Raw genomic sequence first — 113,098 nt, 5'->3', positions numbered from 1 at the left:
GCGCCGGTCGCCGGGGCGGTGCTGCTGCCGGTGGTGGGCTGGCGCGGGATCTTCGGGGTGCTCGGGGCATTCTCGGCCGCGGTGCTGGTGGTGACGGCGATGGTGGTGCCGGAGACGCATGCGGGTTCGGTGGGCCGGGGCGGCGTGGGCGACCGAGGCGAGGCAGCCGACCGAAACCACACGGCGCCTGCCGACCGCGGCCTGCGCGCCCGCCTCCGCGCCGTGCTCCGCGACCCCGGATTCCGCGCCGCGACCCTGCTCGGCGCCATGACCTACGCGGGCGTCTACGCCTACGTCGCCGCCTCGCCGCTCCTGCTCCAGGGGGTGCACGGCCTGACCGCCGGCGAGTTCGCGGCCGTCTTCCTGGCCAACTCGCTCGGCCTCGTGGTCGGCGTCCAGGCCAGCGCGGCTCTCCAGCGACGTCGGCCCGACGCACCCGTCCTCATCGGGTTCGCCGCCCTCACCGCAGGCGCTGCGCTCGCGATCCTCCCGCTGGAACGGGCCGGCGCGGGCCTGCCGGGCCTGCTCGTCTGCCTGTGGCTCTTCGTCGCGGGCTGCGGCGGCTGCTTCGCGGGCGCCGCCGGGCGCGCCCTGCGCGACCAGTCGGCCCAGGCCGGCACCGCGACCTCCCTGTACGGCTTCGGCACCTTCGCCGCGGCGGGGCTGATCGCCCCGGTCGCCGGGCTGATCGGCCTGCACGACGCCGCGCCGATCGCGGGGGTGCTGTCGGTGACGGCGCTGGTCGGGACGACTGCGGCGGTGGCGATCCGCCGTCGGGACCGACGAGCGGTGCTGCCGCCCTCGGTCGTCTGATCCACGCAGCACCAAGTACCGACCTCTGAACCTGACTGGAGAATCGCACCATGTTCGACCTGCCCGAGCTGCGCCGTCACGTCCCGCTCGCGGTGGCGTTGGGGGTCGACTCCGTCGGCACCGGGATCAGCGGCCCTCTGCTGCTCCTGTTTCTGACCCGCGTCGCCGACATCCCCCTGGCCCGGGCCGGGCTCACGCTCTCGGCGACCTTCGCCGTCGCCCTGGTGGTCCCCGCGCTCGTCGGCCAGGTGGTGGCCCGGCTGGGCGGGCGGAACATCCTGATCGCCGCGCAGGTGCTCCAGGCCGTCGGACTCACCGGGCTGCTGGTGGCCCGCGACCTGCCCGCCGTCGCCGCCTGCACGCTCGTGGCGGCGATCGGGCAGCGGGCCTTCTGGTCGTCGGTCTTCGCCGTGATCGCCGACGCGTCCGACTCCGGCCCGGCCGAGGACAAGGACCGCTGGTTCGCGTTCACCAACATGGTGCAGAACACGGGCTACGCGCTGGGCGCGCTGGCCGCGGGCGCGCTGCTCCTGCTCCCGGGCGACCTGCCGTACCTGCTGGCCATCGGCACGAACGCGGCCTGCTTCGCGGTCTCCGCGCTGCTGCTCCTGGTCGACCGTTCTGGTCGGCGGGTCCAGGCCACCGACGCCGACGCCCCGGTCCGGGCGCACCGCCTGCCGACGCTGCCCTACCTCGGGCTGATCGGCGTCGCGGCGCTGTTCGCGTTCTGCAGTACCGTCCTCGGATCGGGCCTCGGGATCTACGTGGTCGACGGCCTGTCCGCGCCCGCCGCGCTCGTCGGGCCGCTGCTCGCGATCAACACGATCCTCAGCGCGCTCGGGCAGGCGCCAGCAGTGCGCCTCACGCGCCGCCGGTCGCGCGTCGCCGTCATGGTCACGGCCGGGATCATCTGGTCGGTCTGGGGCCTGTACACCGCGGCGCTCGGCCTGGCCCCGGCGTGGCTGATCGTGCCCGGCCTCGTGCTGTCGGTGCTCGTCTACTCGGTCGCCGAGCTGCTGCACGGCCCGCGCTCGATCGCGTACGCCGCCGACGCCGCCCCGCCCGGCCAGCGCAGCACCTACCTCTCGTGGTTCCAGTACTCCTTCGCGCTGGCCAACATCGCGGCACCTGGCGTCTTCGCCGCCACGTTCAGCGTGGACCCGGCTCTGCCCTGGGTCGTCACCTCGGTGGTGGCGCTGGTCGCGTGCGTGGGGATGGTGCTCATCGCGCGAGCGCTGCCCCGGGAGGCGGCGCGGCCGTGACGGGGCCTGCCCCGACGACGACGGCTCTGCTCGGTTCCGCGCCCTCACACACGGTCCCGAGCAAGCCGCTCACCCGAACGCCAGCAGGTCACCCCGCATCCGCTCCGTCTGAGGCTGCGCCCCGTAGACCCGGTCCCGCGCGTCCAGCGCACGGAACACCAGCGCCCGGCCGAAGTCGTCGATCTGCCCGGTCAGGCGGAGCAGCGTGAACGCCGCGCCGATGACGACGTCGACCATGTCGACGTCGTCATCGTCGAGCGCGGCCACTACCTCCGCCTCGTCGCCGAACCACTCGGGGTCGATCTGCGCCAGGGTCGTGCTGCCGTCCAGCTCGTCGGCCCGTCGCGCGGTCAGGACGACCAGGTCCCACCCCTCGTCGTTGCCGAACGGTGCGAAGTCGTCGGCCTGCTCGTCGTAGATCGGGTCGCGGAAGTGCGCGGCGAAGGCTGGATGCTTGGGCCCGAGGTCGCCGTCGTCGTCGGCTGCCACGTCTGGGAGATCGGGTCGTTCAATCACCGGAACCTCCGCCCACCGCACCGACCGGCGCCGCCGACCCCAACGCCTGCCGCAGGTCCTCGATCGAGGCCTCGACCTTGCCGAGCCACTCGCTCAGCGACTGTTCGCCGGCCTCCTGCCACAGCTCGTAGACCTCCGAGCCGGCCCCGAGCACCCGGTCCGTCTGCTCCAGCAGCCACGCGGCACGCTCGTTGTCGAGCAGGTCGTGGGCCGCCTCCACGGCTTCGCCGTACGGCAGGTCGCGCAGCCCGCGCGCGGCCAGCGCCACCTCGATCAGCGCGAGGACGGCGGCGCCCGCGTCGCTCTCGATGTAGTCGCCCCGCAGCTCGTCGGCGAGATCGGTGAACGAGAGCTCGCGGTCCGCGAGCGCCCCCAGCGTGTCCAGGGCGCCGTCGTTGCCCAGGATGTCAGTGCTCCATGTACCCATGGCGAGGAACGTACGCGGAGCCACTGACACTCCCCCGGCTGCCCGGACCCGAACGGCCGATGACCTACCGCAGCAGCTCCCGAAGCCAGGCGATGCTGGCCTCCGCCTGTACCCGCTGGAACTGGCGCAGGTGCGGGATCCCGGGCGGCGGCTCCTGCAGCGAGCCGTGCACGAAGTAGGCCGCCAGCACCGCGACCTGTGTCGCGACGGCCTCGGGCTCGGTCCCACGCGGGAGCGGCGTCCGGTCCAACACTTCCGACGGCGCGGGCCCGCCGAGCGCGTGCATGGCCGGCAGCATCCCGACGAGATCGATGAACCCGGCGCCCCGCGCCGAGTGCGGCCAGTCGACGACGACACCGCGCGGCCGGTCGTCCGACTCGAGGACCAGCACGTTGTCCGCGCGGAAGTCGGCGTGGACCAGCCGGCCGCCCGTGAACGCCTCAGTCTGCCGCCCCGGGGCTGCGACCTGCGCGATCAGGTCGACATGCTCGGCGAACCAGGGGTCGTAGGTCGCCAGCCCATGCGGACGCTCGTCGGCCAGCGCCTGCGCCTCGGACCGCGGCTTGCCGGCGTAGTCGGGGAACGCGTCGCCGTCGGGCGCCGGGTGCTCACCGATCTCGAGGGCGAGGCGCGCGAGCAGGTCGACGTCGTCCAGGTCCCACGGGTCGGTGCGCACCGCGCGCCCGTGCACGGGCTCGAAGGCCAGCACGGCCCAGCTGGGCACCTCCGCGCCGCCGACGCCGCCGACGTCCGGCACGTCGAGGGACCACAGGAAGCGGGGCGACGGGAGTGTCGCGGGCAGCCGCGCGGCCTTGACCGCCTCGTTCCGGTGCAGCCGCAGGGCCTCGGTCTGGTCGGGAGAAGCGGTCTTGACGAAGACCGGGCCGCGCTCGGTGGTGAGCACGCTGGCCAGGCCGGGCGAGTAGCCGCCGTCGTTCGAGACCCAGGAGGTGACCCTCGCGCCCAGGCGGTCCTCGATCGCCGTCCGGATCGGGTCGGGCAGGTCGGGCCAGGTGGGGCGTACGCGGGTCATGCCAGTGCAGCCTGCCGGAGCACGGTTCAGGGAACCAATGGAATTTCCAGACGAAGCCGGAGCCGGCGGCGCGGAGGGAGGTTCAGAGTCCGTGCAGCAGCTCGATGAACTCGTCGGCCATGGCGAGCTTGCGCGCCAGGTCCGCGCGCCGCTCCTGCGCGGAGGTCACGTAGGCCTCCAGCCGGGCCCGGGCCTCCGGGGTGTCGTCCTGGGCCAGGGAGTCGGTGAGGTCGAGCAGGTCGGCCATCTCCTCCAGGCTGAAGCCGAGCGGCTTCATGCGCCGGATCAGCAGCAGGCGCTGGACGTCGGCCTCGGTGTAGAGCCGGAAGCCGCCCTCGGTGCGGCCCGACGGCGTGAGCAGGCCGACCTCGTCGTAGTGGCGCAGGGTGCGCAGCGAGAGCGCCGTCCGCTCGGCGACCGCCCCGATGTGGAACGTGACCTCGTTGATCACCGGTCGCTGCGCCATGGGGCCAGCCTCCCACAACGCGACCGCGCGAACTCTACCCTCACGTCAGGGTAGAGTTGCCGCCCGTGCCTCAGACCCCTGCCGCTCCCGGCCCCGCCACGTCCCCGGTATCCGGCGCCCCCGAGGCCGCCGCGTCCGGTTCGTTCCGGGCCGCCTTCCGCTCCGTGACGACGCTGCGCACCGAGGTGCTCGCGGGCCTGGTGGTGGCGCTGGCCCTGATCCCGGAGGCGATCGCGTTCTCGATCATCGCGGGCGTCGACCCGCGGATCGGCCTGTTCGCGTCGTTCACGATGGCCGTGACGATCTCGTTCCTCGGCGGGCGCCCGGCCATGATCTCGGCGGCGACGGGCGCCGTCGCCCTGGTCATCGCGCCGGTGGTGCGCGAGCACGGGCTCGACTACCTCGTGGCGACCGTCATCCTCGCCGGCGTGATCCAGGTGGCCCTGGGCCTGCTCGGCGTCGCGAAGATCATGCGGTTCATCCCCCGCTCGGTGATGGTCGGCTTCGTCAACGCGCTCGCGATCCTGATCTTCCTGTCCCAGGTGACGCACCTGATCGGCGTGCCGTGGGTGGTGTACCCGCTGGTCGCGGTGGGTATCGCGATCATCGTCCTGCTCCCTCGGTGGACCAAGGCCGTGCCCGCGCCGCTGGTCGCGATCGTGCTGCTGACGGCCGCCGTCGTCGTCGCGGGAATCAAGGTGCCGACCGTGGGCGACGAGGGCGCGCTGCCCGAGTCGCTGCCCTCCCTCTTCTTCCCGGACGTGCCGCTGAGCCTGGAGACGCTCCAGATCATCGCGCCGTACGCGCTGGCGATGGCGCTGGTGGGCATCCTGGAGTCGCTGCTGACCGCCAAGCTGGTCGACGACGTCACCGACACCCACTCGAACAAGACGCGCGAGGCCTGGGGCCAGGGCGTCGCCAACATCGTGACCGGGTTCTTCGGCGGCATGGGCGGCTGCGCCATGATCGGCCAGACCATGATCAACGTGCGCGTCTCCGGCGCCCGCACCCGGCTGTCGACCTTCCTGGCCGGCGTTTTCCTGCTGATCCTGGTGGTCGGGCTGGGCGACGTCGTGGCCATGATGCCGATGGCGGCGCTGGTCGCGGTGATGATCATGGTCTCGGTCGGCACGTTCGACTGGCGCTCGATCCGACCCTCGACGCTGCGCCGCATGCCGAAGTCGGAGACGACGGTCATGCTGGCGACGGTCCTCGTGACTGTGGCGACGCACAACCTGGCCTACGGCGTGATCGTGGGCGTGCTGACGGCGATGGTGCTGTTCGCGCACCGGGTCGCGCACTTCACGTCGGTCACGCGGCTCTCGGGCGGTTCTACGGAGGACGACGGCGGGGTCGGTGGTGACGGCGTCGTCGTCGGTGGCGAGGACGGCGTCGTGGGTGGAGGTGGCGAGCGGGTCTATGTGGTCGAGGGCGAACTGTTCTTCGCGTCGTCGAACGACCTGGTCTACCAGTTCGACTACGCGGGCGACCCGAAGAACGTGGTGATCGACCTGAGCCGGGCGCACATCTGGGACGCGTCCACGGTCGCGTCGCTGGACGCGGTGCGGGCCAAGTACGAGGCGCGGGGCAAGACGGTGACGATCGTCGGGATGAACGAGGACTCGGCGGCGCGGCACGGAAGGCTGGCCGAGGTGGTCGGGGGCGGGCACTAACGCACGGGTTCAGCCCTGATCGGCCGGCGGCACGGCGACTGGATGGCCGTTCTCCAGCTCGGCCACGCCGCCGTTGGTGATCGCGTGTAGCGCGGCGGCGATCCGTCGCGCGACGAGCGGGCGCATCCGCTCGCGCGCCTCGTCGACGGTGCACCACGACCAGGACCGCAGCTCGTCCTCGGGGAGCCGGATGGCCGCGGTCTGCTGCTCGGTCAACCGGCCGCCGTCGTACACGAGGACCAGGGCCTCCGTGCGCCCGTCGACGGCTGAGACGTGGTCGACGACGACGAGGCGTCCCGGGTCGAGTTCCAGCCCGAGCTCCTCGCGGACCTCACGCGCCCCGGCCGCCCGGGGCGACTCACCGAGCTCGACGGCGCCGCCCGGGGCCTCCCAGACCTGCTTGTACGTCGGCTCGCACAGGAGCACGCGGCCGGCGTGATCGGTGAACACGACGGACGCCGCCATGCGCTTCCGCGGGATGGTGTGGGTGTGCTCGGCCGAGCCGATGTCCTGGGGCTGGTCGTGGGTGGGCATGGCGGCGAACATAGACGAGACCGGCGGCCCGCGAGGCCCCAAGGATCAGAAGCGAAGCTCGGAGATCGCAGCCAGGTCGATGCCGTACCGGTCGTAGACCTTCATCGTGTTCTCCCCGGTCAGGTCATCGGTGCCAAAGCCGAGTACGCCGGCGATGCGGATCACTTCCTCGGCTGATCCGGCTTCGATCTCCAGGTAGGTGGGGATCCGCGGCCAGGTGTCGATCTCGATCTCGGCACCGTCGAGGACGAAGCTCACCCGCTTGTTCTCCTGGTACGACTTCGCGGTGAAACCGAGCATCCCGAGCAGCGCGTTCGTCTCCTCGAAGCTGTCGACCACGACCTCGGTCTCATGTGTGCCGTCGATCGCGTCACTCTTGATCTCCTTGACGGTGAGCGTCGTCTCCTGGCCGGTGTCCCGCAGCCGAATCCACTTGGACATGTCTCCGGGGATGATGTCGTAGACATACCGGCGCATGAGTTTCTCGCCCAGTTTCTGCCCGCCCTTGTCGAGGATCGTCCGCTCGACGGCGGCAGGGTCGATGTCGAGGATCTTGCCCTCGTGCTCGATCGGCACAGCAGGTCCTTTCGGTTGATGCTCTGGGTCAGCCAGGGGCACTCGGGGCACAGGTCGATGCGCTGGATGCAGACACCTCCCTGGTGCTGCCGTATCGATCCGTCTGGCATTCCGGCGCACGCCTATCTCAGCGCAACGGACCGACGACGTCGCGCTGCACTGCCCACTTGCCGATCAGAAGACCGCTGCGGAGAACCAGTCAAACCCGACCTCACCGTTGCGCTGGATCAGCACGCTCGCGAACCCCTCGTTCGTCGTCTTCACACCAACAGGCACCTTGAGCGCGAACGAGCTCTGCCCCACCGTGAGCGCTGCCGGGCTGTTCAGGCCCGTGATCCGCACCGTGCCCGCCGAGAACACCTGGAGGGTCACCTCGATGGTGTGGGTCGCGTTCGGCGGAAACTTGAACAGGTAGACGATGTGGTACGGCGTGTGCGAGGCAAAGCTCGGGAGCCGGTGGTACGCCGGTTCCGCCTCCGTGGCGATGAGGCAGTCCTGCACGTACATGCCGAGCGCCCGCCCGCCCGGCAGGGTCCGCCGGGACTGCCGAGGGGTGAGGCGCCCGATCGGTGTGGCGTCGAGCGCGGCGGCGACGTCGACCTCGCCGAAGGTCGCGGACAGGTCCGTCCCGTCCCGTTCGGCCTCGTAGAGGACGTCGCGTACCGGCAGGTCACTCCCGATCTCGATCAGCCCGGCCGCGTGGAGCCGTTCGAGGACGGCGCCGTCGGGCCCGGTCGCCGTGATCTCCCTCAGCTGGGTGAGGGGGTCCGTCTCCGCGTAGGTCTCATCAGACATGATCGCTCCTCGTCGAGCGCCGCCCGCGGGCGGGTTGCCGCGGGTTCCTGACGGCTCGATCGTAAGAGCGGGACAGCGCGGGTTCGCGGTGGCCCGCGTTGTTCACCCCTTGCGGCCGCCCGAGAGGCCGGCGTCCGCGACCGCCCGTTCGAGCGCGTCGACCGACTGCTCGAGGATGTCGCGCAGCAGGCGCGCCTTGTGCAGGGCGTTGCGCGCCTCGGCCGGGGTGTCGGCGTCGAAATCGAGCGTGACGACGCGGCCGCAGTCAGCGATCGACAGGCGTGCGCTGACCCGCTTGGCGTCGTCGTCCGCGGTGTATCCGGGCTCGACGGTGAAGTCCGCGAGCGCGTACGCGCCCGCGTGGTGACCGCGGCGGTTCAGGAAGGTGCGGCGGTAGAAGCGTCGGAACGCCATGGGTACCTCGTCTCAGGACAACTCCCGCCTGAGTGGGCGGGGTCGGAACCCGCGGATGCTTCTCGCCATGTCGGCACTGTAGGTCGGTGGGGTGGGGGCTGGCACGGGATTACCGGCTCCACGGTCGGCTCGGCATCGTGTCCGGCAGGCATGTCTTCCGATGGCAGGTCGCCTCGGGGGCTGGTTCTCTCCAGTCATGACACTCGTCGTGATCGGGGCGATCCTCTTCCTGGCCGGCACGGCGGTTGCCTTCATCGCGGGCCGGCCACGGGACGGTGTCCCCGCCCCGGGCTGGTTCCCCGACCCGGCCTCCCGCGTCGCTCGCCAGCGCTACTGGGACGGCCGGGCCTGGACAGGCCAGATCGCCGACGGCGGCCCACCCGCCGAGCGCGGCCGCCGGTTCCGCCGACGCTTCTGGGGCTCGTGGGTCTGGCACCTGCTGGCGGCCGTCGTCGTCCTGCTGGCCGGGTCGGTCCTGTACCAGTCGTCGGGGAACGTCCACGTGATGGGTCTGGCGAGCCTGCTCGGCATGACCGGCGTCTGCTGGGCCTTCTACGGTTTCGTGAGCCGCCGGCTCGCCCTGCACGACGTCGTCGGCTCCCTCAGCATCGTGTCGGTCGTGGTCGGAACCAGCGGCGCCGTCATCCTGATCGCCGCGAACATCAACTCCTGGATCATCAACGACGCGGGGATCGCGACGGCGACGGCGTGGGTCGGCGTCGTCGAGGAGGGGACCAAGCTGCTGGTCCCGCTGCTGCTGTTCGTCCTGGGCCGCTACCGCGACCCGCGCGCGGGCATCGCGCTGGGTCTGGCCTCGGGCTTCGGCTTCGCGATCACGGAGACCACGCAGTACGCCTACGCCACGGCGACGGCGTCCGGCCCGAACTTCTGCGGCACCGGCACCCTGGACTCGACGCCGGCCGCGGTGGTGCAGGAGCAGATCTTCCGGGTGTTCACCGTGTCGCCGCTGCACTGGCTGTGGACCGGCATCGCTGCGGCCATCGCGTGGCGGCTTTGGCACCTGTACGGACGCCGCGGCATGTTGGGCGCGCTGGGCGGGATCGCGCTGGTGATGGTGGTGCACTCGCTGAACGACAGCTCGGCGACGGCGTTCTGCGACGATACTGCTGCCAGCACGGTCGCGGTGGTGCTGCGGTGGGTGCTGGTGGTGGTGATGTATGTGGTGTTCCGGGCGTGGGCGCGGAAGTCGGTGCCGCCGCAGCTGGTGGGGGTGGTTGGGCGGGGGTGGTGGCCGAGGCTGCACTCCGGGGACCTTAGCGCGTGACGACACATCCCCCGACGCTCGGCTTCCGAGGCTCGGGACGGCGTGTCTCGCTTCTCAGCCCGAGACACCGCCGAAGACGCGCGCGATATGCCTGCCGCGCTCGAATCACGATGCCCGCTGACAAGGCCCTCACTTGAGTAGCTGTAACCAGATCTGGTCGTATCCGTACGCGGCCAGCGCGTGGCCTCGCTCGGCAGCGGCAGATTTGTCCCAGACGGTCTGTGTGACCACATCTGCAACGTCGATCCCGGAAGAATGTGCCTTGAATATCGGCAATTTTCGATCGAACGGCAGGTTGTCGAGCTCTTTGTTTAGCGCTTCGCCAACCCAAACGAGATTGCCGATGCCATGAATCCAGGGGCCGTTGCCGTCGGACTGCGGCGCAATGTGCTCGATGTTTGCCTTTTCCGGATCGAGCGGCGAGTTCGGGAACTTGGACTCTTGAATCTTACGGAGGGTGTATGCGGTAACCCGCTTCACCTTCGGCTCGCTCGCCGAGTACCGGATCTTCTCGGGGAAGGTGGCCAGGAACGACTCGCGGTTAGCGACCTTGCCGCGCAGCTGGCTTCGGAGCCCGTCGACCACAGTTGCGACTGCTGACTCATCTCCGGCAGCAGCACCCAGGTCACGGGCATGCTTCGCGTACATTTGGCTGATCCCACCGGTTGAGCTCTCGCCGACGACCGCCGTGGTGATGTAATGGAAGGCCTCGACAGCAGACACGGCTCGCTTCAGTTGCTTGGTCGAGACCTGGCGGACTTGATGAGCATGGAGAAGTGCCAGCAAGAATGGTCGTGGCTGGCGGACACCGAACGCATTCATGGCGAGCAGGCTGTTCCGAACACCCACGAGCTCCCTGTTGCAGGCCCATTGGCCGGGTTCAGCAATCCGGGCATAGACCTCCGCCTTGGCTTGTAGATCCTTGAGCAACGAGTCGCCGGGCAAGTTGCTTCGTTTGATCTCGCTGAACACCTTCCGCTCCGCGACATACTTATCGCGCGTGAGCCACCAGTGGTGAATGAAGGCGTTCACCGGAGCGTTACCCCCATCGTCGACCAGATGTTGACGCATCTTGTCCCACATGACCCGGGCGGTGTCGATGTCACCGTTGCTTTCGCGGATTTTTCCGAGCAGGTGGTTCTTCAGCAGGTCGACGGTCTCTAGGTCCTTGCCACGCGAGTTGAGGGTTTCGAAGACAATATAAGCGTCGTCCTCGTTGTTCAGCTGGATCCAGATGACGCGGAGTGAGAGGATCTTGTCGCGGATCTCACGAAGACGGAGCGCGGCCTCACTCGACGGGGCAGTCGTCGGTGTGGTCTCCAGGCCCTCGATCGAGACGCGGAGTCGCGTGCTTATGTCCTTGAATGCGCTCCGTAGCGCGCGGTGCTCATCGTTGATGGCAGCGAGTTCGACGCGGTCAGATGCACGCAACTGGAACTGTGCGTGGAGATACTCGCCCGCCGAGCCTGACTTCAGAACGAAGTGCGGGAGGCTGTCGTCATCCGGGCGTTCGATGTACGGCTGGATGCCATCGGCGAGCAGCTTCTCGCCGAGTTCGGCGAACAGATCGCGGATCGCACAGATCGCAAGCGTGATGGTTGTCATCCGCTGTTGGCCATCGACGATCCCGTGGAGCCCCCTCTCCATCTCGTAGCACACCATCGGCCCGATGAAGTACCCGTCGGTGTTGTCGACGATCGCGTCGTTCCAAAACTCGTCGAGGTTCTCGGGAGACCAGGAGTACGGCCGCTGAAACCTGGGGATCTGGTAGAAGTCGGCTTTGAGCACGTCGCGGATCTCGCGCAGGGTGGGGTTGAAGTTGACGGTCGCCATGACTGGCACTCCCTCACGAGATCGAAGTTTGCGGACCCGATCGTAGGCAACCTCGCCGGGGTACGTCTCCACCTTAGGTGTGATACCCGATCAAATCACCCTATTTGCCGCTACAGGAGACCCTCCTCACTCGCCGCCCCTGGGCCGCCCGCGAGCAACTCCGTTTGGCCGATCGTGACCTGGATCGATCGGACCTACCACCGCCAACGGCGCCGACATCGCCTGGGCAGGATGACACCGATCGGGCTCGAGACCGTCTACGCTGACCAGCCCCTGCCCCTCCCATCAAAGGAGACGTGTCAACCATCCCTGCGGCAGTCCCAACCGGACCCAAGGGCCGTTGCTCTACCTGCCCGATCTTGATCCTGGCAAGCAACGACGCAGGTCAGCACGCCACACACTCATGGCCACTCCCGAGCCGCTGAATAAGGCTCTGAGTGGTCATAGTGGCTGTGTTGAGCGGGGCTCGGGGCCTCGCGGCACGTAGGCTGGCACCAGAAAGGGGCCGGAGCAGCTGTACCGGCGCCTAGCGAATCCGGGGTGAGCTTGAGCAGGGGCGGGGTGTCGGAAGTTGTGTCCCGAGCGTGAAGCTGCTTACCTACTCCGTAGGGCAAGTTCGGACTGATGTACGACGCGGCTGGATCTTCAGCGCGCCGTGACCGTGACAGGAGTCGAGTGACCAGCGACGCGTTTACGTTCGTCGACCTCTTCGCCGGAGTCGGAGGGTTCCACGCAGCCCTTTCTGAGCTCGGCGGGCGTTGCGTATATGTGGCAGAGAAGGACAAGCACGCCGCAAGCGTCTACAGAAAGGCATGGCTCTCCGGTGAAGACGTCGCGTTCTCAGAGGACATCAACGACGATGTGCAGATCGATGCGAGCCACACCATCGACGAGCTCCTGGAACGGGCGCGCGGCGGCCAGATAGACCTGGGCAAGATCCCCGACGAGTTCGACGTACTGACCGCTGGTTTTCCTTGTCAAGCATTCAGCAAATCGGGAAAGCAGATGGGTGTACTCGACAGGATTCGGGGCACCCTATTCTACAACATCTTGGTTGTAGTCGCGATCCGGCGGCCAAAGATTGTGTTCCTTGAGAACGTGAAGAACCTCGTCGGGCCAGAGCACCGAGAAACGACTTTCCGCACGATCATCACGGCTCTCCGAGCGCTCGAGTATGTGGTGAGCGACGAGCCGACAGTGTTCTCGCCGCACTTCCTCTCACCTGAGCATGGCGGCGGCCCCCAGAGCAGGGAGCGCGTGTTCATCCTCGGGCTGCGCGGGGACCTTGCCCGCGGCGAAGAAGAGCCCTTTGCGGGACCAACGCGAACGCCCGGATGGCAGGCAGAGAAGTGGTCACTGACAGAGACGTCGCTGGCCGACGGTGTACCAGCCGCGATCACCGAGGGATGGCTGCGTACGGCCCGAGATTCAGTCCTCGCCCCGCGCGCGAACGAAGTCTCGGCACTGCGTGGGGACACCAAGCCCTACAAGGTCACGGACGCCGCTTGGTTCAAGGTCTACGAGACTCTGGTAAAGAAGGTGAGCGCGAGCACGAACCACCGGCCTAACGCACGCGGCTCTCGATTTCCTGGCCATCCCATCTGGTTTGACGTCACTGATCCGGTGTGGGCCCAAAGAGAGCGCGACGATGCGCGGGCGCACGACGGGCTCGGTCGCAAGGCGCGTCCCTGGAAGGATGAGTTCCTCGATAAGTCCGAGCGATTTGTGGCAGAGTTTGCTGACATTCTGGAGCAGCCGGCGAGACGACCGCTGCTCGCGGAGATCCGTGCCCTGGGGAACAACGCCTGGAGGAAGTTCGAGTGGCAGGCGCAGGATGCCACGTCACTTCGCGACTGTCTGATACAGGTCCGGCCGTCGGGCGTGCGGGTCAAAAAGGCGACTTATACCCCGGCCCTCGTCGCTATCAACCAAGCTCCGATCCTAGGACAGGACCTCCGCAGACTGACCCCATACGAGGCGGGAAGAGTGCAAGGCTTCCCTGACCAGGTCTATGCAGCGATGCGAGACCTTCAGCCCGACGCGCAGTCGTACAAGCAGTTCGGCAACGCGGTCCATGTCGGCACTATTCAGTTTGCCCTCGTTCGTTTTATGAAGCACCATTTCGACTCAGTAGAGCAGGACTATCTCGGAGGCCTCGACGTGCTGCTCGAGAACTGCCGTAGACACTCTGCATGGAACTTCGATCCGATTACGACGGCCGGCAGCCCAAGGAGAGGCGCATCGCGCGCCGGCTCCTCTCATCCCCACGAGCGGACCCTGTTCTGAGGCGGGGCAGACCGTCGCGGTGGAGTTCACCCCGCATCTAGCCGGATCGTTCACCCGACATCGTGCCAAGCCTCTCACCTCGCTGTGTAGTGTGATGAATCCAGGTCAGCGAGCTGAAGGAGCAGCAATCGGTGCAGTACACGAGCGCTAACTCGAAGGCATCCGCCGTCGCGCGGATGTACGTGCTCGGTGGGCGAGCCCCTGAGCCGCTGGGGCCTGGTGCCAAAGAGAAGAGATCGGCTTTCGAAGCGCTCGGCACTGCGATCGGCATGGATTTGGTCGATGTGCGGTCGAAGCACCGTTGCGCTGCGGCCATCGCGGACGCCGTGGGCGTCGAGTGGGATACAGGCTGCTGGTCCGCCGGAGACACCATCACGTCCGTAGGCATCAACAGGCTCGTGGACGCTGTGACCATGGCAAAGGTCGCGCACCTCGGACCGGAGGAGGCCAGCGAACTGATCGAGCGGCTCCTCGCCGCGGGACATTCGAACGACGACAGGAGAGAACTCATGCCGGAGGCCCTCACCGACGTGCAGCAGAACGTGGCGGACTACCTCGCCCGCCTTAGCGAGCCTGGTCCTCTGCCCGAAGACTTCGGTCGGGAGCCGTTTGCCTTTCGGGCGACTGACGTGCGGTTCGACGACGGGACGTGGCGCCAGAAACTGCTGGAGGTCGAGGGCTGGATCCGACTAGGGATCACGTTGGACGACTCGTCGCCGCAAGCTTTTGACGCAAGCTTGGCCAAGGCTCTGAATCTCGTGCCCACACATGCCGGCAACGAGCTCCTCGCAGCTCTCGCGCTGCTGCTCGAGGAGGCGTCTGCGCGGCGTGATGAATTCCTGCAGGCGATGGAGCAGACCGCGGAGGGAACAGAGACAAAGACCAGTGCCTCTCTCGCGTGGGCTGCATCGTGGGACGACGCCGCCGACGACGACGGCACTGAACCGAGCGGCATGATCGATGCCAGGGCGGAGACCTGGCCGATCCAGACGTTCATCCAGTATGCCCGCGACGACGAGCTGGACCTCAGCCCTTCTTACCAGCGGGCTGATGTTTGGCCGACCAACTACGCTCAGCGCCTAATCGAGTCGATCCTCCGCGGCATCCCGCTGCCGTCGGTGATCATCCTGGAGAAGAGCGAGGACCGCGGAACCGTCTACGAGGTCGTCGATGGCAAGCAGCGACTCACGTCGGTGCTGCGTTTCACAGGTGCGCACCCGCACGCCCTCGATGTTGTCGCTCAGAAGAGCCTGGAGTGGAACGAGCCGGACCTTCCACATGTGTTCGAAACCGACTATCCGCGTTTCAAGGAGATCTGGAACAAGAACGAGCGCGACCGCCTCACCACGGAGATGGAACGGAAGAACCATTTTCCGTTCCCGCTCCGGTCGAGCGAGACGCCTGACAGCCCGAACCCTCTAGTTGGTGATCTTGCGCCACTGCGCGAAAAGTACTACGGCGAGATCCGGGACCTCACCATCCCGGTCCAGGGGACGCCACGGCGTGTTCGATATGTCTTCGAGCAGGCGGCTACGTACAAGATCCCCGTCATCATCTATAAGACGGCTACGATGGCGCAGATTCATGAGGTATTTTCCCTGTATAACACGCAGGGCAAGTCTCTCAACGCCGAAGAAATTCGCAACGCCCTGTATCACCGGCTCGACCTGATGCGTGGTCTCCTCGTCATGGGGGGAGACTCCACGGATCTGAGCGTGGCCTCCTTCCTCTCGGATGACTGGGGAGACCTCAAGTCGACGAGCGAGGTCCTTGCGCGGTACCAGTTCGGCGACGTTGGTTACAAGCGTACGAAGGTGTTGTCGTGGGTCGCCGCAGCGCTGCTCCTCAACGACGCAGGAAAAGACGGGATCACGCGTTCCACGTCTGCCCACATCAACGCGTTGTTGCAGCGAGTGCAGGCAGACGCAGGCGACCCTCTGCAGAGATCCACGACCGTCCGGGATCTTATGCTCCTGATCGATCACGCCCTGGATGCCCACGCCACTGTGGCAGACGCATGGCCCAAGCGCTTCCGTAGCGGCAACGACCGCGGCACCGGAAAGTGGCAAGAACTTCGCTTGGTGGCGACACTGGTCGCTCTGTCTGCGGCAGCCGTCGTGTTGGACGACCAGCTCGTCGACCGGTTGGAGGACGCGGTGCCGGCCATCAGTGACTCTGCGGCCAGGTGGGGCAAGCCTGTTCGCAACCAGTCGAAGGAACAGTGGCGCTGGATCGGCTTCGTAGTCAGCGAGATCCTCGCGATCCTGGACGTCGACCCTGAGGACGCGCACGCCGCCCTGGTCGAGCAGTTTGGTTCCTCTGGTCTCAAGTTGATTGTCGACCACGCTCACGCGCCCGAGGGTTACGTCCGCCCATGAGAAGCGAGGCTGGTGCTAGGTACGGCGTCGAGCACGTCGCGCTGGCCCGAAGGCCCGGGACGTGGTGGTCGGCGTACGAAACCAAGCTGGCAGCGTCGGGCATAGGCGTGACTAGTCGTGAGGTGATCGCTGATGACGCACGGTACATCGTGGAGCACGGCATCTTCGGTGCAGGGGAGCCAGGCGGTCCTGCCTGGCCGCTGACGCGAGAGCGTCGAGGACTAGTCATGGGCGCTGTGCAGTCGGGCAAGACAGCATCGATGATGGCGGTCGCCGCGATGGCGCTCGATCGGGGCGTCGACGCACTCGTCATCCTCGCCGGCACGAGGACAGCCCTCTGGCTCCAGACATTCGAGCGGTTCGTGGACCACATCGACACCGACGCGAACGCTCACACTCGTCGAGTACGCATACCGGGCGGCCCGGCATCTGATCTGCCAGGCACCGACCTCAGCAATCTTTACGAGATGCCGGGGCCCCGCATGAACCGCGCCCTGGCGCGTCGGCGCCCGGTCATCGCCGTCGTGATGAAAAACGCTGCACACCTGGAACGGGTAAGTCGCAATCTGCAGGATGTCGTCTACCCCCTCGCATCGGAGCGGGGCGGATCGTTCCACCTACTCGTGATCGATGACGAGGCTGATGACGCTTCTGTCGTCGACACGTCGGCGGTCGCAGGAAGCAGGCCTGTACCACGGCGCATCGTCGATCTGTGGGAGTCAAGACAGCGGCCGGGCGAGACGGTGCGACCGGAGATCTTCGCGACTTATCTCGCATACACCGCGACACCCCAGGCGAACTTCCTGCAGGACGGCACCAACCCGCTCGCTCCTACCGATTTCGTCGCCAGTTTGCGCACCCCGGGGGCCAGAGGCAACGCCGCCGTTCGTGAGTCGACCTTTCGCACAGAGGACGGGCTCAAAGGTTGGTACACGGGCGGAGAAACCTTCTACAAGGACCTGGCTGACGCACCACTCTGCGTGAAAACCGACGACATCCCTGAGGAAGAGCGTGTGCCTGATGCCGTCAGGGCGTACCTCGTAGCGGCCGCCGTGCGCCTACTGCGTTCGCCTGACCGGCTCGGTCCGTTTCATGCGCGGGGCAAGCGATACGCGACCTTCAGGGAGGCGCGGTCCGCGGTCATTGACCCCATGTCGATGCTGATCAACCCGTCCGCGGAGAAGGACGAACACTTCGATACCGCCGACGCTGTGATTGCTTGGGCGGGCGGCGCGTGGTCGGGTCGGTCTAACGAGGCTGCGTCCGAAGGCCGTGATCTCGGCGTCGAGGGGATCGCGACCGACATGGTGGAGCACCGCGATCGGTGGACAGCATGGCTCGATTCGTACCGTGAGAGCGCGAACCTTGTAGTGGGCAGGTTGGCCCCGGCTGAAGAGCGTCTAGTCCCGACTTCGGACGAATGGGACAGCGTGGCTCGCCTGATCCTCGAGGACATCGCGCCCGGCACTCGCGTCGCTGTCATCAACAGTGACGAGAGAGCAGATGACCGTCCTGAGTTCTCGCCCCGACAGTGCGCCGACGGCTCTTGGCGTCCGGCGACCAACCTCTCTACGATCTTCGTGTCAGGGAACGTCATGTCGCGCGGACTGACTCTCGAGGGCCTGACCACGACGCTGTTCACACGCAGCGCATCCACCCCGCTCGCTGACACCCAGATGCAGATGCAGCGCTGGTTCGGCTATCGGGGCACGATTATCGACCTGTGCCGTGTGCTGACGACACGTGACCAGATCGACCTGTTTACCCACTATCACGAGAACGATGAGGCACTCCGGCGCGACGTACTCAAGGCCATGGGATCGGGCACTGCGCCGAACCCGGTCATTCTGCAGGGCCGTGCGTTCAAAGCGACCGGGAAGATTGCAAACCTTCAGGCCGACCCGCTGTTCCCGGGGCCTAAACCATTCGTCCGCCACATGAATCCAGCTGGCTCTGACAAGAACAACCTCGAGCTCGTGGCGAGCGTCTTCTCCGATGACAGGGTGATCGCCGTGCCCTCCGGATCGGGACAACGCGGCCTGCTGCTCTCCGAGGCGCTCAGCCTCACCGAGGCCGCGAAGCTGCTCGAGTCTTTGAGCTACGAGGACCACGGGCCGGGTCCGGACAGCGGGGAGGCCGCCAAGTGGCGGTCGGTAGCCCATCACGCGCGGATACCCGACGATGACCCGTGCCTCCCGCTCTACCGCTCTCCCCTAGTCGCAGACTCACTGGATCTGTCTAAGGACTCGCCGTACACAGTCGCGGCATATCTGCGCCTGTGGTCAGCTGTCGTGCCTCGAAGCGTCCCCGGTCTCCTAACGACCGACGACATTCCGATGATGTGGAGTCTCGTCGAGCCCGCGGCACGAGCCCGAAGGCAGCCGAGGTTCTGGGTCGGTATTCGGTTCGGGCGTGGTGAACCGCTGACCGGGGGGCCGCTTGCCCACCTCCGTTGGCCAGCAAGGCCCATGATACGAAGGCTTGCAGACGGTACGACGTCGCTCGACGCGGACTGGGGATCGAGGAACTACTCCGGCGACGTCATCCAGGGCGATGACCTGTTCGACTACGTCGCGCGAGGCGTGAACCCACCACAGGTGCTTGACGGCAGGCGCCCACCCGGGGAAGACGGCCTGATCCTCTTCCACCTTGTCGGGCACCAGGGGGCGGACCCGACGATCGCCGTCGGCGTCTCAATCCCGCTCGGGGGACCCGACCACATCCGAGCACGATCGGAGGTATGACGTTGACCTACGCCCGCACCGAGTCCTTCGAGTGGCTGAGGACCGAGATCGATCGGCACCCACACGCGAGCACTGGGGGAGACCGCGACCTCATCTGGGCGGACACCGCGCACACGGTCGCTGTCTCGCGCGACGACAAGGGAACTATTGAGATCTTCCTTGTCGGGGACCCGATCGAGCCGGCGACGCGTGTTCTCCGGGATCTGCTCGAGCACCAGACGTGGACGACCAGGGGAGGCGGTGCGCTCGCCGCCAACCGCATGGCGCTCCCTGAGTCCTCAAACCTGCCGGGCGTGGCCGCATTCATCTGTGCGGAGCTCTTGGCCAACGGGTTCGGGAGGGAACGGCAGCCAGCTTTCTCACGCACGGAGCCAGTGATCGCCGCATTGTTCGCACAGCAGCAGCTTGGCAGCGAGGTCCTCACTGGCCTGGTCGGCGAACTGATTCTGCTGGACGAACTCACGCGCCAGTCGAGTGCACCAGACGAAGTGGTGGCGTGCTGGTTCGGGAGCGTCCCGTCGTCACGTGACGTTCAGTTGGGCGAGGTCGGCGTCGAGGTCAAGGCAACGACGGGAGCGACGGCCAGCCACCTCATCCAGGGGTTCCACCAGGTAGAACTAGGGCATCCCGTGGAGGGAGTGCCAGAAACAGCTCTCTATCTGTTCAGCGTCGGCGTCCGGTGGTTGCCACCTGCGGCGGTGGGCGGTACCTCGGTCCCCGAACTGGTCGACGCCATCGCAGAGCGGTTGAGCACCTCCGACCGCGAACAGTTCATCACACGGGTACGCCAGTACGGCGGCGACATCGGGGTCGGGTACGACCACACTGCTGACCGCAACCGACCGAGGTACGCCAAGCGTCTGATGGGGGCGTTCGAACGGCTCTACGATATGAAAGATGAGCGGATCCGCGTACTGCAGTCGTCGGATGTCGCAGGAATCCCTCACATCGAGCACGACTCGGTGACCTTTCGAATCGCGCTGCCCACGCAGATCAATGGCGATCTCAATCCGACGACCGATCTTGTGCGCGCCGCGAGCAAGGTTCTTGAAGAGGCGGGCTTTGCGCGACGCTGAACGACTGCCTCAGAGCACCCGGACCAGGCCGACGGCGGGGATGGTGCCGCAACATGTCGGCGCACACCCGGGGGGCTCGTCATCGGCGATCAGCCGCCGGATGTCGACGGCACGGCGGAAGGACACGGCCCCCGAGATAGCGCTTCGCCGCGAGCTCCACGGTCGTGGGCTGCGTTACCGAGTTACTTACCCGATTCCCGGGCAGCGGCGTCGGACGATCGACATCGCGTTCACTCGTGCCAGGGTCGCCGTCATGGTTGATGGCTGTTTCTGGCACGGATGCCCGGTCCATGGAACAAAGCCTCGCTCCAACGCTGGGTGGTGGGCCACGAAACTTGCTGCCAACTCGGCCCGTGACGCTGACACGAACCGTGTGCTGACGGAGATGGGATGGCGCGTCTTGCGGATCTGGGAGCACGAGACACCTGCTGCTGCGGCGGACGTCGTAGTTGCGGTCCTGCGTGACCAGTCGGCGTGACGTTTTGTCCAGCAAACGCTTGAGCCGCGCAGACTCCTCCGGATTCAGGCTGCCGCCGCCACGACGCCGGGCTTCGAGATGCAGCATCGCCGCGTAGTAGTGGTCCTGGTGCCTCGGCGCCACCGCCCGCGGAAAGAGGGCTTGCGAGGTGCTCGTCAACGCTCGGGATTCTCTCCTGTCGCTCTTCCCGTCGCCTGTTGCGACGGGCCGGTCTTCCTCCCGAGGCACCGTGCGCGCGGAGCGCGGTTGCCGGGCCAGCACGCGGAAGGTGTAGAGCTGATCACTCTTGGCCTGGGCACGGATGCTGGCCGAGGTTCTCCCAGCAGGCAAGAACCATGAGGTCGGGGCCATCGAGCACTCTGCATCTCCAAGAATTTCTGCACAAACACACATCCGCCCAACCTGCGGAAAGTCAATGTCGAGGAGTGCCACAGTTTTGTGTCACCACCCCCCTGAGGTGACACAAAACTGTGGCGCATGCCCCCGTTCGAACGTCGAGTGTTGGCAATCGAGGCCACGGTGCCGGCCCAAGTTCGCACGGAGGGAGCATGGCCATGCATGTACTCAGTGACACCCTCTGCCTGCACGAGGGCCAGGGCGGAAGCAACCAGCCTCGGCCCCACAGGGCACCCGGTTTCGGAGCAGGCGCACTCACGAACGCCTCGAGCTCATGATCAACGAGAGCTCCCCCACCCCCTCAAACAGGCTCGTCAAGAGACTGTGCACCTCTCGGGTCCAGTTCAGCATTCGTTCGACACCAGGTGGTTCCGTTCGCCCGATGTGTCCAGCGAGGATAGGAACGCCGTCGTTCATCCGGCGGTCGCGTTGACCCACAGCATGAGAAGTTCGGATGCCGCATGATGACTACGCACGACCCGTTCTACGGAGAACGCAGTGGGGTTCGCCCGCGCGTCGCAGGGGGAGCCCATGTCGAGAACGATCCAGCGCTGGACCGGGCGCGAGTCTCGAGCGCTACGCCACGCGTTGCGGTTGAGCGTGCGTACGTTCGCGCAGCATCTAGGTGTCAGCGACCGGGCCGTGTCCAAGTGGGAAGCCGATGATGGAGCCCGCGCACCAGGCCCGGAGTCTCAAGCCATCCTCGACACCGCCTACGGGCGCGCAGAAGCAGGTGTGCAGGAGCGGTTCTGGGAATCGCTTGGGGTACCGATCGCCGTCCTCTCCCCCACCACGAGCGGGTTCGCCATCGTTCCGGATCTGGAGCCGGCCTTGATCGCCCGCCCTGATGTACTCCAGACGCTCGTCGCCATGATCGGTGAGGCGGCGGAGGCTCCAGGCGCGCAGACCATCTGCGTGGCCGGACCTGGCGGGTTCGGCAAGACGACCCTTGCGACGCAGGCAGGTCATGCGCCGTCCGTTCGCGATGCCTTCCCGGAGATTCTCTGGGTCGAGACAGGCGAGAACTGCACGCCTGGGCGGATCACTCACCTGATCTCCGACCTGTGTTTCCACCTCGACGGCACCCGGCCTGAGCTCTCCGATCCGGAACAGGCAGGGTTCCACCTGGCGAGGGTCATCGGTGAGCGCCGGCTGCTTCTGGTCGTGGACAACGTCTGGTCCGGGGCAGACCTGGCACCGTTCCTGATGGGAGCGCCGAACTGCGTCCGGCTGGTCACGACCCGGAACGTCCGGGTCGCACCGAGCACCGCTCGAGTGACGCGGTTGGGCCCGATGCGCGCGGACCAGGTCGCCGAGCTCCTGCAGCGCACCATCCCGGCAGCTTCCACTTCCTCGCTCCTGCCGCTGGCGGACCTCTGCGGCGGCTGGCCGCTGCTGGCCAACCTGGTCGGTGCGAGCGTGAGCAGCGATGTCGTTGCCGGTGCGCATCCTGAGCACGCAGTCGACGTGGCACGAGACGCGCTCCGAACGCATGGCCCGCAGGCCTTCGACATCTGGGACACCGACCAGCGCAAGGTAGCCATCAGCCAGGTCATCTCCGCGACACTCCGCGCTCTCGACGAGAACGTGCGCATCCCGGGAGGAAGCGACCTGAGCGAGCGGTATGTCTCGCTGGCTGTCTTCCCGCCGGCGACACCAATCCCGTTGGAGGCCCTGACCCGATGGTGGGGCCACTCGTACGGGTGGTCGCCCGTCGCGGTCCGGCAGTTCTGCAAGGTCCTCGCCGACCGGTCGCTGCTCAGCGCCTACCGGGCCGATCAGGACGTCGTCGTCCTGCACGACGTCTTCCGCGCGTATCTGCTCAGCCTGGTCGCTCAGTCGCTGCCGGGGCTGCACAGGTCGTTCCTAGAGGCGGCCAGGCCGCCGTCCGGCTGGTTGGAGATGCCCCGCGCTCGGGTCTACGAGTGGGCGAACCTGGCATTCCATCTCTACGAGTCCAGAGACCATGAGGCGCTGGCCCATCTGCTCAGCGATCCGCGGTATGTGATCGCCAAGGCGACCGTCAGTGGAGCGCACGCCTTGCGCGCCGACCGTGACCTCGCGTTGGCCGCCGGTCACGACAACGCCGGCGAACCTGTCGTCGAGGCGTTGAAGAGGGCTCAGTTCCTCACGTCGCAGGGCTACCTCCTGCATGGCCAGCAGACCGAGCAGGACATGGCCAGCACGCTTCTCGTAGCCCTGTCCCGGGTGGGAGAGGAAGCGGACCAGACCCTCCTCGGGATCACCCATTCCGCCGGCACCTCACTTCCGTGGGCAGCCGGCGTCGAGGACCCGGACCTCCCCGGTCATGTGGGTACGGTCGTGTCCGTCGCTGCTCGCGAGAACCTGCTCGTCTCCGGCGGCGAGGACGGCACCGTGAGGTTGTGGGACCTAGCCGCACGAACCCTGATCCGGTCGCTGCGGGGCCACACCGGATGGGTGCACGCCGTCGCGATCTCGCCCGATGGCAGCGTGATCGCCTCGGCCGGCGAGGACAACGCCATCCGTCTGTGGTCGACGGCTGACGGGACACAGATCGGAATCCTGCCGGGTCACGACAAGCGGATCCGCACGCTGGCGTTCCTCCGTCGCGGCGGCGAGCTCGTGTCCGGCGCCGAAGACGGGCTGGTGCGGGTCTGGGACCTGGCCGCCCTGGTTCTCGCTCGACAGACGATGACGCGCGGCACAGGCATCTGGTCGCTGTCCGTCTCCGACGACGACACGCTCGTGGCCGCCAGCGGCGAGGACGAGTACGTCCGCCTCTTCGACCTACGCGATGGCGAGCTGCTCGCCGAGAAGGCTCTGCACCGCAGCTGGGTCAGGTCGGTGACATTCCTTCCGGGGCAACCGGTGCTCGTCTCGGCGTCCGCCGACGGCACCGCCCGCACCTGGGACGTCAGCAGCAGGCAACTTGATCCAGCGGAAGTCCTGGACGCCGACGGCGAGCGCCTGCGTGCCCTCACAATCTGGGACGGTCACGTCGTGACTGCCGGTGAGGATGCCGCTGTCACCGTCCACGGTGACGCGCGGCTGCGGGCGCGGATGCCGGCCGGGGTCAACTGGGTCAGGACTATCGCGTCGACGCGACACGGGATCGTGGCCGGCTGCGAGGACGGCGGACTCCGCATCTGGCGACCCGAGGACGGGTCCGTCCTGGAGACCCTCGCTGAGGGACGTAACACCGTGTGGTCGGCCGCCTTCACCGGAGGGGACGGCTCGGTGGCTCTTGGTCGCGCTGACGGCACCGTGCGCTTGCTCGACGCCGCGACCGGGCAGGAGACGTCGCGTCTTGCGGCGGGTCATGGTCGGGTCTGGGCACTGGCCGCGGCCGGCCCCTACCTCGCGGCGGCCTGTGGTGATGGGCACTTGCGTGTCTGGAATGCCGGGGAGCAGATCCTTGAACTGAACGACGACGTGGTTCTTACCTGGGCGGTTGCCATCACCGAGGACGGCTCGCTCATGGCTGCCAGCGACACGAACGGGCATGTGCGCGTCTGGTCGTTGCCGGACGGGAAGCTGCGCTGGGATCAGGATGCCAAGGCAGGGCGCGTCCGCTCGCTCGCCGTGTCCGCCAAGGCGGACCTGGTTGCTGCGGCGGGCGGTGATGGCGTGGTCCGCACCTGGACGCTCAGCACAGGGGAGGAACGTGGTGACCTTCCGGTGCCAGGTTGGGCGCGGACGGTCACGTTCGATCCTTCGGGGGCGCGGCTGGCCGTCGGCGCGGGCAACGGTGACATCCACGTTCATCGGATGGGCGTGCCCGTTGCCGAGGCCGTACTGCGAGGGCATCGAGGCCGGGTCCTGATGCTCGGCTTCTCCGAGGACGGTTCGTGGCTCGCGTCGACCGCGGCCGACGGGACGGTCCGGCGCTGGGCGCTTGATGACGCCGGCACTCTGCCAGGGCGGAGTGCGGTGCAGGTGCGCGTGGACGCCAGCGGCCAGTGTGCCGCATTCGATCCCCGCACCGCGAGCGTTGTCGTCGGCAGCGCCGGCGGGACCACTCTGTTGACATTGCGTGAGGATGAGCGAGGAATCAGGGAGTGACCATCGACGACGACCAGGACCATCCCTCAGCCGCGGAAGCCATCTTGTCGAACGTGCCTGGCTCTTTTCCCTGGGGCGTGCTGACCCAGAGGCACCCCGACCTGATCGCGACAGTCCGCCGGCTCGTGCCCTACCCACCTGACATCCAGACGTCGCTCGACCAGTTGCTGGTGACCATCGCCGGCGCCATTCCGCCGCTCCCGGCCGACGCCCACGACCACGCGGTGTGGCAGGAATGGGCCGCCCCGTATCTGGATCGTTCCTGGCTCGATGTTCCGTTCCTGTGGGCCGAGTCCTACTTCTACCGCCTACTGCTGGAGGCCACCGCCTATTTTGGTTCGGGCCCCTGGGCGGGGATCGACCCGTTCGCCCCGCAGAAGAACGCGGAGCTCGACACTCCGGACCTGGCCCGCGACCTGGCAGACCTCGACCGTCTTGTCACAGCACCCGACCAGGTTGGCCTCGCCACGGCGCTGATCGCTTCGCTGTGGGGAAACCGGGCGGACCTCGGGTTCCGGATGTCCGATCCGTCGGCCCAGAACAAGGAACAAGTCGACGACCTCGTCGCCGACGACTCGGCAGTGCTGTGGCGCCTCCTGGATGCAGGGGCACCGAACCAGGTGCACCTCGTCGCAGACAACGCGGGCCGGGAGCTTACCGCCGACCTCGTCCTGATCGACCGGCTCCTCGCGACCGGGCGCGCTGCAACGGTGACGTTGCACCTGAAGCCGCATCCCTACTATGTCTCCGACGCCACGACCGCCGACCTGCTCCAGGTACTCCGACGTCTGGAGGCTGCGGCCGGAGCCGCCGCCAGTATCGCCGATCGGCTCCGTGCCGCAATCAGTGACGGACGGCTTCAGGTACACACCCATGCGTTCTGGTGCAGCCCTCTGGGCTTCCACGGGCTGCCAGCCGACCTGACCACCGAGCTGGCCGAGGCAACCGTCGTGATCATCAAGGGCGACCTCAACTATCGCCGCCTCGTCGGCGACGCCCACTGGGCACCCACAAGCTCGTTCGAGAGCCTCACGTCCTATTTCCCCGCGCCGCTGGTCGCGCTACGGACCCTCAAGTCCGACGTCGCCGTCGGCGTGGACGTGGACCGCCTGGCGCACCTGGAAGCCACCGCGTCCGGATGGCGTACGGACGGCACGCACGCAGTCATCCACGTCCGGCCCTGAACTCACCGCCCCCGAAGCCCGTCCTCCCGATCGGAGGGCGGGCTTCGTCGTGCTGCAGGTTCGACGTGTTCGACGGCCGTTCGGCGGCGATGCACCGGCCGATCGTTTTTCGTCCGCGCCGCTAAGACGACGCTGGTGGTCACGGCGACGCAAGGTCGGCGGCCCGGATGTCTGGGCGGAAGCAACCACTGGAGAGAGGCCGATCCGGATGGACAGCGCAACCACGTCAGAGAAGATCGAACGGGACCTCGTCGTCCTGCACCGATCCGCCACGATCATCGAGGCATTCCGCAGCGAGAACGAGCAGAGCGACGGCCTGCTACGTCTGGCCGGGCACCTGGCGAGCCAGCACCAGCGCCAGTGGGACGCCGAGACCATCAGCCGGGACACGACGGCCGCGGATGCGACGGTCGCCGCTTCCAAGCGCACGATCGACTCGCTGAACACCGCCCGGGTCACCGTCGTCGAGCAGATCGATGATTACGTCGCCTCCTGCTCCACGGCACCCGACGACGCCCCGCTGCACACCGAGACGGTCGGGTCGGTGATCGACCGGCTGGCGATCGCCTGGGTGCGCGCGAACAAGCTGATCGATGCCGGCGCGAAGGATCGTGCCCGCCAGGCACTGCACCAGTTGCGTGAGCTCGCCGCGGCCTACGACGACCTGGTTCGGGATGTGACTGGTGGAGCTCGTCGGGTTCCCGCCTGGCGCCACCTCAAGCAGTACCAGGCGGCATCATGAGCGCGGCGGCCGTGGCTCACCCACTGAGCCTTTCCCTCAACGGAGTCGACAACGTCGGCAAGACCGCACAGCTCTCCTGGCTCGCGCGAGCGATCGACGGGGCACATCACGTCGGTTCGGCCGACAAGTGGCACCGCCGTTGGGCCGACCTCGCGGGTGACGGCTTCGCCCAGTGGTGGTTCCAGGACTCGAGCACTTCCGAGCACACCGCCTTGATGTTCACCAGCCACGTCGCGCGCCGTGAGGCAAGCGGCCCGCTGGCCCTGGAGGACCGCGGCCTCCCGATGATCCTTGCGGCGTGCGCAGCGACCTCTGCGGTCAAGGACGGGCTGGCTCCTCATGACGCACTCGACGAGGTCACCCGCATCACGCGCGACCTGCCCCAGCCCGCGCACCGGCACGAAGTGCACCTGCTGTTGCGGCGCCACAGCGACCCAGCACAGGAGGCGACCATGTCGCTCCAGCGCGAGGTACAAAGCGTCGGCGACCGATACCGGGCCTATCAGGAAGCACTCGCCCAGGTGCTCGCGATCCAGGTCGAGCGGGGGGCCTACGACATGGTGATAGATCAGCGTGACGCTCCGATCCTCGACGTTCAGCGGGCCATCCGTGCCCGGATCGCCGACATCGGAGTAGCGGTCGATTCGCTGCCCGACCCACAGCTGGACCGCGTCTGGGTGTTGGGCGGTATGTCGGAGTCCGGCAAGAGCACGGTCGGCGAGCTGCTGCGCGACGAGCATGGCGTGGCCCGGCTCAAGATTGGCTACCTGCTTGAGGTCGCCGCGCTCCGCGTCGGGCAGGACGACCCATACGCCTGGTCCGAGGCAGAACAGGCCGGACGCCTGACCGAGGAGATCCTGCGTTTCGCCTCCGCGACCAGGGCGAGGAGCATCAGCCTGGAGAGCGCCCACCGCTTCGAGCAGACCGCCAGCCTCCGCAAGACGTGGGGATCGCGCTGCCAGGTCGTCTACGTGGATGCTGGACCAGAAGCCCGGGCCGATCGCGCCGCAGAGAGCCGGGCCGAGCTTCGGGAACGGGATGCCATCAAGCTGAGCCGAGGCGCCGGCCGCATCCTCGAGGTCGCCGACCACGTCCTGGACAACTCGGGGCCGCTTAGCACCCTCAAGTTCGCCGTCGGATCCATGGTCCGCAGTATGCACACCACGCGTGTGACGCCACCCTCGTGGCGCCCGCGCAGCGACGAGGAGTGGCTGCGGAAGGCCACTCAGGTGCTCGCCGACGACGCCGTCGCACTGGTGATGGCGACCGGCAGTACAGGGACCCGGCACTGGGTCGAGGAGTGGAGCGACGTCGACCTGCTCGTCGTGCGCGACGAGCTCTCTGCCGAGTGGCTTCGTCAGGCCACAGCAGACCTGACCAGGCCCGGCTTCAAGGTAGCGCTGAGCGCTTTCACCGTCGCCGATCTAGCGGCGCACCGTGTACCACCCAGAGTCGTCCATTCGCTCCGAGGCGCACGGACAGGCGTGGGTGTGCTGCACCGGCGCCCGGACTTCGCGATCCCGCTGCCGACCCATCGAGAAGACGACGCAGCTAGCCGGGGCGAGCTCGGCCTCGTCCTGATGAACACACGCCGCCTGCTAGCCACCGACGACCTCGACACCCGCGCCCTCTACAAACATCTGGTGATCGTCGGCCGGATCCTGCTCCGTGCAGACGGAATCGATGCCCGGACTCCCCCGCTGGTGTTCGAAGCCCTCGCCGACACCCACCCCCGTCTGCGGTGCTTGCCGCCTTCTCTCGACGAGGTAGTCGCTGACCCGAACAGCACGGACATCCAGGCGCAGCTCGTGCTAGCCGCCGAGAACCTTCTGCACTACGTCGACTCGATCGGAAGGACCGCCCCATGACCGTCACCGGCTCCGCTGCTTCGTTCACTGCCCAGCGCGTACACAGGCTCGGAGTCCCCGAGCACGCCCGAGACGTCCGTATCGTCCACGACCTCGACGGGATCCTGGATCAGGTCGCCCCCGAATCACTCATCGCCACGGGCGACGCACTCTGGGACCGATGGGCGCACGACCCCGCGTTCGTCACGCCCGACGTTCTGCTCGGCCTGGACGCCGGAGGCATCCTCCCGACCGTTGCGGTCGCTCTTGCCAGCGGTATCCCCTATCGGCTTGCGTGGAAGCTCGACCTCGATCTGCCCCACAAGGCTCAGTTCTCCGAGCCGCACGCCCGCCGCACCGACGTCTACACCTACGGCGACCTGCGCGGGCAGCGCGTCCTGATCGTCGACGACGAGATCACCACCGGGCGCACCCTGGCCAACCTCGTCACTGTGCTCCGGGCGCGCGGTGCCGACGTGACCGGTATCGCTTGCCTGATCGAGGACACGTCTGGTGATGCACGAGCCGTCATAGAAGACCTGGGAGTGCCGCTGTGCACGCTGACACGCATCTGAGCGCCGTCCATCCGCTCGCCCCGGTCACGGCCTTCGGTGGACGCACGGTGGTTCGTCGAGAGGATGCCCCGTTGGGCCGGGTTCTGCCCTACCGGCGCGGCCGCCACACAACTCTCCCCACCAGGGTCCGGGCAGCGACGCCGGGATGGAGCGTCGATCTCGGTGCCGGTGGGCTCGGAGACGTGCTGCTCGCCCTGGGTGCCGTCACCGCGTTCATGGACGCGTTCCCCGCCGGCAGCCCGACCTATCGCGGCCCGCGGCCGGAGCTCTTCGCCCGGTGCCACCTGCCACTGCGCACCGTCCGGGACCTCGGTGCGAGCATCGTGAGCGCTGAAGGCCCCGGACAGTACACGTTCAACGCAGTCCCGGAACGACCGCCTACGTGGCTCGACCGGCGGGACGACGATCTCCTCGAGGTCCACGCTGCCCTGCCGATGCGCTACTACCTGGAGGTCGAGCAGTGCCTTGGCCGTGAGCTGCCTCGCGCGTCCGCGCCACTGCCCACGTTCACCGGCACCGGCGCGCTTGATCCCTGGCACGTCGTCTTCGTTGCGGCAACGAGCATGCCCGATCGCAAGGACTTTGGACCGGACGGGTTCGAGGAGGTCGCCCAGTACCTCGCCGACGCGCGTCCCGGCCCGTGGCGGTTCACCCTCCTCACCGGCAATGACGCCTCATCGACTCGTGCACCGACTGGCCTCGAGCTGGTCGCCGGCCTCGATGCCGCCGACTGTCTCGACGTGTTCGCCACGGCAGGGCTGGTCATCGGCAACGACACCGGCCTGACGCACCTCGCGGCCCTCACCGAACGCGCAGACGGTACGTCCCCGCAGGTCATCGGCCTGTACGGGCGTCACCCCCACACGAAGTGGACGACCGGCCGGAGCAACCATCACGGCGTGGCCACGCCGTTCTCCCAGATGCTCGCCCAAGCCGACCGGTGCCCCGTCCGTGACCAGCTCGACGACACGGTCTGGGGCAATGCCTCGGACCTGCGCCAGGTACCACCGGCGACAGTCGCGCGTTTCGCGCTGCAGAAGCTGGCCGGGAGGTGACCCTCATGCCCCGGATCTCCAACCACCGCCGCTACACCCGCAACCACACCTGGCACCTCGACGTCGCCGGATGGCCGCTGTTCGTCAAGGCCAACCCCAACCGTGCCGAAGCACGCCAAGAGCTGACCGGGCACGCCGCGATCGAGGCCTACTACCCGATCCCCGCGCTTCGGTGGGCCGGATCCGCGGGCCCCTGGGCGGTCCACGTGTTCGATCGGTCGCTCCACCGAGACGAGGGCGGCAGTCTGCTGGTCGACGAGATCTCACGCGCCGAGACCACGAACGACCGCGCGCGGCTCGACATGTTCCTGGACGACATCTTGACCTACTACCGAGACACCCTTCTGAGCACAGCCAGGCACATCCCCGCCCGCCGCGTCGTCGGAAAGCTCTACGGAGACCGCCTGCGCACGAGCGGACGAGTCGATCAGTACTACGGCAGGTGCCCGCCCTGGCCGCTGCGTTCGGGCGAGGTCGTGCCCGCTGGCCTTCGCATGGAAGTGAACGGTCGCCCCCACATGGTGGACTTGCCTTCGATCGTCGAACGCCTCCGCGCCGACTTCGCCGCCGACCGGCGTGTCTGGGCAGCGATCTCGCAGGGCGACCCGACCGACTTCAACATCGGCTGGTCACCCCGCTCGGGTCCGGTGTGGTTCGACTACGACACCGGTGGCCTGAACGCCGTCGCCGGCGAGTTCGCCTGCTTCCTGATGTACCAGGTGCTCCACGGGGCATGGCTCACCCCGCGGTACAACCGCGATGCCTTCGACGATCACCCCGAGGCCCTGCACAGCTCCGTGTTTCACCGTCCGCGGATCTACACCGAGCAGTCGGACACCGGCCTGGCAATCACCTACGCCTTCGACCCTGGGGCTGTCCGCACCCACGTGGTCGGCCGCTATCTCACCGAGGTCGTGCGACCGGTCGCGGAGGCGCTCGGTGTCCGGGACCTCTGGGCCTGGTTACGCCCGTATCTCATCGCACGCGTCCTGGGTGTCTACGACATCACGCGCCTCGACGGCCCCGATGTCGCGCTGTCGCTCGCCCTTCTCGCACAGCTCGCCGATGACGACGTCAGCCCGACCGTCCCGTTCCCGTGCTTCGCCACCACATCGACAGGAGCGCCCCGATGAACCCACCACGACCGGTCGCGATCATTACCGGAGCCGGCGGCGGCATCGGCGTAGCGATCACCGCACGCCTCGCGCCCCGCTACGACCTGATCCTGACCCACCTCAGCGACGACGCCGAGTTCTCCCGCGTCACGGCTGAGGCGGACAGGAACGGCGCTGCGGTCAGCACCGTCACCGGCGACCTGACGGAGACCGCAACGATCGACCGGCTGCAAGGTCTCATCGACGAACAGCATGAGCGGGTCACCGTGCTCGTCTCGAATGCCGGCGCCTATCCCCGCATCCCGTGGGTTGAGCACGACGGCGACACCTTCCGCCGACAGATCGACGTCAACCTCACGACGCACGCCGCCGTCGCGCACCTGGCCACTTCCGCCCTGAGGGCCAACGAAGGTGGACGAGTCGTCGCGATCTCATCGGTCCTGAGCCAGCTCGGCCGGGTCGATCTCGCCGGGTACATCGCGGCGAAGGCCGGGCTGGAGGGCTTGGTCAGAGCGCTGGCCCGCGAGCTCGGACCGGACGACGTCACCGTCAACTGCGTCCGTGCTGGATCCATCGAGGTACCCGCAGAGCATGCGGTGGTCGACGATCACGAGGCGATGGTCGTCCGGCAGCTCGCTCGCCAGGCAATCCGACGGCGAGGCGTGCCAGACGACGTCGCCGGTGCCGTGTCGTTCCTGCTCTCCGAGGACGCTGCCTTCATCACGGGGCAGTGCCTCACGGTCGACGGCGGGTGGCACCTGTCGTGAGCGCTACCGTCACCTGGATGCGGCACGGAATCTGTGCCGACGGCTTCCACCGCCCGGACGCTCACGCACGTCCGCGAAGCCTGCTCACACGCCTCGGAGCACGACAGGCGGAACGCACAGCCCAGACTCTGCGGAAGTCCGGGATGGCCGACGGAGTGATCGTCTCCAGCACGCTCCTGCGTGCCCGCAGCACCGCCCGGATCGTCTCCGAGCTGACCGGGCTAACGCTGTCCCCTGCCGACTCGACGTTCGACGAGTGGCGCGCACCAACCTGTGTACTAGGCAGGTCACCGGCGCAGTACCCGGACGTCTACGTCGAGTGGCGGGGCAGGAGAACCGCAGACCCAAGGAGTGCGCTGCCCGGCGGCGAGAGCCTCGACGAGTTCCACGGTCGCGTACGCCGGGCGATGGCCACCGCCGACCTCCTGGCGGAGGCCGGCCGGCCCGTCGTCGTCGTGGCGCACCGCCTCCTGATCGGTGCCGTCGCGGCGATCAGCGCCGGCACCGACGATCCGGTAGCCGTGTTCGACCACGCACGGCACTTCGAGCTCCGTCCGGCGAAGTCATGGACCCACGAGAAGAGAGGCACTCCCTATGTCCACGCATGACGAGACCCTGCTGCCCCACGAGTCTCCTCGTGAGGCCGAGACCCGCGGAGCCCTTGCCGAGCACCTCGCGGTCACCCCGATACCGCCCGACGAACTTGTCGACAACATCGCGCTCTATCTGCGGCGGCGGCCATTGGCCGATGTGCTCGCCATGGATGCTCTGTACCGCATCGTTCGGGACGTCCCTGGCGTGATCATGGAGTTCGGCGTCCACCGCGGCCGGCGCATCGCCACCCTCACCGCGCTGCGCGCCGTCCACGAGCCGTACAACCCTCACCGCAGGATCATCGGCTTCGACACCTTCACCGGGTTCCCCGACGTCAGTGCCCACGACACCACGCGCAGCGCCATTCCCGGGCGATTCGAGCTGGGCAGCGAATACCCGGACCACCTCCGCGCCGTCCTGGACGCCCACGAACGCGACGAACCCCTGGGACACATCCGCCGGACGCTTCTCGTGCAGGGTGACGTACGCGAAACCCTGCCGCAGTACCTTGCCGACAACCCGCAGACAGTCATCGCGCTCGCGTACTTCGACCTGGACCTCTACGAGCCGACCCTGGCAGCACTCAGCGCGATCCGCCCCTTTCTCACCCTGGGCAGCATCCTGGCGTTTGACGAGCTGGCCCACGCCAAGTGGCCGGGCGAGACGTCCGCGCTGCGCGACTGGCTCGGCACGGACGTCTCGGCCCTTCGGACCATTCCCGGGTTCGCGACACCTGCCTACCTGAGGTGGGAGGGCCGGCCTCTGTGACCTGGGCTGGCAAGGGCACAACGTCCCAACGCTCTCGGGCAGAGCTCAGACGGCGAAACCAGCCTCGGCCAGGAGCGCGTCCCGGTTCGCGAGCACGAACTCTTTGAGCACCGCGGGCTTGAGGTCGATCACTTCCAGCGAGCCGTCGCTCAAGGGCACGTAGTCCAGGTCATACCCGCCACGCTCCGGCTTGGTGAACTCCGACCCGTAGCGCTCGGTCAGGTTCAGCGACGTCAGCCGTGCAACGAAGAAGTGCTGAATCGCGACGCCCGCGTCAGTGGGGTCCGAGGCGAGAAACACCTGCTGATAGCCGTCAGCCGTCGCGCCGAGCTCCTCGGCCAGCTCACGACGCAACGCATCCTCGACGGAGGGGTCGGATTCCTCGACTCCGCCACCGGGAGAGGTCCAGTACGGATCCTGACCAGGCTTGGTCCGCTTGATCAGGACCATCCGCCCCTCGTCGTCGATCACGATGCCTCGTGCCCCTCGACGCCCCACTGCAACAGCCTCCGCAACGCCCATGTGCGATCCCTTTCGTCACCGGCGGGCGGATCTCGCACCGCCCACTTACCTGGCAGACAACCAACGCTATCCGTGCGCGGCGCGACGAAGCCGCTGCTGAACGTGGTGTGCGTCGGCGGTTCGACGCATGTTCAGCACGTCAACCCACAAGGAGAGATTTCGAGCCGTACCGTCTTTGACGATGTCGAACACACGATCGACTCCCAGGGAGTTCAGTTGACGCAGACCGAGGCGCGCACGACCAGTCAGCCCGAGGCAGCACCAAGTTCCGAGGACTTGCGCGAGGCCATGATCGCCGAACTCATCGAGACCGGGTTCCTCACGGATCAGGCGGTCGAGGCCGCGTTCCGCGCTGTCCCGCGTGAGGTCTTCGCACCAGCAGGCACCCCGGTGGACCTCCCGTACGCGATCCACGACGCCCTGCGGACGCGGTTCGGCGACGACGGCAAGGCCCTGTCCTCCCTGTCCGCGCCAACGATGCACGCGGGCAACCTCGCGCAAGCCCGGATCCAGGAGGGCCAGCGCGTGCTGGAGATCGGGTCCGGCGGCCCCAATGCCGCCATGCTCGCCCACCTTGTCGGGCGTACCGGCACCGTGGTCAGCGTCGACATCGATGAAGACGTCACAGCCCGCACCCGCACCGGCCTCGAACAGCTGGGCCTGACCGACCGGGTCGAGGTCATCACGGCCGATGCCGCCGAACCCCTCGGACGCGGTGTGTTCGACCGGATCATGGTCACCGTCTCTCCCTGGACCCTCCCACAGACCTGGGTCGGGCAGCTCGCACCCGGGGGAATCCTGATCGTCCCCCTCCAGATCGCCCCGGGACTCCAGCGCATCATCGGGTTTCGCGAGCAGGACGGGACGACTGGTCTCGGAGTCGACCGTGCCCGGCGGATTCGTCCCGCTGCAGGGCACTGAGTTGTTCACCCCGCCCTCAGCCCGGTTGACAGGCCCATCGGGGAAGCCAGTCACGTTCACGTTCCCGGGCAACGAGATCCCTCAGGGGTTCGGGGTCTCGGACGACGTCCTGGCATCCGACCCGGTCGAGGCCTGGTCCGGCGTGATCTACAAGAACCGCACGATCTGGCTCGACCTGCTCACCTGCCTCCTGGTCCAACCGGATGCTTGTGCGATGGAGGCGGAGGACCCGGCCGATCGTGGCTCGGAGATGTCGTTCTACCCTGCCCTTGTCGACGGGGCATCGTTCGCGGCACTGCACCGCCGTTCGGCCGCCGAGACGACACTTGAAGTCGGCGCGATCGGCAAGGGCCCTGACGCGACCCGCCTCACCCAGAGGCTCGCGGACACGATCTCGCACTACGGTGCCCACCACCGCGGCACCAAGCCGACCTTCGAGTGGTGGCCCACCGGCACAGAACCCGACGACATCCCGCCGACCGCGTCGGCGCTGACACGACCACACGGCACCTTGACAATCAGTTGGCCGACGGCCGAGCAGCCATGACATCTCGTTCTACGCGCCAGCCAGCTCACTGGGAACTCACCATCGACGACGCCGGCACGAACCTCGGCACCCCGCCATGACCATCGGAGACCGGTCCGCTCTGAGCGCGGTCCAGCCGACCTTCGGACTCCGGGTCCGTTGGGAGGACCTGGAACTGCGCCTGCCCGACGACAGCGAGCTCCTCGCTCTCGCCAGTCTCGCCGCCAGTGGCGTGCACAACCTCGATGTCGTGCCGTTCTCCTGGCCCTGGACCCGTGGCACCAGCGAAGAGGTGAGCCGGAACGTTCTCGCGCACCAATGGCGAAACCGGGGGCGGGCCGACGCCGACGACTGGGTGCTCTCGCTCGCCCTGTTCCGCGGCGGCGCGATCATCGGAGAACAGCAGATCTCCGCGAAACACTTCCCGGTCACTCGGTCTGGACTGACCGGTTCCTGGCTCGGGCTCCGGTACCACGGCCAGGGCATCGGCACCCGGATGCGTCTCATGGCGCTACATCTCGCCTTCGAAGGCTTCGGTGCCATGGAGTTGATCAGCGATGCCTACGAGGACAACCCTGCTTCGAACGCCGTCTCCCGCCGACTCGGGTATACGGTCAGCGGAACCCGATTCGCGGCCCGAGAGGGACGCTCGGTTCTCGAGACCAGATACCGCATGACCCGCGAGCAATGGAACTCGCGTGGTGACGGGCTGCGCGCAGAGATCACGCTCGAAGGCCTTCCGCCGGTTCGCCAGCTGCTCGGAATGACTCGGCCGGATTAGCTATTACTCCGACGACGGGGCTGGGATCAGCGGCTGGGTCAGATGTCTCTCAGACACCTTCCACAAGAACGACGCGGAAGATAGCTCCCTTGAACCGGTGCTCCGCCGCAGCCTTGTAGGCGGGACTGTCGTACCACGCACGCGCTGCGGTCGTGGTCGGGAATTCGATCACCACGACCCCCTCGGGCGCGGCGCCTTCGAGTACCTGCTGCTCACCATAGGCGGCGAGAATCTTCGCGTCATGCCCCTCGAACGACTTCCCTACATTCTCCAGGTACGCGTCGACCTCGGACTGGTCGTGCGTGCTTTCCTTGAAGAACACGGCGTAAGCACTCATGGCGGGGCCCTTTCGAACGGCTTCTGGCGATGGTGTCGTTGAGGCGTCCAGTCATCAATCCATCTCACGCCTGTGAGCGCCGAGCATAGCGACTGGTCAGAGATGCCGATCGCGTCGAGTCACCGCAAGACAGCGATCGGGAGCTCGACGATCTCCGTTCGCTGCACGATCCCCCTCCCAGCATCAGCCCCACCACACCCCACTGATCGCGATCACCACACCGATCAGCGCGAGCACCCCGTAGAACGGCAGGATCGACCACGACCTCCAGACGCTCCAACCGGGCAGCCATGCCCTGCGCGCGGCTGCCAGCCGGCCTGGCCGCGAACCGGGCCGAGCCGAGACAGCAACTCCGGAAGGATCCAGCGAGAACGCCCTGATCGGCGCAGCGTTCCGCGCGACGGCGTCGTAAAGACGCCGGTACTCACGCTCGACGCGCAGGTAGTTGGCGTCGATGTACATGAGCAGGAGCACCGTGGCCAGCCCGAGCAGCGTCAGGCCGGCGGACCGCTCGGTCACGCCGAACCCGTACAGGGCGGTGACCACCGGGAGCAGCCAGGTCTTCACGTTCGCTGAGGCGCCGGCCATGCGGGTCACGACGGCCTGGACGAGCTCGAGATGCTTGCGACGGTCCTCACCGCTCGGCTCGTCACCCACAGCCACCCCCGTCTGGCATGCCTCGCGCAGCAGCGCCCACGCCTCGTCCTTCTCGGGCTTCGAATAGTTCGTCTTCGCGGGCCAGATGCGCCCCATCGCGTCCCCGGCCCGTCTCGGCACGAGGTGCACGTGCAGGTGGAACACCGTCTGCGTGGCGGCCGCACCGTTGGACTGGATGACGTTGAGACCCTCGGGATGGAGCACCTTTCTGACGACGCCGGCGAGCCGGACGCAGACTCGCCCGAGATAGGCGGCCTCGCTCTCGTCGAGCATCCAGATGTCCGGCACATGACGGCGTGGAACGACGAGGACGTGCCCGACGACCGCAGGCCGGGTCGGGAAGAAGGCCACCACGTGTTCGTCCTCGTAGATCACGCGGGCGGCCGGATCGTCCCCGCGAACGATCCTGCAGAACGAGCACCTGTCGGACGTCGTCAAGGTCGGCACCTCTCCGCGCGGGGCAGGGCACGGGCGTCACCGCCGACCGTGTCCCGGATGTCACCTTCGCGACGATCCTTCCAGACGCTTCGCGTGACGGAAACACGTGCCGAAACACATGCCACCGCGTGGTGGCGCCGGACGACGCCGGTCGGGGAGGATGGCGGCCACCAGGCATCTCCACCCAGGTCAGAGGAGTGCGATGACGCGGGACGTGTACGAGTTCGCCCAGGTCTTCAACGAGTCGCAGGCGTCGGACATCACCTACGTAGCGCCGGCCGAAGCACAACGCCTCAAGGGGTCGCTCGTGACGCCGGGTAAGCACGTCACCCTCGTCGGACCGTCCGGGAGCGGCAAGTCGACCGTCGCCGAGCGAGCGCTCGCAGCAGCCGGGTTCGACACCGACCGCGTCCTCTCCTTCAACGCGCGGGCCCACACCAGTGCGCAGAGCATCTTCACCGTCCTGGGCGCCGAGCTCGGCGTCGGGCGGACGGTGAAGGCGGTTGAGCCGAGGCTGCGGGACTTCGACCTGATCAAGATCGAGGACGTCCACCGCCTCTCGCTCAAGGCGCGCACCCAGCTCGCCTCGCGCCTCAAGCTCTGGCACGAGAGCGGCATCCGCTTCTTCATGATCGGAATCGCCAAGACGAGCGACGCCATCCTCGGCCACGACCCGGAGCTCGCGATCCGGAACGACACCTGGTACCTGGGCACGCAGAGCGACGCCTTCATGGACACCCTCATGACACAGGGGGAACTCGCCCTCAACATCCGGTTCGACGAGGCGAGCCGGGGCGCGGCGATCAGGGCCGCCAGGGGGTCGCCGTCGATCTTCCAGGCGATCTGCCGCGCTGCCTGTGTCGAGGCCGACGTGATGCGGACAGTCCCGGAGCCGCGGCAGGTCGCCATCGACCTGGCCGTCGTTACCCCCCAGATCGCCAAGCAGTTCGACGGTCGCTACATCCGCAGTCTCGTCCACCTGACACAGGGGCGGCGTTCTGTGCATGACGTCTACTTCAAGCTCGTCCAGCGCGCCGCGGCCAGCCCGGGATTCCGCACCGCCTACAAGGAACTGGACGCCGCAGTCGTCGGAATCGCCGACCCGGCCGACAGAGGCCGGGTCAGGAGCGCGTTCAACCGCGCTGTCGACATCCTCCCGACCTTGATCGAGGAGAGCGGCCTGGACGAGACCTTGACCTACGAGCACCGGACCCTGCGGATCGACGACCCGACGTTCCGCTTCTACCTCGACCACCTCGACCTCACCCGGGTCAGCTCCGGGGTGGTCCCCCGTCGACGCAAGTACGAGTACGACGTGGCGGTGTCGTTCGCGGGGAACGACCGGCCGGTCGTCGACAAGTTCGTCGAGGTGCTCGAGGAACGGCACATCAAGGTCTTCTACGACTACAACCAGCAGGCGGAACTCTGGGGGAAGGACCTGCGCCGCGGGCTCGCCCGCATCTACGGGGAGCAGGCACAGTTCATGATCATCTGCCTCTCCGACGACTACCCCGAGCGCGACTGGACGACGTTTGAGTACGAGGTCGGACGGAACGCGGCGAGCAAGCGTACCGAGGAATATCTGCTGCCCCTCCTCGTCGGGAATCGGCCACCCATCGTCGGACTGCCCGCGACCTTCGGCTTCCTCAGCCTGCAGGACCAGCCGATGGAGAAGGTCGCGGATTTCGTGCTGGAGAAGCTCGCCGCGGCGCAGGAGATCTCCCCGAATGCCCTTCGGCTACGTCGGGCGCCCTGACATCGACGGCGCTGGCCGGTCGAACAGCTTCTATGTTCCAGACACGCTCCCAGAGTTCCTTCGCGAACGTGCGATCAACGAGATGGACGAGACGTTGCTCAGGTTGCAGAAGGCCGGTAACGAGGTGATGGAGGGTGGCGGTGTGGTCGAGCTGACGACGAACAGCACGAAGGCTGCCGGGTTCATCGAGTCTCGGATGAAGGAACTCGGAGTCCGAGGCTATGTTCGGATCGTCCCGGAGTGATTGGAGACCCATGACAGACCTTCTGGTGGCAGTAACCCCGGGCGAGCACAGGTTCGACCCCGACCAGATCGCCGCTGCCGCTGTTCGGCGATGGCCGTCCACCGACGACGTCGACATCACGGGTCCTGAACTCGCTGACCTGGCCCGCCTGCTGAGCAAGCAGCTCACCATCGGTGACGGCCGGCATGTCGTGGTGGCGAACTTTCACGCGGACAATCAGGCCATCGGGGTGGAGGGCGACGACGACCTCGAAGCCGAGTTCATCGCCCTCCTGACCCAGCACACAGCATTCCCGGACGACGGGATCGTCGTCGTGCACTGGGCCGACGACATCGTCGCCCTCCGGCCAAACATGACGCCCGATGAGGTCAACGCACTGCGCGGTTAGGAACCCATCGCATCGACGACACGCACGTCTGAATCGTCCTCACTCGCCGTGGCGGACGAACATGCGGATGTCGTCGAGAGCGTTCGCGGCATTGCCAGCGGCCTCACGGTCTTCGAGCAGTTCCTGCAAGACCGGCATTACTTCCTCAAGGTCGATCTGCCCGTGCACGCGAACGAGGTGTCCGACGGCCAGTGCCGCAATCGAGCGGACCGAGCCGTCCACGTCCCGCATCAACTCGATGAGTTGGCGTTCCATCCATTTCCGGTCCAGCTCGGTCGAGGCAAGCGCGATCGCCGCTTCACAGATGGCAGGCACGTCACGATCCGTTCGTGCCCGATCGAAGTCGCTTCGATCGAGAGGAGTCGGCTGGCGGTAGATCCGCTTCACCGGATTCCCCGTTCGAAAGCCCGGCACCCCTGCAGTCCCTGTCACCGCGGCGTCCCGAGACTCCCCGAAGGGAGCCACTCGACGTCCCAGCCATCCTCGGTCACGCCGAGCTCGAATTCGCTCATGCCGGCGAACCACCAGTCACCGATCGTAACCAGGGAACCAAGCTGTCCCCCGCAGATGATCGCGATGATCGAGCCGCTCTCGTCCGCTTCGGCAACGACGAACTTGCCCGTGTACGGGCCAGCGGTGAAGCGGGCGTCTCGCCGACTCATCGAACTCACTGCAGGAATCGACATGCTCCTACTGCTCCGTGTTCCGCGTGGCGGCACCTTGACCGACCGCACGGTCGCAGAACGCCTGGAAGTCAGCCCACCCATCTCTGAACTCGATCGCCCAGCCCGGCCGCACGAGGTCGCCCCACGACGGGTCGCTCAGGTTCAGGTCCACGAACGCGGCCTGCAGCCTGTCGAGGATCTCCGCGACCGAGCCGAGCGGCGCCGGCTTGTAGTCGTGCGGGATCTCCTCGATCGTCATCCCGGGTGGTGCGTTGAACAGGCTGATGTCCCAGCTCATCGTGCGGCTCCTTGTCGTTCTCTCGCAACGACACGCACCGTAGCGGCACCCGCCGACATTCCCGGCTCTGCCTGCCAGAACACGGTATGCCACCCGTCCGCAACGGCACCGCAGCCTCGTTGGTCGGAGGGAGCGCGGTAGAAGGCGTCGTCGTCGTACGCAACGCTGTCGTCGGCACCACGTGGAAGGTGTCGAGATAGGTCTCGTCGTCGCTGCCGATGGTGATCAGACGCAGTCCCAGGTCAGGCGGCCTTCGAGTGTGTAACGGGAGAGGAAGACGTAGGCGGTGCCACCGCCGAAGTTCAGCGCGTACGGATCGTCGTCGATTCCTTCGGCGCCGTCGAGCTGGAGGAAGAACCTCCACGACATGCTGTCAGGCGGGACTGCGGGGAGGTGCGGCTGCCAAAATACCGGTGCGCCACCAACGTAGCTGCGGGTCACGTCGGCGCTCTCGTCGACCTCTTCGTCGGGATCGAGGTACAGCCCGCGCCGTTCGGCGTCGCCCTCTGCGACCTTCGCATCGAGGATGCGGTCCGTGGCCGGGTCTAGGGGTGTGAGGTCGACGTGCAGCTCGACCGGTACCTCATCGTCCCAGGTGGGCCCACGGGTCCACAGCGTCGGACCTGTGGCGGTATCGGCCGTGCGCACGACGTCGGGCACGCGGCCGCCGGGTTGGATGATGACGGCGTTCTCTCCCGCCTCGGAGTCCCAGGTCTCGCGCAGACCGGAGCCCTCGGCAGACATGAACAAGTACGCGATCCGGCCATCACTCTGCGGAACGGGAAATTGCCCGATGAACATCATGGGGGCACCGTCGGTCCGCGACAGCGGCCATTGCGGCGTTTCGAGCCAGACCGGCTGTCCCCCGAGCTTTGCTTCGGCCGTGGTGATGGGTTCTGCAGCGGGACGGAAGAACATCCCCAGGCGCGGGGTAAGCCACGCATCGCACGCGCCGGCGACCTTACTGGTGAGCTGCTGCACGGACGTCATCCTGCCGCAAGCGTGAGACCCTCCCGGCACTCGAGGCGATGCTCGGGCGCGGCTCATGGGACCCGGCCACAGCGGATATGTATCTGCAGCGTTCACGTGCGGATGGCACCGGCAGCAGGAGCAGCTCTGCCAGTGTTCCGGTACCGCCCGGCCCTACCTCCCGAGGCTGCCTGAGCAGGGGTGAAGCAGCGTCCGATCGTCCAGCGCAGCGGTGTCGGTCACGGGTGCTAGGTTCCGGCGCATGACGCTACCGAAGCTGGTCGAGACCACTCCTGGAAGGTTCTCGTTGCTGCTGCACGCCGGGACGACGCCGGTCGACGCACTGGTCGAGGAACTCGGGCACGAGCCGAACGGATACTTCTGGGAGGGCGTCGCGCGCAGGCTGATCGCTACCGAGGCTCCTTCGCTCGAGAGCCGGTTCAACTACGACCCGGAGGGCGACATGTTCTGCGCCTACGGCGAGGACAAAACCGCACTCGAAGCGTTGGGCGAACTGATGGACGGCGTCGCCACGGACGACAGCAGGATGCGGAGCCTGGTCACTGCAGCCGATGCGGACGGGTTCGACTTCGACGACTAAGCGGCGAGAGATCCACGCCGCCCGGCGAGGCATCTTGCGGGCTGAGACTGGAACCGGCAGATGCAGGGCGGCTGCGGGAGTTGGGTGCACACCGGTGATATAGAGCCGGAAAGCGCGAAAGGCGCTCTCATGTCGCACATCAGCCGACCACCCACTTGGTCCCGCTGGCCGATACCGCCAAGCTCTCCACGTGTCCGTCAAACGCCGCATCACCGCACCGCCGACAGCACTCACCTAATTTTGCCCGCAGGCCCTGGCTTCTACGGGCAGCCATCACGAGAGTCCTACCACCGCCCAGAGATACAACAGCCCGAAAATGATGAACAACACACCGCCTGTGATGTGTCGCCTCCGCATGTCGAGTCCCAGCGGAGCCTCCAGAACGAGATCTCTCAAAGGCTCGGGGAAGAACCGATTGACGATGTATTCGTTGAACCTTCCGAGCGGCCGTGCGAACACAATGAAGAGGACCCCGGCCACAACGAATCCAGCGCCCGCAACGTACAGTTCAATGGGAACTGCCGTGTCCATCGGTACCTCCTGATCCGAGTTACGGCGCACCGTACCGATCATCGTCCCCTTCTGGTACTGCAGCACCACCGAAGCATCGGGGTGTCCACCACGCTGCATGAGCCCGGCCAAGATCGCCACCTCCTGCGCAATCCGGGTCAGCCCCCGTTTGCCGCAGGTCGTGAAACCGATAGTTGTCAGGCAACCCCGCCACGACACCCCGAGTGCCCGCCCAGATGCCGTTCCACCGCGACGCTGACAGGTACTGGCCACCTCGCGCTTCGCCCCGGCACCACGGGCACCATCCGCCCCCATCCCCGCCCTAGGCTCGACCCGATGCCTATCGCGCCCTCCATCCCGGCCACACCACCAAGCAATACCCTCCGCACCCGCCTGACCGACGCCAGCCTGATCACCCTGGCCCTAGCCCTGGCCCTGATCTCCCTCCAGATCCAAACCAACGAACCCACCCCCCTCCCCACCCCGCTCCTCCTAGCCGACCGAGCAACCGGCCTCCTCGGCTGCATCGCCCTCTGGTGGCGCCGCAAGTACCCGGTCCAGATCGCCATCGGCCTGGCCGCCACCAGCGTCTACTCCGAAACGGTCACCGGCGCCGCGATAGTCGCCCTCTTCACCGTCGCCATCCACAGCTCGATCCGTGCCACCGCAACCGTGGCCGCGATCAGCATCGCCGCCCTCAGCACCTACCAACTCATCTGGCCTGACCAGGCCACCCCACCCAGCACCGTCTTCGTCATCATCGCCCTGGGCCACGCCGCCACCGTCGCCTGGGGCCTGACCATCCGCAGCCGACGAGCACTCGTCGCCTCCCTCCGCGAACGCGCGGCCGCCGCGGAGCGAGAGGCCCAGCTCCGCGCCGAGCAGTCCGAGCGCGAGGCCCGTCAGGCCATCGCCCGCGAGATGCACGACGTCCTGGGCCACCGCCTCTCCCTGCTCAGCGTGCACGCCGGCGCCCTCGCCTACGCCCGCACCGCGCCGCCCGACGACGTCGGTCGCGCCGCCGAGGTGGTCCGCGAGAACGCGCACCGCGCCCTCCAGGACCTCCGCGAGGTGATCGGCGTCCTCCGCGCCCCCGTGGGCGAGCTGCCGATGCCGGCCGTCGCCGACGTCCTGGAGCTGATCGACGAGGCCCGCAAAGCCGGCACGAACGTAGAACTCCACGACGACGCCGGCCTCACCACCGGCCACCGAACCCTCCCCGACGTCCACGGCCGCACGCTCTACCGCGTCGTCCAGGAGTCCCTGACCAACGCCCGCAAGCACGCCCCGGGCGCCCCCGTCACCGTCCGGATCACCGGGCGGCCCGACGACGCCGTCGTCGCCGAGGTGGTCAACGCACCCCCGACCACCCGGACGAGACAACCACAGGGAAACAGCACCGGACTCCAGGGACTCCAGGAGCGCACCCGCCTCGTCAACGGCACCCTCGACTTCGGCCCGACCGACCTGGGCGGCTGGCGCGTCCGCCTGCGCCTACCCTGGCCGTCGTGAGTGATCCCACGCCCGGCGCAGACCCGGCCATCAACGTCCTCATCGCCGACGACGACGCCATGGTCCGCTTCGGCCTCAAGATGATGCTCGACGGCGCCCCCGACCTCACCGTGGTCGCGGAGGCCGGTGACGGCGCCGAGGCGATCGAGCTGGCCCGACGTCACCACCCCGACGTCGTGCTCATGGACATCCGGATGCCCGGCACGGACGGGCTCACCGCGACCGAGATCCTGCGCAAGGACTCCCCCGCGCCGCAGGTCATGGTGCTCACCACGTTCGACGCCGACGCCCACGTGCTGCGCGCGCTCCGCGCCGGCGCCGCCGGGTTCCTGCTCAAGGACACCCCGCCCGACGAGCTCGTCGTCGCCGTCCGGCACGCGGCCCAGGGTCGCCCCGTGCTCTCCCCCGAGGTGACTCGGCGGCTCATCACCAAGGTCGCCGAGTCGGACCAGGACGGACGCCGGGCCAAGGCTCGCGAGCGCCTCGACGTCCTCGGGGAGCGGGAGCGGGAGGTCGCGATCGAGATCGGGGCCGGGAGGTCCAACGCGGAGATCGCGGCGCGATTCTTCCTGGGCCTGACCACGGTGAAGACGCACGTGTCGTCGATCCTCACCAAGCTGGGTCTGAACAACCGGGTGCAGGTGGCGCTGCTGGTGCAGGAGGCGGGGCTCGGCTCGCCTGCCGACCCGGAGTAGCGGGCAGGCTCCGACTTCTGGTCGGCGGGTCCGGACCCATCGGCCGATGCGGGGAGCGGATGAGATTTCTAGGGTCGATCGCATGCCTTCACCCACACGACCAACCCGCTCATCGCACGTAGTGCTGCGGATCGCCGCGGTGCTCGCCGCCGTCTCGCTGGCCGCGACCGGGTGCGCCGGCGGTTCCGGTGCGGCGCTGACGGCGTCGGCGAACGACGCCGCGCCCGGCCCGACCGCACAGGCTCCGACCCCCGACCCGATCGACTGGACCGAGTGCGGCCCGGGCCTGGACTGCGCCACCGTCGAGGTCCCGCTGGAGTACAGCGACCCGGACGGCGAGCAGATCCCGCTCTCCGTCGTCCGGCACCGCGCCACGGACCCGGACAACCGCATCGGCAGCCTGTTCATCAACCCGGGCGGCCCGGGCGTTCCGGCGTCCGACATGGTCCGGTCGATCGACCCCAAGAGTGAGACCAGCCCGTTCTCGCCCGACGTCGTGGCGCGCTTCGACGTCGTCGGCATGGACCCGCGCGGCGTCGGGGAGTCGGACGCCGTCCGCTGCCTCACCGACGAGCAGCGCGCCGAGCAGGCGGCCGAGGACCGCGATCCGACCATCCCGGGCGGGAAGTCGTTCAGGCAGCTGGTCAAGGACGCTCGCACCTTCACGAAGGGCTGCGCCACGCACCAGGACCGTGCGTTCCTGGCGAGCCTGTCCACCGACAACGTCGCCCGCGACCTGGACCAGGTACGCGCCGCGATCGGCGAGGAGCAGATCACCTTCTACGGCGCCTCGTACGGCACCGTGGTCGGCCCGATGTACGCCACGCTGTTCCCCGAGCGCGTGCGCCAGATGGTGATCGACGCCCCCGTCGACACCGACCTGTGGCAGAACGACCCGCTCCAGCTGCTCGACGACGTCTCCCGGTCCAACGAGGAGACGCTCGACCTGTGGTTCGAGACGTGCCGCGCCGAGGGCGTCGAGGCCTGCCCGTTCGGCGACGGCGACCCGGAGGCCGCGTTCGACGCCCTGATCGCCGACCTGGAGCGGGAGCCCCTGCAGGTCCCGCCGATCGAGGGCCTCACCCCTGGCGGGACGCTCGACGGCGCCATGGCGCTGGAGGGCGTGAGGGCTGCGGCAGGCGTTCGTACCCTCTGGCCGCAGCTCACCGCCGGTCTGCTCGCCGCGCAGCAGGGCAACGGCGCCTTCCTCCACTTCATGGTCGTGAACCTGACGGTCGCGCCGTTCGGCGGCCCGTTCGCCACGCTGCAGGAGCCCCACACCGCCGTCCGCTGCGCCGACTGGCCCGCCCTGCGCAACCTCGGCGACCACCGCGCCGCCGCCCGCGAGATCGACGCCCGCGGCGAGCGCCTCGGCAGCCGGGCCGCGTACAGCGCGCTGAACTGCGCGTTCTGGCCGGCCGCGAACAAGGACCGGTTCACCGACGAGCTCACGGGCGCCGGTGCCCCGCCGATCCTGGTGGTCGGCGGCGAGGTCGACAACGTGTCGCCGTACCACTGGGCGCAGGCCGTGACCGAGCGCCTGGAGGACGCCGTCCTGCTCACCCGGACGGACGTCGGCCACACCTCCTACCGGACGAGCGGGCCGTGCATCGACGACGCAGTGGATGCCGCGCTGATCAACGGCGTGCTGCCCGCCGAGGGGACGGTCTGCGAGGCGGTGCCGGCGGGGACGACGCGGGTGCCGGCGCAGGCGGGCGCGGGCGAGTGACCTAGCGTCCGGCTCGGTTCGGAGTGTCGGACGACGGCGGGGCGGCGCGCGATGTTGGCGCCGTCCCGCCGTCGCGGCGCTATGCCGGCGAGAGCCGGAACCGGCGACGAACCGAGGCCGGCCCACTCCTGTCCGGCCGCGGGTCGACGGCGATCCAGGTGCCGTCACCAAGGGCGACCGGCTCGTCGCGGGGCGACGGCGCTGGTTCCCCGACGGCCCGCGCTGTCCCGGACACGAGGTCGATCACCACCGGCACCGCCCATTCGACGAAGTCGACCTCCGTCTCGTCGTCGCCCTTGACCATCACGAACACCTGGTCGTCCCCGAGGAACCCCGCCCCGTACTCCAACAGCGGTTCCTCGCCTGGAAGCTGGTCGGGCGCAAGGTCCTCGACCGCGAACGAGGCGACCACGGCGCCGTCGGGCCAGGAGTGCACCGCGACGTCGTCCGGCCCGGCGTACTCGCAGGTCAGCAGCCGCGTGCCGTCGGGCGAGAACGCGCAAGGCACGCGGTCGCCGTCGAGCATCCCGGTCAGCTCCAGGACGGTGAGCGCACCGTCGTCGAACCGCGCAAGGTAAAGGATCCCGCCGTCCTGGCCCTGCGCGACGCCGACGAGCAGGCTCCCGTCCGCATGGGCCAACAGCTCGGCGCCGTGCCCGACCGAGTCCAGGGCCGCCGACCCGAGCAGCAGCCCGGTCCGCGAGTCCAGGGCCAGGAGCCGGTCGTCATCGCCGCGGTCGGCCATGGCATCGGCGGCGTAGACCCAGGTGAGAGCGCCGTCGTGGCTGAGGACCAGGCCCGAACAGGCGAAGCCGCGCTGAGGTCCGCTGTTGCCGAGGTCGTGGGACCAGACGGCCACACCAGTGGCGTCCAGCCGGACGACGACGTCTCGCGCCGCGTAGACGACCTCGCCGTCATCCGTGGCCACGACGTCGTCCACGGTGTCCTGGCCGCGGTGCTCTGCGGGCAGCGGGAAGGCCGCGTGTTCGGCGAGGGGGCTGCCGTCGGCGGGGGTCAGGGCAAGATCTGCGAGGGCGATGCGGTCGCCGTCAGTCCAGGGGTACCAACGCACGTGGGCACGGTAGCGGGTTCGCGGGCGCAGACAGATCCGCGCTCGGCAGGCTCTTCCGCCCCGGCCGAGCGATCACGCCCCGCCCGCAGTCCCCTTCTCCAGCCGCTCCACGCTCCACCACTCGACGGCCCGCCCCTGGCTGTCCGAGAAACCGACGACCGTCTCCTCGGGATCGACCAGCGCGATCCGGTGCCCGTCGTCGATCAGCTTCGTCGCCGTCTCCGACGCCGTGCGGCGCGCCACGGGCAGCACCTCGTCCACGCGGCTCAGGTCGAACACCACGAGCTCTGTCGCGGGCGGGTCCTCGATGAGCACCCTCACCAGCGACTCGATGCTGCTCAGCACCAGGTCGCCCTGCAGCACGTAGACCGTGGCCGGCTGCCTCTCGATCGTCACCTCGCGCGTCTCACGTAGCGACGATCGGGCGGGCCGGCTCGCCTCCATGAGGTGCAGCCCCAGGTCGTCGGAGAGCAGCTGCATCATCTCGACGCCGCGGGCGCTATTGCCGTGCGGGTCCAGGCGCGGGGAGAAGACGGCAACGCCGATCTGCCCGGGCAGCACGCCGATGATGCCGCCGGCCACCCCGCTCTTGGCCGGGATGCCGACCGTGGTGAGCCAGTCGCCGGCGGCGTCGTACATGCCGCACGAGGCCATCACGCTGAGCAGGTGCCGGGTGCCGGTCCGGCTGAACAGCCGCTCGCCGGTGTTGGGCTGGACGCCGCCGTTGGCCAGCGTCGCGGCCATCAGGGCGAGGTCGCGCACGGTGACCGACGCCGCGCACTGCCGGATGTAGCCGGTGACCGCCGTGCGGGGCTCCTGGCGCAGCGCGCCCGAGGAGTGCAGCAGATAGGCGAGGCCGAGGTTGCGGTCCCCGGTAGCCAGTTCCGAGGCGGCGACCGCCTCGTCCACCTTGATCGGCCGCTCTGCGAGCCGCGAGAACAGGCCGAGCATGCGGTTCACCGCCGACTCCTCGTCATCCTTGAGGAGGGCGTGGGTGGTGATGGCGCCCGCGTTGATCATCGGGTTGCGCGGCTTGCCGGTCTGCGGGTCCAGGGAGAGCTCGTTGAAGGCTTCACCACTCGGCTCGACGCCGATGTGCCTGAGCACGGTCTTCAGCCCGCGGTCCTCGATCGCCTGCGCGTACGCGAACGGCTTGGACATCGACTGGATGCTGAACTCGTGGTCGGTGTCGCCGCTGGCGTAGACGGTCCCGTTCACCGTGCACAGCGCGACCGCCACCCGATCGGGGTCGGCCGCCGCCAGCTCCGGGATGTAGTCCGCCAGAGCGCCGGATTCGATGTGCGCCGTCTGCTCGATGATGGTGTCGAGGTAATCGAGAATTGGTGATCGCATCAGGTCTCCCCCGTGGTCCGTGCCGTTCGGCAGGTCAGGTTGTCACATTTCGCTCGGACCCGAGAGGCGAGGCGCCAGCGCGTCCGTCAGGAGCCGACGACGCCGGCCGGGGTCGACCGGCCCTCGAGCGCCCGGCCCTCAGTACCGCTCCTCCCACCGGGACATGAATGCCTTCGCAGCATCCGCTGAACCGAGCATCGTCGTCTCGGGGTAGCCGGGCCGTTCGGCACGCCTGATCCAGGTCGGATGAACAAGGGCGAACGTGTCGTCCTCGAGGCGGACGATCACATCGTCGGTGGCCGTGAAGAACGCCTCCACCCGGACGATCCGACCGTGCAACTCGTGGCCGGCGGTGATCTCACGCGTCAGTTCGTTCAAGACCCCCTGCCGCTGCCGGCTCAGTCGTTCCTCGTCCGATCCGAAGCCGTCCCATCGCGGTTCGCCATCGTCGTCGGTCACGACAGTCCGTTCCGAGCATCGAGGAACGCGAGACGCAGTTCTTTTGCGCGGCGATACAGGCTCTCAAAGACCGCGGTGGACGCTGACGAGGCGAACGCAGGCGGCGTGCCACCGAGGTGCACGATTCCTGCGGCGACCACCTCGTACGACCCGTCCCTGCGTAGTGGGTCCGCAATCCATTCCGCGTAGGTCTGCAGGGCGTCGATCGCCTCGGCACCAGCAACGAGAGCGCTCACCGCAGCAAGCGGTGGTGCCGTCAGCCCGCCTGCTGAGGATGCCATTGCGGTGACGAGCTCGTGTTTGACCTCGTCGTCAGGCATGGCCAGTGCGAACCAGGTGCCCATCACCAGGGGCCGCCACCCCCACGCCGAATCGAGAAGCTGGCACACCTCGGCAACCGTGACGGTTGTGCTGACCTGCACCAGCTCGTCACGCAGCTCAGGTTCCAGATCCACGACATTCGCGCCCATCATCTGCAGGTAGAAGGGCACGACGAGCCGCTGCTGAATGTCGCTCAGCGACGTCACGGCGTCGCCCACTGGGCAGCGCCCGCTTCGATCCACGAGGTCAGGTCCGTCGCGCCGTCGAACGTGTACAGGGAGTACTCCGGGCAGCCCGGCAGCACCGTGACGTCGGATGCGGAGTGGTCCGGTGCGAACCAGACCACCTTCCCCGTCAGCCGGTGCGCGAGGGTCAGGTTGCCGTTCGCCTCAATGGCTACCGGAACGTAGTCGTCTGCCTTGATCGGAATTTCGAGCCCTTCGTCGGCCCACATCCATTCGTAGGCGCCCAGCATCTGCTCCACCGAATGTGCGGCGGCCTCGCGGGTCAGGACGTCATTGCAGTTGAGCCACCACCAGTCGTCAGACACCGCACCGAAGTGCTCGACGATCCCGCCCGTGGCAGCCCACACCGCCCGCAATACCTCCGGAGCATTCGCGTCGTCACAGTGCGTCGGCGGCTGACACAACCAGCCGCGACGGTCCGACGGCGGCCCCCAGGCAAGTAGCTCGTGATCGATGCCGTCGAGCCGGACGGGAGTGACCGTCGCCGTCGACAGAAGCCTCGACATGACAGGCATGCCCGCGATGTCGATGGGCCAATTCTGTCTGGGCGCGGCCAGGTCAACACTCTGTTGGGTGAGCCATGAGCACTCCGCCAGGAGCAGGTCGAAGTCGTTCACGCGCAGCTCACTCGGTGCCGCCGGGTTCGTCCAAGGTGCCTCACGGATAGCGAGCGTAGCCAACGCCCACTCACCGCAGCACCACGACCCCCGGCCCCGACACCCTCACCGTGGTCCGACCCGACCCGCTCTCGACAACCGCAGCCTCACCCCCGAGCATCACGCCGGAGTCGAGCACTACCGACGCCGGCTCGCCGTCGCGCTCAACCACCACCGACACCGGTCCCTCCTCCAGCACCAGCACCACATCCACGCGCCCACCAGAGCCAGAATCACCAGAGCCACCAGCCGAACGCGTCATCACCACCACCCCGTCCCCGACCTGCACGGACGTCCCGGAAGCATCCCCCGAGGCCACAGCCGCCTCCGCGCGCCGCAGCCTCACCAACCGCCGATAGAACTCCAGCATCCGAGCCCCGCCCTCGCCCGAAGCCTCCCCCCAGTCCAACCGCGAAGCCTCGAACGTCGACAAAGCCTGCGGATCAGGCACCACAACCCCAGCCCCATAAAGCTCGACCCACCCGTGCCCGCCGAACTCCGCCGCCCGCCCGCGCGAGATCGCCGCCGCGAGCTCCGGCTCCTCATGGTCCGAGAAGTACTGGAACGGCGTCGTCGCGCCCCACTCCTCGCCCATGAACAGCATCGGCGTGAACGGCCCGAGCAGCACCACGGCCGCGCTCACCGCGAGCGCCCCCGGCGTCAGCACGCGCGACGGCCGGTCGCCGAGTGCCCGGTTGCCCACCTGGTCGTGGTTCTGGGAGCAGACGACGAAGCGTCGTCGGTCCAGCTCGGCGGGCACGGGCGCGCCCCAGTTCTTGCCGCGGAAGGTGGACCAGCCGCCGTCGTGCACGAAGACGTCGGTGAGCGCCTTGGCGAGCGTGTCCGGAGTGCCGAAGTCGGCGTAGTACCCCTGCCGTTCGCCGGTGATCAGGGTGTGCAGGGCGTGGTGGACGTCGTCGGCCCACTGCGCCGTCATCCCGTACCCGGCCCGTCCCTGGAACGCCTCACGAGTGGGTGTCACGGTCCGCGGATCGTTGGCGTCCGACTCGGCCACCAGCGACAACGGCCGCCCCAGATCGGCAGCAAGCAAAGAAACCGCGTCCGACAGCTCCGCCAGCACGTGCCGCGGCGAGTCGTCAACCAGGGCGTGGACAGCATCGAGCCGCAGCACATCCACGTGGAAGTCCCGGAACCACCGCAGCGCCTTCTCGACGACGAACGCGCGCACCTCGGCGGAGCCGTCGCCGTCGAGGTTCACGGCCGCGCCCCACGGCGTCTGGTGCTGGTCGGTGAAGTAGGGACCGAACTCGGCGAGGTAGTTCCCCGACGGCCCCAGGTGGTTGTCGACGACGTCGAGGCACACGGCGAGCCCGCGCGCGTGCGCGGCGTCCACGAAGCGCTGGAGCGCGGCCGGGCCGCCGTACGGTTCGTGCACCGCCCACAGTGCGACGCCGTCGTACCCCCAGCCGTGGTGCCCGCCGAACGCGGCGACCGGCATCAGCTCGACGACGTCGACCCCGAGGTCGGCGAGGTGGTCGAGGCGCCCGACGGCGGCGTCGAGCGTGCCCTCGGGCGTGAACGTGCCGACGTGCAGCTCGTAGATGACGGCGCCGCGGACGTCGCGGCCGGCCCAGCCGCCGTCGGACCACGGGAAGGCTCCGGCGTCGAAGGTGCGCGACGGGCCGTGCACGCCCGCGGGCTGCCAGGGGCTGCGCGGGTCAGGGCGCGGCGGGCCGCCGTCGAGCGAGAAGGCGTAGTCGGTCCCGGCCAGCAGCGGACGGCGGGAGCGCCACCAGCCCCCGGAGTCGGCGTCCATCGCCTCCGTGCTGCCGCTGGCCGACAGGACCAGGTCGACGCGGGATGCCCGCGGCGCCCAGACCCGCAGGTCCCCGATCATGCGTCCACCCCCTGAGCCGAACCGTCATCACCAGCAGCCTCCGCCACCAGCAGCGCGACCGGCCAGTCCCCCAGCAGGTCGCCGAGCCGCACCGCCCCGGCATCGGCCAAGGCCCCGGTCAGCACCGACCGCCACGCCTCTCCGGACGCAGGTTCCGGCAGCACCATCGACGCCTCCGACAGCCCCGGTGCATCCCCGAGCCGCGTCGCGACCACGACCACCCGGGGCCCGGCAGCATCGAGCCGCGCAAACCCGACGGCCCGTCCGGTGGTCACCGGCAGCGGCTCGTACCCGGCGTCCTCCCCGACGAACGCCCCGGGATACTCCCGCCGTACCCGCAACGCGGCGGCCGTCACCACGAGCTTCTCCTCCGCGAGCCCCACCGGTGTCCGCCCCGCGTCGAGCGACCCGAGCACCGTCGCGAGCCCCTCCAGGTCCACGGGCCGCCGGTTGTCCGGATCGACGAGCGACGTCCCGGTCACCTCGGTCCCCTGGTAGACGTCGGCGACGCCGGGCACGGTGAGCTGCAGCAGCTTGGTCGCGAGCACCGACCGCCGCACGGTCGGCGTCACCTCGGCGACCCACCCGTCGAACCCGGCGACGACCTCGGGGTGCGTCAGCAGCGAGGTCGCGTACCCGACCAACGCCTCCTCCCGGACGACGTCGGGCGCCGTCCACGTGGTCCACGCCTTCTGCTCGCGCGACGCCTTGACCAGGTACGCGGCGAGCCGCTCGGCCTCGATCGGCCCGTCCGGCGTCCAGGTCCCGGCGAGCGTCTGCCAGAGCAGGTTCTCGGTGCGACCGTCGAGATCGGCAGGTCGCACGTCCGACGTCGCCTCCCGCAGCCGGTGCACCAGCCCGACCCAGGCCTCCGCGTGCGAGGACACCGCCCCGATCCGCGACCGCACGTCCTCGCCGCGCTTCGTGTCGTGCGTGGACCCGGCGGTCATCGTCGCGGGCCACGACTCGGCGGTGTGCCGCGCGTGCGCGTGCAGCTCGTCCGGCCCGACGCCGAACCGCGCCGGCGCCCCGCCCACCTCGCACAGGCTGACCAGGTGGGTCCACCGGTAGTACGCCGTGTCCTCCACGCCCTTGGCCATCACGGCGCCGCACACCTGCGGGAACCGGACCACGAGCTCGGCACGCCGCTCCTCGTCGCGCCGCCCCGCCGACCCGGCCTCGCGCCCGAGCACCAGGTCGACCACGAGGTCCAGCGTGTCGTGCCGGTCCGGGTCGAGGCGCGCCCGGGCGACGTCGGCCGCCTCCCGCACCACGCGCTCCGCCTCCGCCGGCGCGGTCTCGCCGGGGACGACGTACGCGCGGTACCGGCCGAACGCGACGACCAGCTCGACCACGCAGTCCTGCAGCGACCGGAACGTGTGGTCGCGCAGCCGCACGTCCTCTCGGCAGATGTCGGCGAGCATCGTCGTCAGCAGATGGGTCTCCGCGTACAGCGAGGTCTCGACGATCTGCCGCTTGGCCTGCTCGATCACGTCGTCCAGGCTGGTCTGCTCGCCCGCCACCTCGTGCATGAGCGCGGCGAGCGGGGCCGCGCCGTCGGCATCCACCTGCAGGGCGTGCAGCCGCCAGGCCGTGTCGTAACCAGTGGTGCCGGCGACGGGCCAGTCGTCGGGCAGGGCCTCGTCCTCCTCGAGGATCTTCTCTGCCACGACCCACGCCCCGCCGGTCGCCTCGTCCAGCCGCCGCAGGTAGCCGCGCGGGTCGGCCAGCCCGTCGGGGTGGTCGATCCGGAAGCCGTCGACCACGCCCGCGTGGAAGAGCTCCAGCAGCAGGGCGTGCGTGGCGTCGAAGACGTCGTCGTCCTCCACGCGGATGCCCGCCAGCGTGCCGACGTCGAAGAAGCGCCGGTAGTTGAGCTCCTCGTCGGCCACGCGCCAGTAGGCGAGCCGGTAGTGCTGGCGGCCCACCAGCTCGGCGAGCGGCAGGTCCTCGGTCTCGGGCCGCACGGGGAACAGGTGGTCGTAGTAGCGCAGCACGGGCTGCTCCTCGTCGCCCTCCCCGGGCACGACGGCGCGGTCCAGCACGAGCTCCCCCGCCGCGAGCACCGTGCCGATCCGCGCGCCCAGCACCGGCATCAGGAGCCCCTCGCCCGCGGCGATCTCGAGGTCGAACCAGTGCGCGTACGGGGACTCGTGGCCGTGCTTGAGCGCGGACCACAGCGCCCGGTTGTGCCAGGCCGGCGTCGGCACGGCCATGTGGTTCGGCACCACGTCGACGACGACGCCCATCCCCCGCGCGTGCGCCGCGGCCGCGAGCCGTTCGAGGCCGTCCCGGCCACCCATGACGTCGCTGATCCGGGTGTGGTCCACGACGTCGTACCCGTGCGTGGAACCGGGCGCGGCCTGCAGCACGGGCGAGAGGTAGAGGTCCGTGATCCCGAGGGTGTCGAGGTACGGGAGCGCCTTCTCGGCGTCCGCGAACGTCAGTTCCGGACCGAGCTGGAGCCGATACGTGCTGACCGGGGTGCGGCGGCCGGGTCCAGGGAGATGGGAATGCACTGTGCCTCCGTCGCTCGGTGGGGGCTCGGACGTCCCGCGCGCTTCACACGATGGCTGATCCCGGTGCATATCGCCAGGCCACCGGGTGAATCTCTCATCCTGGTCTCACGTACTTCTCATGATGGGCTGGAAGCGTGGTCCTTCCGCCCCGACGGAAGGAACGGACCGCATGTCCAAGCTCTCGAACATGATCGGCCTGGCCAAGAAGATGCTCGACTCGCAGAACGACGGGCAGCAGCAGCAACAGGGCGCGCCGCAGGGCGGTTCGACGGGGCAGAGGTCCTGGCAGTCCACCCTGAAGGACGTCGCCGACGCGGTGAGCGGGCGCAACCAGCAGCAGGGCGCGCCGGGTCAGGGCTACCCCGGCCAGCAGGGGTACCCGGGCGCTCAGCAGGGCTACCCCGGACAGCAGCAGGGGTACCCGCCCGCGCCGCAGGGCTACCCGGGCCAGCAGCAGGGTTACCCGCCCGCCCAGCAGGGTTACCGGGGCGCTCCAGGCACCGCCGACGCCGACCGGCAGGCCATCGCGCGCTACGACTACCTCATGCAGACCGCCGACCCGCACCAGGTCGAGCGGATCCACGCCGAGTCCTTCGCGCGCCTGACGCCGGCCCAGCGCCACGCCGTGCTGCAGCGCATGCAGACGGAGCTGCCGCCGCACGAGCAGCCGCGCTCCGCCGACCACGCCGAGCTGGCCCGGGCAGCGGCCCGGAGCGAGGCCCGTCGTCCGGGCTCCATGCGGTCCGTGCTCGCCAAGGTCGGCACGGGCGGCGCCGTCGCGGGTGTCGCCGTCGGCGCCGTGGGCATCCTGGGCGCCGTCGCGGCCGGTGCCGCGGTCAGCAGCGTGGCCGGCCCGCTCCTGGAGAACGCCGCGAACCTCGGCGTCGACTTCGAATCGCTCGCCGCGGGTGTCGACGTCGAGGGCCTGACGGCGGCGGCCGGCGAGTACGGTGCCGGCGCCCTGGGCGAGGCCACGGCCGGCTTCGAGGAGTACGGGGCCGGTGCGCTGGGCGAGGCCGCCGCAGGGGTCGAGGGCCTCGGCGCCGGTGCGATCGACCAGGCCACGGCTGGCATCGAGGGCTACGGCGCGGACGCTCTGGGCCAGGCGACCACGGGCGTCGAGGACCTCGCCGGCACGGCCGAGGGCGCGGTGTCCGGCGTCGGGGACCAGGTCTCCGGAGTCGGCGACCAGGTCTCGGAGGCGGGCCAGGGTCTCTCGGACATCGCGGAGAAGTTCGACCCCCGCAACTTCTTCTAGGCCGCTCTCATCGCGACGACGGCGCCCGCACCTGGTGCGGGCGCCGTCGCGCTGAAATGTGCCTGCGGTCAGCGCCGGAGCGGGTCCCATGCGAGTCCCTCCCGGAGGCCCATGGGCGGCCTGTGGTGAGCACACGCCGCCCGTCGTAGCTCAGGCCCCGTCCGGCTCCGCCCGGTCGCCGACCGTCACGGCAGCGGCGTCCAGCACGGCCCGAAGGAGGCCGTGCGGGAAGCCGTCGTCGGCTCCCGGATCCGGCGCGAGCCGGATGCTGTAGAACGGCTCGGCGTCGGCGTCCCGCTCGGTCACCCACCGGTTCCCGGCCTCGTCGCTCTGCCACCTGACGTCCTTGCCGCGGAAGTCGGCACGGTCGAGCCAGTCGGTGCCTCGCGGCCAGTACCCGTCCCAGTGCTCGGGGCGCAGCGCGGCGTAGGCCTCGTCGACGGCAGCGACGGCACCGTCCACGTCGTCGTCGTCGAAGACGGCGGCGAACCGGCACAGCAGGGCCAGCGCCGCGCCCGGGGGCCACTGCCCCGGGTTCCTCGCAGAGATCGCGCGGACGATCAGGTCGAGCTCCGACCAGCGCAGCGCGTGCGGGTGCCAGTGCGCGAGGTCGTCCCAGCCGAGCTCGGCCGGCTCGTCCACGCCGGGGACGGCGACACCCAGGCTGTAGGAGTCGGCCCAGACGTCGATGCTCAGGACGACGTCGTGGCCGGCACCGACCTCGAAGTCCACGTCGAACGACAGGTCATCGTCGTCGCCTTCCTCGTCCTCGTCCTCGTCCTCGTCCTCGTCGTCGTCCAGCAGGTCCTCGAGCTCACCGAGCCGGTCCGCGCCGGGCCCGTCCGCGTAGGCGTAGGTGTACCGGGCCCAGAACTCGGGATCGTCGAGCGACTCGTGCAGCGCCGAAAGAGTGGTCACGCCAGAAAGATAGGGCACGTCCCGGTCGACTCCGACCAGCCCAGGGCAGGTCAGCCCTTCGGCCTCGTGAACCGCCCGAGCAGCAGCCTCAACCGCTCGTCGTGCAGCGACATGGGAAGGCGGCCGCTGCGCTCCAACGTGGCCAGGCCGTGCAGGCTTGCCCAGAAGGTCTCGGTGAGGACGCCGGGATCGTCGTCCCCGGCCAGCGGCTCGACCGCCTGGAGCAGCTCGCCGAACCCCTCCCGGAGGTACGCCGGGCCGTCCGGGGTGGCGAACTCCACCTCGACGGCGTGGGTGAACATGGCGTCGTACAGCGCCGGGCGCTCCCGGGCGAAGTCCGTGTAGGCCGCCGCGACCGCAGCCAGCGCTTCGGGCCCACCGCGGACGGCGGTGCGTGCGGCGCGCAGCTCCGTCACCAGCTCCTCGAAGCCCTGGGCCGCGACCGCCGTCATGATGGCGTTCTTGCCCTTGAAGTGGCTGTACAGGACGGGCTGGCTGTACTCGATCTCGGCGGCGAGCCGCCTGGTCGTGACCGCGTCCCAGCCCTCTGCCTCTGCCAGCTCGCGCGCGGCCCTGACGATCAGTTCCTCACGCTGAGCCCGCTCACGCTCGCGGCGCGTCCCTGTTGCCATATCCAGATCCTAGCACTGCTAGGAATTCTGTCCCTGCTCTGCTAGCGTCGCTATATCAGCTATCACTGCTAGCAAGGAGATCTGGCATGACTGTCGTCGCGTACGCCCTGGCCGTGGTCCTCAACCTGTTCATCCTCTTCATCGGGACGCGGTTCCTGATCAGCCCCTTCCCCGCCGCGGCCGGCTACGGCGTCCCCGCCAAGCAGGACCGGGCCTACCTCGAGATCAAGGGGCTGCGGGACGCCACGTTCGGGATCGTCGGGCTGGCGCTGCTCGCGTTCGCGGGAGCCCACGCCGCGGCCTGGTTCATGCTCGCCGTCGCGGTGGCGCCCCTGGGTGACACGGTGATCGTGCTGCGGCACGGAGGGCGCAAGTCGGTCGCGTTCGGGATCCACTTCGCCACGGCCGTCGTCGTCCTGATCAACGCGGGGCTGCTGTTCGCCGTCTGATCGGGTAGTCGATCTCCGTGCGCACGAGCAGCGGCGTCGAACGTAGGGGTGGTCGCACTCTGAGCGCTCAGAGTGCGACCACCCCTACGTTCGACCACCTTGGGCCAACGGCCCGCACCCAGACGGGCAGGGCAGCACGGCCGCCTCTGACCGCTCATCGGCCCGGCGAGGGCGACACCGTCGTCGCCGCAGCTCACCGCACGTAACCGGCACTAGGTGGGCCCGGAGGGATTCGAACCCCCGACATCCACGGTGTAAACGTGGCGCTCTAACCAACTGAGCTACGAGCCCCGGCAGCGCTGCCTCAGCAGCACGCACCAGCAGCGGCCAACAATACCTGCCCGGCACCCGAAACCCGGCCAGATTTTCGACCCGAGCAGGTTCCGAGCGCGGTCAGATCTCCGCGACCGCCCGCCGGTAGTCCTCCAGGTCACGCGCCTGCCCGCGCGGGTTGACCACGCACCACCGCACGATCCCGTCGGCGTCGATGAGGAACGAGCCGCGCAGCGCGATGCCCGAGCCCTCGTCGAAGACGCCGTAGTCGCGCGCTACCTCGCCGTGCGGCCAGAAGTCCGACAGCAGGTCGAACTGGTAGCCCTCGGCCGCCTGCCACGCCTTGAGCGTGAACACGGCGTCGGTCGAGATCACGAACAACCGCACGCCAGCGGTCTCGAAGTCCTCGATGTTGTCGCGCAGCTCGCACAGCTCGCCCGTGCAGGTGCCCGAGAAGGCGAACGGCACGAAGACCACGAGCACCGGCGTGCCGCGCAGGTCGGACAGCGTGGTCGGCGTGCCATGCGTGTCGGGGAGCGTGAAGTCGGGTGCGGGGTCACCCGGCTTCAGCGTCACCTCGGCAGCGGCGTGCGCTCCGGAAGACTCGGTCATGAGCCGCTACTTGCCACGGCCCCGGTAGCCGAGCTTGGTGGCCGACCAGTCGTCCGCGATCGCGAACGTGCTGGTGGTCTGCAGGCCGGCGGTGGTGGCCGCCTCCTGGATGTCGCCGTGGCCGACCTCGCCGTCGCGGCCGGGCTTGGGCGTGAAGATCCAGATCAGGCCGCCGTCGTCCAGGACGGTCTGCACGTCGACGAGCGCGTCGGTGAGGTCGCCGTCGTCGTCCCGCCACCAGAGGATGACGCCGTCGGTGACGTCACCGAAGTCCTCGTCCTCCAGCTCGCTGCCGATGATCTGCTCGATGTCAGACCGGAGCGCTTCGTCGACGTCGTCTCCCCAGCCGAACTCCTGCACGACCTGGCCGGCCTCGAAGCCGAGGCGCCCCGCGCCCTGGGTGTCCGTGCTCACTTGGTTGATCGTTCCCTTCTCTGTCCGGCAGTACCTGCCGGGTCGTCTCCGTCTTCTTCTGTCGGCCCTTGGGTCGGGCCCTCCGTCGCCAAAGGTAGTGCACGGACCCCCGCCATGCCTCGTAGCCAGGACGTGTGGTGTCTTTTTGATGAATCGATGAGTCACGGGCAACGGGCGAGTCATGCACTCAGTCTCAACATTGCGATACTGCGTATCAATACTGGTGCGAACCGACACAGACGTAACGCAGATCACGCAGTCTTGACCGCCCTATGGTGTGGGCGGAGGCTGTGAGGGGACAGAATAGATAGGACCACCTGTGCGTGGGCGTGCACAGCCGCAACCCCAGCTGTGGCGACGCTGCCGACGCGACGGGTTCTGACGAGGCGGCGAGGAGCGCGAACCGCGACCGCGCCGCGCGACACCGAGAGAGGTAGCTGGTGGCTTCGTTTGACGAGACCGGACCGCTGATCAACGGTCTGCTCAGCGCCGTACCTGACATCGACCCGGCCGAGACCGAGGAATGGGTCGAGTCCTTCGACGGGCTGATCGACGACAAGGGCGGACCCCGCGCCCGGTACGTCATGCTCAACCTGCTGCGCCGTGCGCGGGAGCGGAACGTGAGCATCCCCGCGTCGATGGCGACGCCCTACGTGAACACCATCGGTGTGCACGAGGAGCCCTACTTCCCGGGCGACGAGGCGATGGAGCGCCGGTACCGCTCGTGGATCCGCTGGAACGCGGCCGTCATGGTCACGCGCGCCCAGCGTGAGGGCCTCGGCGTCGGCGGGCACATCTCCTCCTACGCGTCCGTCGCGACGCTGTACGAGGTGGGCCTGAACCACTTCTTCCGCGGCAAGGACCACCCGGGCGGCGGCGACCAGATCTACTTCCAGGGCCACGCCTCCCCCGGCGTCTACGCCCGCGGGTTCCTCGAGGGCCGCCTCACGGCGGACCAGCTCGACGGTTTCCGCCAGGAGAAGTCGCACGCCGGTGGCGGCCTGCCGTCCTACCCGCACCCGCGCCTCATGCAGGACTTCTGGGAGTTCCCGACCGTGAGCATGGGCCTCGGCCCGGCGTCGGCCGTGTACCAGGCCTGGACCAACAAGTACCTGCACAACCGCGGGATCAAGGACACCAGCCAGCAGGACGTCTGGGCGTTCCTCGGCGACGGCGAGATGGACGAGCCGGAGAGCCGCGGCATGATCCAGCACGCCGCGCAGCAGCAGCTGGACAACCTGACCTTCGTCGTCAACTGCAACCTGCAGCGCCTCGACGGCCCGGTCCGTGGCAACGGCAAGATCGTCCAGGAGCTGGAGGCCCAGTTCAAGGGCGCCGGCTGGAACGTCATCAAGGTCGTCTGGGGCCGCGAGTGGGACGCCCTGCTCAACGCCGACAAGGACCGCGCGCTGGTCAACCTGATGAACGTGACCCCGGACGGTGACTACCAGACCTACCGTGCGGAGTCCGGCGCGTTCATCCGCGAGCACTTCTTCGGTCGCGACCCGCGCACCAAGGCCCTCGTCGAGAACATGACGGACGAGGACATCTGGAACATGAAGCGCGGTGGCCACGACTACCGCAAGCTCTACGCCGCCTACTCCGCGGCGCGCGCGCACACGGGCCAGCCGACCGTCATCCTGGCGCACACCGTCAAGGGCTACGGCCTGGGCGCCGGCTTCGCCGGCCGCAACGCGACGCACCAGATGAAGAAGCTCAAGGGCGACGACCTCAAGACGCTGCGCGACTCGCTGCGCATCCCGATCTCGGACGCCGAGCTCGAGGCCGACCCGTACCTGCCGCCGTACTACCACCCGGGTGCCGACGCGCCGGAGATCCAGTACATGCTGGAGCGCCGCCGTCAGCTCGGTGGGTTCGTACCGGAGCGCCGCACCACGGCGAAGACCACCCTGACGCTGCCCGAGGACAAGTCCTACGAGCTACTGAAGAAGGGCTCCGGCACGCAGCAGGTCGCCACGACCATGTCGTTCGTCCGACTGCTCAAGGACCTGTTCAAGGCCAAGGACTTCGGCAACCGCATCGTGCCGATCATCCCGGACGAGGCCCGGACCTTCGGTCTGGACTCGATCTTCCCGAGCGCCAAGATCTTCAACACGCTCGGCCAGAACTACCTCGCCGTGGACCGCGAGCTCATGCTGAGCTACAAGGAGTCCGAGTCCGGCCAGATCATGCACACCGGCATCAACGAGGCCGGTTCCGCGGCCGCGTTCCAGTCGGTCGGCACGTCGTACGCGACGCACGGCGAGCCGATGATCCCGGTCTACATCTTCTACTCGATGTTCGGGTTCCAGCGCACGGGCGACCAGTTCTGGGCGGCCGGCGACCAGCTCACGCGCGGCTTCATCATCGGCGCCACCGCGGGCCGCACCACCCTCACGGGTGAGGGCCTGCAGCACGCCGACGGGCACAGCCCGCTCATCGCCGGCACCAACACCGCGATCGTGCAGTACGACCCGGCCTACGGGTACGAGATCCGGCACATCGTGCGCGACGGCATCGAGCGCATGTACGGCCCCGGCGAGAACGGCCACACGCCGGACGGTCGCGCGCAGGACGTCATGTACTACCTCACGGTGTACAACGAGCCGATGGTCCAGCCGGCCGAGCCGGAGGACGTCGACGTCGAGGGCATCAAGCGCGGCATCCACCGCATCGCGGTGTCCGACGCCGAGGGCCCCAAGGCCCAGCTCCTCGCCTCCGGCGTGGGCGTGCCGTGGGCGCTGGAGGCGCAGCAGCTCCTCAAGGAGGACTGGGGCGTCTCGGCCGACGTCTGGTCCGTGACGAGCTGGAACGAGCTGCGTCGCGACGCCCTCGCGGCGGAGCACGACGCCCTCGTCGACCCGTCGGCGCCGCTGCGCACCCCGTACGTGACCGAGAAGCTCTCGGGCGCGCAGGGGCCGTTCGTCGCCACCAGCGACTACGACCACCTGGTCCCCGACCAGATCCGCGCGTGGGTCCCCGGCGACTACGCGGTGCTCGGTGCGGACGGCTTTGGCTTCTCCGACACCCGCGCGGCCGCACGGCGCTACTTCCTCATCGACGGCCCGTCGATGGTGGTCAAGACGCTGCAGGTCCTCGCCCGCCGTGGCGAGGTCCCGGCCGACGTCGTCAGCAAGGCCGTCGAGAAGTACAGCCTGCTCGACGTCACCGCCGGCACGTCCGGCAACACGGGCGGCGACAGCTGACCGTGTCTCCGAGATAGAACCAGGGCGAAGTAGAACTCTGGCGAAGTAGAACTGCAGCGCACCGACAACCGGTGCGCTGCAGTTCTACTTCGCCAGAGTTCTATCTCGCCAGGGTTCTACTTCGCCGGCGTTCTACTTCGGCGTCGTCTGCTCCGCCGCCGCGATCGCCTGGGCCAGCTCCGCCTGGAGCGGCTTGACCGCTCGTGTGTCCGGGTGCAGGTCCAGGGCCCGCAGGTGCTGCTTGGCCTCGAATACCCGGCCGGCCTCCAGCGCGGCGAGCACGAGATGCTTTCCCACGACCGGCGAGTGCTCCCGCACGCGCCAGTGCCCGACGCCGAGGCCCAGGGCCTCCACGGGCATCCCGGCCTCGCGCAGGATCGCGAGCCCCTCGGCCAGCGCGTTCCCGTCCGGGTCGCGCTCGGCGGCGGTGATCAGGCGGCGGACGGCGCCCTCCGGGTCGTCGGCCAGCGACAGCCGGCCCAGCTCGATGAGGGGGTACCAGCCGCGCGGGTGCCCGGCCAGCTCCTCGGCCAGCGACCAGACCGCGAGGTCGGCCTCCCGCTGCCTGGACTCCGGGATCTCGTCCGAGTCCCGCAGCGGGTCCTCCAGCGTCGGGTCCTCCGCGGCCCGGCGGCGGACGATCTCCGCCAGGGCGGCGAACGCCTCCTCGTTGTTGGGATCGTCGGTGAGCTGCGCTCGTAGCGCGTCCTCGTGCCCCACGTCCCCACGCCGGGGTGCCGACGGTGACTGCCGACGTGTGCCGACCGTGGACGCGGACAAGGGCCGACGGATGAGGCGACGGAGCCGGTGCATCAGGGCCATGCCTCGACCCTACAGTTTCTCACCCGTACTCACTGGGATAGCACTGTCGCGAAAGTCCGTTTGTGGACTCTCCACAAGTCGGGCTCGTATGCTGCCGGGGTGCCAGCAACACGACGGGCCGCTCGAGCCAGTGCCCAGGAGACCGACCAGGAGGCCGGGCAGGTAACCGACCGCACCACCGAGCAGGGCACCGGCCAGGACGCCGGCCAGGCACCCGAGACCGACGCCGGGCTGGACCCTGCCGGCTTCCCCATGAACCTCCAGCGCGTCCGCGAGGCCAGCGGCCTGCTGACCGCCGCCGCGATGCGCCGCCTCGACGAGGACCTGAACTGGTACCGCGAGCTGCCCGCCGAGGACCGCTCCTACGTGGGCCTCGTCGCCCAGGCCGGCATCAACGCCTTCACCTCCTGGTTCACGGACCCGGACCGCCCGCCGCACGGCGTGAGCGAGATCTTCGCCGCCGCGCCCACCGAGCTGACCCGCTCCATCTCCCTGCAGCACACCCTGCAGCTCGTGCGCGTGGTGGTCGACGTCGTCGAGACGCACTCCGACCGGATCGCCGCCCCCGGCGGCGAGCGCGACCTGCGCGAGGCCGTGCTGCGCTACTCCCGCGAGGTCGCGTTCTCGGCGGCCGAGGTCTACGCCCGCGCCGCCGAGTGGCGCGGCGCCTGGGACGCCCGGCTGGAGGCGCTCGTGGTCGACGCCCTGGTGCGCGGCGACGGCGACGACTCGCTGCGCTCCCGCATCTCCGCGCTCGGCTGGAGCGGCAAGGGCAACGCCCTGGTCGTGGTCGGGGTCGCCACCGAGGAGCTCGACGAGATCCGCACCGCCGAGATCCGCCGAGTGGCCCGCCGCGCCGCGGGCGACGCCCTCGTGGGCATCCACGGCGACCGCCTCGTGCTGGTGCTCGGCGGCGAGGGCGACCTCGTGGCGGCGGCCGCCTCGCTCCTGTCCCGGTTCGGCACCGGCCCGGTCGTGATCGGCACCCAGGTGCCCAGCCTGACCGACGCCGCCCGCTCGGCCCGCTCCGCCCTCGCGGGGCTCACGGCCGCCCCGGCGTGGCCGCAGGCGCCCCGCCCGGTGATGGCCGACGACCTGCTGCCCGAACGCGTGCTGACCGGCGACTACACCGCCCGCGCCACCCTGATCGCCCAGGCGTTCACCCCGCTGCAGGACGCCGGTGGCGCCGTGCTGGAGACCCTCTCGGCCTACCTGGGCACGGGTCGTTCCCTGGAGGCCGCGGCCCGTCATCTGTACGTTCACCCCAACACCGTGCGCTACCGCCTGCGCAAGGTCTCCGAGATCACGGGCTGGGACCCGCTCGACGCGCGCGAGTCGTTCGTGCTGCAGGTGGCGCTGGCGCTGGGCCAGCTCGGCCGCGGCTGAGCCCGCCGAGACGTACGTCACTAACCTGCGCGCCAGACGGGCGCCTTGTAGGTTCCCGACAAGGCCCCCCGACCAGGTTGGTACAGGTCGCGACGTCCCGTGAGCGGCCAGGGTTGGCAGAGTGGACGCGTGCTCGCCGTCGTCTGCCCTGGACAGGGCTCTCAGACCCCCGGGATGCTCAGCGACTGGCTCGAGCTGCCCGGCACCGAACAACGCCTCGCGGCAGCCTCCGAGGCCGCGGGCCTGGACCTGGTCGCGCACGGCACGACGTCGGACGCGGACACGATCCGCGACACCGCCGTGGCCCAGCCGCTGATCGTCACCACCTCCCTGCTCGCGCTGCGCGCCCTGCTCGACGGCCGCGCCGCCGCGGACGTCGTCGACGTCACCGCCGGCCACTCGGTCGGCGAGCTGTCGGCCGCCGCGGTCGCGGGCGCCCTCACGGACGACGGCGCGGCCGGCCTGGTCGCGCGCCGTGCCCGGGCGATGGCCACGGCCGCCGCAGCGGCGCCGTCGGGCATGAGCGCCGTCGTGGGCGGTGACCCGGACGAGGTGCTGGCCGCGATCGAGGCCGCGGGCCTGTGGCCCGCCAACGTGAACGGCGCCGGCCAGACGGTCGCCGCAGGTTCCCTGGAGAACCTGGCCAAGCTCGCGGAGAACCCGCCGACCCGCGCCCGCGTGATCCCGCTGCAGGTGGCCGGCGCGTTCCACACGCCGTTCATGGACGCCGCGCGCGCCGAGTTCGAGCCGGTCGCCCTGGGCTGGGACGCCGCCGACCCGGCGCTGCCGTTCCTCGCCGACCTGGACGGGACCGCCTACACCGGCGGCGCCCACGGCCACGGCACCGGCGCCGACGTGCTGCGCAACATCGCGGGCCAGGTCACGGCCCCGGTGCGCTGGGACCTGATCATGACCGAGCTCGCCGCGCGCGGCGTCACGGGCCTGCTGGAGCTCGCCCCCGGCGGTGTCCTGACGGGTCTGGCCAAGCGCGGCCTGAAGGGTGTCGAGACGGTGGCGGTCAAGTCGCCCGCCGACCTCGACGCGGCCCGCGAGCTCATCGCGGCCCACAGCACAGTCGCCGGCACGAGCACACCCGGAGCAGCCCAGTGACCTCCCTCCAGCAGGCCCAGCCCACCCAGTTCTCGCGGATCCTGGCGATCGGCGCGGAGCGCGGTGAGCTCGTCGTCACGAACGACGACATCGCGGGCCCCATCGACTCCTCGGACGAGTGGATCCGCCAGCGGACCGGCATCGTCACCCGGCGCCGGGCCGGCGCCGACAAGGACATGCTCGACCTCGCGGAGGCCGCCTCGAACCGCGCGCTGGCCGCCGCCGGCCTCACCGGTGCCGACATCGACGCGGTCATCCTGTCGACGATCACGCACATGCACATGACGCCGTCCGCGGCCGCGATCCTGGCCGAGCGCATCGGCGCGACGCCCGCCGCGGCCTACGACGTGTCGGCCGCGTGCGCCGGCTACGCCTACGGCATCGGCCAGGCGGACGCCCTGGTCCGCTCCGGGCTCGCCCGCCACGTGCTGGTGATCGGCGCCGAGAAGCTCAGCGAGATCATCGACCCGACCGACCGCTCGATCTCGTTCCTGCTGGGCGACGGCGCGGGCGCCGCGATCGTCGGCCCCTCGGACACGCCGGGCATCGGCCCGACGGTGTGGGGCTCGGACGGTTCCAAGGCCACCGCGATCCGCCAGACGCACTCCTGGACCGAGCTGCGCGAGGACCCCTCGCTCGGCTGGCCCACGCTGCGCCAGGACGGCCAGACGGTCTTCAAGTGGGCGAGCTTCCAGATGGCCCCCGTCGCCGAGAAGGCGATGGCCGAGGCCGGCGTCACCGCCCAGGACATCCAGGTGTTCATCCCGCACCAGGCCAACATGCGGATCATCGACCAGATGAAGAAGCAGCTCGGTCTGCCGGATACCGTGGTGATCGCGCGCGACATCGCCGAGACCGGCAACACGTCCGCCGCGTCGATCCCCCTGGCCGCCGAGCGGCTCCTGTCCGAGGGACAGGCAAACTCCGGCGACCTGGCCCTGCAGATCGGGTTCGGCGCGGGCCTCGTCTACGCCGCACAGGTCGTGGTGCTGCCGTAGCGCAGGACGGTCCACGGACGTGACCCGTTGTGCATTCCGGTCGCGGGATGCGCCAAGATCTGACCAGCAAGACTCCGGTGCCCGACGGCGCCGGTGACCGTTACCGAAAGATAAGGAAGTCCCATGGCCAACACGGACCAGGAGATCCTCGAGGGCCTCGCCGAGATCGTCGCCGAGGAGACGGGCCTCGACACGGCCGACGTCCTGCTCGAGAAGTCCTTCACGGACGACCTCGACATCGACTCCCTGTCGATGATGACCATCGTCACGCACGCCGAGGACAAGTTCGGGGTTCGCATCCCGGACGAGGAGGTCAAGAACCTCGCGACCGTCGGTGACGCAGTGAGCTTCATCAAGGGCGCCCAGGACTGAGCCGCCCCCCGACGGCGGCCGCGCGGCCGGCTGAGATCCACCGGCCCGCGCCGCCGTCGGGCATCGCTGCCCACCGGCAGCACCCCTTAGCACCTGCCCCCATTCGTCCCACACCCTCGGGAGCATCATCATGACCTCCGCACGCGAAGTCGTCGTCACTGGCCTCGGCGCCACCACCCCGATCGGCGGGGACGTGGCATCCACGTGGGAGGCCGCGCTCGCCGGCGTGTCCGGTGCGCGCACCCTCGAGAACGACTGGGCCGAGAAGTACGGGATCCCCGTGAACTTCGCCGCCACCATCAAGGTGGACCCGGCCGAGGTCCTGTCCCGCCCCGAGACCAAGCGCATGGACCCGTCCGCGCAGTACGCGATCGTCGCGACCCGCGAGGCCTGGGCCGACGCGGGCAGCCCCGAGGTCCCGGGCGAGCGGCTCGGCGCCGTGGTCTCCTCCGGCATCGGCGGCATCCAGACCATCCTGGACGGCTGGGACACGCTCCGTGAGCGTGGCGCCCGGCGCATGCTGCCCATGACCGTCCCCATGCTCATGCCGAACTCGCCGACGGCCTACGTGTCCCTGGAGCTCGGCGCCCGCGCCGGCACGCACGCGCTGGTCTCGGCCTGCGCCTCCGGCGCCGAGGCGGTCGGCTACGCCGTCGAGATGATCCGCTCCGGCCGGGCCGACGTCGTCGTCGCCGGCGGTACCGAGGCGTCGATCCACCCGATGCCGCTCGCCGCGTTCGCGGCGTCGCGCACGCTCTCGCTGCGCAACGACGACCCGCAGCACGCCTCCCGCCCGTACGACATCGACCGCGACGGCTTCGTCCTCGGCGAGGGCGCGGCCGTGCTGGTGCTGGAGAGCGCGGAGCACGCCGCCGCCCGCGGCGCCCGCGTCTACGCCAAGGTCGGCGGTGTGGGCCTGTCGTCCGACGCGTACCACATCACCTCCCCGGACCCCGAGGGCACCGGCCAGGTGACCGCCATGCGCTTCGCCATGGAGGACGCCGGCGTCACCGCCTCCGACGTCGTGCACGTCAACGCGCACGCCACCTCGACCAAGGTGGGCGACCTCACCGAGACCGCCTCGATCCGCAAGCTCTTCGGGTCGGACGCCGACCACGTGCAGCTCTCGGCGACCAAGTCGATGACCGGCCACCTGCTGGGCGGCGCCGGCGCCATCGAGTCGGTCTTCGCGGTCAAGGCCGTGGCCGAGCGCCTGGCCCCGCCGACGATCAACGTCGAGAACCCCGACCCCGAGCTGCAGGTGCCGCTCGTGCGCGACGAGCCGGCCAAGCTGCCGGGCGGCGACATCGCCGCGATCAACAACTCGTTCGGGTTCGGCGGCCACAACGTCGCGCTGGTCATCCAGAACCACTGAGAGGTCCGTGTCAGACGCTCAGGTCACCCCGGTGACCTGAGCGTCTGACATGTCGGGGCGCCTCGCGGCTCTCCTCCTCCTGACATGGGAGAATGTCACCATGGCAATGCGTGAGATCCGAGTGGTTCCCGACCCTGTGCTGCGCACCCCGTGCGACACCGTGACGACGATCGACGACCGCGTACGCGGCCTCATCGCCGACCTGGTCGAGACCGTCGACGACGAGGGGCGCGCCGGGCTGGCCGCCAACCAGATCGGTGTCTCGCTGCGGGCCTTCTCGTGGAACATCGAGGGCGAGATCGGCTACGTCATCAACCCGCGCATCGTCGAGCTCGGCGAGGAGCTGCAGGACGGCGGCGAGGGCTGCCTGTCCGTGCCCGGGCTCTGGTACCCGACCGTGCGCGCGAACTACGCGCGGGTCGAGGGCATCGACCTGGACGGCAAACCGGTCACGGTCGAGGGCACCGGGATCATGGCCCGCTGCCTCCAGCACGAGACGGATCACCTGGACGGCATGGTCTACCTGGACCGCCTCCAGAAGGAGACCCGCCGGGCCGCGATGCGGGAGCTTCGCGCGCGCCTGTGAGGGAGCCGGGCTCTATTTAGTACATATCGCTCATGTGGGATGAGTCATCAAGAGATTCGTCCGGGTACTAGTGGCGGTACGTCCCTTTAGGCAAGAATGTGCCGCACGAACTCGTCGTACGAAGTGATTCTTTCGACAGCATGCGCACCGTTTCGCCTCGCATGTCACGGATGGATCGGGCAGGATGTGGTCCGAAGCACCGCTGTGCAGCCGACCACAGCGTCACCGCCCTGGTGAGGACGTAGGGGAAGACGTACCTCGATCCAGGGAGGAAGACATGGCCGGTGTCATCACGCGGGGTGTGCTTTTTGTGCATTCCGCACCTCGTGCCCTGTGTCCCCACATCGAGTGGGCCGCGGGGAACGTCCTTGGCGTGCGCGTTTCCATGGACTGGACCGCGCAGCCTGCTGGGCGCAGCCTGTACCGCGCCGAGTACTCGTGGCAGGGTCCGCAGGGCACGGGCGCCAAACTGGCGTCCGCCCTGCGCGGGTGGTCCCACCTGCGGTACGAGGTCACCGAGGACGCGAGCAACGGGGCCGACGGCGCCCGCTGGTCGCACACGCCCGACCTCGGCATCTTCCACGCCATGACCGACGTGCACGGCAACGTCGTGGTGCCGGAGGACCGGGTCCGCGCCGCCCTGGAGCTCGCCGACCCCCGCGCCATGCGGGACGCCCTCGACCTCGCCCTGGGCGCCGCCTGGGACGACGAGCTCGAACCGTTCCGCTACGCCGGCCTGGGCGCCCCGGTCCGCTGGCTCCACCAGGTCGGCTGACGTCGGCCTCCGGCCTCCGGCCAGGCCGTTGAGCACAGCAGTTGCTGCCAGAACGCGGCCCGTTCTGGCAGCAGCTGCTGTGCTCAACGCGTTCCGCTCCGGGGTGGGCGGACGAAGAGGCAGTCGGCCGCCATCATGAAGAGCGAGAAGAACGGCAGGCCCATGACGACGGCGATGCCCGCGTGCATCAGGAGCGCCCCGCCGACGGCCGCCAGCCGCAGGTGCCGCTGCAGCAGCAGGAGCGGGAACGTGAGCTGCAGCGCGAGCGTCCCCCACGTCACGGCGGCGACGAGCCAGCCGTGGCCGACGATGAGGTCCGCCAGGCCCGGCCACGGCCGGAACTGCGGCAAGGAGAGCGGGTAGTACACCGCCGACCCGTCGCGCCACTCCGGTCCCTGGAGCTTGAACAGCCCCGACAGCACGTAGACCAGGCAGATCTGCGCGCCCACCGCCAGCACGGCGGCGTTGTGCAGCAGGTTGCGTAGCTGCGTGCGGCCGGGTCGGCTCCGCCGTCGTCGGGCGTCCAGGGACAGGCGGGCGGACGAGTCCGCGAAGCACAGGTAGACCAGCAGGATCCGCGAGATGTTGTCGCCCTGGTCGGCGACCAGGGGGTTGATCGCGGTCAGGCCCCACCAGCCGAGCAGGAGCACCGGCACCAGGAACCGGGCGTGCCAGCCGAGGGCTACCAGCACCGCCACCAGGAACAGGGCCACGCAGCCGGCCGTGAGCAGCGGGCCGTCCGCCAGGGCGTGGGCGCCGAGCGGCGTGGCCCAGCGGGCCCCGGTACCCCACAGCGCCTGCCGGCCCGGGAAGTTCACCGCGACGTACCCGGCGATACCCAGGCCGAGCACGATGCGCATCAGCGCGACGCCGTAGGTCGCGTGGGCGCGGACGGTCATCCAGCGGACACCGGCGTCGAGCAGGCGGGTCGGGTCGGGCGGCCGGGTCAGGTCGGGTGCGCGGGTCACGGGGCGGGCTCCGGCTCGGCCGGGCCGACGACGCCGGGTTCGTCCTGGCCGACGACGCCGTCGCCGCGCAGCGCCGCCCACGTGCGCCGGAACGCCGCGTCGTCCTGGCCGGGCACCACGACGGGCGGGCGCGCGCCCAGCACGAGCTCGGACGGCGCGGGCCGTGCGCCGCTCCCCCGCGGCGCGACCTCCTGACGCAGGACGCTCGCCTGGACCAACACGGGCGCGGCAGGGGCGGACGAGGCCGCCGACCCAGCGCCGGCCGACCCAGCACCGCCCGGCACCGCGTCGTCCCCGGAGGCCCGCAGCACCTGCGTCGCGTACGCGGCCACGGCGCGGTCCCTGCCCAGGTAGTCGTCGACGGCGTCGGGCGCGCCCCCGGCGTCGAGCAGCGCCGCGCGCAGGCCGGCCCAGGGGGCGGCGTCGGAGCCTCCCGAACCGCCGTCCGCACCCGAGCCCGCCGCGACCGGCGAGACCAGCAACGCCGCCCGCCCGTCCTCGGGCAGCTCCAGGAACGCGCTCCGCAGGTCCGTCGCCAGCCGGCGGGAGGGCCGCTCGGTCGCCGCCGGGAGCACGTGCCCGGTGAGCGCCCGGACCTCGACCGCCGTGGCGTCAATCCAGGGCCCGGGCGCCAGGTCGCCGTCGGGCCCGCCGGCGTACACGCCTCGCACGCGCAGGGAGTACTCGACGTGCAGCGGCGAGGGCGCGAAGACCGACCAGTTCTGCGCGAACACGGGCGTCATGTAGGGCTCCAGCGCCCGGTGCACGGCCGTCGTCGGCGCGTCGCCGATGGACTCCCCGGCGGGCCGACCGGTCAGGTAGCCCGGCGCCGCCCAGACGAACGTGGCCACCAGGTGCGCGAGCAGCACGACCCAGACCACGACGACCAGCCCACGGACCCGCGCCGGGACGGACGGGACGGCCGGCTGACCCGGCGTCGTCGTCGGGCGGGAACGGGCAGGAGGGGCGCCCGGGGTGGTGCTCACCGCGCACAGGGTGCCAGAGACCCGGTGCCCGGCGACAGTTCGCCCGTACCGGGCCCAGGTCCCGAGCCCCGCTCAGGCCCCGCCCGACCGGCCCTTCTGCACCGCGCCGAGCAACACCCGGATCCCCAGGCCGAGGACGACCAGGTCCAGCAGGATCTGCCCGGAGACGAGGAGCCGGACGGCGTCGGTCCGCGCCACGATGTCACCGAACCCCACCGTCGCGAACGTGCTGACGGTGAAGTACAGGGCGTCGGTCCGGCTGAGGTTCTCGCTGAACGTCGATGGCTCCCGGTCGCTGAGCGCGAAGTACGTCGAGGAGAACAGCAGCAGGAAGAACGGCACCAGCGTCGCGAGGGCCTGGATCCCCCGGATGCCGGGGAACCGGGACCGAACGATGGACCGGACCTCCCAGTACGACATGGCGCCGAACCCCACGAGGCCGACGGCCAGCACCAGGACCAGCGACGACACCGAGAACCGGTCGAGCGGCAGCACGTAGTAGAGCGCCACCAGCACGGCCGACGTCGCGGCGGCCCGCAGCAGGCCGAGGGTGATCAGGGTGCGCCGGCGCCGGGTGGGCAGCGCCCGCAGGTCGTGGGCCCCCGCGTCGCCCTCGTGCCGCGGTGCACGTTCGTCCACGTCGACCACCTCCTGACCCTGAGTCCAGGGTGACCCCGGACGCACGCGGCGGCCACCGCGATCCGGTGGGATCGCGGTGGCCGCCGGGGTGGAGGTCAGCCCTTGACGCAGAGCACCGTGCGCAGCCGCGCCACGACCTCGACGAGGTCGGACTGCGCGGCGATCACGGCGTCCAGGTCCTTGTAGGCGCCGGGGATCTCGTCGAGCACACCCTGGTCCTTGCGGCACTCGACGCCCGCCGTCTGGGCCGCGAGGTCGTCCAGGGTGAACTCCTTCTTGGCCTTGGTCCGCGACATGCGCCGGCCCGCGCCGTGCGACGCCGACCAGTACGACTGCGGGTTGCCCAGGCCGCGCACCACGTAGGAGCCCGTGCCCATGGACCCGGGGATCAGGCCCAGGTCGCCCTGGCCGGCCCGGATCGCGCCCTTGCGGGTGACGATCAGCTCCGCGCCGTCGACCTGCTCGCGCGCCACGTAGTTGTGGTGCACGTTCACGCCCTCGTCGAAGGTGACCTCGCGGCCGCCGTCGGACATGGCCGTGAACTCGTCCCGGACCGCCTGGACGGCCAGCGCCATCATCACGGCCCGCGAGCGGGCCGCGTACTCCTGGGCCCACCACAGGTCGTTCAAGTACGCGTCCATCTGGGGCGTGCCGGCCAGGAACACGGCGAGCTCCCGGTCCACGAGGCCCTTGTTGTGCTCCAGGTCCTTGGCGATGCGGACGTGGTGCTCGGCGAGCTCCTTGCCGATGTTCCGGGAGCCGGAGTGGAGCTGGAGCCAGACCTGGTCGTCCTGGTCCAGGCAGACCTCGACGAAGTGGTTGCCGCCGCCGAGCGAGCCGAGCTGCTTGCGCGCCCGGGTCTCGAGCTGCCGCACCTTCGGGTTGAGCGTCTCGAACCGGTCCCAGAACGCCTGCTCGCCACGGAGCCGCTCCTGCCCGCCCGAACCCTTGACGGGCCGCAGCCGGCGCAGGTCCACCTGCTCGTCGTGCGAGTGGAAGCCGACCGGGATCGCGGCCTCGATCCGCTTGCGCAGGCGGGAGAGGTCGTCGGGCAGGTCCGCGGCGGTGAGCGAGGTGCGGACGCCGATCATGCCGCAGCCGATGTCGACGCCGACGGCGTTGGGCGACACGGCGTCGCGCATGGCGATGACGGAGCCGACGGTCGCGCCCTTGCCGAGGTGGACGTCGGGCATCACGCGGACGCCTTCGACCCAGGGCAGGGCGGAGATGTTGCGCAGCTGGTTCAGTGCCGCGTGGTCGACGTCGTGCTCGTGCGCCCACATGAGGGTCTGCGCCCGGGCGCCCGACAGGGCGACCGGGAAGTCCGAGGACATGGGAGTGCTCCAGTTCTGTAGGGGATGGCTCGCAGAACCTAAGGGCGGACGGCGGAGGCGCGCCAGGACTTTTCGGCGCCGGGTTGGGCATCGAGCCCGGTGTCAGCCGAGGTCGGTCCCGTCCAGGGCCGACGACGGTTTCTGGTCCGGCAGCCGCATCATGCGCACGGCGTTGCCGAGCCCGGCCAGGCCGGCGAGCAGCGGGACGAGCAGCGCCACCTGCAGCGACCGGTTGCGGGCCTCCTCGTTGATGGCGAGCACCTCGGCCTCGACGGCCGGGGGCTGGCCGGTGATCTGCTCGGCGAGCTGGGTGTTGCTCATCACCTCGGCGTCGGTCTCCAGCACGGTGGCGATCTGCTGCTGCTCGGCCGCGGGGATGACCTGGCTCTCCTGGGTGAGCTGGTTGAAGCCGAGCGCGAGGGACGCGAGCAGGATGCCGCCCGACATGGCCAGCCCGAACGAGAGCCCGAACGACCCGGCGGCCGAGTTCACGCCGGCGGCCTCGCTGACGCGCTCCTCCTCGACGGGGGCCAGGGTGTAGTTGTTGAGCTGCGAGACCAGCAGGCCCAGCCCGCAGCCCGTGATCGCGAGCGGCAGCACGAGGTACCAGCCGCTGTCCACGCGGGGCACGAACGGGATGATGAGCGCGATGCCGAGGCTGGCCAGCAGGAACCCGGTGCGGATGATCGCGGCCGGACGGCGGTTGCCGGCCTTGCGTCCGGCGACGAGCGCGGCCCCGAACATGGTCAGCGAGAGGGGCGTCAGGGCAAGGCCGGCTTCGAGGGCGTTGTACTCCAGCGTCATCTGCAGGAACAGCGGCAGGGCTATCATGGCGCCGCCCAGCGTGACCTGCTGGAGCATCTGGCCGGTGACGCCGGTGGTGAACCCGGCGTGGCCGAACAGCCCGGGGTCGAGCAGCGGCACCCTGTGCTCGCGGACGCGGCGCACCAGCCAGAGCGCGAGGGCCACCAGGGCGGCGGCGCCGACCAGCAGGAGCACGCCGACGAGCTCGCCGCCCTCCTGCCAGACCAGGATGCCGAGCACCACGCCGCCCATGCCGATCACGGACAGGATGGCGCCGACGACGTCGACCTGGCGGCCGCCGGTGTACGGGACGTCCCGCACGAGCCGGATCTGGCTCAGGACGATCACGATGATGACCGCCTCCAGCCCGAACCCGACCCGCCACGACAGGTAGGTGGTGACGAACCCGCCCAGGAGCGGGCCGACGGCGGCGGCGATCGCGGCCGCGGCGCCGACCATGGCGTACGCCTGCTTCTGGGCCGGGCCCTCGAAGTTGCCGTGGATCAGCGACTGCATCGCGGGCAGCAGCAGCGAGGCGCCGAGCCCGCCGATGATCGCCCAGAAGATGATGATCGCCGTCAGGCTCTGCGCCAGCGTCATGGCCAGCGCCCCGGTCGCGTAGGCCAGCAGCCCGAGGACGTAGGCGCGCTTGCGCCCGATGAGGTCGCCCACCTTGCTGTTGATCAGGATGAACGCGGCCGAGACCAGCGCCTCGAGCGCGATCGCGGACTGCACCCCGCTGGCCGTGGCGTCCAGGTCCCGGATGACGGCGGAGATCGACACGTTCATCAGGGAGGTGTCGACCACCAGCACGAACATCGCGGCGGACAGCAGCAGCATCAGCCGCCTGCTGTGCGCGGTCACGGCCTCGGCGCCGTCGCCCGGTTGGGTACCCATGTCGCCGCCCTCGGCTCACGGGGCGGGTCGGCAGCCCCCGGCGGTGCCACCCGTCGCTCGTCTCGAGCGTACCCAGGCGGACGCCGTGGCGCCGCGCGGGCCCCACCTGCAGGAACCGCCCGAGGCAGTAGGATCCTTGCGCGGCTTGGTGCCGCACGCCCCGTTAGCTCAGCTGGTCAGAGCAGGAGACTCATAATCTCTTGGTCCTCGGTTCAAGTCCGAGACGGGGCACTTACCTCACCCGCGACGATGCGAGTACGAAGGTCCTCTGCGTTCGCATGACTGCGGCCAGTGGTTCAGCTCGGACCCGGCGCCACCACATCCAGCCTTGACTCGCGCCGACGGTGCACCGACTATGGCCGAACAAGGTTCGCCAATATTCGAGCATGGGAGCAAATAATGCGCGCACGCTTCATCGGCAAGGACCCTGAGTCGCCCGACGTCAACTCACCAACGCTGTTCGCGACAGACCGGACCGACCGCAAGACGTTCCTGGTCCAAGGCTGGAAGGTGACCGACGGCGACGCACTGGCGGACGTCGGCACCATCCCCGGCCACGAGGACATCGTCGAGGTGCCGTACGAGATCCTGGAGATGTACATCGCGCTCAAGGAGCAGGAGGGCCGGCCCTGACCTCCCAGATCCCGCCAGCGCCCGACCTGGGCCAGCTCTTCGCCGAGTTCGAGTACACGGCTTACCGCCTTGAGACCCTCGACCGGTACAACTCCCCGAACATGCGGGAGCCCATGGCGCGGTACCTGGAAACGGGGACCACCGACATGGCCTGGCTGGAGGGGTGGCTGAACACTGTGCGAGCCCGGGTCGCCGGGGGCAGGGTGGTCCGGCGTGTGCGGGTCGTGTCGTTGCCGCTGTCGGGCTACAACCGGTTCGGCCTCTGGACCGCCGCGTTCAACAACGATGCGGGGGAAGACATCCGTTACCTTGCGCGCGACGGGGCAGCCGGGCTACCCGAGTTCGACTACTGGCTGTTCGACTCACACACGGCTGCGAGGATGCACTTCGACGACGGAGTAGCCCTCGACTCCGACCTGATCACCGACCCGACCACCATGGTCGAGCTCAACTACCAGCGCGACGCCGCATGGCATCGCGCCATCACGAGAGACGAATTTGCCGCGGAACACCTCGACCAACCCTGATATCCGGGCGGCGCGCAACGAGCTCGGCGCGCGCCTCCGGGACCTGCGGCGAGCTGCCGGCCTGACCGGTCAGCAGCTCGCCGCTTCCTTGTCGTGGACCCAGCCGAAGGTCTCCAAGATCGAGAACGGCCGGCAGACCCCGACCGACGACGACGTGCGCTCGTGGTGCCGCGTGACTGCCAACGAAGGCGAGACCAAGGCCCTCCTCGCGGATCTCCACACACTCCAGACGCGACACCGGGAGTGGCGGCGCGTGCTGCGGGCAGGTCTCGCCGCCGAGCAGACCGTGATGGGACGTCAGGAGCAGGACACCCGGATCTTCCGTGGTTTCCAGCCCACGATCGTGCCGGGCCTGCTGCAGACCCCCGACTACGCACGCGGCATCATCGAACGAGCCGGGAACGGACCAGCTTCTCGGGCCGAGGTCGACGAGGCGATCGCCGCGCGGATGCAGCGGCAGAACATCCTCTACGACACCTCGAAGAAGTTCAGGCTCGTCCTGACCGAGGCGGCCCTGCTCAACTACGTGTGCCCGCCGAAGGCGATGCGCGGCCAGATCGATCGGCTGATCAACGTGGCGATGCTGCCGAACGTCCGGCTCGGAGTCGTCCCGTACGACAAGCCCTTCGCCGTCGTACCCCTGCACGCGTTCTGGGTCTACGACGACCAGCTGGTCATCGTCGAGACGGTCTCGGCACAGCTCAACCTGGCGCAGCCCCAGGAGATCGAGCAGTACACGAAAGTCTTCGAGGCGATGGCCCTCACCGCCGTCTACGAGGACAAGGCGCGGGCTGCACTGACCCGGATGGGCGAATCGATCACCGCTCGCGAGAATAAATGAGAATACTCCTCGCGACCCCCGATACAGGTCAATAATCTCCCCGACATGACGACGACCAGGATGATCGCGTGCGACATCGACGGGACCCTGCTCCGCACCGGGCGCCCGCCGACGCCGGCCGTGCAGCACGCGACGCAGGAGGTGCTGCGGGCCGGCCACCACATCGTCCTGGCGACCGGCCGGTCCGTGAAGGGCGCGGTGTCCGCGGCCCGGCAGCTCGGCCTGCGCGACGTCTGGATGGTCACGAGCAACGGCGCCGTCACCGCGCACCTCGTCGGCGAGCACTACCAGGTCGTCGAGGAGCACGACGTCGACGCCACGACCGTCATCGACGTCGCCCGGCGGGAGGCGCCGGCCGTCCGGGTCGCCGCCGAGATCGTCGGCGTCGGCTGGCGGGTGAGCGCCCCGTTCCCCGGGTACGAGCTGAACGGCGCACAGCGGCAGGCACCGCTCGACGAGTTCCTGGCGAACCCGACGCCGCGGATCGCCCTGCACGGGCCCGACGCCCACCGGATGGTTCCGGCGCTCATCGCACAGGGCGTCACCGCCATCGCGACCCGGCTCGACTGGGTCGACGTCACACCACCCGCTATCTCCAAGGCCTCCGCGCTGGAGAAGGTCCGCATCGAGCTCGGCGTCGACCAGGAACGCACCGTCGCGATCGGCGACGGAGAGAACGACATCGAGATGTTCGGGTGGGCCGCGCACGCCGTCGCCATGGGCCACGCCTCGCCGTTCGTCCTCGAAGCAGCCAGCCATCGCACGGGATCGCTCGACGACGAGGGCGCCGCGAGCGCTCTGCTGTCGCTGCTCGGACAGGGTCCGGGCCTCACCTGACCGGCGTCACCTCCGTACTCCTTCGCCCCTCCCTACATGAATAACTCACCCTCATCCCAGGGAGGCAAGCCGATGCGTACCCCAATCGTCGCGAGCCTGAGCGCCTTGGCCCTGACCTGCTGCCTCACGGCATGCTCTGCGCCGGCGGAGCCCGTCACAGACGAGGCGGCGACTGCCGAGACCACGACCTCCGCCCCGGCGTCGAAGCCGAAGGAGCCGACCGAGAAGAAGGAGAAGAAGTCCACCGAGGAAGCCGAGCCGGAACTCACCGAGTCGCAGCAGCAGGCTATTGCGGCGGCGCAGGACTACCTCGACTACCAGGCCTTCTCACGGCAGGGTCTGATCGATCAGCTCTCCAGCGAGTACGGCGACGCCTTCCCCGTGAAAGATGCCGAGTTCGCCGTCGACTCGCTCGACGTCGACTGGAACGAGCAGGCAGCCAAGGCCGCTCAGGACTACCTGGACTACGACTCGTTCAGTCGACAAGGCCTCATCGATCAGCTCTCGTCCGAGTACGGCGACCAGTTCACCGTGGAGCAAGCGACTTACGGCGTCGACCAGACCGGCCTGTAGCGCACCGCTCGCGGTCCCAGCCAGCACCGCAGGCGGCAAAAAAACCACCTCCTCCGCTCCTGGCCGGGGCGTGAGCAGCCAATTAGCCTGCACAACATGACGACCGGGCCCCGGAACAGTCGCTTGATGATCGCGTGCGACATCGACGGGACTCTTCTGCGCACCGGGCAGCCACCGACGCCGGCCGTGCTGCGTGCGACGCAGGAGGTGCTGCACGCCGGCCATCACATCGTCCTGGCGACCGGCCGGTCCGTGAAGGGCGCCGTGTCGGCGGCCCTGCAGCTCGGCCTCCGCGACGTCTGGATGGTCACGAGCAACGGCGCGATCACCGCGCACCTGGTCGGCGACCACTACCAGGTCGTCGAGCAGCACCCCGTCGACACCGCGACCGTCATCGACATCGCGATGAGGGCGGCTGCGGTGGTACGTATCGCCGCCGAGATCGTCGGCGTCGGCTGGCGGGTCAGCGCACCGTTCCCCAGGCACGAGCTCAACGGCGCCCAGCGCCAGGTCCCGCTCGGCGAGTTCCTGGTCAACCCGACGCCCAGGATCGCCCTGCACGGGCCTGGCGCCCACCAGATCGTCCGAGCGCTGCTCGCGTGCGGCCTGACCGCGGTCGCGCCCCGGCTCGACTGGGTCGACGTCACCCCGCCCAGGATCTCCAAGGCCTCCGCGCTGGAGAAGATACGTATCAGCCTCGGCGTCGAGCCGAGCCGCACGGTCGCGATCGGTGACGGCGAGAACGACCTCGAGATGTTCAGGTGGGCCTCCCACGACTTCGCCATGGGCCACGCCGCGCCGTCCGTCGTCGGGGCCGCGACCTACAGCACCGGCTCGATCGACGACGACGGCGCCGCGACCGTCCTGCGGTCGCTGCTCGGGTGAACTTGTCCGGGGCGAATGTCGCACGGGCACGGTGGCCCCGGCCGACCGCTACCGTCAGGCCATGCGGAAGAGGTACCTGATCGCGGGCGGGGTGTCGTCGGCCGTGTACGTCGTCGCCGGGCCGCTCCTCACGATCCTGTCGATCACCGCGCAGACCGATGCCGCGAGCCCCGAGGAAGACTTCTTCCCGATCGGGGCGGCAGCCGGCTGGATCCTCGTCGCGATGCCGCTCAGCCTGGTCATCACGACTACGGCCCTCGTCGGAGAGGTGTTCGCGCGCAAGGTGCACCGGACAGGCGGCAAGCTGCTGGTCGTCGCCCTGGTCTCCGCAGTGCTGGTCTTCGGCACCGCCACACTCCTGGGCGCCCTGATCGGCCTGCCCCTCCGGGAGTGGGCGGTCATGTCCCTGACGCTCCTGCCCGGCTGGCTGGTCGCCGCCGTCGGACCTCGGTTCTGGTGGTGGATCGCCGAGCTGGACTCCAGGTTCGCCCAGCTCGACGCCGAGCCCGACCCCGCACAGGGCTGAGCCCCGGGAAGCGCGCACCCGCGCTCCCCGGGGCTCCCCCGCGGCCGTCCCAGGCCCTACAGGTCCACCTCGTTCCCCCCGATCGTCACCACGAGCCGCCCGTCCGAGGCGAACGACCAGTCGAGCGCCCCCGAGTACTGCGCGCAGCGCGACCCGTTCGAGCCGGACCACCACTGGTTGCCGCCCGCGTCGTTCCCGATGATGCGGTCGTTCGAGCCGCTGTTGCAGGACGTGTTGTCGCGGAACGTCGACGAGCCGCCGTCGAAGTTGAAGTTGCGCTCCGCGCTGCCGATGCTCAGGTTGTTCGACACCGTGAGCGACCCCAGGTTCCGGTTGTAGCCGAAGCCGTGCTTGCCGTTGTCGTAGGCGATGCTGCGGCGCACCACGTGGTTGACCGCGATGTCCTCGCCGCCGAGCTTGTAGCCGTTGCGGTCGCCGTTGCCGGCCTGCGAGCCGTCGGACAGCGTGCCGTTCTCGTACGAGAGCGAGTCCTCGATGGTGACGGCGCCGATCGGGCCGGTGTCGTCCTTGGTGTACAGGTCCCAGCCGTCGTCGATGTTGTTGTGCGACACCGTGTACCGGAACACGTTGCCGCTGCCCACGGTGAGCTTGGGCGCGAACCCGTCGGCGTCCTCCCCGTCGGAGTCGGCGTTGTCGTGCGACTCCGAGGAGACGACGAGGTTGTTCGACGGCCACTCGCTGCTCGGCGCCCCGGCGGTGTACCGGGAGATCTGCAGGCCGGAGTCGTGGTTGAACCGGGTCACGACCCGCTCGATGATGTTGTTGTCGCCGCCCAGCAGGATGCCGTTGTCACCGGCGTGCTCGACGACGAGGCCGCGCAGGTGCCACCAGTCGCCGCCGATCGCGATGCCCCGGTTGGCGGAGTTCTCGCTCTGGGCCGAGAAGTTCAGCACCGGGGTCTCGCCCGGGTACGCGAACAGCTCGGTCCGGTTGCCGGAGGTGCCGCTGTTGCCCGGCGCGATGTCGAGCGTCTCCGACAGGTTGTACCTGCCGCCCCGCACGGAGATGCTGCCGCCGGGCTCGATCCGGTCGATCGCCGAGGCCAGCGTCGTCGGGTCGGACTCGGTCCCCGAGGCGCCGTCGGTGCCGCCCGGCGCCACGAAGAGCGCGTCCGCGCTCGGCTGCTCACCGGGCTCCTCCCCCGGGTCCTCACCGCCCGGCTCCTCGCCGCCAGGGGCGGCGCTCGCGTACGTCTCGAGCTCCGCGACCCGCGGCGTGGCCGAGGAGCTGGTGATCTCGAAGTTGATCTTGGTCAGCGAGGTCGCCGCGAAGCTGATGACGCCGGCCCCGCTGCCCGTGGCCAGCACGGCGCCGTTGCCGTTGTTCACGACCCGCCAGGAACCGATGTTCCCGACGGCGCCGGACGCCTCCCGCACGTTGATCGCCGACACCGTCGTGGCGCTGCCCCACTTGACCGAGACCCGGCCCGTGGCGCCTGCCGGCGACCAGTACGTGCTCGTGTCGCCGTCGAGCACGTTGCCGTAGCTCGTGCCGCTCGCCTTGCTGGAACCGTCGGCGCCGGCGCCGAGGCTCAGGTTGGCCCCGGTCGGCGGGTCCGTCGGGTCAGTGGGGTCGGTCGGGTCCGTCGGGTCGGTGGGATCGGTCGGGTCCGTCGGGGTGCAGCTGCCGTCCGAGACCTGGAGCCCGTTGTTCGCCCCCGCCGTCTCGGCGACGACGGCCGGCACGCAGCTCGCGGCGTCCAGCGGGTACGAGTAGGGGATGCTCACCGAGGTGTTCGACGTCGGGTTGGGTCCCGCGGGGTTGTTGTCCTCCCCCGGGCTCGACCACGTCACGTTGTCGAAGACGTTGCCCGCGACCTGCCAGTAGCCGGCCTGGTCGGTGTAGAACGTGCCGAGCACGTCCTTCGAGTCCTCGAAGTAGTTGTTGTCCACCTTCGCCTTGGCCCCGGCCCGCGAGTTGATGCCCGACTCGACCAGCCCCACGTAGTGGTTGTTGTACATGTGCGCCACACCGCCCCGCAGCAGGGGCGTGCGGGAGTTCAGGTTCTGGTACAGGTTGTGGTGGAAGGTGACGAAGCCGTTCGAGACGTCGCTCTCGCTGGACCCGATCAGGCCGCCGCGCTCCGAGTTGCGGAGGGTGCTGTACGACAGCGTCACGTACTTGGTGTCGTTCTTCATGTCGAACAGGCCGTCGTAGCCCTCCGACTCGCCGCCCGAGGCCAGCAGCGTGAGGTGGTCGGCCCAGACGTTGCGGACGCCGCTCTCCATGCCGATCGCGTCGCCGCCGTTCGACGTGGGCGAGCCCGACTTCTTCACGTTCTGGACGGTCACGTTCTGGATGATGATGTTGCTGGCCTCGCGGATGTGGATGCCGATCTGGTCGAAGACGGCACCGCTGCCGACGCCCACGATCGTGACGTTGCTGATCTGCTTGAGCTCGATCACGTCGTCGGCCGTGCTGCAGCTGTCGCCCGAGACCTTGCTGGTGTTGCCGTGGTTGATGGTGCCCGACACCTCGATGACGATCGGGGTGTCGCTGCTGGCGCGGTTGCACAGCGCCGTGTGGATCGCGGTGCCCGTGGTGGCCCGCACGGTCTGGCCGCCGGCGCCGCCGGTGGTCCCGCCGTTCTGCGTGGCGAAGCCCGTGGCCGGGCCCGTGGCCGCCGCCGCGTCCGGCACGGACTGGGCGGTCACCCCGATCGTGACCGCGAGGGTCACCGCGGCCACCGCCGAGAGGAACTGGACAGCTCTGGGTCGTCTCATCGTCATTGCCTCACGTTCGTCGTTGAATGCGGGACATTGCTGTGGTGCGCGCAGCGGGTGAATACGAGTAACCGGTTTCCCAGATCCTAGTAACCGGTTTCTCGGATGGCAACCCCCTGCCCGGAGACGCCGTCGGGGCACACGACGAGGCCGGCCCGGCGCGCGGTGTGCGCGCCGGGCCGGCCGACAGAGGGATCGTTCGTCGTGCGTCAGGTGCGCCGGCGGTTGACCAGGCTGATGACAAGGCTGGCGACGAGGACGATGACGCCGATCCAGATCAGGAACTGTCCGATCTCGGTGGCGACGCCGAGGACGACGAGCACGACACCGATCAGGACGAGGATGAGCCAGCTGGGCACGGTGAACTCCTTACTTCCGGCGGCGCTGGGGTGCACCGCGCTGTCTTCACCCTGTACGGGGATGCGTTCACTCGCACGGCGAAAAAGACAACGCGGTCAAAAGCCCGCGATACGGCGCAAAGCTCCGGGTCAGGAGCTCTCGCGCGCCAGCACCGACTGCCAGTGCCACGGCTCGGGCACGCGGCCGTTCGGCTCCGCGAACGCCGGGTGGATCCAGCCGTAGGTCTCGGCGTGGGCCTTGAGCCAGTCGTACTGCGGGGTGTCGAACGTCTCGACGCCGCCGCCGATGTCGACCGCGAGCCCGAGGCCGTGGTTCGAGCAGCCGGGCGGCGCCGCGATGGGCGACGACGGGTCGTACAGCTCCTCCTGGGAGCCGTACGAGCGGTAGGCCGAGTTGATCGTCAGGTGCGTGCCGAACTCGGCCTGGTAGGCCTTGTCGAGCTCGATCAGGCCGTCCAGCACGTCGGCCCGCACGACGAAGTCGGGCGCCCACGGGATGCGCGCGAGCTGGTCCTTCTGGAGCTTGCCGCTGTCCGGGTCCCACACCTGGTCCGGCGCCGGGCAGGTCACGCGGTCCTGCGCGGTGGCCATCGCCTCCGTGGCCGCGGTGACGACGGAGCGCTTGGTGCTCAGGTCGTACTCGGCCTCGCCCAGCCGCTGGAGGTTCGTGCCGGTGAAGGCCGTGCTCGCGGCGGCGTCGGCCGCGGTGCCGGTGTCCAGGGCGGCGCGCAGGCTGGACCGGACGGCGTCGTCGGCCCCCTTGCCCTCCGTCGCCGCGTAGACCTTCTCGCCGCGGCCGGTCGCGGCCGCGAGGCTCTTGCGGGCCGCGGTCACCTCGTTCCGGGCGAGGTCCACCATGGACGCGCGGACGGCGTCCGACGCCGCGCCGAGCGCCTCGCCTGCCTCCGCGGTGCCCATGGTGAGCCGGGTCAGGAACGGCTCGGCCAGCATGGCGTCGGCGGCCGCGATCTGCTCCGCCAGCTCCTCGCGGGTCGCCGGGTCGGCCACCCGGGACTCGGACGACGCCAGCAGGTCACGGGCCGCGACGTTCTGCGTGCCGAGGTCCTCGACGTCGGACACCAGGTACCAGGCGAGCCCCGCCAGACCGAGCAGGACGACGACCACGATGGTCGCCGCGAGGGTCATCCGCAGGGCGCGCCGGCGGCGGGCCTTGGCCTCCCGTCGCTCTCTTGCCGAACCGTCCGGCTTCCCGTCCGTGGGCTGGGCGGAAGGCGCGGTGTTCGTCAAGGTCACGAGGCTCGAACCTACGGCACCCGAGGGGCCTCCGCCGAACGTTCAGGGGGTGAACTACGTCGCGTCGACGCACTGTGCGGCACCACGAGCGGCCGGCCGGTGAGCGGATCGTCGATCACGACGCTGGGCAGGCCGAACACCTCCTCGATCAGGTCGGCCGTGACGATCTCCTGCGGGGCCCCGGAGGCGACCACGGCGCCGTCCTTCATCACCACGAGGTGGGTCGCATAGCGGGCCGCGTGGTTGAGGTCGTGCAGCACCGCCACCAGCGTGGCGCCCTCGTCGTTGAGCCGCGCGAACAGGTCGAGCAGCTCGATCTGGTGCGCGATGTCGAGGTAGGTCGTGGGCTCGTCGAGCAGGAGCAGCGGCGTCTCCTGGGCGAGCGCCATGGCCACCCAGACCCGCTGGCGCTGGCCGCCGGACAGCTCGTCGACGGGCCGCTGGGCGAGCTCCTCGGTGCCGGTGGCGGCGAGCGCCGCGGCCACGGCGGCCCGGTCGGCGGCTGCGTCGCGGCGGAACAGGTCCTGGTGGGGGTAGCGGCCGCGCGCGACCAGGTCGGCGACCGTGATGCCGTCGGGGGCGACGGCGGTCTGCGGCAGCAGGCCGACCTGGCGCGCCACCTCCTTGGTGCGCAGCTCGGCCACCGAGCGGCAGTCGAGCACCACCTGGCCCGCCGCCGGGCGCAGCAGGCGGGCGAGCCCGCGCAGCAGCGTGGACTTGCCGCACGCGTTCGGCCCGACGATCACGGTGAACGAGCCGTCGGGCACGGCCAGGTCCAGGCCCTGGGAGACGACGCGGCCGTCGTAGGCGAGCGTGACGTCGTCGGCGCGCAGCCGGGATGGTTCCATCGGGTCCTCCGGGCGGTGGTGACGGTTCGGTTGGTTCGGCTGGAGGGCCGGTTGCGGCCGGGCGATCATGCGCGCCTCGCCTCCCGGATCAGGACGCCGAGCAGGTAGAGGCCGCCGAGCACGACGGTGACGACGCCGACGGGCACGGGCTGGGCCGGGACGTACTGGGCCAGCAGGTCGGCGCCGAGCAGCAGGAAGGCGCCGGTCAGGGCGGAGTGCACCAGCGGGATGCCGGCCCCGGTCCAGAGCCGCTTGGCGACCTGCGGCGCGGCGAGCGCGACGAACGCGATGGGGCCGGTCGCGGCCGTGACCAGGGCGGTGAGCAGGATGCCGAGCCCGATGATCGCGAGCCGTGTGGGCTCGACGCGCACGCCGTGGGCCGCGGCGGCGTCGTCGCCCAGCTCGAGCTGCCGCAGGGGCCGGCTCGCCCAGACCACGAGCGGCGCGGTGACCAGCAGCACCCCGACGGCGGGGACGACGTCGGACCACGAGGTGAGGCTGAGGGAGCCGGTGCCCCAGATCGCGGCCCCCATGGCGACCTCCTCCTGCGCGCGCAGGAGGAGCCAGGTGTTCAGGGCGTGCAGCATGGCGGTGACGCCGATGCCCACGACGATGAGCCGGAAGCCCTGGACGCCGCGCCGGTAGGCCAGCAGGTACACCAGGATCGCGGTGCCGAGGCCGCCCAGGAGCGCGCCCGCCGTCGTCGTCACGACGCTGGTGCCCAGGACGACCGTGACCACGATGACCCCGGTGTAGGAGCCGGTGGCGAAGCCGATCAGGTCGGGCGAGCCGAGCGGGTTGCGGGTCAGCGTCTGGAACAGCGCGCCGGAGATCGCGAGCGCCGCGCCGAACAGGATCGCGGCGGTGACGCGCGGCAGCCGCCACTCGAGCACCATCGTGGACTCGAAGCCGCTGGTCCCGGTCAGGGCGGTGAGGACCTGGGGCACGGTGAGCGGGTAGTCGCCGAGCATGAGGGCCACGACCGCGAGCGCGACCGTCGCGGCCGCGAGGGGCAGGGCCGTACGGACGGCGCTCACAGTGCGAACGCCTTCTGCCGGCGGACCAGTGCGATGAGCACGGGCGCCCCGACGAACGCGGTGACGATGCCGACGGGCATCTCCCCCGGCCAGAGCACGACGCGGGCGAGCACGTCCGCGGTGAGCAGCAGGACGGGCGCGAGGAGCACGGTCAGCGCGATGATCCAGCGCTGGTCGGGTCCGGCGATCCAGCGCGCGACGTGCGGCACCATCAGCCCGATGAAGGAGATGGGCCCGACGATCGCCGTCGCGCCGCCGGCCAGGAGGGTCACCGCCAGGACGGCGCCCACGCGGGTGACCCAGACGGTGGAGCCGAGGGCGGTCGCGACGTCGTCGCCGAGGGCGAGGGCGTTCAGCGAGCCGCCCAGCAGCAGGGCCGTGACCAGGCCAATCGCGATGAACGGGAGCACCGGCCCGGCGACCTGCCAGCCGCGGTCCACCAGCGACCCGGTCTCCCAGGTCAGGAGCGCGTTGAACGTGCGCGGGGCCGCGATGCGCAGTCCGGAGACGACGCCGGCCAGGACGGCGGTGAGCGCGACGCCGGCCAGCGTGAGCCGGACGGGGTCGACGCGGGCGCCGCCGGAGCCGCCGACCAGGGCGACGGCGACGGTCGCGACGAGCGCGCCGGCCAGCGCGAGCCAGACGTACTGCTCGGGGCTGCTCAGGCCGAGCAGCACCACGCCGAGGGCCACGAAGAACGACGACCCGGCGGTGACGCCGAGGATCCCGGGGTCGGCGAGCGGGTTGCGGGTGACCGCCTGGATGAGGGCGCCGGCGACGCCGAGCGCGATGCCGACCGCGCAGCCGATGACGGTGCGCGGGACGCGCAGCTCGACGACCGCCCGCCAGTCCCCCGCGGGGACGTCCTGGCCGAGCAGGGCGGCCACGACGACGTCGGGCGGGACGGGCCTGCTGCCGATCGCGAGGCTGGCGACGACCACGACGAGGAGCGCGACGGTACCGGCACCGAGTGCGAGGTAGCGGGTCGCGACGGGGTGCTGGACCGTTGAGTGGGGCATAACGGAGGTTAGGCTAACCTAATCGGGCAGTGTTCCGGCACCGCGCCCACCTGCACGTACCCGTTCCACGGAAGAGAGCTCCGCCCCGATGCGTTTCCCACGCCCGCTCGCCGCAGTCCTGGCCGTCCCCCTCCTCGCGCTCGCCGCGTGCTCGACCGCGGAGGGCTCGCCGTCCGCGGAGGGTTCCGCGGACGCCGACGGGGCCTATCCGGTCACGATCGACACCAAGTTCGACGGGGTGACGATCGACGAGAAGCCGGAGCGCGTGGTCGCGCTCGGCTGGGGCGACGCGGAGGTCGCGCTCGAGCTCGGCGTGCAGCCGGTCGGCGCGTCGGACTGGCTGGCCTTCGGCGGCGAGGGCGTCGGCCCCTGGTCGGAGGGCCTGTACGACGAGGCACCCGAGATCCTCGGCACCCTGGAGCTGTCCTACGAGGCGGTCGCGGCGCTCGAGCCCGACCTCATCCTCGACACGCACAGCTCCGGTGACGAGGAGCGCTACGAGCGGCTCTCGTCCATCGCGCCGACGGTCGGCGTCCCCGAGGGCGGCGACTCGTACCACACGGACTACGACGTGCAGGTGACGATGATCGCCCAGGCCCTGGGCGTGCCGGAGCAGGGCGAGGAGCTGCTCGCGGGCGTCGACGAGGCGTTCGAGAAGGCGGCCGCCGACCACCCCGAGTGGGAGGGCACCACCTTCACCGCCGCCACCCGCACCAGCGAGGGCTGGGGCGCCTACGTCAACGACGGGCGCTCCCTGTTCATGGAGCGGCTCGGCTTCGAGGCCAGCCCCACCATCACCGACCTCCCGGTCGAGGAGAACGGCTGGAGCGTGCGGATCTCCGAGGAGCAGCTCGACCTGCTGGACTCCGACCTGATCGTCGCGTTCCCCATCTGGATCGACGCCGAGGAGATCACCGAGGACGCCGGCTGGAAGCAGATCCCGGCGGTCGCCGACGGCCGCGCCGTCGTGATCGGCGACGACCTCTCGGCCGCGTACTCGCTGGGCACGCCCGCCGCGCAGCTCTACGCCCTGCAGGAGCTCACGCCGCTGATCGAGGAGGCGCTGGGCTGATGGCGATGACGCTCACGGCGCCGGCTCCGGCCGCGACTGTTCTGGCCGCGCCCGCTCCAGCCGCGCCCGCGCCCGCGCGGCTGCCGCTCAAGCCCGCCGCCGCGCAGGTCCGCACGTTCGAGGTGGTCGCGAGCCGCACCGTCTCCCCCGGGTTCCGCCGGGTCACGCTGCAGAGCACCGGGGACGGCTTCGAGGACGAGTTCGAGCACTTCGGCCACGACCACTGGTTCCGGCTGCTCTTCGCCGGCGTCGGACAGGAGCTGGACCTGCCGTTCGGCCCCGCCGACGGCTGGTACGCCCGCCTGCTCGCGATGCCGGAGGCGACCCGCCCCGCCGTCCGCAACTACACGGTGCGCGAGGCGCGCCGGGTGGACGGCCGCTGGCAGCTCGACGTCGACGTCGTGGTGCACCGCGACGCGGCCGGCCAGGTGGACGGCGCCGGGGCCCGCTGGGCGCAGCGGTGCCGTGACGGCGAGCGGGTCGGGCTGCTCGACCAGGGCCGCATCTTCGACGCCGACGAGCACGCCGGGCCGGTGCTCGTGATCGCCGACGAGTCGGGCCTGCCCGGGGTCGAGGGCATCGCGCACAGCCTTGCCGGCCGGGACGCCACGTACCTCCTGGAGGTGCCGCACGCGGCCGACCGGCGGGCGCTGCCCGCCGCCGACGTCCGCTGGCTGGTGCGCGACGGCGGCCGGCCCGCCGGTACGACGGCGCTCGACGCGCTGCGCGCGACCCGCGTGGACCCGGCCGCGTACGTGTACGTGGTGGGCGAGGCGTCGTTCACGCTGGCGGCGCGGGCGCACTGCCTGGCGGTCGGGGTGCCGAAGTCGCGGATCGACTTCTGCGCGTACTGGAGGACGGACCGGGTGCGGGCCTGAGGTTGGCAGGTTGGGTGAGGTCGGCAGTTGGCATCGAGATCGGTCCATCCCTGGACCGATCTCGATGCCGACTGCCGACTTCGCCCCGCACCCTGCCCGACCGGTGCCGCCGGGCCCACTAGCCTGGGTCTCATGGGGTTCAGCTCGTGGTTCGCGCACCGCCCGCAGAAGGCGGTCCGCCGCGCCGTCCGCTCGCACCGCACCGACTCGGTGCTGGCCCAGGCCCCGCTGGTCACGTCCACGGGCGAGGCCTGGGCCTTCGCCACGCGCGCCGAGCTCCTGCTGATCTCCGCGCCCGAGGCGCCCACCGCGAAGGGCGACACGGAGTCGCGGGGTGCGCCCTCCGTCGTCGTGCACCGGGAGTGGGCCGACGTCGACCGGGCGACCTACGACACCGAGTCCAACGTGATCCGGGTGCACTGGGTGGACGGCGACGAGCCGACGCCGATCGCCCTCGACGGCCGCCGCACGGTGCTGCCGCAGGTGCTGCGGGAGCGGGTGCAGTGGTCGGTGGTGCTGGCCGAGCCCGTGAAGCTGCCCGGCGGGCGGTCCGCCCGCGTGGCGGTGCGACGCCGGGTCGACGGCGAGCTGTTCTCGCAGGTGATCGGCGGGAACGGCGTGGACCTCGCCGACCCGGACATGGCACGGGTGATCGACGCCGCCGAGGCGCGGGTGCGCAGCGCGGCGGGGCTGCCTGCCTGATCCTGGCCTGTCTCCCGTCAGTCCTGCGGGGCCGTCAGTCCTGCGGGACGAGGCGGAGCGTCGTGGCCACGACCTGCGGGCCCACGACGGTGCCGACGATGTTCTTGTCGTACTTGGCGTACTTGCCCCGGTAGACGTCGTCCAGGGCGGGGTGCACGTCCTCGACCGGTTCCTGGAACCGGACGTCGCGCTCGACGTCGCCCACCTTCACGCGGCCCGTACCCGAGGCCTTGGCGCGGCGGAACCACCCGTTGTCCGGGCCGTACGCCGAGCGGACGTACACGTCGCCGCCCAGCCGGGCGGTCCAGATCGTCACGTACGGGCGCAGGGTGCCGTCCTCGCGGTAGGACGAGACCCGCAGCTCGTCGGTGCTGTCGACCTGCGCGAGCTCGTGCTCGGTCCAGCTGCTCATCGCTGCTCCCTCCGGGCGCCCCTGGCGCCGCCTGGATCGGCCGCGGGGCGCGACCGGTCGCCTCTACGGTGCAACACTCGGCCGACGTGAGGGAGTCCCTGGCGTTACCTCCAAGGTCCAGGGCCATGGGACTACCGTGTGACGGCTGCCGCTGATCGATCGCGAAGGAGACCGTCATGCACCACCGCACGCTCGGCCAGGGCCTGGAGGTCTCCGCCGTCGGGCTCGGCGCCATGGGGATGTCCGAGGGCTACGGCCCCAACCCGGGCACGCGCGAGGAGATGATCGGCGTGCTGCGAGGCGCCGTCGAGCGCGGCGTCACCCTGTTCGACACCGCCGAGGTCTACGGCCCGTACGTCAACGAGGAGCTGGTCGGCGAGGCGCTGGAGCCGGTGCGGGACCAGGTGGTGATCGCCACCAAGTTCGGCTGGCGCATCGAGGACGGCGCCACGGTGGGCCTGAACAGCAGGCCGGAGCACATCCGCGCCGTCGCCGACGCGTCGTTGCGCCGGCTGCGCACCGACGTGATCGACCTGTTCTACCAGCACCGCGTGGACCCCGGCGTACCGATCGAGGACGTGGCCGGCACGGTCAAGGAGCTGGTCGACGCCGGCAAGGTGCGGCACTTCGGGCTGTCGGAGGCGAGCCCCGCCACGATCCGGAGCGCGCACGCCGTGCACCCGGTCACGGCCGTGCAGAGCGAGTACTCGCTGTGGACGCGTGACCCCGAGCCGGAGGTACTGCCCACGCTCGCCGAGCTCGGGATCGGGTTCGTGCCGTTCAGCCCGCTCGGGCGGGGATTCCTGACGGGGTCGGTCGACGCGTCGACGTCGTTCGCGGCCGACGACATGCGGGCGTCGATCCCGCGGTTCACCGCCGCGAACCGCGACGCGAACCAGGTGCTCGTGGAGCACGTGCGCGCGCTCGCGGAGGCACAGGGTGCGACGCCGGGCCAGGTGGCGCTCGCCTGGCTGCTGGCGCAGCGGCCGTGGATCGTGCCGATCCCGGGGACGCGGCGGCTAGGGCGGATCGAGGAGAACGTTGGTGCTACCGGGTTGGCGCTGTCGGCTGACGACGTGGCGGACCTGAACGGGCTGGCTGCGCGGGTCGGGGTGCTGGGCGACCGGTACAACGAGGCCGGGATGGGGATGGTCGGGCGGTGAAGTCACGGTCTACCCAGCGATTACGCCGGAATCTGGCGGCTTCTCGACGCCAGATGACTGGGTAGACCGTGACTTCCGTGCGCGGGTCGCGCGGTGTGATGGAGACCGCTGTCATCCAGGGCGGATTCGAGTCGGGACTACCCGCTGAGACCTGTTAGAGTTTTCACCGGTCGCCCACCCGGTCAACGGGACGGGTGAACACGATCCCGCGTAGCTCAGCTGGCAGAGCATCCGACTGTTAATCGGACGGTCGTTGGTTCAAGTCCAACCGCGGGAGCATCCAGAGGCCCCGAACCCCCAGATCACCTGGGCGTTCGGGGCCTCAGTCGTTTGCCCGGACACCGAGTCGTAGAGTCGACCCATGGCCTTCGAGGTCGCGGCCGAGTCCTACATGCGCTTCATGGGCAGGTACTCCGAGCCGCTCGCTGAGAAGCTGGTCGACCTGGTCGACCCGCGGCACGGTCAACGTGCGCTCGACGTCGGGTGCGGGCCCGGCGCCGTGACCGAGCGGCTGGTCCGTCGGCTCGGTCCGGACGACGTCGCCGCGATCGATCCGTCGGTCCCGTTCGTCGAGGCGGCCCGACGGCGCTGCCCCGGCGTCGACGTCCGGCACGGCGTGGCCGAGGCGCTGCCGTTCGAGGACGGCGCCGTGGACCTGACGCTCGCGCAGCTCGTGGTGCCCTTCATGACCGACCCCGTGGCGGGGCTGCGGGAGATGGCGCGGGTCACCGCGCCGGGCGGCCCCGTCTCCGCGAGCGTCTGGGACTTCGGGGGCGAGCGGGCACCGCTGTCCACGTTCTGGCGCGCAGCCCGGGACGTCGACCCGGGCGCCGTCGACGAGGCGGCGGAGGTCGGTGCGCGCACCGGCCAGCTCGCCGACCTGTTCCGGGCCGCCGGGCTGGAGGACGTCCGGTCCTACGAGCTCACCGTCATCTCGGCGTACGCGGGTTTCGCCGAGTGGTGGGAGCCGTACACCCTCGGCGTCGGTCCGGCCGGGGACTACGTCGCCGCCCTCGACGCCGACACCCGGCGAGCGGTCGAGGCGCGCTGCCGCGAGCTTCTGTCCGCGGGCCCGTTCGAGGTGTCGGCTACGGCGTGGACGGTCGTCGGCAGGACCCGGCCTGGCTCTTCCGCCGCAGCGGCAACCGTGCCAGGGGCGTCCTAGGAAGACTCGAGATCAACACGGTCCGCGGTCCAGCGGTAGTCGCCGGAAGGCTTGATGCGCGGCCTGGGCGCAGTTTCCGTGCTGGACCATGTCTCGCCTTGCCGATCGACGCCCACTGCGAGGACCGTCGCCTCCGCCGAACCGATCTCTTCCCACAGGTGCTCCGACACCAGTCGAAGCCCGCCCTCGACCGGGTCGACATCAGGAAACACGTCACGCGCGCTCTCACCGGCGGACGCAAGGAAGCGCACCAACCCCTGGAGGTCCACGACGAACTCCACCGGAGGGACGCCAGGCGACACCTGGACGAGCGCGCGGGCTTCGTGATCATCAACCGCGATGTGGCCGACAACCGTGCCCCCGCGGGAGATCAGGTCGCGAGCGAGTTCCGGGATGGAGTCGGCGTTCGGCACTGGGTTCCTGAGGTGTAGGCGGTGATGTGCGATGGCTGATACGAGCCGAGCAGAGCAACCGTCGCATCAACCCCCGACCAGCGCCTCTCCCAGTGGCGTGCGGACGTGGAGCACGCGCGCCCCGTCGCGCCGGGCGTCGACCAACCGGGCCGCGCTCAGCAGCGCGAGGTGGTGCGACGCCGTCGACACCGCGAGCCCGCACGCGGCGGCGACCTCGCTCGTGGACAGCGGGGCGCGCAGCGCGAGCAGCACGCCCGCCCGGCCCGCACCGAGCAGGCGAGCGAGCGCCTCGGCGGTGCCCGGTCCGTCGTCGGCCCACCGCTCGGAGACGCCGAGCGCCGGGTAGAACAGGGTGGGCTGGGCCGGCGGCTCGGTGACGACGGAGCAGCGGGGCGCCATGACCGAGGGCACCAGCACGAGCCCGCTGCCCGCGCAGTCGAGGACCTCGCCGTGCATGCGCAGCCGCACCCGGACGGCGTGCGGGGCCCAGCTCACGGCCTCGTGGAGGGTCTCGACCATCGCCCCGAGGCCGTCCGTCGTCGCCCGCCGGGAGCGCACGCCGACGTCGGCACGCAGGATCCGCTCGAGCTGTGGCCAGTACGGGGCGAGCAGCGCGTCCCAGCACTGTTCCCAGGCGTCCGCGGCGGCGGACCGGGTGCGCTCCGGGTCGTCGGCCATCGCGCGCAGCAGGCGCTGCTCGGTGCCGGTCGTGCGGTCCACGCGCTTGAGGACGTCGACGCGCAGCGGGCCGAGGTCGGCGTCGCGCAGGCGGGCCAGCTCCTCCTCGGGGCCGAGGTCCCAGCCGGGTGTCGAGGTGAGGAAGTCGGGCATGTACCCGTCCGGTCCGACGAGCAGGCGCATCAGCTCGAAGGCACGCGACGGCGCCTGGTCGCGCGCCCGCCGCAGCCAGCCCCACTGGAGCGGGTGGTACTGCGGCTGCACCAGCACGCGCACGGCGTGGGCGAGCTCGTGACCGGGCGAGACGCCGAACCGGATGGCCGAGATGTCGTCGGGCGCGAGCCGGAACTCCACCATGTTTCGATGCACGTCGAAACCGTAGTGCGCCTGCGCGACCCCGACGAGGCTGGGGTCATGCCGGCCGCACGGGCCGGCTCCCGATACTCAAGGAGTCAGACATGGCCGCGATCGTCACCGCCGACACCATCCGCATCTCCGGGTCGCGCACCCTGCGCTTCGAGGGCCGCGACCACGGGTCGGGCGTCTCGTTCTTCCTCGTCACCAACGACCCCGGCCAGGGGCCCGGGCTCCACCGGCACCCGTACACCGAGACCTGGTCCGTCCTGGAGGGCGAGGCCACGATCACCGTCGGTGACGAGACGATCGTCGCCCACGCGGGCGACACCGCCGTGGTCCAGCCGGACGTCTGGCACGGCTTCAAGAACACCGGAACGGGCACGCTGCGCATGATGTGCATCCACGCGTCGGCCGAGATGATCCAGGAGAACCTCTGATGTCGTTCCAGGCCTACCTCGACAAGGTCGAGACCCAGACAGGGCTGACGCCGCGGGACCTCGTCGGTCTTGCGAAGGAGCAAGGATTCGACCTCGGCAGCAGGACGACGCCGGTCGTCGCGTGGCTGAAGGAGACCTACGGACTCGGCCACGGGCACGCGAGGGCGGTCGCGCACGTCGTCACCAAGGGTGACCGGATCAGCGGCAAGCACGTCGGTTCGACGGGCACGCACCGGGACGCGAGCGACCGGCTGTGGCTGGACGGGAAAGACTCCCGGCCGGCGGACTGGTGAGGCAAGCCGTCAGCCGAGCGCCCGACGAAACACTGCGACGTTGTCGAGCACGAGCGCTCTGTCCGCTGCCGCCCAGTCCCGCGCGGCCATATGGATCTCCCGCATGCGTGCGTCCGCGCCCTGCCGGGCCGACTCGCTCAGCTTGAACATCCTCGACTGCTGCCGCAGGACCGCGTCCAGCAGATCGACGTCGCTCGATATCCCGTACCCGTCGCGGACCTGTCTCAGCCTCCGCGCCTGGTCGGGGACGGGCACGTTCCCGACGGCCTGGATGCACCAGGTCCAGGCGAGGTAGGCGAGATCATCGAGGGCGACGCCAGGCCCGGCGGTGTCCCAGTCGATGAAGGCGACCGGCATTCCCTGCCGAAAGATGGTGTTGAACGGGCCGGGATCCCGGTGCGTCAGGCACTCCTGGTCACCGGCCAGCGGAGTTCCGCGCGTGACGTCGTGCAGCAGGCGGAGCATCGCTCCACCGAGCCGGTAGGACGCCTCCGCTCGCTCGCTTGGATGGGTGGTCGTCACGCCCGCGATGTACGAGAGCCGGTCGCGGCCGTCCCCCGCTTGCCCCAGGTACCGAGGGGCGTACGGGTAGTTGAGCCGCTCCAGCGCCGTGAGCGTCCGCGCCACATCGCCGGCACCAGTCCCGCGAGCCCGCAGCACCTCGGCGGCGTGCCTTTCTACCGACGCCGAACGGCGCCCGCCCGAGAATCGCTCTACGACGTCGTCGCCCTCAGCCACTGGTCCCCCATCGCAGCGCGCGCATCAACCCTGATCGACGGCCAACCCTAGACTCCGCCCGGCAGCAGCCAGCGCCCCCACCAGCACCCCGGGCTCCTGCCCCGCCGGCAGGTCGCTGACCTGCCCGTCCCCGACCTCGATCACGCGCCACACGCCGTCCGACCGCAGCGCGAGGTCCGTCGTCACGAACGGCGCGCCCAGCGTGCGCACGCAGGCCCCGACGGCGTCGAGCGCCTCGGCGGACACCTCGACCGTCGTGCCGGCCGGCGCGTCGGGGTGCGGCGTGACCAGCACCGGCGCGCCCGCCAACCACCAGACCCGGGCCTCCAGGGCGCGCCCGTCGTCGTCGGCCACGAACTGCTCGAAGGCACGCACGACGATCCCGCCCGCCAGGTCGTCCCCTTGCAGCTCGACCATCCGCGCGACGACCCCCGTGGCGGCCCCGACATCGGACAGGTCGGGCACGAAGCACGCCTCGTCCCACTCGTGCTTGCGCGACTTCACGTAGTCCTTGACCACCCCGGGTCCGCCACCAAGGGCCGCGACCAACGTGCCGACGTCCGCTCCTGTGGGCGTGCGGCCCGCCACCCACGGCATCCAGACGCTCGCCGGCGTCAGGTCCGCGAAGACGGTGTACCAGCCAGGCAGCTCGTGCGCGGAGCGGTACGCGGCGGCCGTCGTACCGAGCCAGATCCCCCGCGCCGCCAGCTCCGTGGCGAACCGCGTGTAGGCGTCACCGGCGATCATCCAGCCGCGGTACCACGCGGCCCGCCCGCCGTCCGACGGCGGAACCCGGCGCACGGCGGCGCGGACGTCCCCGGCGAGGATCGCGTCGTGGTCCACGACCGCGACGTCGAGGCCTGCCCGCCGTGCGGCATCCGCCTCCCGCAAGAAGTGGTGGTCGGGGGCTCGCGGAGCCAACGGGTCCGACGAGACCAGGATCAAGGGCGCATGCGCGCAACGTACAGCGGCCCTCACGCCCGAATCGTCGACTTCGGTCCCTTGTCTTGAGATCGGTCGAACAACCGACCGTTTTCAAGACAACTGGCCGATCTCACGGCGATACGCCGATCCATCCCCCGGTCGGCGCCGAACTCTCTCAAGAACCTGTGCGATCTGTCCGGTATCGGCTGTGGCGAAAACCGCTTCCTGTGCTTGAATATAGCCAGGCTAGCGAAAATCACCGGAGGGGTGACAGTGACGACCGAGAGAGTGGTCCTGCTCGACGACGACGGGACACCCGTCGGCTCGGAGCTCAAGAGCGTGGTGCACTCCGAACGGACGCCGCTGCACCTGGCGTTCTCGTGCCACGTGCTGAACTCCGCCGGCCAGGTGCTGGTGACGCGCCGTTCCCTGCACAAGCAGACCTGGCCGGGGGTGTGGACCAACTCGTTCTGCGGCCACCCCCAGCCGGACGAGCCGAGCGAGGAGGCCGTGGTGCGCCGTGCGCAGGACGAGCTCGGCATCACCCTGCGCGACGTCCGGCTGGAGCTCCCACTGTTCCGCTACCGCGCGGTGGACGCCAGCGGCATCGTGGAGAACGAGATCTGCCCGGTCTACGTGGCGGTGTCCGACGACGAACCGCAGGTCAACCCGTACGAGGCCATGGAGGCCAAGTGGGTCGACGGCGCTGCGCTGGGCGAGGCCCTGCGCACCGTGCCGTGGGCGTTCTCCCCGTGGTTCGTCGAGCAGGGCGCCGAGATGCCGTTGTACGCGGCGCTGGTCGCCAGAGCTGGCAGAAACGGTGTGACGTGGCCATGACCGAGATCCTGACCCGCGACCCGGTCGAGGTCGTGCTGAGCGACTTCTTCGCCGAGCGCACCCGGCGTGCCACTCCGCTCGCGGAGCACTACGCGCTGCTGTGGCGGCGGCTGGCCCGGTCGAGCGAGGGCGGCAAGCGCCTGCGCCCCCGGCTCCTGCTCGACGCGCACCGCGCGTTCGGCGCCCCGCACCCCGAGGACGCCGCGATCGCCGCGGCGGCCTTCGAGCTGGTGCACACCGCGCTGCTGCTGCACGACGACGTCCTGGACAAGGACCTCACCCGGCGCGGCCGCCCCAACCTCGCGGCCGAGTTCGCGACCGACGCGATCCGCGGCGGGCTGCCCGCCGGCGCCGCGACCGCCTGGGGCACGGCCTCCGGCATCCTCGGCGGCGACCTCCTGCTCAGCTCCGCGTACGCCCTGGTCTCCCGGGTGCGGTCCGCCGGGCGGGCCGAGCTGACCGACATCATCGACGAGGCCCTGTTCCGGGCCGCCGCGGGCGAGCACGACGACGTCGCGTTCGGCCTGGGCACGGCCCCGGCCACCCCGGAGCGCCTGCTGCGGATGATGGCGAACAAGACCGGCAGCTACTCGTTCGCCGGGCCGCTGCGCGCGGGCGGCGCGCTGGCCGGCGCGGGCGAGGAGGCGTCGGCCGACCTCGAACGCGTGGGCATCGCCCTGGGCATGCTGTACCAGGTGCGCGACGACCTGCTGGGGGTCTTCGGCGACCCGGTCCGCACGGGCAAGAGCACCACCGGCGACCTGCGCGAGGGCAAGCGCACCCTGCTCGTCGCCTGCGCCGAGGGGGACCCGGCCTGGACCGAGGTGCGGCACCTGTGGGGCAAGCCCGACCTGTCCGAGGACGAGGCCGAGCTGCTGCGCACGGCCCTGGTCGCCAGCGGCGCCCGTAGCTCGGTCGCCGACCTGGTGGAGGCCAAGCGGCGCGCGGCCATCGCGACGATCGAGCGGACGACGCTGCCCGTCGCGCTGCGGCAGGAGCTCATCGGGCTCGCCGGGATGCTCGCGGAGCGTGAGTCGTGATCCCGTCGTCGTCCCTGACCCTGTACTCGCTCACGGCCCACGCGGCCGCCGCGCAGGTCATCGGTGCCTACTCCACCTCGTTCAGCCTGGCCACGCGCCTGCTGCCGCCGTCGGTGCGCGGCATGGTCGAGGACATCTACGCGCTGGTCCGGGTGGCCGACGAGATCGTGGACGGCCCGGCCCAGGAGGCGGGGCTGGCGCACGAGGAGCGCCGCGCGGCCCTGGACGCGCTGGAGCAGGAGACGTACGTGACGCTGGACCGCGGGTTCAGCACCAACCTCGTGGTGCACGCGTTCGGCACCACCGCACGGGCCGTCGGCATCGACGAGACGCTGGTCCGGCCCTTCTTCGCCTCGATGCGCCGCGACCTCGACCCGGTCGAGGCCCTGGGCGACGAGGAGTACCGCGCCTACGTGTACGGGTCCGCCGAGGTGGTGGGCCTGATGTGCCTGCGCGCGTTCCTGGACGGTCACGTCGTGCCGCCGGCTATCCGCACCCGCTTGGAGGAGGGCGCCCGGCGGCTCGGCGCGGCATTTCAGAAGATCAACTTCTTGCGTGACCTCGGCGACGACCAGGAGCGCCTGGGCCGCACCTACTTCCCCGGTGCGGGACCCGAGCGGCTGGACGAGGCACGCAAGGCCGAGGTCGTCGCGGACGTCGACGCCGACCTCGCCGCCGCCAGGGCCGTGCTCCCGCTGCTGCCCCCAGGGCCGCGCCGGGCCACGGCCCTGGCCGCCGGACTTTTCTCCGAGGTGAACGAGCGCCTCCGCAACACCCCCGCCGAACAGCTGCACGAGCGGCGGGTCTCGGTACCGGCCGCGGTGAAGCTGCGTATCGTCGTGGCGACGCTCGCGGGGAACCAGACGAACAACAAGCGATGGGCGGCATGAACGCACACAACGGGCAGCGCGTGATCGTGGTGGGCGGCGGTATCTCAGGTCTCGCGACCGCCGCCCTGCTGGCCAAGGACGGCGCGTCGGTGACCCTGCTGGAGGCCCGCTCCGACCTGGGCGGGCGCGCGGGACGCTGGGAGCGGGACGGGTTCAGGTTCGACACCGGCCCGTCCTGGTACCTCATGCCCGAGGTCTTCGAGCACTTCTTCCGCCTGCTCGGCACGAGCGCGGCCGACGAGCTCGACCTCCAGCGCCTCGACCCGTCCTACCGGGTGTTCTTCGAGGGCGACCCGGAGCCGTTCGACCTGCCCGCCGACGGCGCCCGCGAGGCGCTGCTCGCGCTCGACCCGCCGTCGGCCCCGAAGCTCGAGGCGTACCTGGACTCGGCGGCCGAGACGTACCGGATCGCCACCGAGCGCTTCCTGTACGCGACGTTCGCCTCGGCGGCGCCGCTGCTGGACCGCACCGTGGTGCGGCGCGCCCCGCGGCTGCTGCGCCTGCTCGGCGAGTCGCTGGACCACTTCATCGCGCGGCACACCACGGACGACCGGGTGCGCCGCATCCTCGGCTACCCCGCCGTGTTCCTGGGCACCTCACCCGGCTCGGCGCCGAGCATGTACCACCTGATGAGCCACCTCGACGTGACCCAGGGCGTGCTCTACCCGCGCGGCGGGTTCGGCGCGGTGATCGACGCCGTCGCCCGGTGCGCCGAGCGCGCGGGCGCGAAGCTGTTCACGAGCCACCGGGTCACCCGCATCACCGTGTCGGACGACGGCGCAGCTACCGGCGTCGAGGTCACCGGACCGGACGGCAGCACCCAGGTCCTGCCCGCCGACGTCGTGGTCTCCACCGCGGACCTGCGTGTCACCGAGCACGAGCTGCTGGACGCCGAGCACCGCAGCCGCGGCGACCGCTGGTGGAAGCGCCGCGACCCCGGGCCGGGCGCGGTGCTGGCCCTGCTGGGCGTGCGCGGCGAGCTGCCGCAGCTCGCCCACCACTCGCTGCTGTTCGCCGAGGACTGGCAGGGCGGCTTCGAGTCCATCTACGGCTCCGCGCGCACGGTGCCGTCGCCCACGTCGCTGTACGTCTGCCGGCCGAGCGCCACGGACGACGTCGCGCCGCCCGGGCACGAGAACCTGTTCGTGCTCGTGCCGGTGCCGGCCGACACGACGATCGGCGCGGGCGGCGTCGACGGCGCCGGGGACCCGGGCGTGGAGCAGATCGTGGACGACGCGATCGCGCAGATCGCGGGCTGGACCGGCACGCCGGACCTCGCCGAGCGGATCGTCGTGCGGCGCAGCATCGGGCCCGTGGACTTCGAGCGGGACCTCGGTGCCTGGCGCGGCGGCGCCCTCGGGCCGGGCCACACGCTGCGGCAGAGCGCGATGTTCCGCGGCTCCAACGCCTCCTCCCGGGTGTCGAACCTGCTGTACGCGGGGGCCACGACCATCCCCGGGATCGGCCTGCCCATGTGCCTGATCAGCGCGGAGCTGGTGCTCAAGCGCCTGCGCGGCGACACCAGCGCCGGCCCCCTGGAGGAGGCCGCATGAGCTTCGTCTACCTGGCCGTGCTGCTCTTCTCGGCCGCGGGCGTGCTGATCGTGGACTGGCGGTACCGGCTCTTCCTCTGGGACTCCCCCGTCCGGGCGGCCGCCGTGCTCGTCACGGGTACCGCGTTCTTCCTGGTGTGGGACCTGGCGGGCATCGGGCTCGGCATCTTCCTGCACGGCGCCGGCCCGTACATGACCGGGCTCATGCTCGCCCCCGAGCTGCCGGTGGAGGAGATCGTGTTCCTGGCGTTCCTCTGCGAGCTCACGATGGTGCTCGTCCTCGGTGCCGACCGCGTCCTGCGCCGGGCCCGCGTCCGGGCACGCGTCCGGGCCCGGGACCGCTTCCGCGACCGGGAGGACGTGCTGCGATGACCTATCTGATCCTCGCGCGCGCCTTCATCGCCGTGGCCGTGGCCGTCGCGTTCATCGCCCACCTGCGCGCACGCCTGGCCGGGACGCGCCCCATCGGCTGGCGACCGATCGTCCTGGCCGCCGTCGCCCTGTTCGTGCTCACCGCCGTCTTCGACAACGTGATGATCGCGAGCGGTCTGTTCACCTACTCCGACGAGCACATCTCCGGGCGCCGGATCGGGCTCGCGCCGGTCGAGGACTTCGCCTATCCCCTGGCAGGCGTGATCCTGCTGCCCGCCCTCTGGTACCTGTTCGGGAGTCGACGTGCTCGCTGACCTCGCGCGCGCGTCGCGCCCGCTGAGCTGGATCAACACGGCCTACCCGTTCGCGGCCGCGTACCTGCTGACCACCGGCGAGGTGGACGTCGCCCTCGTCGTGGGCACCCTCTTCTTCCTGGTGCCCTACAACCTGGCGCTGTACGGGATCAACGACGTGTTCGACTACGCGTCCGACCTGGCCAACCCCCGCAAGGGCGGCGTGGAGGGCGCGCTGCTCTCTCCCCGACGACACCGCCCGATCCTGATCGCCTCCCTGGTGACCTGCGTGCCGTTCGTCGTGGCGCTGGTCGTGCTGGGCCCGCCGTCGTCCTGGCTGGTGCTCGCGGTCAGCCTCTTCGCGCTGGTCGCCTACTCCGCGCCGCCGTTCCGGTTCAAGGAGGTGCCGGTGCTGGACTCCCTGACGTCCAGCGTGCACTTCGTGAGCCCGGCGGTGTACGGGCTGGCGCTCGCGCAGGCCGCGCCCACCCCGCAGACGTTCGCCGCGCTCGGCGCGTTCCTGCTGTGGGGCATGGCCAGCCACGCGTTCGGCGCCGTGCAGGACGTGGTACCCGACCGCGAGGGGCGGATCTCGTCGATCGCGACGGCGTTCGGCGCGGCCACCACGGTGCGGCTCGCGCTGGGCGCCTGGGTGGTCGCGGGCGTGCTCGTGGCCACCACGGGCTGGCCCACCGCGCTGCTGGGTCTGCTCGCCGTCCCCTACCTCGTGCTCGCGGCGCCGTACGCCAACGTGAGCGACGAGGACTCCGCCCGGGCCAACGGCGGCTGGCGCCACTTCCTGTGGGTCAACTACGCCGCCGGCGCGGTGGTGACGATCCTCCTGATCGCGGACGCGGCCGGCTACCTGTAGGGAGGGAAGCATGACTCTGCACATGTCGAGCGTCGTGGGGCACCCGCGCTCCGAGGTCTTCGCGTGGCACGAGCGCCCCGGCGCGGTCCAGCGGCTCACCCCGCCGTGGTCGCCCCTGACGGTGGTCAAGGAGGCGACGTCGCTCGACGGCGGCGAGGCCGTGCTGCGGCTCCCCCTCGGCCTGCGCTGGGTCGCCCGGCACACCGGCTACGCGCCGCCGGAGCGGTTCGTCGACGAGCTGGTCTCCGCGCCCCTGCGCTGGGTGGTGCCGTGGCGGCACACCCACGAGTTCCACGCCGACGGCGACCGCACCCGCATCACCGACACCGTGGACACCCCGGTGCCCGAGGCCGTGCTGCGGTCCATGTTCGCCTACCGGCACCGCCAGCTCGGCCTCGACCTCGCCGCGCAGGCCAGCGCCCGCAACGCCGGCGACCGCCCCATGACCGTGGCGATCACCGGCAGCAACGGCCTGGTCGGCGGGGCCCTGGCCCCGTTCCTGACCACGGCCGGGCACCGCGTGGTGCGCCTCGTGCGCGGCACCCCGCACGGGCCCGACGAGCGCCGCTGGGACCCGCAGGCCCCCGCCGAGGACCTGCTGGAGGGCGTCGACGCCGTGGTCCACCTGGCCGGCGCGTCGATCGCCGGCCGGTTCACCGACGCGCACCGCGCCGCGATCCGCGGCTCCCGCATCGGCCCGACGACGGCGCTCGCCGAGCTGGCCGCACGCACGCCCGGCGGGCCGCGGGTGTTCGTCAGCGCCTCCGCCATCGGCTTCTACGGCCCGGACCGCGGCGACGAGGTGCTGGCCGAGACCAGCGCGCGCGGCGACGGGTTCCTCGCCGACGTCGTGCACGACTGGGAGCAGGCCACGGCGGGCGCCGCCGAGGCGGGCGTCCGCGTGGTCAACGTGCGCACCGGGCTGGTGCAGTCACCGCGCGGCGGCACGCTGCGGATCTTCCACCCGCTGTTCGCCGCCGGGCTGGGCGGCCGGCTCGGCGACGGGCAGATGTGGCAGTCCTGGATCGGCATCGACGACCTCGTCGACGTCTACCACCGCGCGCTCTACGACGAGCGGCTGACCGGGCCGGTCAACGCAGTCGCCCCCACGCCGGTGCGCAACGCCGCCTACACCGCCACGCTCGCGGCGGTGCTGCGCCGCCCGGCCCTCCTGCCCGTGCCGCCGCTGGGGCCGAAGGTGCTGCTGGGCGAGGAGGGGGCGACCGAACTGGCGCAGGCCAGCCAGCGCGTCTCCCCCGAGGCGCTGCTCGACCTGGGCCACCGGTTCCGGCACCCCACCCTGGAGCCCGCGCTGCGTCACCTGCTCGGCAAGGACCCGCGGCCCCGGAGCTGACCCTCCGGCGCCAGGGTGCGCGCGTCGACGAGCTCGTACGGGGCGGCCTTGCCCGACAGGCCCCGCCGGCCCCGCGTGAACAGCACGGCCAGCACCAGCACGGTCGCGACCGTGCCCGCCAGGCCCTGCGCGGAGTCGAACCTGTCGGCCAGCGCCTGGACCAGGCCCCACAGCGCACCCCCCGCCAGCCCGCGCCGCAGGCGGGCCCACGGCGCCAGGCGCGTACCGCCGTCGGGCGGCACCACCGCGAGCCAGACCGTGCGCTGCCCCAGCGACTCCCCCGCGCCCGTGACCAGCGGCAGCACGAAGACCACGACCCACGCCAGCCCGCTGGTGAACAGCCACACGGCCAGGGAGTCCGCCGGCGCGCGGCCGGACACGAGGTAGTAGCCCAGGCCCAGGGTCAGCGCGAGCACCCCGCCCAGGACCGTGTAGGCCAGGTAGTCCACGAGCATGCCGAACAGGCGGCGCCACAGCGTCACGGGCCGCGGCGTGCCCCGGCCCGCCGCGAGCGTCCGCGCGCCCGGCATCCAGCGCAGCACCCACGGCGCGATCACCGCGCCGAGCACACCGCCCAGGGTGTTGGTGAGCAGGTCGTCGACGTCGGCCAGCCGGTACGAGCACGGGATCAGGCCGAAGACGCCGGTGAGCTGCGTGACCTCGATCAGCAGCGACGCCCCCAGCGCCGACGCCGCGGACGCCAGCAGCCCCCAGCCCAGGTAGCGCCGCACCAGCACGCCCCACGGCACGAACAGCACCACGTTGAACACGCCCTGCAGCACCGAGATGTCGCGCACCGCAGCGCCCAGGGACAGGCCGGCGGTGCGCTCCCGGATGTCGGCGACGATCTGCAGGGGGCGCAGCTGGGCGCCGTCGTACCCGTAGCTCGCGCACCAGGCCGCGAGGTCGCCCGAGGGCAGCGGCAGCAGCGTGTACGCCACGAGCGCGGTGCCGTAGACCGCGAGCGCCGCCGCGCCGAGCAGGCGGGCCGGGCTCGTGGCGCCGTACCGGCGTACCTGGATCAGGAGGATCGGGATGAGCAGGGCCACGAAGAGGCCGGTTCCGATGAGCACGCCTATCCGGGCGGGCCAGGTCCACACGTCGGTCACCCGGAAACGCTATGCGCCGGGTGAAATCCGCGCGCGTCGGGGGCCGTACGCAGGGGACTTGCCTGTCGTCCGCGTCGTCCCGTACTTTGTCCGTACTTTCTTGTCCTGACAATTGCGGCCATCGCCGGTCGCGCACAACGAGAGGTTCCGCCATGGATGCCGGACTGACACCGAGGTCGACCGTGCCCCTCTACGACTGGATGAACAAGATCCCGGGCGGGCTGATGCTCGTGCCGCTGATCCTGGGCTCGGTCGTCGGTACGTTCTTCCCCGGCTTCCTCGAGCTGGGCTCGTTCACCACCGCTCTGTTCAAGGACTCGGCGCTGCCGCTGATCGCCGTCCTGATCTTCGCCACGGGGATGCAGATCACGGCGCGCACGTCGGGGCCGGTGCTCGCCGCCACGGGGACGCTGCTGCTCACGAAGTCCCTGATCCCCGCCGCCCTCGTCGCGCTGGCCGGCGCCGTCTTCGGGATCGAGGGGTTCCTGGGGGTCTCGATCCTGGCCCTGATGGCCACCATCGACAACAGCAACGGCGGCCTGTGGCTCGCCTTCACGGGCCGGTACGGCGACGAGCGGGACCGCGGCGCCTACATGGCGTCCGCCATCAACGACGGCCCGTTCATCTCGATGCTGTTCCTCGGCGCGTCCGGCCTGGCCGACATCCCGCTGACGGCGTTCCTCGCGGCGCTGGTCCCGCTGGTGCTGGGCTTCGTCGTGGGCAACCTCGACCCGCGCTGGACCGAGGTCATGCGGCCCGTGCCGAACATCGTCATCCCGTTCTTCGCGTTCGCCCTCGGCACGGGGATCGACCTGCGCGACGTCGTGACCGGCGGTGCCTCCGGCATCCTGGTCGGCGTCTTCGCCGTGCTCCTGACCGCCGCCCTGACTTACTCCGGCTACCGGTTCATCCTGCGGCGCGGCGCCAAGTCGGGCATCGCGATCGCCGCCGCGACCACGGCCGGCAACGCCGTGGCCACCCCCGCGATCATCGCCGGGGTGGACCCCACGTTCGAGCCGTACGTTGCGGTCGCCACCGCGCAGGTCGCCTCGGCCGTGCTGGTCAGCGCGATCCTGGCGCCGCTCCTGGCCACGATCGTGCTCAAGCGGCAGGGCGGGCTCGCCCCGGCCGACGACGCCGACACCCCGGCCGCCGCGACCCCGGCCGGCGAGGGGCGCGGCACCGCATGAGCGAGCACACCGTCGGCGTCGTCGCGGACGACCTGACCGGGGCCGGGGACTGCGTGGTCCAGTTCGCCCGCGCCGGCTGGACCAGCCACCTGGCCCTCGGCCGCGACCTGCCCTCCGGCGAGCGGGCGGCGGTCGCCGTGGTCACCGACGCCCGGGCCCTGGACGACGCCGCCGCGGCGGCCGCGACCGAGGCCGCCGTGCGGGCGCTGGCCGATGCCGGGCGCCTCTACGTCAAGATCGACTCGACCGTGCGTGGCAGCGTCGCTGCCCAGGTCAGCGGGGCCCTGGCCGCGTGGCGGGACCGGGTGCCCGGCGCGTTCGCCGTCGTCTGCCCGAGCTACCCCGCCCTCGGGCGGACGGTCCGCGACGGGGTGCTGCTGGTCGACGGCGTACCGGCCGCCGACACGGCCGCCGGGCAGGATCCCGTGACTCCCGTGCACCGCAGCGACCTGACCGCACTCCTGCCCGGCGCGGTCCGGGTACCCGCCCACGACGATCCGAAGGTCCTGGCGCTCCGGCTCGCCGAGGCGGGCGAAGCCGCGGGCACCGTCGTCGTGGACGCTACCGAGGACGCGGACCTGGACCGCCTCGCCGACGCGGTGACGCTGCTCGGCCCCCTCGCGGTCCCGGTCGGCTCCGCCGGGCTGGCCGCCGCTCTGGCCCCGCGCTGGGGCGGCAGCCGCGCCGGGCTGGAGCCGCCCCGGGTCACCGCCGAGCGCACGCTCGTGGTGCTGAGCTCCCTGAACGAGGTCTCCCGCGGGCAGGCCGACGCGCTGCTGACCGCCGAGCCCGGCACGCTGCTGATCACCCCGGAGGCCGGGACCGGCCCGGACGAGCAGGCCGCGCGGGCGCTGGGCACCACCGCGCCCGCGACGGTCCTCGTCCGCACGCCCGAGCCCACCGGCACCGGACGGGAGCGCGCCGCCCACGCGGCGGGCGCCCTGGCTGACCTCGTGGCCGCCGTCACGGAGCGCACGCGCCCCGACGCCGTCGTGCTGATCGGGGGCGACGGCGCCCGCGCCGTCCTGGCCCGGCTCGGGGCCCGCAGCGTGCGGGTGGCCGGGTCCGTCGCCGAGGGCGTCCCGCTCGGACACCTCGAGGGCGGGCCGGCGCACGGCACCGTCGTCGTCACCAAGGCGGGCGGGTTCGGCACCCGCCGGACCGTCGTCGACGTCCTCGAAAGCCTGAGATCGTACTCTTCGCACCAGGAGGTAAACCCTTGAGCATCCCCACCCTCGCCGTCACGCTCGGCGACGTCGCAGGCATCGGCCCGGAGATCACGGCCAAGGCCCTGCTCGGCCACGACGACCTGCGCGCCCTGTGCGTGCCCGTGGTCGTGGGCGACGCGGACGCGCTGCGCCGCGCCGTGGCCGCGATCGGCGGCGACCCGGAGCGGGTCCGCGTGATCGCGTCCCCGGCCGAGGCCACCAACACGCCGGGCACGATCGAGCTGCTCCAGACCGGACCGTCGCTGGCCGACGTCCCGGTCGGCGAGATCAGCGCGGCGGCCGGCGACGGCGCCTACCGGTTCGTGGTCGAGGCCTGCCGGCTGGCCCGGGAGGGGCAGGTGGACGGCATCGTCACGCCACCGCTGAACAAGGCCGCGATGCACGCGGGCGGGCACAGGTGGCCCGGGCACACGGAGCTGCTCGCCCACGAGTTCGGGGTCAAGAACTTCAGCCTCGTGCTGTCGGCCGGCGACCTGTACTTCTTCCATCTGACGACGCACGTCTCGCTGCGCCAGGCCATCGAGGACATCACGCCGGAGCGCACCCGCGACGTGCTCGACCTGGCGGGCGCGTTCACGACGGCGCTGGGCCGCCCGGACGAGGCCATCGGGCTCGCGGGCCTGAACCCGCACGCCGGCGAGAACCGCCTGTTCGGCGACGAGGACGCCGACGTGCTGGCCCCCGCGGTCGAGGCGGCGCGCGCCCGCGGCCTGAACGCCCACGGCCCGCTGCCGGCCGACGCCCTGATCCCGGCCGCGGTCAAGGGGAAGTGGAACATGGTCGTCGCCTGCTACCACGACCAGGGGCACGCCCCGTTCAAGGCCGTGTACGGCGACGACGGCGTGAACATCACCGTGGGGCTGCCCGTGGTGCGCGTCTCCGTGGACCACGGCACCGCGTTCGACATCGCGGGGCAGGGCATCGCCCGGGAGGCGAGCCTGGTGCTCGCGATCGAGCGGGCCGCCGACCTCGCCCCCGGCTGGGACCACGTGTGGCGGACGGCGCAGCAGAGCGCCCCGAGCGCGGCGAGCTGACCGTGGGCCGCCCCGCCCCCGACGGCCAGCCCCTCCACCGGCGCATCGGCAGCGAGCTGCGCGCGCAGATCCTGGGCCGCACGCTCGCGCCCGGCGCGCAGGTGCCCACCGAGGCCGAGCTGCAGGAACGCTACGGCGTCTCGCGCTCCGTGGTGCGCCAGGCCCTGGCGTCGCTGGAGCAGGAGGGGCTCGTGGAGCGGCGTCGGGGGCGGGGCACGACCGTCCGCGAGCGTGGCGAGCTGCACCGCCTGGTGCAGCGCGTCCCGGGCCTGTCGACGCAGGTCGAGGGCGAGGGCGTGCACGTGACCACGCGCGTCCTGGAGCTCGGGCTGGAGCCCGCCTCCGATGCGACCGGCGAGCTCGCCTCCGACCGGGTGCTGCGCCTGCGTCGCCTGCGCAGCGCCGGCGACGAGCCGCTCGCCCTCATCGAGACCTGGCTGCCCGAGGAGCTCGGGGACCTGACCGCGCAGGAGCTCACCGACACGTCGCTGCACGCCACGATCCAGCGCCGGTTCGGCACCCACGTGGTGGCCGGCAGGCGGCAGGTCCGGGCGGTAGGCGCCGACGCCGACACGGCCGAGCTGCTCCGGGTGACCGCCGGGACGCCGGTGCTGCTGCTCGAGGGCACCAGCACGGACGACGCCGCCCGGCCCGTCGAGGTGTTCCGCACCTGGCACCGGGCGGACCGGGTGGTCTTCGACATCAACGTGATCCAGGAGCCCGACGCCGCCCCCGCCGGCCCCGCCCCGGGCGACGCCGCCGGCCTCCGCGAGCGCCTGGAGTCCCTCGGCCGCGAGATGCTCGACCTGGCCCGGGAGCTGGAGCGCGCCGAGGGCCGCTGAGCGCGGCCGCCGCCGGTCGTCAGACGGCCGCGGCCACCCAGTCCTCGTCGTCCAGCACCCACTCCGTCCCGGCCCCCTGCGGCCGCACGGTGTCGACGAGCCAGTACGTCTCGTCGGGGTTCCACCCGGCGATGACGCTCGCCGCGTCGTCGTCGACCGGGATCGCCGTGCCCGCCGCGGCGAGGTAGGCGGCGGCGGTGAGGTGCACGGCGTCGTGCTCGGCGGCGACGGCCGCCCAGTCGGGCAGCAGCCAGCGCCCCACGCGGCCGGTCGTGCTGTACCAGTCGTGCCGCTTCTGGGCGGTCACCTCCAGGGGGTAGTCGCTGCACAGCGCCGCCCATGCCTCGGGGCCATCCACCTCGAGCACGCGCGCGCCGGCGGGTACCTCCACCTGGTGGGTCACGGCCCGCTCCCACCCCATGTCGTCCTCCACCAGCCGCAGCCCGGCCGGCCCGTAGCCGTCGAGTCCGCGCAGGGTGTGCGTGAGGTCCGACGGCGGGGCGGACCACCAGGTGCCGCTGAACGGCGCCGTCGGGTCGCTGGGGCGGTCGGTCTGCGCGCGCCGCTCCTCGTCCAGCACCTCGGCGCGCCACCAGGTCAGGCGCTCCGCCACGGTCGCGGTCGTGCCCGAGGCGCGGCCGTCCCAGGTGACCGCGTGCTGATCCGCGCGGGCCAGCGGCGTGCTCCACCAGGCCACGGTCTCGGACCGGGCGACGTGCGCGGCCACTCGCTCCAGGGCGGCCCGCACCACGGGCGTGGCGGCGAGCAGGTCCTCGCCGTCGGGCTCCTGCCAGTACCGGGCGACGCTCACCGCCTGGGCGAGCGTGCTCAGGGCGGTGCCCCGGTCGAGCGCGGGGAGACGGAGGCCGGCCAGCAGGGCGGCGACGGCCTCGGGCGTCGCGCGCGGCTCCGCCTCGCGGTGACCCGAGCCGAAGAACGACACGACCGTCGTGTCGCGCGCCGGGTCCAGCTCGTGGCCCGCCGACATCACGGCCCCCGCCAGCGGCAGGTCGGAGGCGGCGGCGTACTCCAGCAGGAACCGGCGCCCGCGCCAGCCGCTCAGCAGGACCTCCGGGGTGATGGTCGCCATCTTTCGCTCCTCCTGTCGACGGCTTGCGCACCGTAACCCGGCTGCGATCAGCTCGCAGCAGCATTTATCGGCGCTGTCGACCAGCGCCGTTGCGCCGTGGGCGCACACCACGCCGTCGAGGGCTGGCCGGGCGCTATGTTCGCCAGGTGAGCGACGACCTGACCGCGTGGCTGCGCGCGAACGCGCGCCGGCTGGCCACCCTCGACCCGGACGGCGACGACGACGCCGACCTGCTGCCGCTGCTGGAGATCGTGGGCGACGCGCGGGTCGTGGCGGTCGGCGAGTCGATGCACCGGATCCACGAGATGTACCAGGTGCGGCACCGGATCCTGCGGTTCCTGGCGCGGCACGGGTTCACCGCGTACGTCATGGAGTCCGGGTTCCCCGAGGGCTGGCTGGTGGACATGTGGGTCTCCGGGCGCAGCGCCCTGCCCGTCCGGGAGGTGCTGGAGCGCGGTGTCACCTACAGCATGGGCCGCTGCCAGGAGATGCTCGACCTGCTGACCTGGCTGCGCACGGACGGCGGCGTGCGGTTCTATGGTGCGGACGTGCCGGACTCGGCCGCGAGCGCCCGCCCGGCGGTCGAGGCGGCCCTGGGTTTCCTGGACGACGTCGACCCGGGCTACGCGGCGCGCGTGCGCACGGAGCTCCTGCCGCTGTTCGGCTATCTCCCCGCCGACCGGACCGGGATCGCCCAGGCCGCGCCGGCGCTGCACGCCTACATCGCGCTGCCGGCCGCCGAGCGGGCGGCCCTGACGGCGCTGATCGCCGAGCTCGCGGAACGCATCCGCGCGCGCCGGGTCGACTACCTGGAGGCGGGCGCGGATCCCCGGGCGACGGCGTTCGCGACGCACGCCGCGCGGGTCGCCCGGCAGACGGACGCCTTCCTGGCCGCGATGCCCGCCGGCGCGACGCGCGCCTATCCCCCGGGCAACGTCCGTGACGTCACCATGGCGGACACCGTCGAGTGGATACTGGACCGCGAGCCGCGCGTGGTGGTCGCCGCCGCGAACGGCCACGTGCAGCGCACGCCGTTCCACGCCCCGCCGTTCGTGCCGGAGCCGATGACGACGATGGGCCGCGAGCTCGCCGACCGGCTCGGCGACGACCTGGTGGTGCTCGGCACCACGTTCGGCGGCGGCACGTCCTGGCTGCACCGGCCCGGGCCCGACGACGCCCCGGGGCACTCGACGCCGTTCACCCAGGAGCTGGGCGCGCCGGACCCGGCGAGCTTCGACGCGGCGCTGGCCGCCCCGGGCCTCGGCTCGTACTACGTGGACCTGCGTACCGTCGACGGCGCGGCCGCGGCGGCCCTGGACGCGACGCGCGGCACGCACAACGGCGCGGAGCTGCAGCTCGTGGACGCGCGGCGGGCGTTCGACGCCGTGGTGCACGTCGACCGGGTGACGCCGTGGCACACCTGGATCCCGATGCTGCCAGGGCAATGACTCAGGCCGGGACCAGCCGCCGGGTCTCCTCCGCGACCGTTTTCCAGCAGGCCGCCGGCAGGTCGTGGCCGACGTCGGAGAGGATCGCCAGCTTCGCGCCCCGGACCTCG

114 protein-coding genes, 3 tRNA genes and 1 riboswitch (2 of these 118 cut by a window edge) are annotated in these 113,098 nt (G+C 70.3%); of the genes, 68 read left to right on the top strand and 49 right to left on the bottom strand.

Going from position 1 to position 113,098, the window contains the following annotated elements; all coding sequences use genetic code 11:
• On the top strand, positions 1-813 hold the 3' portion of the coding sequence (locus H291_RS0106570; RefSeq protein ID WP_020014183.1) for an MFS transporter. Its footprint begins 453 nt before the window's first position; the window shows 813 of its 1,266 coding nt (coding positions 454-1,266); its start codon lies off the left edge, out of view; the stop codon is at positions 811-813.
• Positions 814-863: 50 nt separating this feature from the next.
• A complete protein-coding gene (locus tag H291_RS0106565) occupies positions 864-2,075 on the top strand; it encodes an MFS transporter (protein ID WP_020014182.1) in 1,212 nt (403 codons plus the stop codon).
• A gap of 69 nt (positions 2,076-2,144) precedes the next feature.
• Here the strand turns inward: H291_RS0106565 and H291_RS0106560 are convergent, their stop codons facing one another.
• The 4 genes from H291_RS0106560 to H291_RS0106545 form a co-directional block, all read right to left on the bottom strand.
• The gene (locus H291_RS0106560) at positions 2,145-2,564 is read right to left on the bottom strand and encodes a hypothetical protein (protein WP_020014181.1); all 420 of its coding nucleotides are present in this window, start codon (positions 2,562-2,564) and stop codon (positions 2,145-2,147) included.
• A 19-nt stretch (positions 2,565-2,583) separates the two neighbouring features.
• Positions 2,584-3,018, bottom strand: coding sequence for a DUF4259 domain-containing protein (locus H291_RS0106555; RefSeq protein WP_020014180.1), 435 nt, complete (start codon positions 3,016-3,018; stop codon positions 2,584-2,586).
• Positions 3,019-3,082: 64 nt separating this feature from the next.
• Positions 3,083-4,051 carry a phosphotransferase gene (locus H291_RS0106550; protein WP_020014179.1) on the bottom strand — a complete coding sequence of 323 codons (969 nt, stop codon included), beginning with the start codon at positions 4,049-4,051 and terminating at the stop codon, positions 3,083-3,085.
• A gap of 82 nt (positions 4,052-4,133) precedes the next feature.
• Complete coding sequence (locus H291_RS0106545) at positions 4,134-4,517, bottom strand: MerR family transcriptional regulator (protein ID WP_020014178.1); 384 nt, start codon at positions 4,515-4,517, stop codon at positions 4,134-4,136.
• A 65-nt stretch (positions 4,518-4,582) separates the two neighbouring features.
• On the opposite strand from H291_RS0106545, the gene H291_RS0106540 reads away from it, so the two are divergent.
• The gene (locus H291_RS0106540; RefSeq protein ID WP_020014177.1) at positions 4,583-6,190 is read left to right on the top strand and encodes a SulP family inorganic anion transporter; all 1,608 of its coding nucleotides are present in this window, start codon (positions 4,583-4,585) and stop codon (positions 6,188-6,190) included.
• A 9-nt stretch (positions 6,191-6,199) separates the two neighbouring features.
• On the opposite strand, the gene H291_RS0106535 is transcribed toward H291_RS0106540, so the two are convergent.
• The 4 genes from H291_RS0106535 to H291_RS0106520 all read right to left on the bottom strand — a co-directional run bounded on the left by H291_RS0106535 (position 6,200) and on the right by H291_RS0106520 (position 8,509).
• Positions 6,200-6,724: an NUDIX domain-containing protein gene (locus tag H291_RS0106535; RefSeq protein WP_198012418.1), complete on the bottom strand. Its 525-nt coding sequence runs from the start codon at positions 6,722-6,724 to the stop codon at positions 6,200-6,202.
• Positions 6,725-6,769: 45 nt separating this feature from the next.
• Entirely contained in the window at positions 6,770-7,300 is a 531-nt protein-coding gene (locus H291_RS0106530; RefSeq protein WP_020014175.1) for a class IV adenylate cyclase, read from the bottom strand.
• A 174-nt stretch (positions 7,301-7,474) separates the two neighbouring features.
• A complete protein-coding gene (locus H291_RS0106525; RefSeq protein WP_020014174.1) occupies positions 7,475-8,095 on the bottom strand; it encodes a hypothetical protein in 621 nt (206 codons plus the stop codon).
• 102 nt (positions 8,096-8,197) lie between these two features.
• Positions 8,198-8,509: a hypothetical protein gene (locus H291_RS0106520; RefSeq protein WP_020014173.1), complete on the bottom strand. Its 312-nt coding sequence runs from the start codon at positions 8,507-8,509 to the stop codon at positions 8,198-8,200.
• Between the two features lie 196 nt (positions 8,510-8,705).
• Between H291_RS0106520 and H291_RS0106515 the strand changes: the two genes are divergently transcribed.
• A complete protein-coding gene (locus tag H291_RS0106515) occupies positions 8,706-9,794 on the top strand; it encodes a PrsW family glutamic-type intramembrane protease (RefSeq protein ID WP_020014172.1) in 1,089 nt (362 codons plus the stop codon).
• Positions 9,795-9,923: 129 nt separating this feature from the next.
• Here H291_RS0106515 and H291_RS0106510 read toward each other — a convergent pair whose 3' ends face one another.
• Positions 9,924-11,627 carry a DUF262 domain-containing protein gene (locus tag H291_RS0106510; protein ID WP_020014171.1) on the bottom strand — a complete coding sequence of 568 codons (1,704 nt, stop codon included), beginning with the start codon at positions 11,625-11,627 and terminating at the stop codon, positions 9,924-9,926.
• A 675-nt stretch (positions 11,628-12,302) separates the two neighbouring features.
• On the opposite strand from H291_RS0106510, the gene dcm reads away from it, so the two are divergent.
• The 15 genes from dcm to H291_RS0106435 all read left to right on the top strand — a co-directional run bounded on the left by dcm (position 12,303) and on the right by H291_RS0106435 (position 33,676).
• Positions 12,303-13,913 (top strand): DNA (cytosine-5-)-methyltransferase, encoded by a 1,611-nt coding sequence (gene dcm / locus H291_RS28965; RefSeq protein ID WP_020014170.1) that lies wholly within the window; start codon positions 12,303-12,305, stop codon positions 13,911-13,913.
• A gap of 131 nt (positions 13,914-14,044) precedes the next feature.
• Entirely contained in the window at positions 14,045-16,291 is a 2,247-nt protein-coding gene (locus H291_RS0106500; protein WP_020014169.1) for a DUF262 domain-containing protein, read from the top strand.
• Positions 16,288-19,035: a Z1 domain-containing protein gene (locus tag H291_RS0106495; protein WP_026365468.1), complete on the top strand. Its 2,748-nt coding sequence runs from the start codon at positions 16,288-16,290 to the stop codon at positions 19,033-19,035. The genes H291_RS0106500 and H291_RS0106495 overlap by 4 nt, the downstream gene beginning before the upstream one ends.
• The gene (locus H291_RS0106490) at positions 19,032-20,111 is read left to right on the top strand and encodes a PD-(D/E)XK motif protein (RefSeq protein ID WP_020014167.1); all 1,080 of its coding nucleotides are present in this window, start codon (positions 19,032-19,034) and stop codon (positions 20,109-20,111) included. Before H291_RS0106495 ends, H291_RS0106490 begins: the two co-directional genes overlap by 4 nt.
• The gene (locus tag H291_RS33215) at positions 20,032-20,589 is read left to right on the top strand and encodes a very short patch repair endonuclease (protein WP_332256605.1); all 558 of its coding nucleotides are present in this window, start codon (positions 20,032-20,034) and stop codon (positions 20,587-20,589) included. The genes H291_RS0106490 and H291_RS33215 overlap by 80 nt, the downstream gene beginning before the upstream one ends.
• Positions 20,590-20,764: 175 nt before the next feature.
• A riboswitch (SAM riboswitch) is annotated at positions 20,765-20,881 on the bottom strand.
• Positions 20,882-21,516: 635 nt separating this feature from the next.
• Entirely contained in the window at positions 21,517-25,029 is a 3,513-nt protein-coding gene (locus H291_RS28960; protein WP_033326246.1) for an NB-ARC domain-containing protein, read from the top strand.
• A complete protein-coding gene (locus H291_RS0106475; protein ID WP_020014164.1) occupies positions 25,026-26,213 on the top strand; it encodes a damage-control phosphatase ARMT1 family protein in 1,188 nt (395 codons plus the stop codon). The genes H291_RS28960 and H291_RS0106475 overlap by 4 nt, the downstream gene beginning before the upstream one ends.
• A gap of 208 nt (positions 26,214-26,421) precedes the next feature.
• Positions 26,422-26,955: a DUF4254 domain-containing protein gene (locus H291_RS28955; protein ID WP_020014163.1), complete on the top strand. Its 534-nt coding sequence runs from the start codon at positions 26,422-26,424 to the stop codon at positions 26,953-26,955.
• Positions 26,952-28,823, top strand: a complete 1,872-nt coding sequence (locus H291_RS0106465) for a hypothetical protein (RefSeq protein ID WP_157236746.1) — start codon at positions 26,952-26,954, stop codon at positions 28,821-28,823. Before H291_RS28955 ends, H291_RS0106465 begins: the two co-directional genes overlap by 4 nt.
• Positions 28,820-29,377 carry a phosphoribosyltransferase gene (locus tag H291_RS0106460; protein WP_020014161.1) on the top strand — a complete coding sequence of 186 codons (558 nt, stop codon included), beginning with the start codon at positions 28,820-28,822 and terminating at the stop codon, positions 29,375-29,377. The genes H291_RS0106465 and H291_RS0106460 overlap by 4 nt, the downstream gene beginning before the upstream one ends.
• Positions 29,378-29,559: 182 nt before the next feature.
• Positions 29,560-30,432 (top strand): glycosyltransferase family 9 protein, encoded by an 873-nt coding sequence (locus H291_RS0106455; RefSeq protein WP_020014160.1) that lies wholly within the window; start codon positions 29,560-29,562, stop codon positions 30,430-30,432.
• A 5-nt stretch (positions 30,433-30,437) separates the two neighbouring features.
• A complete protein-coding gene (locus H291_RS28950; protein WP_020014159.1) occupies positions 30,438-31,565 on the top strand; it encodes a hypothetical protein in 1,128 nt (375 codons plus the stop codon).
• Positions 31,562-32,314 carry an SDR family NAD(P)-dependent oxidoreductase gene (locus tag H291_RS0106445; protein ID WP_026365467.1) on the top strand — a complete coding sequence of 251 codons (753 nt, stop codon included), beginning with the start codon at positions 31,562-31,564 and terminating at the stop codon, positions 32,312-32,314. Before H291_RS28950 ends, H291_RS0106445 begins: the two co-directional genes overlap by 4 nt.
• Before the next feature lie 17 nt (positions 32,315-32,331).
• Positions 32,332-32,922 carry a histidine phosphatase family protein gene (locus tag H291_RS32315; RefSeq protein WP_157236745.1) on the top strand — a complete coding sequence of 197 codons (591 nt, stop codon included), beginning with the start codon at positions 32,332-32,334 and terminating at the stop codon, positions 32,920-32,922.
• Entirely contained in the window at positions 32,909-33,676 is a 768-nt protein-coding gene (locus tag H291_RS0106435) for a TylF/MycF/NovP-related O-methyltransferase (protein WP_020014156.1), read from the top strand. The genes H291_RS32315 and H291_RS0106435 overlap by 14 nt, the downstream gene beginning before the upstream one ends.
• Positions 33,677-33,721: 45 nt before the next feature.
• On the opposite strand, the gene H291_RS0106430 is transcribed toward H291_RS0106435, so the two are convergent.
• Positions 33,722-34,198: an NUDIX domain-containing protein gene (locus H291_RS0106430; RefSeq protein ID WP_033325768.1), complete on the bottom strand. Its 477-nt coding sequence runs from the start codon at positions 34,196-34,198 to the stop codon at positions 33,722-33,724.
• Between the two features lie 72 nt (positions 34,199-34,270).
• Between H291_RS0106430 and H291_RS0106425 the strand changes: the two genes are divergently transcribed.
• From H291_RS0106425 to H291_RS0106415, 3 genes are all read left to right on the top strand, one after another.
• Entirely contained in the window at positions 34,271-35,119 is an 849-nt protein-coding gene (locus H291_RS0106425; RefSeq protein ID WP_157236744.1) for a hypothetical protein, read from the top strand.
• The gene (locus tag H291_RS0106420; RefSeq protein ID WP_026365464.1) at positions 35,085-35,666 is read left to right on the top strand and encodes a hypothetical protein; all 582 of its coding nucleotides are present in this window, start codon (positions 35,085-35,087) and stop codon (positions 35,664-35,666) included. Before H291_RS0106425 ends, H291_RS0106420 begins: the two co-directional genes overlap by 35 nt.
• Before the next feature lie 76 nt (positions 35,667-35,742).
• On the top strand, positions 35,743-36,426 hold the full coding sequence (locus tag H291_RS0106415) for a GNAT family N-acetyltransferase (protein WP_020014154.1): 684 nt from the start codon (positions 35,743-35,745) through the stop codon (positions 36,424-36,426).
• A gap of 49 nt (positions 36,427-36,475) precedes the next feature.
• Here H291_RS0106415 and H291_RS0106410 read toward each other — a convergent pair whose 3' ends face one another.
• Positions 36,476-36,763: a DUF1330 domain-containing protein gene (locus tag H291_RS0106410; RefSeq protein WP_020014153.1), complete on the bottom strand. Its 288-nt coding sequence runs from the start codon at positions 36,761-36,763 to the stop codon at positions 36,476-36,478.
• 183 nt (positions 36,764-36,946) lie between these two features.
• Positions 36,947-37,867, bottom strand: a complete 921-nt coding sequence (locus tag H291_RS0106405; protein WP_020014152.1) for an HIT family protein — start codon at positions 37,865-37,867, stop codon at positions 36,947-36,949.
• A 205-nt stretch (positions 37,868-38,072) separates the two neighbouring features.
• Between H291_RS0106405 and H291_RS0106400 the strand changes: the two genes are divergently transcribed.
• Genes H291_RS0106400 through H291_RS0106390 form a run of 3 tightly spaced genes read left to right on the top strand, consistent with a single transcriptional unit; the run spans position 38,073 to position 40,246 of the window.
• Positions 38,073-39,614 carry a TIR domain-containing protein gene (locus H291_RS0106400; RefSeq protein WP_232215998.1) on the top strand — a complete coding sequence of 514 codons (1,542 nt, stop codon included), beginning with the start codon at positions 38,073-38,075 and terminating at the stop codon, positions 39,612-39,614.
• On the top strand, positions 39,586-39,858 hold the full coding sequence (locus H291_RS0106395; RefSeq protein WP_020014150.1) for a hypothetical protein: 273 nt from the start codon (positions 39,586-39,588) through the stop codon (positions 39,856-39,858). Before H291_RS0106400 ends, H291_RS0106395 begins: the two co-directional genes overlap by 29 nt.
• A 10-nt stretch (positions 39,859-39,868) precedes the next feature.
• A complete protein-coding gene (locus H291_RS0106390; protein ID WP_020014149.1) occupies positions 39,869-40,246 on the top strand; it encodes a hypothetical protein in 378 nt (125 codons plus the stop codon).
• A gap of 39 nt (positions 40,247-40,285) precedes the next feature.
• Here the strand turns inward: H291_RS0106390 and H291_RS0106385 are convergent, their stop codons facing one another.
• The 4 genes from H291_RS0106385 to H291_RS0106370 form a co-directional block, all read right to left on the bottom strand.
• A complete protein-coding gene (locus H291_RS0106385) occupies positions 40,286-40,633 on the bottom strand; it encodes a hypothetical protein (protein ID WP_157236742.1) in 348 nt (115 codons plus the stop codon).
• Positions 40,634-40,674: 41 nt separating this feature from the next.
• Positions 40,675-40,932: a hypothetical protein gene (locus tag H291_RS0106380; RefSeq protein ID WP_157236741.1), complete on the bottom strand. Its 258-nt coding sequence runs from the start codon at positions 40,930-40,932 to the stop codon at positions 40,675-40,677.
• A gap of 4 nt (positions 40,933-40,936) precedes the next feature.
• The gene (locus H291_RS28940; RefSeq protein ID WP_020014146.1) at positions 40,937-41,209 is read right to left on the bottom strand and encodes a hypothetical protein; all 273 of its coding nucleotides are present in this window, start codon (positions 41,207-41,209) and stop codon (positions 40,937-40,939) included.
• 225 nt (positions 41,210-41,434) lie between these two features.
• Entirely contained in the window at positions 41,435-42,190 is a 756-nt protein-coding gene (locus tag H291_RS0106370) for a hypothetical protein (RefSeq protein ID WP_198012416.1), read from the bottom strand.
• Between the two features lie 250 nt (positions 42,191-42,440).
• Here H291_RS0106370 and H291_RS0106365 point away from each other — a divergent pair, with 250 nt between their 5' ends.
• Entirely contained in the window at positions 42,441-42,779 is a 339-nt protein-coding gene (locus H291_RS0106365; RefSeq protein ID WP_026365463.1) for an Imm51 family immunity protein, read from the top strand.
• A 273-nt stretch (positions 42,780-43,052) separates the two neighbouring features.
• Here H291_RS0106365 and H291_RS0106360 read toward each other — a convergent pair whose 3' ends face one another.
• Positions 43,053-43,421: a hypothetical protein gene (locus H291_RS0106360; RefSeq protein WP_157236740.1), complete on the bottom strand. Its 369-nt coding sequence runs from the start codon at positions 43,419-43,421 to the stop codon at positions 43,053-43,055.
• Positions 43,422-43,625: 204 nt separating this feature from the next.
• Between H291_RS0106360 and H291_RS0106355 the strand changes: the two genes are divergently transcribed.
• The 3 genes from H291_RS0106355 to H291_RS0106345 all read left to right on the top strand — a co-directional run bounded on the left by H291_RS0106355 (position 43,626) and on the right by H291_RS0106345 (position 47,225).
• The gene (locus tag H291_RS0106355) at positions 43,626-44,801 is read left to right on the top strand and encodes a sensor histidine kinase (protein ID WP_020014142.1); all 1,176 of its coding nucleotides are present in this window, start codon (positions 43,626-43,628) and stop codon (positions 44,799-44,801) included.
• The gene (locus tag H291_RS0106350) at positions 44,798-45,496 is read left to right on the top strand and encodes a response regulator transcription factor (protein WP_020014141.1); all 699 of its coding nucleotides are present in this window, start codon (positions 44,798-44,800) and stop codon (positions 45,494-45,496) included. The genes H291_RS0106355 and H291_RS0106350 overlap by 4 nt, the downstream gene beginning before the upstream one ends.
• A gap of 82 nt (positions 45,497-45,578) precedes the next feature.
• Positions 45,579-47,225, top strand: a complete 1,647-nt coding sequence (locus H291_RS0106345) for an alpha/beta hydrolase (protein WP_157236738.1) — start codon at positions 45,579-45,581, stop codon at positions 47,223-47,225.
• Between the two features lie 79 nt (positions 47,226-47,304).
• On the opposite strand, the gene H291_RS0106340 is transcribed toward H291_RS0106345, so the two are convergent.
• The 7 genes from H291_RS0106340 to treY form a co-directional block, all read right to left on the bottom strand.
• Entirely contained in the window at positions 47,305-48,297 is a 993-nt protein-coding gene (locus H291_RS0106340; RefSeq protein ID WP_020014139.1) for a hypothetical protein, read from the bottom strand.
• 72 nt (positions 48,298-48,369) lie between these two features.
• Positions 48,370-49,650, bottom strand: a complete 1,281-nt coding sequence (locus H291_RS0106335; protein ID WP_020014138.1) for a glutaminase — start codon at positions 49,648-49,650, stop codon at positions 48,370-48,372.
• Positions 49,651-49,788: 138 nt separating this feature from the next.
• Positions 49,789-50,109, bottom strand: a complete 321-nt coding sequence (locus H291_RS0106330; protein WP_020014137.1) for a hypothetical protein — start codon at positions 50,107-50,109, stop codon at positions 49,789-49,791.
• Positions 50,106-50,636 carry a hypothetical protein gene (locus H291_RS0106325; protein WP_157236737.1) on the bottom strand — a complete coding sequence of 177 codons (531 nt, stop codon included), beginning with the start codon at positions 50,634-50,636 and terminating at the stop codon, positions 50,106-50,108. Before H291_RS0106325 ends, H291_RS0106330 begins: the two co-directional genes overlap by 4 nt.
• The gene (locus H291_RS0106320) at positions 50,633-51,292 is read right to left on the bottom strand and encodes a hypothetical protein (protein ID WP_020014135.1); all 660 of its coding nucleotides are present in this window, start codon (positions 51,290-51,292) and stop codon (positions 50,633-50,635) included. The genes H291_RS0106325 and H291_RS0106320 overlap by 4 nt, the downstream gene beginning before the upstream one ends.
• A gap of 70 nt (positions 51,293-51,362) precedes the next feature.
• On the bottom strand, positions 51,363-53,189 hold the full coding sequence (treZ, locus tag H291_RS0106315; protein WP_020014134.1) for a malto-oligosyltrehalose trehalohydrolase: 1,827 nt from the start codon (positions 53,187-53,189) through the stop codon (positions 51,363-51,365).
• Positions 53,186-55,708, bottom strand: a complete 2,523-nt coding sequence (gene treY, locus H291_RS0106310) for a malto-oligosyltrehalose synthase (RefSeq protein ID WP_020014133.1) — start codon at positions 55,706-55,708, stop codon at positions 53,186-53,188. Before treY ends, treZ begins: the two co-directional genes overlap by 4 nt.
• Before the next feature lie 169 nt (positions 55,709-55,877).
• On the opposite strand from treY, the gene H291_RS28935 reads away from it, so the two are divergent.
• Positions 55,878-56,966: a hypothetical protein gene (locus H291_RS28935; protein ID WP_020014132.1), complete on the top strand. Its 1,089-nt coding sequence runs from the start codon at positions 55,878-55,880 to the stop codon at positions 56,964-56,966.
• A gap of 150 nt (positions 56,967-57,116) precedes the next feature.
• Here the strand turns inward: H291_RS28935 and H291_RS33210 are convergent, their stop codons facing one another.
• Complete coding sequence (locus H291_RS33210) at positions 57,117-57,884, bottom strand: hypothetical protein (RefSeq protein WP_020014131.1); 768 nt, start codon at positions 57,882-57,884, stop codon at positions 57,117-57,119.
• 50 nt (positions 57,885-57,934) lie between these two features.
• Entirely contained in the window at positions 57,935-58,516 is a 582-nt protein-coding gene (locus H291_RS0106295; protein WP_020014130.1) for a TetR/AcrR family transcriptional regulator, read from the bottom strand.
• 86 nt (positions 58,517-58,602) lie between these two features.
• On the opposite strand from H291_RS0106295, the gene H291_RS0106290 reads away from it, so the two are divergent.
• On the top strand, positions 58,603-58,965 hold the full coding sequence (locus H291_RS0106290; protein ID WP_020014129.1) for a DUF4267 domain-containing protein: 363 nt from the start codon (positions 58,603-58,605) through the stop codon (positions 58,963-58,965).
• A gap of 217 nt (positions 58,966-59,182) precedes the next feature.
• Here the strand turns inward: H291_RS0106290 and H291_RS0106285 are convergent.
• The 3 genes from H291_RS0106285 to H291_RS0106275 all read right to left on the bottom strand — a co-directional run bounded on the left by H291_RS0106285 (position 59,183) and on the right by H291_RS0106275 (position 60,264).
• Positions 59,183-59,256: transfer RNA gene (locus tag H291_RS0106285), tRNA-Val, on the bottom strand.
• Positions 59,257-59,358: 102 nt separating this feature from the next.
• Positions 59,359-59,850 (bottom strand): peroxiredoxin, encoded by a 492-nt coding sequence (locus H291_RS0106280; protein ID WP_051109388.1) that lies wholly within the window; start codon positions 59,848-59,850, stop codon positions 59,359-59,361.
• Between the two features lie 6 nt (positions 59,851-59,856).
• Entirely contained in the window at positions 59,857-60,264 is a 408-nt protein-coding gene (locus H291_RS0106275; RefSeq protein WP_020014127.1) for a DUF3052 domain-containing protein, read from the bottom strand.
• Positions 60,265-60,704: 440 nt separating this feature from the next.
• Here H291_RS0106275 and aceE point away from each other — a divergent pair, with 440 nt between their 5' ends.
• The gene (gene aceE, locus H291_RS0106270; RefSeq protein ID WP_020014126.1) at positions 60,705-63,470 is read left to right on the top strand and encodes a pyruvate dehydrogenase (acetyl-transferring), homodimeric type; all 2,766 of its coding nucleotides are present in this window, start codon (positions 60,705-60,707) and stop codon (positions 63,468-63,470) included.
• A 132-nt stretch (positions 63,471-63,602) separates the two neighbouring features.
• Here the strand turns inward: aceE and H291_RS0106265 are convergent, their stop codons facing one another.
• A complete protein-coding gene (locus H291_RS0106265) occupies positions 63,603-64,190 on the bottom strand; it encodes a hypothetical protein (RefSeq protein ID WP_020014125.1) in 588 nt (195 codons plus the stop codon).
• Positions 64,191-64,544: 354 nt separating this feature from the next.
• On the opposite strand from H291_RS0106265, the gene H291_RS0106260 reads away from it, so the two are divergent.
• The 7 genes from H291_RS0106260 to H291_RS0106230 all read left to right on the top strand — a co-directional run bounded on the left by H291_RS0106260 (position 64,545) and on the right by H291_RS0106230 (position 70,894).
• Complete coding sequence (locus H291_RS0106260) at positions 64,545-65,678, top strand: PucR family transcriptional regulator (protein WP_051109439.1); 1,134 nt, start codon at positions 64,545-64,547, stop codon at positions 65,676-65,678.
• Between the two features lie 129 nt (positions 65,679-65,807).
• Positions 65,808-66,788: an ACP S-malonyltransferase gene (locus tag H291_RS0106255; RefSeq protein WP_026365459.1), complete on the top strand. Its 981-nt coding sequence runs from the start codon at positions 65,808-65,810 to the stop codon at positions 66,786-66,788.
• Positions 66,785-67,786, top strand: coding sequence for a beta-ketoacyl-ACP synthase III (locus tag H291_RS0106250; protein ID WP_020014122.1), 1,002 nt, complete (start codon positions 66,785-66,787; stop codon positions 67,784-67,786). Before H291_RS0106255 ends, H291_RS0106250 begins: the two co-directional genes overlap by 4 nt.
• Before the next feature lie 123 nt (positions 67,787-67,909).
• Positions 67,910-68,158: an acyl carrier protein gene (locus H291_RS0106245; protein WP_020014121.1), complete on the top strand. Its 249-nt coding sequence runs from the start codon at positions 67,910-67,912 to the stop codon at positions 68,156-68,158.
• Between the two features lie 130 nt (positions 68,159-68,288).
• Positions 68,289-69,533, top strand: coding sequence for a beta-ketoacyl-ACP synthase II (gene fabF, locus H291_RS0106240; RefSeq protein WP_020014120.1), 1,245 nt, complete (start codon positions 68,289-68,291; stop codon positions 69,531-69,533).
• A gap of 100 nt (positions 69,534-69,633) precedes the next feature.
• On the top strand, positions 69,634-70,119 hold the full coding sequence (gene def / locus H291_RS0106235; protein ID WP_026365458.1) for a peptide deformylase: 486 nt from the start codon (positions 69,634-69,636) through the stop codon (positions 70,117-70,119).
• Positions 70,120-70,396: 277 nt separating this feature from the next.
• Entirely contained in the window at positions 70,397-70,894 is a 498-nt protein-coding gene (locus tag H291_RS0106230) for a DUF3145 domain-containing protein (protein ID WP_026365457.1), read from the top strand.
• A gap of 83 nt (positions 70,895-70,977) precedes the next feature.
• Here H291_RS0106230 and H291_RS28930 read toward each other — a convergent pair whose 3' ends face one another.
• The 5 genes from H291_RS28930 to H291_RS0106205 form a co-directional block, all read right to left on the bottom strand.
• Positions 70,978-71,862 carry an HTTM domain-containing protein gene (locus H291_RS28930; protein ID WP_020014117.1) on the bottom strand — a complete coding sequence of 295 codons (885 nt, stop codon included), beginning with the start codon at positions 71,860-71,862 and terminating at the stop codon, positions 70,978-70,980.
• Positions 71,859-72,848 (bottom strand): DUF5819 family protein, encoded by a 990-nt coding sequence (locus tag H291_RS0106220; protein WP_157236735.1) that lies wholly within the window; start codon positions 72,846-72,848, stop codon positions 71,859-71,861. Before H291_RS0106220 ends, H291_RS28930 begins: the two co-directional genes overlap by 4 nt.
• A gap of 72 nt (positions 72,849-72,920) precedes the next feature.
• The gene (locus H291_RS0106215; RefSeq protein WP_157236734.1) at positions 72,921-73,487 is read right to left on the bottom strand and encodes a potassium channel family protein; all 567 of its coding nucleotides are present in this window, start codon (positions 73,485-73,487) and stop codon (positions 72,921-72,923) included.
• Positions 73,488-73,582: 95 nt separating this feature from the next.
• The gene (locus H291_RS0106210; protein ID WP_020014115.1) at positions 73,583-74,821 is read right to left on the bottom strand and encodes an RtcB family protein; all 1,239 of its coding nucleotides are present in this window, start codon (positions 74,819-74,821) and stop codon (positions 73,583-73,585) included.
• 102 nt (positions 74,822-74,923) lie between these two features.
• Complete coding sequence (locus tag H291_RS0106205; protein WP_020014114.1) at positions 74,924-76,522, bottom strand: MFS transporter; 1,599 nt, start codon at positions 76,520-76,522, stop codon at positions 74,924-74,926.
• 157 nt (positions 76,523-76,679) lie between these two features.
• Between H291_RS0106205 and H291_RS0106200 the strand changes: the two genes are divergently transcribed.
• The 8 genes from H291_RS0106200 to H291_RS0106165 all read left to right on the top strand — a co-directional run bounded on the left by H291_RS0106200 (position 76,680) and on the right by H291_RS0106165 (position 81,344).
• A tRNA-Ile gene (locus H291_RS0106200) sits at positions 76,680-76,753 on the top strand.
• A 168-nt stretch (positions 76,754-76,921) separates the two neighbouring features.
• Positions 76,922-77,155: a hypothetical protein gene (locus H291_RS0106195; protein ID WP_020014113.1), complete on the top strand. Its 234-nt coding sequence runs from the start codon at positions 76,922-76,924 to the stop codon at positions 77,153-77,155.
• Positions 77,152-77,682: a DUF6879 family protein gene (locus tag H291_RS0106190; RefSeq protein WP_033325760.1), complete on the top strand. Its 531-nt coding sequence runs from the start codon at positions 77,152-77,154 to the stop codon at positions 77,680-77,682. Before H291_RS0106195 ends, H291_RS0106190 begins: the two co-directional genes overlap by 4 nt.
• On the top strand, positions 77,654-78,523 hold the full coding sequence (locus H291_RS0106185) for a helix-turn-helix domain-containing protein (RefSeq protein ID WP_020014111.1): 870 nt from the start codon (positions 77,654-77,656) through the stop codon (positions 78,521-78,523). Before H291_RS0106190 ends, H291_RS0106185 begins: the two co-directional genes overlap by 29 nt.
• A gap of 45 nt (positions 78,524-78,568) precedes the next feature.
• Positions 78,569-79,360 (top strand): HAD family hydrolase, encoded by a 792-nt coding sequence (locus H291_RS0106180; protein WP_026365454.1) that lies wholly within the window; start codon positions 78,569-78,571, stop codon positions 79,358-79,360.
• Positions 79,361-79,396: 36 nt separating this feature from the next.
• On the top strand, positions 79,397-79,933 hold the full coding sequence (locus tag H291_RS32310) for an Ltp family lipoprotein (protein ID WP_084467769.1): 537 nt from the start codon (positions 79,397-79,399) through the stop codon (positions 79,931-79,933).
• Positions 79,934-80,029: 96 nt separating this feature from the next.
• Positions 80,030-80,818 carry an HAD family hydrolase gene (locus H291_RS0106170; RefSeq protein ID WP_026365453.1) on the top strand — a complete coding sequence of 263 codons (789 nt, stop codon included), beginning with the start codon at positions 80,030-80,032 and terminating at the stop codon, positions 80,816-80,818.
• A gap of 61 nt (positions 80,819-80,879) precedes the next feature.
• Entirely contained in the window at positions 80,880-81,344 is a 465-nt protein-coding gene (locus H291_RS0106165; protein ID WP_157236733.1) for a hypothetical protein, read from the top strand.
• A gap of 56 nt (positions 81,345-81,400) precedes the next feature.
• Here H291_RS0106165 and H291_RS28920 read toward each other — a convergent pair whose 3' ends face one another.
• The 6 genes from H291_RS28920 to H291_RS0106135 all read right to left on the bottom strand — a co-directional run bounded on the left by H291_RS28920 (position 81,401) and on the right by H291_RS0106135 (position 88,605).
• Positions 81,401-84,088, bottom strand: a complete 2,688-nt coding sequence (locus tag H291_RS28920; RefSeq protein WP_033326224.1) for a pectate lyase family protein — start codon at positions 84,086-84,088, stop codon at positions 81,401-81,403.
• Between the two features lie 209 nt (positions 84,089-84,297).
• Positions 84,298-84,447, bottom strand: coding sequence for a hypothetical protein (locus tag H291_RS34100; RefSeq protein ID WP_020014105.1), 150 nt, complete (start codon positions 84,445-84,447; stop codon positions 84,298-84,300).
• Positions 84,448-84,576: 129 nt separating this feature from the next.
• Entirely contained in the window at positions 84,577-85,701 is a 1,125-nt protein-coding gene (locus tag H291_RS32305; protein ID WP_157236732.1) for a M15 family metallopeptidase, read from the bottom strand.
• Positions 85,702-85,712: 11 nt separating this feature from the next.
• The gene (locus H291_RS0106145) at positions 85,713-86,549 is read right to left on the bottom strand and encodes an ABC transporter ATP-binding protein (RefSeq protein WP_020014103.1); all 837 of its coding nucleotides are present in this window, start codon (positions 86,547-86,549) and stop codon (positions 85,713-85,715) included.
• Positions 86,550-86,614: 65 nt separating this feature from the next.
• Positions 86,615-87,586: a FecCD family ABC transporter permease gene (locus tag H291_RS0106140; protein ID WP_020014102.1), complete on the bottom strand. Its 972-nt coding sequence runs from the start codon at positions 87,584-87,586 to the stop codon at positions 86,615-86,617.
• Positions 87,583-88,605: a FecCD family ABC transporter permease gene (locus H291_RS0106135; protein WP_020014101.1), complete on the bottom strand. Its 1,023-nt coding sequence runs from the start codon at positions 88,603-88,605 to the stop codon at positions 87,583-87,585. The genes H291_RS0106140 and H291_RS0106135 overlap by 4 nt, the downstream gene beginning before the upstream one ends.
• 88 nt (positions 88,606-88,693) lie before the next feature.
• Here H291_RS0106135 and H291_RS0106130 point away from each other — a divergent pair, with 88 nt between their 5' ends.
• The 3 genes from H291_RS0106130 to H291_RS0106120 all read left to right on the top strand — a co-directional run bounded on the left by H291_RS0106130 (position 88,694) and on the right by H291_RS0106120 (position 91,257).
• Complete coding sequence (locus H291_RS0106130; RefSeq protein ID WP_020014100.1) at positions 88,694-89,677, top strand: iron-siderophore ABC transporter substrate-binding protein; 984 nt, start codon at positions 88,694-88,696, stop codon at positions 89,675-89,677.
• The gene (locus tag H291_RS0106125) at positions 89,677-90,555 is read left to right on the top strand and encodes a siderophore-interacting protein (protein WP_020014099.1); all 879 of its coding nucleotides are present in this window, start codon (positions 89,677-89,679) and stop codon (positions 90,553-90,555) included. Before H291_RS0106130 ends, H291_RS0106125 begins: the two co-directional genes overlap by 1 nt.
• A 132-nt stretch (positions 90,556-90,687) precedes the next feature.
• Entirely contained in the window at positions 90,688-91,257 is a 570-nt protein-coding gene (locus H291_RS0106120) for a hypothetical protein (protein ID WP_020014098.1), read from the top strand.
• A gap of 34 nt (positions 91,258-91,291) precedes the next feature.
• On the opposite strand, the gene H291_RS0106115 is transcribed toward H291_RS0106120, so the two are convergent.
• On the bottom strand, positions 91,292-91,669 hold the full coding sequence (locus H291_RS0106115; protein ID WP_020014097.1) for a DUF2255 family protein: 378 nt from the start codon (positions 91,667-91,669) through the stop codon (positions 91,292-91,294).
• A 176-nt stretch (positions 91,670-91,845) separates the two neighbouring features.
• On the opposite strand from H291_RS0106115, the gene H291_RS0106110 reads away from it, so the two are divergent.
• The 3 genes from H291_RS0106110 to H291_RS0106100 all read left to right on the top strand — a co-directional run bounded on the left by H291_RS0106110 (position 91,846) and on the right by H291_RS0106100 (position 93,997).
• The gene (locus H291_RS0106110) at positions 91,846-92,832 is read left to right on the top strand and encodes an aldo/keto reductase (protein ID WP_020014096.1); all 987 of its coding nucleotides are present in this window, start codon (positions 91,846-91,848) and stop codon (positions 92,830-92,832) included.
• A 204-nt stretch (positions 92,833-93,036) separates the two neighbouring features.
• Positions 93,037-93,109 (top strand) — tRNA-Asn (locus H291_RS0106105).
• Between the two features lie 84 nt (positions 93,110-93,193).
• Positions 93,194-93,997: a class I SAM-dependent methyltransferase gene (locus tag H291_RS0106100; protein ID WP_020014095.1), complete on the top strand. Its 804-nt coding sequence runs from the start codon at positions 93,194-93,196 to the stop codon at positions 93,995-93,997.
• Here H291_RS0106100 and H291_RS0106095 read toward each other — a convergent pair.
• Together H291_RS0106095 and H291_RS0106090 are read right to left on the bottom strand one after the other, a co-directional pair.
• Complete coding sequence (locus H291_RS0106095; RefSeq protein ID WP_020014094.1) at positions 93,994-94,410, bottom strand: hypothetical protein; 417 nt, start codon at positions 94,408-94,410, stop codon at positions 93,994-93,996. The genes H291_RS0106100 and H291_RS0106095 overlap by 4 nt on opposite strands.
• A 66-nt stretch (positions 94,411-94,476) precedes the next feature.
• Entirely contained in the window at positions 94,477-95,457 is a 981-nt protein-coding gene (locus tag H291_RS0106090) for an ArsR/SmtB family transcription factor (RefSeq protein WP_026365452.1), read from the bottom strand.
• Positions 95,458-95,546: 89 nt separating this feature from the next.
• On the opposite strand from H291_RS0106090, the gene H291_RS0106085 reads away from it, so the two are divergent.
• The gene (locus H291_RS0106085) at positions 95,547-95,882 is read left to right on the top strand and encodes a cupin domain-containing protein (protein WP_020014092.1); all 336 of its coding nucleotides are present in this window, start codon (positions 95,547-95,549) and stop codon (positions 95,880-95,882) included.
• Entirely contained in the window at positions 95,882-96,175 is a 294-nt protein-coding gene (locus H291_RS0106080; RefSeq protein WP_020014091.1) for a DUF4287 domain-containing protein, read from the top strand. Before H291_RS0106085 ends, H291_RS0106080 begins: the two co-directional genes overlap by 1 nt.
• Positions 96,176-96,184: 9 nt before the next feature.
• On the opposite strand, the gene H291_RS28910 is transcribed toward H291_RS0106080, so the two are convergent.
• Together H291_RS28910 and H291_RS0106070 are read right to left on the bottom strand one after the other, a co-directional pair.
• Positions 96,185-96,835 carry an aminoglycoside phosphotransferase family protein gene (locus tag H291_RS28910; protein WP_198012412.1) on the bottom strand — a complete coding sequence of 217 codons (651 nt, stop codon included), beginning with the start codon at positions 96,833-96,835 and terminating at the stop codon, positions 96,185-96,187.
• 102 nt (positions 96,836-96,937) lie between these two features.
• On the bottom strand, positions 96,938-97,804 hold the full coding sequence (locus H291_RS0106070; protein WP_232215995.1) for an ATP-grasp domain-containing protein: 867 nt from the start codon (positions 97,802-97,804) through the stop codon (positions 96,938-96,940).
• A gap of 300 nt (positions 97,805-98,104) precedes the next feature.
• Between H291_RS0106070 and idi the strand changes: the two genes are divergently transcribed.
• Genes idi through H291_RS0106030 form a run of 8 tightly spaced genes read left to right on the top strand, consistent with a single transcriptional unit; the run spans position 98,105 to position 105,046 of the window.
• Entirely contained in the window at positions 98,105-98,674 is a 570-nt protein-coding gene (gene idi / locus H291_RS0106065; RefSeq protein ID WP_157236730.1) for an isopentenyl-diphosphate Delta-isomerase, read from the top strand.
• On the top strand, positions 98,671-99,714 hold the full coding sequence (locus H291_RS0106060) for a polyprenyl synthetase family protein (RefSeq protein ID WP_020014087.1): 1,044 nt from the start codon (positions 98,671-98,673) through the stop codon (positions 99,712-99,714). Before idi ends, H291_RS0106060 begins: the two co-directional genes overlap by 4 nt.
• Positions 99,711-100,604, top strand: coding sequence for a phytoene/squalene synthase family protein (locus H291_RS0106055; protein ID WP_020014086.1), 894 nt, complete (start codon positions 99,711-99,713; stop codon positions 100,602-100,604). The genes H291_RS0106060 and H291_RS0106055 overlap by 4 nt, the downstream gene beginning before the upstream one ends.
• Complete coding sequence (gene crtI / locus H291_RS0106050) at positions 100,592-102,157, top strand: phytoene desaturase family protein (protein ID WP_020014085.1); 1,566 nt, start codon at positions 100,592-100,594, stop codon at positions 102,155-102,157. The genes H291_RS0106055 and crtI overlap by 13 nt, the downstream gene beginning before the upstream one ends.
• A complete protein-coding gene (locus tag H291_RS0106045) occupies positions 102,154-102,528 on the top strand; it encodes a lycopene cyclase domain-containing protein (protein WP_020014084.1) in 375 nt (124 codons plus the stop codon). Before crtI ends, H291_RS0106045 begins: the two co-directional genes overlap by 4 nt.
• Positions 102,525-102,842, top strand: a complete 318-nt coding sequence (locus H291_RS0106040; RefSeq protein ID WP_020014083.1) for a lycopene cyclase domain-containing protein — start codon at positions 102,525-102,527, stop codon at positions 102,840-102,842. Before H291_RS0106045 ends, H291_RS0106040 begins: the two co-directional genes overlap by 4 nt.
• Entirely contained in the window at positions 102,832-103,692 is an 861-nt protein-coding gene (locus H291_RS0106035) for a prenyltransferase (protein ID WP_020014082.1), read from the top strand. Before H291_RS0106040 ends, H291_RS0106035 begins: the two co-directional genes overlap by 11 nt.
• 10 nt (positions 103,693-103,702) lie before the next feature.
• A complete protein-coding gene (locus H291_RS0106030) occupies positions 103,703-105,046 on the top strand; it encodes a TIGR01777 family oxidoreductase (protein WP_026365448.1) in 1,344 nt (447 codons plus the stop codon).
• Here the strand turns inward: H291_RS0106030 and H291_RS28905 are convergent.
• Positions 105,010-106,155 (bottom strand): VanZ family protein, encoded by a 1,146-nt coding sequence (locus H291_RS28905; RefSeq protein ID WP_020014080.1) that lies wholly within the window; start codon positions 106,153-106,155, stop codon positions 105,010-105,012. The two genes, H291_RS0106030 and H291_RS28905, sit on opposite strands and share 37 nt — an antisense overlap.
• 152 nt (positions 106,156-106,307) lie before the next feature.
• On the opposite strand from H291_RS28905, the gene H291_RS0106020 reads away from it, so the two are divergent.
• The 4 genes from H291_RS0106020 to H291_RS0106005 are packed head-to-tail and all read left to right on the top strand — an operon-like array spanning position 106,308 to position 110,450.
• A complete protein-coding gene (locus tag H291_RS0106020) occupies positions 106,308-107,345 on the top strand; it encodes a 2-keto-3-deoxygluconate permease (protein WP_033325752.1) in 1,038 nt (345 codons plus the stop codon).
• A complete protein-coding gene (locus H291_RS0106015) occupies positions 107,342-108,568 on the top strand; it encodes a four-carbon acid sugar kinase family protein (protein WP_020014078.1) in 1,227 nt (408 codons plus the stop codon). The genes H291_RS0106020 and H291_RS0106015 overlap by 4 nt, the downstream gene beginning before the upstream one ends.
• Positions 108,565-109,608 (top strand): 4-hydroxythreonine-4-phosphate dehydrogenase PdxA, encoded by a 1,044-nt coding sequence (gene pdxA, locus H291_RS0106010; RefSeq protein ID WP_020014077.1) that lies wholly within the window; start codon positions 108,565-108,567, stop codon positions 109,606-109,608. The genes H291_RS0106015 and pdxA overlap by 4 nt, the downstream gene beginning before the upstream one ends.
• Entirely contained in the window at positions 109,566-110,450 is an 885-nt protein-coding gene (locus H291_RS0106005; protein ID WP_020014076.1) for a GntR family transcriptional regulator, read from the top strand. The genes pdxA and H291_RS0106005 overlap by 43 nt, the downstream gene beginning before the upstream one ends.
• 19 nt (positions 110,451-110,469) lie before the next feature.
• On the opposite strand, the gene H291_RS28900 is transcribed toward H291_RS0106005, so the two are convergent.
• Positions 110,470-111,540 (bottom strand): hypothetical protein, encoded by a 1,071-nt coding sequence (locus H291_RS28900; RefSeq protein WP_020014075.1) that lies wholly within the window; start codon positions 111,538-111,540, stop codon positions 110,470-110,472.
• A gap of 146 nt (positions 111,541-111,686) precedes the next feature.
• Here H291_RS28900 and H291_RS0105995 point away from each other — a divergent pair, with 146 nt between their 5' ends.
• A complete protein-coding gene (locus H291_RS0105995; protein ID WP_020014074.1) occupies positions 111,687-112,988 on the top strand; it encodes an erythromycin esterase family protein in 1,302 nt (433 codons plus the stop codon).
• A 1-nt stretch (position 112,989) separates the two neighbouring features.
• On the opposite strand, the gene H291_RS0105990 is transcribed toward H291_RS0105995, so the two are convergent.
• Positions 112,990-113,098, bottom strand: the end of a protein-coding gene (locus H291_RS0105990) for an alpha/beta fold hydrolase (protein WP_020014073.1). 785 nt of this gene lie beyond the right edge of the window; the window shows 109 of its 894 coding nt (coding positions 786-894); its start codon lies off the right edge, out of view; the stop codon is at positions 112,990-112,992.

This window comes from Promicromonospora sukumoe 327MFSha3.1, from assembly GCF_000385135.1.
GTDB lineage: Bacteria > Actinomycetota > Actinomycetes > Actinomycetales > Cellulomonadaceae > Promicromonospora > Promicromonospora sukumoe_B.
The sequence above is the reverse complement of the archived record's forward strand: the minus strand, read 5'-3'. Positions and strand labels throughout refer to the sequence as shown.

Excerpts from the sequence above, each read along its gene's own strand:
- H291_RS28950 (WP_020014159.1), top strand. The coding sequence starts at position 30,438 with ATGCCCCGGATCTCCAACCACCGCCGCTACACCCGCAACCACACCTGG.
- H291_RS0106565 (WP_020014182.1), top strand. The coding sequence starts at position 864 with ATGTTCGACCTGCCCGAGCTGCGCCGTCACGTCCCGCTCGCGGTGGCG.
- H291_RS0106120 (WP_020014098.1), top strand. The coding sequence starts at position 90,688 with ATGGGGTTCAGCTCGTGGTTCGCGCACCGCCCGCAGAAGGCGGTCCGC.
- H291_RS0106180 (WP_026365454.1), top strand. The coding sequence starts at position 78,569 with ATGACGACGACCAGGATGATCGCGTGCGACATCGACGGGACCCTGCTC.
- H291_RS0106390 (WP_020014149.1), top strand. The coding sequence starts at position 39,869 with ATGACAGACCTTCTGGTGGCAGTAACCCCGGGCGAGCACAGGTTCGAC.
- H291_RS0106115 (WP_020014097.1), bottom strand. The coding sequence starts at position 91,669 with ATGAGCAGCTGGACCGAGCACGAGCTCGCGCAGGTCGACAGCACCGAC.
- H291_RS0106100 (WP_020014095.1), top strand. The coding sequence starts at position 93,194 with ATGGCCTTCGAGGTCGCGGCCGAGTCCTACATGCGCTTCATGGGCAGG.
- H291_RS0106520 (WP_020014173.1), bottom strand. The coding sequence starts at position 8,509 with ATGGCGTTCCGACGCTTCTACCGCCGCACCTTCCTGAACCGCCGCGGT.
- H291_RS0106085 (WP_020014092.1), top strand. The coding sequence starts at position 95,547 with ATGGCCGCGATCGTCACCGCCGACACCATCCGCATCTCCGGGTCGCGC.
- H291_RS0106495 (WP_026365468.1), top strand. The coding sequence starts at position 16,288 with ATGAGAAGCGAGGCTGGTGCTAGGTACGGCGTCGAGCACGTCGCGCTG.
- H291_RS0106430 (WP_033325768.1), bottom strand. The coding sequence starts at position 34,198 with ATGGGCGTTGCGGAGGCTGTTGCAGTGGGGCGTCGAGGGGCACGAGGC.
- H291_RS0106020 (WP_033325752.1), top strand. The coding sequence starts at position 106,308 with ATGGATGCCGGACTGACACCGAGGTCGACCGTGCCCCTCTACGACTGG.
- H291_RS33215 (WP_332256605.1), top strand. The coding sequence starts at position 20,032 with ATGGCGATCTCAATCCGACGACCGATCTTGTGCGCGCCGCGAGCAAGG.
- H291_RS0106210 (WP_020014115.1), bottom strand. The coding sequence starts at position 74,821 with ATGTCCTCGGACTTCCCGGTCGCCCTGTCGGGCGCCCGGGCGCAGACC.
- H291_RS0106135 (WP_020014101.1), bottom strand. The coding sequence starts at position 88,605 with ATGCCCCACTCAACGGTCCAGCACCCCGTCGCGACCCGCTACCTCGCA.
- H291_RS0106045 (WP_020014084.1), top strand. The coding sequence starts at position 102,154 with ATGAGCTTCGTCTACCTGGCCGTGCTGCTCTTCTCGGCCGCGGGCGTG.
- H291_RS0106550 (WP_020014179.1), bottom strand. The coding sequence starts at position 4,051 with ATGACCCGCGTACGCCCCACCTGGCCCGACCTGCCCGACCCGATCCGG.
- H291_RS0106165 (WP_157236733.1), top strand. The coding sequence starts at position 80,880 with ATGCGGAAGAGGTACCTGATCGCGGGCGGGGTGTCGTCGGCCGTGTAC.
- H291_RS0106535 (WP_198012418.1), bottom strand. The coding sequence starts at position 6,724 with ATGCCCACCCACGACCAGCCCCAGGACATCGGCTCGGCCGAGCACACC.
- H291_RS28940 (WP_020014146.1), bottom strand. The coding sequence starts at position 41,209 with ATGAGCTGGGACATCAGCCTGTTCAACGCACCACCCGGGATGACGATC.
- H291_RS28955 (WP_020014163.1), top strand. The coding sequence starts at position 26,422 with ATGGACAGCGCAACCACGTCAGAGAAGATCGAACGGGACCTCGTCGTC.
- H291_RS0106460 (WP_020014161.1), top strand. The coding sequence starts at position 28,820 with ATGACCGTCACCGGCTCCGCTGCTTCGTTCACTGCCCAGCGCGTACAC.
- H291_RS0106345 (WP_157236738.1), top strand. The coding sequence starts at position 45,579 with ATGCCTTCACCCACACGACCAACCCGCTCATCGCACGTAGTGCTGCGG.
- H291_RS0106195 (WP_020014113.1), top strand. The coding sequence starts at position 76,922 with ATGCGCGCACGCTTCATCGGCAAGGACCCTGAGTCGCCCGACGTCAAC.
- H291_RS32310 (WP_084467769.1), top strand. The coding sequence starts at position 79,397 with ATGAATAACTCACCCTCATCCCAGGGAGGCAAGCCGATGCGTACCCCA.
- H291_RS0106415 (WP_020014154.1), top strand. The coding sequence starts at position 35,743 with ATGACCATCGGAGACCGGTCCGCTCTGAGCGCGGTCCAGCCGACCTTC.
- H291_RS28920 (WP_033326224.1), bottom strand. The coding sequence starts at position 84,088 with ATGAGACGACCCAGAGCTGTCCAGTTCCTCTCGGCGGTGGCCGCGGTG.
- H291_RS0106365 (WP_026365463.1), top strand. The coding sequence starts at position 42,441 with ATGACGCTACCGAAGCTGGTCGAGACCACTCCTGGAAGGTTCTCGTTG.
- H291_RS0106380 (WP_157236741.1), bottom strand. The coding sequence starts at position 40,932 with ATGTCGATTCCTGCAGTGAGTTCGATGAGTCGGCGAGACGCCCGCTTC.
- H291_RS0106260 (WP_051109439.1), top strand. The coding sequence starts at position 64,545 with ATGAACCTCCAGCGCGTCCGCGAGGCCAGCGGCCTGCTGACCGCCGCC.
- H291_RS0106145 (WP_020014103.1), bottom strand. The coding sequence starts at position 86,549 with ATGGAACCATCCCGGCTGCGCGCCGACGACGTCACGCTCGCCTACGAC.
- H291_RS0106170 (WP_026365453.1), top strand. The coding sequence starts at position 80,030 with ATGACGACCGGGCCCCGGAACAGTCGCTTGATGATCGCGTGCGACATC.
- H291_RS0106205 (WP_020014114.1), bottom strand. The coding sequence starts at position 76,522 with ATGGGTACCCAACCGGGCGACGGCGCCGAGGCCGTGACCGCGCACAGC.
- H291_RS0106040 (WP_020014083.1), top strand. The coding sequence starts at position 102,525 with ATGACCTATCTGATCCTCGCGCGCGCCTTCATCGCCGTGGCCGTGGCC.
- H291_RS28960 (WP_033326246.1), top strand. The coding sequence starts at position 21,517 with ATGTCGAGAACGATCCAGCGCTGGACCGGGCGCGAGTCTCGAGCGCTA.
- H291_RS0106280 (WP_051109388.1), bottom strand. The coding sequence starts at position 59,850 with ATGACCGAGTCTTCCGGAGCGCACGCCGCTGCCGAGGTGACGCTGAAG.
- H291_RS0106335 (WP_020014138.1), bottom strand. The coding sequence starts at position 49,650 with ATGCGATCACCAATTCTCGATTACCTCGACACCATCATCGAGCAGACG.
- H291_RS28935 (WP_020014132.1), top strand. The coding sequence starts at position 55,878 with ATGTCCAAGCTCTCGAACATGATCGGCCTGGCCAAGAAGATGCTCGAC.
- treZ (WP_020014134.1), bottom strand. The coding sequence starts at position 53,189 with ATGATCGGGGACCTGCGGGTCTGGGCGCCGCGGGCATCCCGCGTCGAC.
- H291_RS0106555 (WP_020014180.1), bottom strand. The coding sequence starts at position 3,018 with ATGGGTACATGGAGCACTGACATCCTGGGCAACGACGGCGCCCTGGAC.
- H291_RS0106355 (WP_020014142.1), top strand. The coding sequence starts at position 43,626 with ATGCCTATCGCGCCCTCCATCCCGGCCACACCACCAAGCAATACCCTC.
- def (WP_026365458.1), top strand. The coding sequence starts at position 69,634 with ATGGCAATGCGTGAGATCCGAGTGGTTCCCGACCCTGTGCTGCGCACC.
- H291_RS0106545 (WP_020014178.1), bottom strand. The coding sequence starts at position 4,517 with ATGGCGCAGCGACCGGTGATCAACGAGGTCACGTTCCACATCGGGGCG.
- H291_RS0106290 (WP_020014129.1), top strand. The coding sequence starts at position 58,603 with ATGACTGTCGTCGCGTACGCCCTGGCCGTGGTCCTCAACCTGTTCATC.
- H291_RS0106130 (WP_020014100.1), top strand. The coding sequence starts at position 88,694 with ATGCGTTTCCCACGCCCGCTCGCCGCAGTCCTGGCCGTCCCCCTCCTC.
- H291_RS0106030 (WP_026365448.1), top strand. The coding sequence starts at position 103,703 with ATGACTCTGCACATGTCGAGCGTCGTGGGGCACCCGCGCTCCGAGGTC.
- crtI (WP_020014085.1), top strand. The coding sequence starts at position 100,592 with ATGGGCGGCATGAACGCACACAACGGGCAGCGCGTGATCGTGGTGGGC.
- H291_RS0106245 (WP_020014121.1), top strand. The coding sequence starts at position 67,910 with ATGGCCAACACGGACCAGGAGATCCTCGAGGGCCTCGCCGAGATCGTC.
- fabF (WP_020014120.1), top strand. The coding sequence starts at position 68,289 with ATGACCTCCGCACGCGAAGTCGTCGTCACTGGCCTCGGCGCCACCACC.
- H291_RS0106490 (WP_020014167.1), top strand. The coding sequence starts at position 19,032 with ATGACGTTGACCTACGCCCGCACCGAGTCCTTCGAGTGGCTGAGGACC.
- H291_RS0106015 (WP_020014078.1), top strand. The coding sequence starts at position 107,342 with ATGAGCGAGCACACCGTCGGCGTCGTCGCGGACGACCTGACCGGGGCC.
- H291_RS0106410 (WP_020014153.1), bottom strand. The coding sequence starts at position 36,763 with ATGAGTGCTTACGCCGTGTTCTTCAAGGAAAGCACGCACGACCAGTCC.
- H291_RS0106435 (WP_020014156.1), top strand. The coding sequence starts at position 32,909 with ATGTCCACGCATGACGAGACCCTGCTGCCCCACGAGTCTCCTCGTGAG.
- H291_RS0106125 (WP_020014099.1), top strand. The coding sequence starts at position 89,677 with ATGGCGATGACGCTCACGGCGCCGGCTCCGGCCGCGACTGTTCTGGCC.
- H291_RS32315 (WP_157236745.1), top strand. The coding sequence starts at position 32,332 with ATGCGGCACGGAATCTGTGCCGACGGCTTCCACCGCCCGGACGCTCAC.
- H291_RS0106515 (WP_020014172.1), top strand. The coding sequence starts at position 8,706 with ATGACACTCGTCGTGATCGGGGCGATCCTCTTCCTGGCCGGCACGGCG.
- H291_RS28900 (WP_020014075.1), bottom strand. The coding sequence starts at position 111,540 with ATGGCGACCATCACCCCGGAGGTCCTGCTGAGCGGCTGGCGCGGGCGC.
- H291_RS0106080 (WP_020014091.1), top strand. The coding sequence starts at position 95,882 with ATGTCGTTCCAGGCCTACCTCGACAAGGTCGAGACCCAGACAGGGCTG.
- H291_RS0106445 (WP_026365467.1), top strand. The coding sequence starts at position 31,562 with ATGAACCCACCACGACCGGTCGCGATCATTACCGGAGCCGGCGGCGGC.
- H291_RS0106395 (WP_020014150.1), top strand. The coding sequence starts at position 39,586 with ATGCCCTTCGGCTACGTCGGGCGCCCTGACATCGACGGCGCTGGCCGG.
- H291_RS0106110 (WP_020014096.1), top strand. The coding sequence starts at position 91,846 with ATGCACCACCGCACGCTCGGCCAGGGCCTGGAGGTCTCCGCCGTCGGG.
- H291_RS0106230 (WP_026365457.1), top strand. The coding sequence starts at position 70,397 with ATGGCCGGTGTCATCACGCGGGGTGTGCTTTTTGTGCATTCCGCACCT.
- H291_RS0106060 (WP_020014087.1), top strand. The coding sequence starts at position 98,671 with ATGACCGAGATCCTGACCCGCGACCCGGTCGAGGTCGTGCTGAGCGAC.
- H291_RS0106465 (WP_157236746.1), top strand. The coding sequence starts at position 26,952 with ATGAGCGCGGCGGCCGTGGCTCACCCACTGAGCCTTTCCCTCAACGGA.
- H291_RS0106525 (WP_020014174.1), bottom strand. The coding sequence starts at position 8,095 with ATGTCTGATGAGACCTACGCGGAGACGGACCCCCTCACCCAGCTGAGG.
- H291_RS0106295 (WP_020014130.1), bottom strand. The coding sequence starts at position 58,516 with ATGGCAACAGGGACGCGCCGCGAGCGTGAGCGGGCTCAGCGTGAGGAA.
- H291_RS0106510 (WP_020014171.1), bottom strand. The coding sequence starts at position 11,627 with ATGGCGACCGTCAACTTCAACCCCACCCTGCGCGAGATCCGCGACGTG.